The following is a 113,707-nucleotide window of genomic DNA, read 5'->3' as shown; positions in this document are numbered from 1 at the left end:
GCTTCGGCCCGAACCTGCACGGCGTGATCGGCCGGCGCGCCGGCAGCCTGCCCGACTACGGCTATTCCGACGGCATGCGCCGCGCCGACATCACCTGGTCCGCGCAGACCCTGGATGCGTTCCTGCAGTCACCCACCCATGTTGTACCGGGCACACGCATGTACAACGCCTTCCCCAGCGCCGAACGCCGTGCGCTGGTGATCGCCTACCTGCAGCAGCAGTCGGCTCAGTGAGCCAGGCGCTGCAACTGCTGTTGCAGCCGCGCCACGAATGCCGCCACCGCGGTGAACAACGGCACCGGATCGGTCTCGGCCGCATCCTGCAGGCGCTCGACCAGGGCATTGGCCTGCGCAGCCAGCACCGTCGCTCCCACCGCGCCCAAGCCACCGGCCTGGCGATGCAGGTGCAGCGCGGCAGCCTCACGGTCGCCGGCCTCCAGCGCGCACTGCACAGCGGCCAGGTCACCTGCACTGGCCTGCAGCAGGCTGTCGCGCAACTGCTCGGCGACCGCACGTGAGCCGAAGCGCCGCTGCAGGCTGTCCAGATCGGGCAGCGTCCTGTCATCGACGGCAGCGGACTCGGCCAGCGGCTCCTCGAACCGTTGCCCCTGCGCCTGCGGCAACCAGCGCAGCAGTGCCGCGCGCAGTGTCGCCAATGACAATGGCTTGGCCAGCACCTCATCCATCCCGGCTTCACGGCAACGACGTGCATCGTCGTCCAGCACGCTGGCGGTCAGCGCCAGTACGGTCAGCCGCGGCTGGCCGTTGCGGCCTTCGCGTTCGCGCAGCAGGCGGGTGAAGGCGAAACCACCCAGTACCGGCATCCGGCAATCGGTAATGACCAGATCAAAGTGCTCCGATGCCAGGCGATCCAGCCCCTGCTGGCCATCGCCGACCAGCACATGTGGTACACCCAGTTGCTGCAGCCGCCAGGCCATCATCGCCTGGTTGGTCGGATGATCTTCGATCACCAGCACGCGTGCCTGGCGCAGCGCCGGCGGCAGCAGCGCCGCCTGTTCCTGCTCGGCGACCAGCGCTTCAACATCACTGCTGCCGGCTTCCACCAGCGACAGCCGCACCTCGGCGCGGGTGCCCTCGCCCAGCGTGCTGTGCAGTTCCAGCTCGCCGTCCATCATCTGCACCAGGCGCTGGCAGATGCTCAGGCCCAGGCCGGTTCCACCATGGTCGCGCTGGATGTACGCACCGGCCTGGGTGAACGGCGCAAACAGGTGCTGCAGCTGTTCCGGTGCGATGCCGATGCCGGTATCGGTGACGCTCAGGCACAGCGGCTGGCTGCCGTCTTCGGCGGTCGGCCCCAGCACTTCCAGCTGCAGCCGCACTTCGCCGCGCACGGTGAACTTGATGGCGTTGCTGAGCAGGTTGAACACGATCTGGCGCAGACGCACGCCATCCACTTCGTGCGCGGCTGCCAGCTGCGGATCGATCTGCACGTGCAGGCCCAGCCCACGTGCACTGGCCTGCGCCGACAACAACCGGCACACGCTTTCCAGCAACGGCCGCAGCGGCTGCGGTACCGGCTCCAGCCGCAATGCGTTGGCCTCCAGCCGCGAGTAGTCAAGGATGTCGTCAAGGATCTGCCGGAGCATCTGCGCCGAATCCTCGATCACGCCAAGGATGCGTTTCTGTTCTGCATCCAGCGGTGAGTGCGCCAGCACTTCCAGCATCCCCAGCACGCCACTCATCGGCGTGCGGATCTCATGGCTCATGGTGGCCAGGAAGCGGGATTTCGCCTCGGCCGCCTGCTCGGCCTCGGCCTTGGCTGCGGTCAGGGCGTCCGCTTGTGCACGAGCCTCGCTGGCATCCACCCAGTAGCCACTCCAGGTCACCACACCGGCTTCGGCGGCATAGGGTTGCGCCTGGGTGCGCACCCAACGCGGGCCCGCTCCATCGCCCCGCAGGCGGAATTCCAGCATGAGCGGTGCGAACTGGTGCGCGGCCTGTTCGACCACCTGCAGGATGCGCGCGCGATCGTCCTCTTCGACGCGTTCCAGCAACATCGTGGCGTCCTGCTCAGCCTGCTGCCGGGTGATCCCGAACAGCGCCTGGAGGTCACCGGCAATGAACGGGAAGCTGAGCGTGCCATCAACCTCGCGACGGGCCTGGTAGACCACGGCAGGCAGGTTGTCGGTCACTTCGGCCAGGCGCTGCTCCAGCTGGCGGCGCCCGGCCACCTCGCGACGCAGGCGCCAGTAGCCGATGCCATGCACCAGCAGCGCGGTCAGCAGCACCAGCAGCAGCGGTACACCCCAGCGCAGCGTGCTTCGCCAGTCGATGCCGTTGTGGTACTCCACCGCCAGCCAGTCGCCGCGCAGCGCTTCGCGCTCGCGTGGCGTCATCTGCAGCAGCAAGCGATCGAAGGTCGTGGCGAGCGCCGCATGCCGGCGCTCCACGGCCAGTGCCAGCTGGTCGTTGAAGCCCGCGGGCGCGGCAACCTGCAGGCGCCCCGGGAAACGCGTGCGCAGCAGGTGGTCGACCAGGGCCAGATTGCCCACGTAGGCGTCGGCCTCACCATCGATCAGGCGTTGCATGGCCTGTTCGGCGCTGCGCGCGGCGACGATCCTGGCCTGCGGCGCCTGCTGCAGCACGTAACCGCGTACGCGCTCCGGATCCGACAGCAGTACGCGCTTGTCCTGGAGGTCGGACAGGCCCAGCAGCGCCGGGCTGTCGTGGCGGCTGACGATCACGTTCGGCACGCTGATGAAGGGTTGGCTGTACACCCAGTCCGGGCCCAGATAGTGCGAATCGACCGGAATGCCCATCACCGCCTGCAGCTCGCCGCGGCGCGCCTTCTCGCGCACCTCGTACCAGTCATGGCTGTTCTGCGCCTGCAGGTTGGCACCGGCCTGCATCAGCCGCGCCAGGTACTCGCTGGCCAGGCCGCTGGGCCTGCCATCCTCGTCGGCGAACGACAATGGGGCGGCGTTCGGCGCAAAGCCGATCTTCAACGGCTGTTGCAGAACCCGCTTCTCGGCCTGGCTGAGCGCCAGCTGCGCCGATGCCGACCACTGCGGCAGGGGCAGCCAGCGTTGTGCCAGTGCATCGCGCTGGGCCTGGCTGGTCGCGGCCAGCGCCAGGTCCAGCGCTTCGGCCAGCGGTTGCTTGCTGTTGGGAACGCCGAAGTGCATCCGTTCGGGAGGCAGGTCGCTCGGACGCAGCAGGACGACACCCTGCAGGTGCTGGCGTGCGATCAGTTCGGTGGCAACGTAGGCATTGCCTATGTAGACATCAGCTTTGTCGTCTCTGACCATCTGCAGCGCAGCCAATGAGCTGTTTGCGACAAGCTGCACCGCACGCGGGAAACGTGCCCGCACCTGCGGTCCGGTCAGGAAATCCTGCTCGATGACCACCCGCAATCCGTCCAGGTCGGGCATGTTCGAAGCACGCAGATCGCCCGGCCTCCCCACCAGCGCCAACGGCGCCTCGCCATAGGCAGCGGTATAGACCATGCACTGGGTGCGGTCGGCACTGAGACCGACATTCATTACCACGTCGATCTCGCCACGACAGGCCGCATCCAGCACGGATGTCCAGTCGGAATAACGCCTCGCCTCGACCTTCACGCCCAGCTGACGGGCGAGAAGCGACAGATAATCCGGCCCCAGGCCAACCTGCTGGCCATCACGGAGGGACTCGAACGGCGGCCAGCCGCTGTCATACTGGCCCACGACGATGCTTGGATGGGCGGCGAGGTACTCGCGCTGCAGGGGACTGAGCGGCAACAGCCCAGGCACTGCCTGTGCCAGCGCCACGGGCAGCACCAGCACGGCCAGCAGCAGGACCAGCCCGCGAACAGCCCAGCTACGCATCGGCGTCGATCTCCTAGAATCCTGACAGGGCCGCGATGGTCGCGGCCCGGCTTGCCCGGTGGCCATACTAGAGCAATGAGCTTGCGCATCATCATCGCAGACGACCACCCTGTGGTCCGTATCGGTACCCGCGCCGTCATCGAATCGAGCGGGGTCGGCCGCGTGGTCGGCGAGGCTGACAGCGCGCAGGCGCTGATGGCCCTGCTCGGCAGCCAACCCTGCGACCTGCTGGTGACCGACTATTCCATGCCGGGCAGCCCACAGGCCGACGGCTTCGCCATGATCGGCATGATCCGCCGCCGCTTCCCCGACCTGCCGGTGCTGATGCTCAGCGTCTCCAACAACCTGGCGATCCTGCGCATGGTGCTCGACAGCGGCGTGCTCGGCCTGGTCGACAAGAGCTCGTCGATGGACGAACTGCCGCAGGCCATCCAGGCGGTCTATCGGGGCCAGCCCTACATCAGCCGGAGCCTGCGTGAGCGGGTCGAGGCTGCGGGCAGCTGGCGCATGCGCGAGGGCGACGGCAAGCCGTTGTCGCCACGCGAGGTGGAAGTGCTGCGGCTGCTCGGCACCGGCATGACAGTGAAGGAGATCTCGCTGCAGCTGCACAAGAGCGTCAGCACCATCAGCCGGCAGAAAGGCGACGCCATGCTCAAACTGGGCCTGAAGGGCGACGCCGAATTGTTCGACTACCTGCGCGACGGCAAGATCTGAGAACCAGATCACACTGTAAGGGCATCTGTCACCGCCCTCTTTGACCGGCCGCCGTTCTGTGCCAAGATGACCCGGCATGGGTTTTCAATGCGAGGTCGAAGGAATCGACCGGCTCATGTCCTCGCTCCCGTCCCAGGTGGATGGGGTGCGGTTTCCTGCCGGCCGTCTGGCCCGGCAACGCTGACCATGGAGAGGCGCATGCATCACCCCCCCGAGCCATGTTGGACCCTGCCGTTGCGGCCCCTGCGCGCATTCGCGGCGTGCCTGCTCGTCTCTCTTTCCGCTGCGGCCTGCAGCGCCGCCGATCCGGCCCCCTCGTCCTCCCAGCCTGGCGCTCCCGTGCAGGCTGCCGATGCGCCCCGACAGGATGTTGCCCCGATGCAGAACACCTCTCCCGACACCGCCGTCACCCCGCCCGACGCGCCGACCGTGATGTATTTCACCTACCAGGTGGACGGTGATGGCGCGACCTCCTACGAGGTCCAGAACGGCAGCGTGGCGACCTTCTGGTTCGGCCACACCTTCACCCTCGATGGCACCACGTATTACACGGGTTTCTCCTGGGATACCCGCGAGCACTACGGCAAGCCGGGCGAGCAGTCGCCGGCTGGCCCGGATGATCGCGCCAACCTCGCCGAGGCCACTTTCGTGCTGGCCGGCGCCGACGCGAAGAAGCCATGGAAGTTCCGTGGCCAGGAATGGACCATCGGCGCGCTGGGCGCGTACGACAAGGCCGACGATGTCGATACCCGGCGCCAGCCGCTTGAACATCGCACCGCCGACGGTCGCCTGCTGCTGGCGGTGCCGACCAGCAGCTTCGACCGCGGCATCAGCAGCACCGGCTATGCACTGCTGCTGTTCAACCCCAAGCGCAGCGAAGACGACGTGGACAGCAAGGTCTGGCGCTATGTCGGCTCGGTGCGTACGGGCGAGGACAACAGCGCCGCCTGCGACGAAGGCAACGTAATGCCCTGCACCGACAGCGATGGCGAACTGGCCTTCGCTGCCGACGGCAACGGCCTGCCGCGACTGACCGTGACCTTCAAGGGCACCACCATCGAAGGCCCCGGCAAGACCCGTGCGCTGGGTGCCGGCGACGCCGTGCACTACACCTTCGACAGCGCGACCCAGCAGTACGTCGCGCCCTGATAGCACCCGCCCACGCGCGGGTTTCCTGTTGACCGACATGTTCTTGACTCACGGATGAGTCCGGTTGGCGATTCGCGGCATGCGCCGCTCCATCAACCCCGAGGAAAACGTCATGGCACAGCATGACTACAGCAGAAAGGAAGTCCTGGACATCGTCGAGCAGGTCGCCCGGCAGAAAGGCCTTCCGGTCGATGACTTCATGCGCTTCGCGCACATCGAGACCGGCGGCACCTTCAACGAGCGCGCCCACAACACCTCGTCCGGCGCCAAGGGCCTGTTCCAGTTCGTGCCCGGCTCCGCGCGCCAGTACCACCTGACCGGCCACGAGTTCGACCCCACCCGCAACACTGAAGCGGCCGCGCAGATGTACCAGGACAACCTGGACTCGATGGCACGCCGCAACGAGCGCACCGGCAACCCCTACCTGTCCGGCGGCGACACGCCCACCGGGCTGGACCTGTACCTGGCCCACCAGCAGGGCAGCGCCGGCTATGGCTCGGTACAGACCGCCATTGCCACCGGCACCTTCGGCGTGGTCCGCAACAGCCACGGCGAAGAGATCAACATGCGCCGCAACGTGCTGAACCAGATCGGTTCCGACGCGAAGGCGCTGACCGGCCACACCCTGGCCGAGATGCGCGGCATGAACGACGGCGACCTGGCACGCACCTTCTCCAGCTACTACATCCACAAGTACGCGGCGATCAGCATTCCGGAAAAGAACATCGAACCGCAGGCGGTGGCGCAGGGCCAGGGCCAGACCCCAGCAGCGCCTGCACAGGCCAGCGCAGCCGTGGTGGCGGGTGCAACCACGCTGGCGGCAACTGCAACGGCGGCTGCCACACCGAAACCGGGCATCGAACTGCAGGCCGCCTACGAGGCCGGCGTGAAGTACGACCACGTGAAGTACGCCATCAACATTCCGGGTCACGCGCTGTACGTACCGGGCAAGACCGGCAAGAACGTGGAGCAGGGTTACATCGACTGTTCCGGCTGGGTCGGCACCCTGCAGAACCGGACCATGGACGAGATCAACCAGAAGGCCGGGCACGCGGTGTTCAGCAAGGCTGATCGCATCGACCTGGGCAACCTGGGATCCGGCGGCATCGTGCGCAAGGCGTTCGACCAGTCCGGCGTGCTGCTGGACCGCGACGCGATCCTCAAGCCCGGTGCGCTGAAGGAAGGCATGATCATCGGCCTGGATACGGCCAGGACCCGCCACGAGCACTGGAACGGCATCGACCACATCGTGATGGTGGTGCGCGACCCCACCACCGACAAGCTGCTGATCAGCCAGTCCTCCGGCAGCAAGGGCGTGCACACCATGCCGGTCGAGGACTACCTCAAGCAGGTGAAGGACCACCCGAACTGGAAGCTGTACGCCTCCGATCCACTGTCCAAGGCGCGCGACCTGCTGGAAAACCGCACCCCATCGCACGAGCAGGCCCAGGGCAAGCCTGCCGCCGAGCACAAGGCCGCTGCCACGCCGCACGCCGAACTGTACAAGCAGGGCGCGCACAGCGAAGGCGTGCGCAAGGTGCAGGAACAGCTGGGACATCTGGGCTACGTCGGTGCCGACGGCAAGCCGCTGGTCGAGGATGGCCGCTTCGGCCGCAACACCGACGCGGCGGTGCGCCAGCTGCAGAAGGACAACGGCCTGGTGGCCGACGGCATTGTCGGGGCGAAGACGCTGGAGGCCATCAAGGAAGCCCGCGAGCGCCCGCTGCTGAACGACGAACGGCACCCGCGCAATCCGCTCTTCATCCAGGCCAGCAAGGGTCTGGAACTGTTGCCGGCCGGCACCTTCAAGGATCGCCACGCGCTGGAAAGCGCCGCCGCGGCCCTGACCAAGGAGGCGCATGCCGCCGGCCTGCAGCGCATCGACACGGTGGTGCCCAGCCCGAACGGTGAACGCCTGTTTGCCGTGCAGGGCACGATCGGTGACCCGGCGGCCAGCCGCGTGGCGGTGGAGGCCCGAGCCGCCAGCGAGCAGAGCATCGCGCTCAGTAGCGGTGCCGTGCAGGGCGCGCCTAACGTGCTGCACCAGCAGCAGGACGCCCAGCAGGAGCAGGCCCGGCAGGCACAGAAGGCGATGGGCGTCTAAGCCTGCAACGCCTTGGCAGAGAAGGGAGGGCCACGTCCGCGTGGCCTTTTCCCTTTCTGCCAGCTGAGCGGCCGAGGCCGCTTTCAGCCTTGCTTCATGCCGCCTGCCGCTAGATGAATGCGCAAGCCGCACGGTGGACCAGGCAATGTTCCGGCAATGTTGGAACGTCAGCGTGGTCTCCACGGCAGCCGGGGCGCCCGCGCCCTCCTGCCCAGCGTGGCATGCACCTCACAGGAGAACGAACATGCTCAGTACTTCCACACTCAGCTTCCGTGGTCTGGCGATGGCCCTGGCACTGGTGGCCGGTGTCGCCGTGGTCAGCGATGCCAGCGCGATGTCGAGGAAGGACAAGCGCACCCTGGTCGGCGCCGTGGTCGGTGGCGTGGCCGGCAACCTGCTCTCCAACGGCGATCCCGCTGCCACCGTCGGCGGCGCCGTGGCCGGCGGCGCGATCGGCAACCTGACCACCTCCGACCGCCGCGACCGCCGTTACTACGACAATCGCCGTTACGACGACCGCTACGATCGCCGTTACGACCGTGGCTACTACCGCAGCGGCTACTACGACCGCGGTGATGACCGTCGCTGGCAACGCGAGCGCTACTACGACAACCGCTACTACCACGACCGCGGTCGCCATCGCGGCTGGTAAGCAGCGCGGCATCTTCCATGCCGATGCACGGACGGGCGGGTCGATGACCCGCCCGTTTGCGTTGGCCGCGTGCATGGCGTTGAATGCGCAGCCTTGGATGTGACTTTCCCCACTGGGGCTGCGGCATGACTTCTTCCTCCCACCGCGTGCAGGGCCTCAACAACGACGAGGTCGCTGCCGACTGGCCACCGATCAGCGCGGCGGACATCGCGTGGCTGCGCCAGCACTACCCGCAGCTGGACGAGCGCAGCCAACCGCGCTGGCACAGCCCGCGGCCGCTGTCGGCTGCCGCCATCGTCAACGGCGCGAACGGAGCGGTGTTCATCAAGCGCCACCACCACAGCGTGCGCAGTGCGGCCTGCCTGGAAGAAGAACACCACTTCATCGCCCATCTCGCCGCCGCCGGCGTGCCGGTAGTACAGGTGCTGCCGGCCACCGATGGCCACACTGCCGTCGAGCATGGCGAATGGACGTTCGAGCTGCATGCGGTTGGCGTCGGTGAGGACCTGTATCGCGACGCGGTGTCGTGGTCGCTGCTGACCGATATCGCGCAGGCCCGTGAAGCCGGACGCGCACTCGCACAACTGCACCGTGCCGCAGCCAGCTACTACGCGCCCCAGCGCAGCACCCATGTGCTGGTCGCGCGCGACGATCTGATCCGCGCCGACGATCCGGTCGCGGCCATCAAGGCAGGGCTGCACGAGCGCCCCGGGCTGGCCCGCTATGTCGCGCGCATTCCGTGGGAAGCGCAGCTGCAGCGTGACGTGTTGCCGTGGCATGCGGGCCTGGCCAGGCGCCTGCGCGACGAGCCGCGGCTGTGGGCCCACAACGACTGGCATGTTTCCAACCTGCTGTGGCGCGATGGGCAGATCAGCACCGTGCTGGATTTCGGCCTGGCCTCGCCCACCAGCGCACTGTTCGACCTCGCCACCGCGATCGAGCGCAACGCGGTGGCGTGGCTGGAGCTGGAGCGCGGCATGGAGGCGGTGCGCATCGATATCGCGCTGGCCCTGCTCGACGGCTACCGCCAGGTACTGCCGCTGTCGGCGGCACGCGTGCACCTGCTGGCCGACCTGCTGCCGATGGTCCATTTCGACTTCGCACTGTCCGAAGTGGAGTACTTCGAAGGCGTCACCGGCTCGACCGCCAATGCCGACGTCGCGTGGCAGCCCTTCATGCTGGGGCATCCGGCGTGGTTCCACAGCGCGCCGGGACAGGCACTGCTGCAGGCGCTGCACGCGGCGGCGTGACCCGGTTGGCGCACCATTGGGGTCAGATCCCTTTCCTGCGGAAAGGGATCTGACCCCGCAGCCTGGACCCCGCAGCCTGAAGGACGCCGGCTCGCAAATCCGTACCATTTGTAGTGAAATGGTCACCTGAAGCGGGGGTGCCTGGATCTGCCAGGCTGAGAGAGTCCCTTGGAACCTGATCCGGTTTGCACCGGCGTAGGGAGCTTTGAGCCGCAGCCACACCCCCATCATGGGCCGGTGCACCTGCGCGCCGTCGCTTCGTCTCCCTTGTTGTCCGAAGACGAACCGAATGAACCGCTGCCTGCGCCCCACCCTGCTCTCCCTCGCCCTCTGCGCTGCGCTGCCACTGCACGCCAGCGAGGCCGATGCGTCCCCTGATGCGGCTGCCACCGGCGCCGAGCGCTCGCCCACCGAACTGGCGGCGGTACGCGTGCAGGCCGGCAAACCGAAGGCCGATACCTCACGCGTGAACGCCTTCGGTGGCGGCAGCTGGAAGGACACGCCGGCCTCGGTGAACGTGCTTGAGCGCGATTACCTGGACCGTCGCCAGGTGCGTTCGCTGTCCGAGCTGGCCAGCAACGATGCCTCGCTGGGTGATGCGTATGCGCCGGTGGGTTACTACCAGAACATCGCCATCCGTGGCTTCGCCCTGGACGCCGCCACCGGCTACCGCTTCAACGGCCTGTCCATCGCCGGCGAACAGCGCCTGGCGCTGGAGAACGTGCAGTCGGTGGAGATCCTCAAGGGTGAAGCCGGCCTGGCCGCAGGCGTGATGGCGCCGGGCGGCATCATCAACTACATCGGCAAGCGCCCGGCCGAAGTGCGCACCGCCACGCTCGGTACCGATTCGGAAGGCTCGCGCTACGTCGCCGTCGATGTCGGCCACTGGATCACCCCGCGTTTCGGCCTGCGCCTGAATGCCGCATGGGATTCCAGCAACTCCTATGTCGAGCACGCCGACGGTCGCCGCAACTTCTACTCGCTGGCCGCCGACTGGCTCATTGGCGAACGCGGCAAGCTGGAAGTGGATGCCAACTACCAGACCAGCTCGCAGCGTTCGGTGTCCGGCTACCAGCTGCTGGGCGCACGCGACCTGCCGCGTGGCGTCGACCGCGAACACCTGCTGGGTTACCAGCCGTGGCAGCGCCCGGTGGATATCGCCAGCACCAACATCACCGCGCTGCATACCTACGACTTCAACGAGGCCTGGCAGTCGCGCATCTCGGTCGGCCACAGCCGTTCGGTGATCGATGACAACGTCGCCTTCGCCTACGGCTGCTACTACGCCGTGCTGTGCGCCGATGGCAGCGTGCCGGGCAACTACTTCGCGCCCAACGGCGACTATGACGTCTACGACTACCGCAGCCCGGACGACACCCGTCGCAACCAGCAGGCCCGTGCCGAGCTGCGTGGCCGCTTCGAGACCGGCAGCGTCGGCCATGAGCTGACCGTCGGTGCCGACTACTTCCGGCGCACCGTGGACAAGCGCCCGAGCGTCAACGAGTACGTCGGCACCAGCAACATCCACGAAGCACCGGTGCCGGTGTTCGCGCCGTCGCCGAAGATGCCGGGCCCGTCCGCACGTCGCCTGGACAGCCGCCAGACCGCGTTCTTCGCGCTGGACCGGATCAGCTTCGGCGATGACTGGCAGTGGCTGGCCGGTGGCCGCTTCGTGCGCCTGGACGAGCGTGCCTACGACAAGCGTGGCACCCCGCAGCGGCACAGCCGCCTGTCGCGCTTCCTGCCGCAGACTGCGGTGGTGTGGAAGGCCACCGACCAGCTCAACGCCTATGCCAGCTACGTGCGCGGCATTTCGCTGGGCCAGGAAGCGCCGTTCTGGACCAGCAACGCCGACACCTTCCTGCCGTCGGTGCAGTCGCGGCAGCTGGAAGTGGGCGTGAAGTACGTGCCGGTCGAGGCGCTGACCCTGGGCGCGGCGGTGTTCCGCATTTCGCAGCCGTACCAGTACGCCAAGCCCGACAACAGCGACGTCGGCTACACCTTCGTCGAGGAAGGCACCCAAACCCACACCGGCCTGGAGCTGACCGCCAACGGCCAGCTGACCGACGCGCTGCAGATCGTGGCCAGCGCCAGCGTGCTGCAGGCGCGCGCGCGCGACACCGGTACCCCGGCCTATGAAGGCCATCAGCTGGTGAACGTGCCGAAGGTGCGCGCCAGCGTGCACGTAGCCTACGCGCTGCCGTTCGTGCAGGGCCTGGACGTGACCGGCGGCTGGCGCTATGCCAGTGCCAACGTGGCCCGCGCCGACGGTGGCGTGCGCGCACCCGACTATTCAGTGTTCGACGCTGGCCTGCGTTTCCAGCATCGCCTGCGTGAGCGCGCAGTGACCTGGAACCTGTCGGTGGACAACGTGTTCAACCGCTTCTACTGGCGCGATACCGGCAGCAGCGGCGGTGACTACTACCTGTTCCCCGGCGCACCGCGACAGGCCCGCCTGTCGGTGACGTTCGCGCTGTGAGCGGCGTGATGCTCGAGTGGACCGCCGCACTGTGCAGCATCCTCGGCGTCTGGCTGATGGCCCGGCGCCGGCTGGCGGCGTGGCCGGTGGGCCTGCTGTCGGTGGCGCTGTATGGCCTGGTGTTCGCCGAGGCCAAGCTGTACTCGGACACCCTGCTGCAGATCGCCTTCGGTGGTTTCCTGGTCTATGGCTGGCTCAACTGGCGGCAGCATGCCGCCGATGAAGGCAGCATCCGCATCGTGCCGCTGGCACGCGGCATGCTGCTGCGCGACCTGGCCATCGGCCTGTGCGGTGGCGTGGTGCTGGGTGCAGCCATGCACAGCTTCACCGACGCTGCCCTGCCGTGGTTGGATGCGCTGCTGACCGGTCTGAGCCTGGTCGGGCAATGGTGGCAGGCCCGCCGCCACGTGGCCTGCTGGTGGGTGTGGATCGCAGTGGACGTGGTCTATGTGGGTGCGTACCTGTTCAAGTCGCTGCACGTGACCGCCGCGCTGTACGTGTTCTTCCTCGGCCTGGCCGTGTTCGGCCTGCGCGCATGGAGCGCCGCCGCTCGCGAGCCACAGGTGGCAACGCAGTAGAGCCACGCCATGCGTGGCTGGGCTACCGGTAGTCGCCAACCTTGGCTGGCGTGCGTGCCGACCAAGGTCGGCATCTACCCAGAACATCCACGCATGGCGTGGATCTACTGGGTAAGCACCAAACCCAGCCGCAGCGGCTGGCGCATGTCGGCCGGTGGCACGGCCTGCAGGGGTGCACTCTGCAGGGTCGCGCGCAGGTCGGCGTCGACCTGGGCATCGCCCAGGCTGTCGAATTCCAGCTTCGAGATGCGGCCATCCGCCGCGATCCACACGCTCACCGGTAGCGGCGTCGGTGCGTCCGGATGTGCCTGCAGCCATTCCAGCACGCGCTGCGCCTGCGGGTCCTGCTCCTGCTGCAGGCGCTGCTGCAGCTGCCCCCCCACGGCGGCGGCATAGGCCATCCAGTGTGCAGGAGCTTCCTGCGCGGAAACGCTGGCACTCCCCAGTGCCAACGCGCCGAACAACGCGGCCAGTGGCCGCCACCAGCGGCGTGCACCGGTTGTGTTCCTTGCCATCGCCATCGCCCGCCCCTGCGCTCTCATCCAACGGCTGATGGTCGGCGCGGTAGATGACAGGCAGATGGCGGCCGCTGCTACCCGGCGCGATCAGTCGCCCAGGTCGGCCAGCACCTTGCGCGAGGGCGCGAAGAAGGTCACGCCGGTGGTGGCGGTGGAGAAATCAAGGATGCGGTCATGCAGCGGTGCGGGATTACCGATGAACATGCGCTCGAGCATCTTCTCGATCACCCACAGGCGGCGCGTGTAGCCGATGAAGTAGGTGCCGTACTCGCCGCGACCCGGGTTGGCGAACGGCATGTTGTCGCGCAGGATCTCGTGCTCGCCGTCGGCATCCTCGATGGTGCACAGCGTCTTGTGCGACTTCTGCGCATCGGCCGGCGCATCGTCCAGCTCGATGTTGTCGTGCTTGGTGCGGCCGATGATCGCTTCCTGCGCTTCGGTCTTCTGCGCGCGCCAGGCATCAAGATTGTGCAGGTACTTCTGCACCACCACGTAACTGCCGCCGGCATGCTCCGGGTCTTCCTCGCCCACGATGGTGGCTTCCGGCAGCGACAGCCCTTCCGGGTTGGCGGTGCCGTCAACGAAATCGAGCAGGTCGCGGCCATCGAAATAGCGGAAGCCGGCCACGTCATCGACCGTCTCCACCGCATCGCCAAAGGCCATCAGCAGGTTGCGCTCGAACGCCACGATCAGGTCCATGGTACGTGCGCGGATGTGGTACAGCAGGTCGCCCGGCGTGGACACGGCCGTGTGGGTCGCGCCCTTGATCTCGCGGAACGGCTGCAGCTCACGCGGTGGCGTGGTGCCCACCAGCGGCTTCCACACGCGGTGGCCGATGGCCACGTTGCAGGTGAAGGTGCGTTCGATCTCGCGGATGGCGGTGTTCTTGATCAGGTCGTCGGTGCTGGCCAGCACCTCGCGTGCCTTGGCGATCGACGCCTCGTCATCCTTCACCTTCAGCACCAGAAACGCCGCCGAATGGGTCAGTGGCGCGGTGATCTGCTGCGGCTCGTTGTCGAGCGTGTGGTTGACGGCGGTGATCGGTGCGGGCTGGGAGTTCACGGCGGTTCCTGCTGGCTTGAGGCGGACGCATCGCGTGTGGCGATGTGCGGGCGATCATAGCGGAACCGCCTGACCGGGGACGGAGCGGTTCTCGTTCCGTCCACCGGCGAAGCTACGAAGGCCTCAGTCCACATCACTCCAGACCGCCAGTTCGTAGCCATCCAGATCGCGGAAGTGGAAGCGGCGACCACCCGGGAAGGCGAACACCGCCTGCACCACCTCGCCACCGGCGGCCACTACGCGTTGCTGGGCATCGGCCAGGTCCGCGCAGTAGAGGATCACCAGCGGTCCTCCCTGGGCGCGCACCGGCACGTCAGACACGAAGCCACCTTTCAGACGGCCGTCGTCGAACTCGGTGTAGGCCGTGCCGTAGTCCGTGAAGCGCCAGCCGAACACCTCGCCGTAGAAGCGCTTGCTACGGTCAATGTCGGCGACGTTGAATTCGATGTTGTCGATGCGGCGTTCGGCATCGTGGGGCGCGGCAGGATTCATGGCGAGGCTCCGTGGTGGGAGCCCAGCATCGATCAATGCAGCACAGTGGTCTTGAACAAAACGGCCATCATTGTCCCCACTCCAGGCGCAGCTCGCTGGCGGTCATGCCCGCCAGTTCACGCGCCTCGCGGCTGAGATGGGCCTGGTCGGCATAGCCGGCATCAGCGGCCAGCATCGCCAACGAATGCAGTGGCAGCGCGCGACTCTGGCGCAGGAAACGTTGCAGCCGCAGGATCCGCTCCAGCGTCTTGGCGCCGTAGCCGAACTGCGCCTGGCTGAAACGCCGCAGGCTGCGCGGGCTCAGGCCCAGGTGCGCCGCCAGCGTATCCAGCGTGGCATTACCCGCGGCGAGCGCCTGGAACAGGACATGGGCGCGCTGCGCCGGCGTATCGAGCGCGGCCGCACCCATGTGCTGTTGCAGGCAATGCGCCATTCGCTGCAGGCGCTGTGCAGGCGCGGTGTCGCCAATGGAGGCCGCTGCCTTGTTCGCCCACGCGCCCTTCAGGTCGGCCAGTAGCACGGCCTGGCCGATGATCCCGGCCAAGGGCAGGCCCAGCGCGGCCAATGCCTGGCCGGGACGGAAGCGTGCGCCCAGCACCTGCGCACCGGGCGCCAGCGCCGGGTGCGCGGCCACGCGGTCCGGGCCGACGACGAACAGCGCACCGTCGCGCCAGAGGATATCCACGCAGCCATCGGGCAATACGGTGATGTGCCCATCGGCATCGGCAGGAAGCTGGCTCTGCCACAGCTGGCCAAAGTGGCCGCGCAGCGGCGCAGGCGCCAGATGCTCCTGGTAGGTCGTGCCGGTGCCTGCAAGAGAGGAAGGGTCGCCCATGCCGCATTGTGGCGCCACGGGGCCCATAAAAGTGAAGCCCGGCGCGAGGCCGGGCTTCGGTTGGCGTGTGGGAGAGAGAGAGAGTCACACGCCAGCACAACACGCACTAACGACAGGCGTTTGTTACCAGGTGAAGCGCGGGCCCACGAACCACTCGCGGTCGCCGGCCTTGGCCAGCTTCACTTCGCCACTCAGGCCCCAGTTCTGGTTGAACTTGGCGGTGGCGCCGACACGGCCATAGAACTCGCCGTCCGGGTTGATGCCGTGCTTCTTGGTGTAGTCCTCGTAGCCGGCCATCACGTAGCCTTCCACGTACGGGTTGAACGCGGTGCGCACGCCAACTTCGGTCGAGTAGCCGTTGAAGTCCAGGCCATGCTTCATGTCGAACTTCTGGTACGCAACGCGAGCCACCAGGTCGGTGTTCGGTGCGATGCCGTAGTTGTAGCCGGCGCCGATGCGCCACTGGTCGACGTCATTCTTGAACTTGTCGGTCTCCTGCGCGCTGTAGTCGCCGAAGATGTGGAAGTTCGGGTGCACCGCCACGGAACCCTTCACCTTCCAGCCGTCGGCGTCGCCGCCCTTGGCATCGGTGTTCACGTAGCCGCCTTCAACGTAGTTGTACGACAGGCCATCGGTTGCCGATGCAGCGAACGGCAGAGCAGCCAGAAGACCCAGGGCAAGCAGCGAATTCTTGTTCATCGGGACACACCTTTAATTATTTTGGTTTCGTCGGCCGCCTCCCGGGAGGGGGAGAGAGAAGAGGCGGTCGACAGGTGTGAATTATCCGTTAGGGGGTCTAATCAACCCTGAATATTGAACTGACTGGTGTATAAATAAGGCTGGTGTTCAGGGAACTCCGCATGGGACCGCTGTCGGCTTCTTACGCGCACCACGCTCGATGCTTGATGCGGGCACTGATCCTGATCGCCTCGCCGGTTGCGCTGCTGCAGGCACAGGCCGCTGAGCGCATCGTTTCTGCCAGGCACATCGTCGTACAGACAGACGATGTCACGCGCTTCTTCAAGGTGCTGGACGCCAACCAAGGGCGCCCAAGCGCCGATGATCTGCAACACGGCTATCTGGATGCGGGTACGGATGCCCTGCGCAGCTTCACCGACCGCCGTATCGGCTCGATGGAGCGGCTGGCCAGGGCCATCCAGGACAAGCCGGCATTGTTTGCGAAAGCGAGAACCTGCGCGACCGCATTGCCATCGATCCGCACGCGCGTCGCCGCTGCCGTCGATCGACTTGGCGCCCTGTTGCCGTCTGCGCGCTTTCCCCCGGTCACCGTACTGGTGGGCCGCGGCAACAGTGGTGGCGTGACTACCGAAGCGGGTGTGGTCATCGGACTGGAAGCACTGTGCAACGCCGACTGGATGCAGACCGACGTAGGTGACCGCTTCGTGCATCTGATCGCGCATGAGTATGTGCACGTGCAACAGCCCGGTGCACGCGTGGACATCGAGCAGCCCACCCTGCTCTATCAGACCCTGCTGGAAGGGGGCGCCGAATACGTGGCCGAACGGATCTCCGGGCAACCGGCCAACGCGCATCTGCAGCGTTGGACACAGGGTCGCGAGTGTGCGCTGGAGCGCGCGTTCCTGCAGGACAGCACGGGTACCGATCTTTCGAGGTGGCTGTACAACGGTCCCGGCGACGATGCGCGCCGCGGAGATCTCGGCTACTGGATCGGCTATCGCATCGCCCATGCCTACGTTGCGCGCGCGGCCGACACGCGCAGCGGCGTCGCCGAACTGCTGGATGTCCAGCCTGGGAACGCTGCAGCGCTGCTGGAAGCAAGTGGATGGCAACCTGCGTGCGGAGCAGGCGGAAGCACGCAGACGCGCATGCCGTGATGCCGGCTTCATGCAGGTGAATGGGTAACGTTTAACAGGCGCAAGGCGCCCCGCCGATGCAGATCAGTTCGCTTGATCCCGCTTGTTAAGGTTTGTTGATCTACAGGCCTTCACAGCCCATCCACGTACTCAAATTCCAGCTGAAAGCACGGGCTGGCGCCGGGAACAAACGCCGCTATATTCCAGCTTCCCCAGACGAAGGAGGGAGTTGGAAATGAAACTGACCAAGCAGCACATCAACGCAGCACGCGCCATCACCGTCGCCATCGTGGCCACCGTAAGCCTCGGCGCTTGCGCCACCTACAAGGACGAGTTCGCAACCATCAACTCGCGCCTCGATCAGCTCGACGTAAAGGTGCAGGGCGCTGCCCAGAGTGCCGAGTCCGCCAACCAGTCGGCGCAGCAGGCCAACCAGCGTCTGGACCAGATCGAAGGCCGCGTACAGCAGCTTGAAAGGGCACCGGCCGGTCGCAAGCCGCGCGGCTGATAGCTCCCTCATCCTTTGAATTGATCCACCTCTGTATCGGGAACCAGTGGCCTTCGCCGGCCACTGGCATCCTTCCACCCAGGATTGCATTGCAAGGAGCCGTCCCATTCGTACCTCCTCCTCCCCTGCACGCCGCGTCCTCCATGCCGCACTGGCGATGGCACTGGCCGTTGCGTGCAGCGGCGCAGCCAGCGCCAAGGGCAAGGACAAGGACAAGGAAGCGCCTGAACAGCGAATTGCTGCCGTTGATGAACTTCCACCCGACCAGAGCGTGTCCGAAACAGTGATCGAGCTGGCCGGCTGGGTGGTTGCCAGCAAGGACAACCAGGGCTACCCGTTCGCAATCATGGACAAGGCCGCCGCGCAGGTCCTGATCTTCGGCGGCGACGGTAAGCTGCGCGGCGCGGCACCGGCGCTGTTCGGTTCGGCCATCGGTGATCACTCGGCCCCTGGTGTTGCCAAGCTCGCACTGAGCGCGATTCCCGGCCATGACCGCACCACCCCTGCCGGCCGTTTCATTGGTGGCTACGGCCCCTCCGACGATGCCGGGCGCGTGCTGTGGGTGGACTACGATTCCGCCGTCTCGATGCACCCGCTGCCGCCAGGCACCCCGAAAGAGAAACGCGCCCAACGGCTGGCAACGCCGACGCCGGACGACAACCGCGTCACCCACGGCTGCATCAACGTCTCGCCCGCGTTCTACGAGCAGATCGTGCAGTCCACGTTCGAGAAGGGCGGTGTGTTCTACATCCTGCCGGACAAGGATTCGATCGCGAAGACGTTCCCGGAGTTCGCGCAGAGCCGTGCCGCCGCAGATGGCGACGAGAAGAAGACCGCACAGCATGCCGGCGAGTAGAGCGTTCCTGCATCCGCCTTTGTCGCTGCGGCGCACGCCTTGACCGAGCCTGCCCGCCCGGGCAGCTGCGATGCACCGTCGGCTGCTGGAAAGTCGCCTGCGGCTGAGGCAAGGCGCCATCCCTTGGGGGCCAGCACGCTGGCATACTGCGCCCGTTGATGATCCTGCGAGGCAATGTCTGCCTCGTCCAAGAGGCCGCCGGTGGACCCACTCTTCCAGTTTCTGCTGAGCACGATGGGTGGCGTATTCGTCTTCCTGTTCTTCGTGGCGCGCGAGTACCTGCGTGGCTTGGGATGGCTGCTCGGTTCCTGGGATCCGAACATGGGGCACGCGACCGAAGATGAGCTCATTTCGAAGGCCAATCGCAGCGCCTTGCTGATTGCGGCGGTGCTTCTGGCGTGGGCCTTCATGGGCCCTTCGCCCTACCGCCACAACTGGGAAATCGAAGTAATGGGCATCGGCGCCGGCATGTTGCTGGCCTATGTGGTGATCATCCGCCTTGCAGGTTCAAGGATGAAGAGGCTGCGCGGGTGATCGTGCCCCGGTAGGCACCCATGAGCATCAGGAAGCCGTAGCCCCTCCAGCCCGCGCCAATACCGCGGCATGCGTGTCGCCCTTCCTCTCGCTGTATCGGTCCACCAGGTAGTCCGACCGCCCTCGCGTCAGCAGCGTGAACTTCACAAGCTCCTCCATCACATCCACCACGCGGTCGTAGTACGGCGAGGGCTTCATGCGCCCATCGTCATCGAATTCCTGCCAGGCCTTGGCCACTGACGACTGGTTGGGGATGGTCAGCATGCGCATCCAACGGCCGAGCACGCGCAACGTGTTGACCGTATTGAACGACTGCGAGCCGCCACTCACCTGCAGCAGCGCCAGCGTCCTGCCCTGCGTGGGCCGCACGCTGCCATCTTCCAGCGGCAACCAGTCGATCTGGTTCTTGAACACGCCGGTGACCGTGCCATGCCGCTCGGGGCTGACCCAGACCTGGCCTTCCGACCACTGCGACCAAGCACGCAAGCGCTGCACTTCGGGGTGGCTCATGTCCACGCTGTCCAGCATGGGCAGCGCATGCGGATCGAACACGCGGGTTTCGCACCCCAGGTGGCGCAGCAATCGCTCGGCTTCCAGTGCCAGCTTGCGGCTGAACGACTGCGGCCGAAGCGAGCCGTAGAGCAGGAGGATGCGTGGTGGCCCCAGATCTGCCGCGGCGAGCTGGTGATGATTGGGCTGGGGCAATGACGATTCCACCAGATTGGGCAGGTCAGGGCTTGTGATTGGCTTATTCATTCGATTATTCTAGAAATATGGAAACGTTAAATGCAATCACCGCCCTCACCGCGCTCGGTCATGCCACCCGCCTGGCTGCCTTCCGCCTGCTGGTGGAGGCTGGCCCGGCAGGGCGCATGGCGGGCGACATCGCCACGGCCCTGCAGGTGCCACCAGCCACGCTCAGCTTCCACCTGAAGGAGCTGGTGCAGGCCGGGCTGGTCGAGAGCGAAAGCCAGGGCCGCCATGTCTGCTATCGGGCCAACTTCGATGCCATGAAGGGCTTGATCGAGTACCTGACGCACAACTGCTGCGCGGGCTCGCCGGACGAGCGGTGCGCGGTGAGCGAACCGGCATGCAGGTGCTGAGATGAAGCCAGACCCCGTGATTCGTGCCGGCACACGCGACGACCTGTCCTCCATCCGGGACCTTCTGCAGCAGGCGCAGTTACCCGTGGCCGATCTGGAAAGCAGCAAGGTCGTGTTTTTCGTCGCGGACCTCGACGACGTCCCCGTGGGCGCCGTTGGATTGCAGGTTTTCGGCGCCTCGGCGCTGCTCCGCTCCCTGGTGGTGTCTGATGACCGACGCGGCACCGGCCTTGGACGCGCATTGCTGGCAACGGCCGAAGAGATGGCCCGCCGTATGCAGGTCAGGGAACTGGTGCTGCTGACAACATCGGCAGGCATGTGGTTCGCGCGGCACGGCTATGCCGGATGTGATCGCGCGCAGATAGCGGAGGCGATCCGCAGCTCTGCCGAGTTCACTCGTCTCTGCCCGGCCAGCGCGCTTTGCATGTCCAAACCTCTCACTGATCATGGAAGCCACATGAAGCGCAATATCCTGTTCCTCTGCACCGGCAACAGCGCCCGCAGCGTGCTTGCCGAAGCCACTTTGCGTGCCTGGGACAGTGATCGCTTCACCGCGTTCAGTGCCGGCAGCCAGCCTACCGGCCAGGTCAATCCGTTCGCGCTGGTGCAACTGCAGGCCGAAGGCATGCCGATCGATGGGCTGCACAGCAAATCGTGGGATGAGTTCGTGGACGCGGCCCCGATGGACCTGGTCATCACCGTATGCGATTCGGCGGCCGCCGAAGCTTGCCCAGTGGTGTTCGGTGACTTCATCCGCAGCCACTGGGGTCTGCCCGATCCGGCGGCCGTCGCGGGTAGCGATGCCGACAAGGCCGCAGCATTCGCGCAGGCCCATGCCATCGTGAAGCTGCGACTGCGTGCATTGCTCGCGCTGCCCGAATCGTTGTGGTCCGACCGCACGGCGCTGCAGCACGCGCTGGACCGGATCGGCCGGCTGCTGCCGACCGACGGCGCGCAGTGACGGTGCCACTGCCATGAGCCTGTTCGAGCGACACCTGACGCTGTGGGTTGTGCTGTGCATTGCGATGGGCACGCTGCTGGGCCATGTCCTGCCCGATGCCTTCGCGGTGCTGGCCTCCGCCGAAGTGGCCAAGGTCAACCTGCCGGTTGCACTGCTGATCTGGCTGATGATCATCCCGATGCTGCTGAAGGTCGACTTCACTGCGATGCGCCAGTTGCAGCAGCACTGGAAGGGCATCGGCGTAACGCTGTTCATCAACTGGGCGGTGAAGCCATTCTCGATGGCACTGCTGGGCTGGCTGTTCCTGCGCCACGCCTTCGGCGACTGGTTGCCCGCAGCACAGATCGACAGCTACATCGCCGGGCTGATCCTGCTGGCGGCCGCGCCCTGCACCGCCATGGTGTTCGTGTGGAGCAACCTGTGCCGTGGCGATGCCAACTTCACCCTGAGCCAGGTGGCGTTGAACGACGCGATCATGGTGGTTGCCTACGCGCCGGTGGTTGCACTGCTGCTGGGCCTGTCGGCGATCACCGTGCCCTGGGATACGCTGCTGCTGTCGGTGGGCCTCTACATCGTGGTGCCGGTGCTGGTGGCGGCGTTGCTGCGGCACTGGATCCTGTTGCATCGTGGCGAGGCGGCGTTGCAGCGGGTGCTTCGCAAGCTGGCGCCCGTCTCGCTGTGCGCGCTGCTGCTCACACTGGTCCTGCTGTTCGGCTTCCAGGGCCGACAGATCGTGGAGCAGCCGCTGGTGATCGCACTGATTGCGGTGCCGATCCTGATCCAGGTCTATTTCACTTCCGGCCTGGCCTACCTGCTCAATCGTCGCCTGGGCGTGGCGCATTGCGTGGCCGGCCCTTCGGCGTTGATTGGTGCCAGCAATTTCTTCGAACTGGCGGTAGCCACCGCGGTGGGACTGTTCGGCGTGCATTCGGGGGCTGCGCTGGCGACGGTGGTGGGTGTACTGATCGAGGTGCCGGTCATGTTGTCTGTGGTGCGGATCGTGAACCGTACTCAAGCCTGGTACGAGAGACGCGAAGAGCACTGACACACCGGAGTGCGCCGAAGTCGATTTACGTTCTTCGCCCCGCACTGTCGTCATCGGCCTGGTGGAGTGCCCGTACGCCACGTCATCAACTTCGACCCATGTCGCATATTCCCCATGCCGCTACGGACGTTGCGGCGCCTGCGTCTGCGACGGCTTAACAGCATGCAAAAATGCCAAAAGCGTCTTTGATCCAGCGTTGAATGCAACTCTTCTGATTGGCGTTGCGCAGCGACGGCGGTACAGATGGTGGGCCGCCGGAAAATGGGTGGCCGGGCCTCGAAAACCCGTTAGATCACGAACGTTGTTTGCGCTTGCCAGCCGGCGTCACCCCGCGTGGCGCCGGCTGGCATTCCGTCTGCCGGCTATGGCGGGCGGAGCGTGGAGGCCTTGCGCCTGCCGGTCTTGTTCGTGATCTCCCGGTTTTCGAGCCACGTCTCCGCCCGCCACCTCTATGTGGCGGTTACCGTCTGTCCTGCACGGAGCCCTTGCCATGAGCACACCCGAATCCTCCCGCCTGCGCGCGCAGTACGTGCCCGCCAACGCGGACGCACCCTCGGAAGCACTGCACCCGCACGATCCGCACGGTTTCATCGCCACGCTCGACCGCATCGGCAAGGGCGCCGCCGCCGACGGCCAGCCCTGGCCGGAACGTCATCAGATGCCCGGCCGCCGCATGGCCTTGGCCGACGCGGATTGCGCATTGACCGGCCTGCGAGTGGCGCTGGAAATGCTGCTGGCTGCCGAGCGCGTGCGCCAGAACGGACCCGACGAGGAGTACGTGGGCGACCGGGTGATGGAGGGCCTGATGATGGTCAGTCTGTCGCTGACAGCACAGGTCAGCGCACGCATGCGGCCGGAAGGGTGATACGGGGAACAACGCTCACTGCAACGCCGGGCACGGCCCGGCGCTGCGGCGCGCGCCACATCACTCGCAGAGTGCGCTGTCTTCCTTCAACGCGGCATCCTGCAGTGGCTGGCGCTGTTCGATCTGCGCACGTTGTTCCGCCGTCGGCTCGCCCAGCCACCATACACGGCAGCGCGCGGTAAGACGGCCAACTATCTTCGACTGATCGGGCGAATACAGCATCGCCAACGCGGTGCCGGGGCAGTCGTGGGCCTGGCAGGCGGTATAGAACCACCACGGCTCACCCTGCAGCACTACCAGTTCGCCAGGACCGCTGGGCCCGCTCAACAGGCGTTCGCGCAGCGATGGAATCTCCTTGTCAGCGGATTCGGCTGCGGCCGTGTTCTTCATCAGGGCGTTGAACGCGGCCAGCACCTTCGGATCCTTGCGGCCGCAGTCGTCCACGGTATTGCCGCCCACCAGGGTGAAGAAATGCGTCGCCAGCGGGTTGTCCGCGCAGGTGAGTTCCCCGCCGGCGCTCGGGTCTTCCGGTTCGCCTTCGTTGTCCCACACCGAGGGGTCCACACCGTCTTCGGCGGACGGTTCCTTCTCGACCACCGTCGCTACGGCGGCCGGTGCTTCGGTGGTCGGCGCTGGCGCCACAGCAGGTGCAGTCTCGCCAGTCTTTTCCGGTGCCTGTCCGCAGGCTGCCAGCAGCGCGGCCATCATCGCCATCCCTGTGATTCGCATCTTCATTCCGTGTCCTTGTCTGATCTGCGCTGCATCCACCAAATCGGCGGCCGCGTGATTCTAACCAGCGGCGCGCTAGGATGCGTCTGAAGCCTTCCCATCATCGCCAGGGCCTGGACGCATGCGCCGCACACGACTCGCCATGATCTTCTGCAGTGCCCTGCTGATGGCATCGCCGGCAATTGCCCACGATGCCGAAGGCGCGAAGCCCGCACAGCCGCTTCCCGATATCGCGCTGCCCGCACCGCTGGACCGTGTACTGCGCGACTACGAGCAGGCGTGGCGCACGGGTGATGCCAAGGCATTGGGTGCGCTGTTCGCCGAGGATGGCTTTGTGCTGCAGAGCAACCAGCCGCCGGTGCGCGGCCGCAGTGCGATCGAGGCCGCGTATGCCGGCCAGGGCAGCAGTCCGTTGCGGCTGCGTGCCTTGGCGTATGCGGTGGAGGGGAATACGGGCTACATCATTGGTGCGTACAGCTACGGCAACAACGTGGGCGATACCGGCAAGTTCACGCTCACGTTGAAGCGCGTGGGGGATGGGCCGTGGCTGATCTTTTCGGACATGGACAACACCAGCGCGCCGCCGCGGGCGCGGTGATCGGCGTTGCAGTAGATCCACGCCATGCGTGGATATGCAGCGCGCGTGATGCCAAGCAAGCTTGGCACCCACCAAAGCCTGTCTCCCGTCCGGCACCCGCGTGTACTCCCTGATGAAAAAACCCCGGCACGTAGCCGGGGTTTTTCGATTCACTTGAACAGCGTGTCCGGGTATTCCGGTTTCTGTTCCCGCGCCAGCAATGCGCGCAGGCCTTCTTCCGGCGTCTGCTCGCCATGCAGCACGGCACGCACGCGGTCGGAGATCGGCAGGTCGATGCCATGGCGGCGCGCCTGTCGCATCACTTCGTCGGCGGTCTGCACCGATTCGACCACCTGGCCGATTTCGCGCACGGCATCCTGCAGCGTCTGGCCACGGCCCAGGGCCAGGCCCAGGCGGCGGTTGCGCGACAGGTCGCCGGTACAGGTCAGCACCAGATCGCCCAGGCCCGCCAGGCCCATCAGCGTTTCCGGCTTGGCACCGATGGCAGCGGCCAGGCGCAGCATCTCGTTGAGGCCACGGGTGATCAGGCCGGCACGGGCGTTGAGGCCCAGCTGCATGCCATCGGCCACGCCGGTGGCCACGGCCAGCACGTTCTTCATCGCACCGCCCAGCTCGGCACCGACCATGTCGTCGCCGGTGTAGGCGCGGAACGCCGGGCCATGCATCGCCTCGGCCACCGTCTGAGCGAACTCGGGCACGTCGCCGTGCACGGTGATCGCGGTCGGCAGGCCCTGGGTCACTTCCTTGGCGAACGACGGCCCGGTGACAACGGCCAGCGGCACGTCCTCACCCAGCACTTCGCGCGCCACTTCATGCAGGAAGCGGCCCGAACCGGGTTCGAAGCCCTTGGTGGCCCAGGCCACGCCGGCACCGGCAGGACGCAGCGGCGCCAGCGCACGCACGGTTTCGCCGAAGGCATGCGAGGGGGTCACCACCAGGATCCAGGCCGCGCCCTCCACCGCCGACGCCAGATCGGTGGTGGCACGCAGGCTGTCCGGCAGCGGGATGCCCGGCAGGTAACGCGGGTTCTCGTGGCGCTGGTCGATGGCTTCGACCACGGCAGCATCGCGCCCCCACAGCACGGTCGGGTGACCGTGCCGTGCGAGCAGGCTGGCCAGCGCGGTTCCCCAGGAACCGGCGCCAAGCACGGCGATCTTGTCAGCGGTAGTGCTCATCCGTGACGTCGCGGCAGGAATCAGGCGTTGCCAGCCGGCTCGGAGTCAGCCAGCGACGGTGCGTCGCCCTGCTCCTGGCGCTGGCGCAGGGTTTCTGCGTACAGGCCTTCGAAGTTGATCGGCTGCAGGAAGAAGGGCGGGAAGCCGCCGGCCTGGATCAGGTCGCTGATCAGCTGGCGCACGTACGGGAACAGGATGTTCGGGCACTGGGTGCCGAGCAGCACGTCGATCGACTGCGGGTCCAGGCCGACCAGGCCGAACACGCCGGCCTGCTTCACTTCGGCCACGTAGGCGGTGCGCTCACCGGCCTGGCAGGTCAGGGTCACGGCCAGCACGACTTCGAAGGCGTTCTCACCCAGGCGCTGCACCTGCTGGTTCAGGTTCAGCTGCAGCTCCGGCTGCACCTGGTCATTGAAGATGGTCGGGGCGTTCGGCGACTCGAAGGAGACGTCCTTGACGTAGATCTTCTCGACGGTGAAAGCGGGGCCGGTGGCGGCATCGACCGGCGCAGCAGCGCCGTTGGTGATCTCTTCGGACATTTCCAGTAACTCCAATGAATGCAATGAAAACGATGGTCGAATTACTGCGATGGGGGCGGGATCAGGCCCATACAAGGCCGGATCCGCCACCTGCGGCAATCAGTTGCGGCCCTTGACCAGCGGCAGCTCGGCCTGCTGCCAGGCGGGAATGCCGCCGTCGAGCACGTAGACCTTCTCGAAGCCGGCCTTCTTCAGCGCCTTGGCGGCGGTTTCCGAGGCGTTGCCGCTGCGGCACACCAGCACCACCGGCGACTGCTTGGCGTTGGCCACCAGCTTGTGGTCCGGGCCGAAGGCACTGGCCTGGGCGTTGCGGCTGCCGGCAATGTGGCCCTTCTCGAAGTCACCGCTGGCCGACAGGTCGACCACCACCGTGCCGCCCGCGTTCATCAGCTGGGTCAGTTCGGCGGGCTTGATGCCCTTGAAGCCCCGGAACAGGCGGCGGATCTCGGTGACGATGATGGCCACGGTCAGGCCGACCAGGGCCGCGGACAGCATCGGGTTTCGGCCTGCAAAGGCCAGCAACTCTTCGTAATTCACTCAGGTCACGGGTCGATTAAGCGGGCGCCGATTGTCGCACAAGCCGGACGCGGCCCGTCACTGCCCCTTCCACAGGTCCGGCAGGCCGGCGGTCTGCCACCAGCGCTTGGCCTCCGGATCCCAGCGCCAGCGCTCGACCACCATCACGGTGCGTTCGGCCTGCGTGTTCTGGTTGATCACCCCGATTTCGACCCGGCGCTCGACCAGGCCGCCTTCCAGCGCCGCGCTGCTGCGCTCGCGGTAAGACGACACGCGCAGCTGCGCGTAGCGGTTGAGCTCGAACTCGGTGGGCGGCTTTTCCTTGCGCAGCTTGGGGTCCAGATAGCCGATGGCATCGTCCATGCTGCCCCAGCGGATGGTCGCGCCGTAGGCGATCTGGGTCTCTTCCAGCAGCTTGCGCTGCTTGCGGCTCAGGTCGTCGGCCGAAGCCACGGCGCTGACCAGCAGCAGGGAACACATCAGGAACTGGATGAGGCGGCGCATCGGTGGTTTCCCCAGAACGTCAGCCTGCCATCCTACCCTTTGGCGAAGGCAACGAAGCGACCGCTGAACTCGGCGGCGGGCTTGCCATCGGCACCGGGCTGGGTGGCGATGATGCTGATGCGGGCCTTGCGGCGCTGGCGGAAGGTGTTCAGGAAGGCATCCCAGCCAGTGGCCTCGGCCGCTTCGGCGTGGGCGTGCAGGTCTTCGTAGACCGGGGCCAGGTAGCGGAGGTTGCTGTCGGCCACGTAGACCTCGGCATCGTGGCCGGCCAGGCGCAGGCGCAGGCTGACCAGCGCCCATCCGGACAGGGTCAGCACCGAGGCCAGGCTGCCACCGAAGGCGTTGCCCTTGTCGTTGACGTTGGCGGCCAGCGGCGCGGTGATGCGCAGCACGCCATCGGCATAGCCGTCGAGCTGGATCTGCATGGCGCGGACCGCCGGCATGCAGTCCAGCACGTCCTGCAGGGCGGCCAGCGAGGAAGTCAGAGCATCAACGGACATCGGAGCAGAGACCACGACAACGAAGGGCCCGCATAATGCAGGCAATGGCCGACCATACGATACCCACTGGCGCCGCCGGTTCCGACGCGGGCTGGACCCTGGTTTCACTGCGCCCGCAGGGCCAGCATGTGGCGCTGCGCCGCGCCGTTGCTGGGCTGGGCGGGCATGTGCTGGCCCTTTCGCCGTGGCGCCTGCAGCGCCTGAAGGGCACGCCAGTGGTGCGCCAGCTGCAACGCGCGCTGAACTGCGATCGGGTGGTGTTCACCAGCCCGGCCGCCGTTGCCGCAGCCGCGTCCCTGCTGCCACTGGCCGAGGCGCAACGCAGCCCGTGGCTGACCGTGGGCGAAGGCACCGCGCGCGCACTGCGGGCGCAGGGCGTCGGCGAGGTGCATGCACCGCAGCGGATGGACAGCGAGGGCCTGCTGGCGCTGCCGGTGCTGGCCGAGGCGCGGGGCCTGCGCATCGGACTGGTCACCGCCCCCGGCGGACGCGGGCTGATTGCTGCACACCTGCAGGCCGCAGGCGCCACGATCGAACGTGCCGATGTCTACCAGCGCCGCCTGCTGCGCCTGTCGCCCCGCACGCTGGTTCGATTGGCGCATTCAGCGCAGCCGTGGGTGCTGGCGGTGAGCAGTGGTGAGGCGTTGCTGCATTTCTGGCAGCAGCTTCCGCCGGCATTGCAGCAACGCCTGCAGACCCAGGCCACCGTCGTCGTGGCCAGCGAACGGCTGGGCGATCAGGCGCATGCACTGGGGCTGCAGCGCGTGGTGCGCGCGGCCGGGCCCACCACGGCACAGCTGGTGGCCGCTGCACACGCCACGCTCACCGTCCCGGCAGCGACCTGAACAGGGACGTGGGTCACGCTTGCCGCTGTGGTCGGCAACAGTGATGCTGTGCACAACGCGGCCTGCCGGATCCTGACCGGCGACGTTGCCGACAAGGAAGCCCCATGAACGAGACTCCGCCCGTTTCCCCGCCCCGTCGCCCCGTGCGCTGGCTGCTGCCGCTGGCCGGGGTGGTCGTGCTTGGCGTGGGCGGCTATGCCGGCTGGTACGTCTGGCAGCAGCAACAGCACGAACAGGAAGCGCAGGCACAGACCATGGCCGTGCAGCTGCAGGGCCTGGAGGCGACGCTGGATGCACTGCGCCGCGACCAGCGCGCGACCAGCCAGCGCCTGCAGGATGCGGCGACCACCAACCGCGTGCTGCGCGACGAGATGCTGGGCCTTTCGCAGCGCAGTGCGCTGCTGGAAGAGAACCTGGCCAAGCTGGCCGACAGCGCCAACCAGGGCCGCCAGGCGGTACAGCGCGATGAGGCCGAACTGCTGCTGACCCAGGCGGCGCAGCGGCTGAATTATGCCGACGACGTGGAAGGCGCGCGCCGCCTGTATGCACAGGCCGCCACCGCGCTGGCCGATCTGCCCGACAGCGATGGCCTGAACCTGCGCCAGGCATTGGTGCAGGAGCGCGATGCACTGGATGCGCTGGGCGCCGGCCCGCGCGTGCAGTCGCTGCAGCGGCTGGATGCCCTGGCCAGGGCACTGCAGGGGCTGCCGTCGCAGGTGACCGGCAACGCTGCGACCGACACCGCAAAACCGTGGTGGCAATCGACGCTGGCCCCGTTCGTGGACATCACCCCGAGCCGCCAGAATGGCCCGCTGACCGCCGCCGAACGTCGCAATGCCGACGACGCCCTGCAGCTGGAACTGACCCTGGCGCGCGCCGCGATCGAACGCGGCGACCGCACGGGCCGCGATACCGCACTGGAACGCGTGGAGCACTGGGCACAGCGGCGCTGGCCGGATTCACCGGCCCTGCGCGCGCAACGTGCTGAACTGAAGGCCTTGCGCGAGCTTCCGCTGCAGGCCAGCAACACCGTGCTTGGCAGCACCCTGCAGCAACTGCGCACCCAGACCGACCGGAGGTAATCCCGCATGAAACCCCTGCAATCCCTGGTTGTGCTGTTGCTGGCGGTGGCCATCGGCGTGGTGGCCGCGCAATGGCTCGGCGCCGATGACCTCAACCGTTTCGGTGAAGTGACCCTGCGCTACGGCGGTTACGACTACCACAGCAACCTGCCGAAGGTGGCGCTGCTGTCGGTGATCGCAGTGCTGGTGCTGTGGCTGCTGTGGAGCCTGATTGCCGCACCGTTCCGCGCCTGGGGCCGCTACCGCCGCAAGCAGGGCCGGGTGCGCCTGATCGACGGCCTGCAGGCCTACGAGCACGGCCAGTGGCAGCGTGCCGAGAAGCTGCTGGATGGCGCTGCCAAGGACCCGGAAGTGAGCGCGGTGGCGCTGGCCAATGCCGTGCGCAGCGCACAGGCACGTGCCGACGGCCCCGCCGGTGAAGCGCTGCTGCAGCGTCTTGGCGAGAGCGATGCCACCCTGCAGGCACTGCTGCGCGCCGAACAGCTGCTGGCGCGCGATCTGCCGGTGGATGCGATCAATGCATTGGACGTGGCGGCGATCCAGCCGCTGCCGCCGCGCGGCCTGTGGCTGCGTACCGAAGCGCTGGCGCGTGCCGGCCGCGCACACGAGGCCTATGGCCAGCTGGGTGCGCTGCGCCAGAGCAAGGTACTGCCGGCCGAATCAAACAGCGAACTGGAAGCCCGCCTGGCCGCACAGGCGCTGCTGGAAGCGGCCGACGTCAACGCATTGGCCGCACAGTGGGAAGCCACGCCGAAGGCGCTGCGGCCGACCCCGGACGTGGTGGGCGCCTATGCCAGCCGCGCGGTGGCCCTGAACTGGGATGAGCCGGCGCTGCTGGCGCTGGAACAGGCGCTGGACCAGCGCTGGGACGACGAACTGGTGGCGCTGTACGGCCGCCTGCCGGCCGAGCGCCTGGCCACCCGCCAGGCCAACCTGGCGCGCTGGCGCAATGTGCATGATGGCTCGGCCGCACTGCATCTGGCGCAGGGCCGCGTGGCCCTGGCCCAGCAGCAGTGGGATGCCGCCGATACGTTCCTGCACGAGGCCATCGCCGCCGACGCCGGTGCCCCGGCGTGGGAAGCGCTGGGCGAACTGTTCGCGCAGCGTGGCGAGCACGCGCTGGCCGCGCAGTGCCTGGCCAATGCGCTGCGACTGCAGCGCGGCGAGGACAGCGTGGCGCTGGTGCGCGGCAGCGAGGCGCCGCTACGTGCCACGGTGGAAGAGCAGCCGATCGCGGTGCAGCCGCCGGTGTATGACGCCAATGAAGAGCGCGACGAGTTCGGCAACCCGCGGTTGCCGTGAGGCGTGCCGACCAACGGTCGGCACCCACCGGAGCAACAAAAAAAACGCCGCCCATTGGGCGGCGTTTTCGTACCAGCGCTGCCGGCCAGCGGCCGGCACTACCGTGATGCTCAGCGTTCGACGATCGCCACCACGCCCATGCCGCCGGCGGTGCAGATCGACACCAGCGCGCGGCCACCGCCGCGTTCGGCCAGCTGCTTGGCTGCGGTAGCAATCACACGTGCACCGGTGGCGGCGAACGGATGGCCGGTGGCCAGCGACGAGCCCAGCAGGTTGATCTTGTCCGGGTCGATACGGCCCATCGGCGCATCCAGGCCCAGGCGGTTGCGGCAGTAATCCTCGCTCTCCCACGCACGCAGGGTGCACAGCACCTGTGCAGCGAAGGCCTCGTGGATCTCGTAGATGTCGAAGTCCTGCAGGGTCAGGCCATTGCGCTTGAGCATCTCCGGCACGGCCACGGTCGGTGCCATCAGCAGGCCTTCGCCATGCACGAAGTCCACCGCAGAGACGTGCGCATCGCGCAGGTACGCCTGCGGCTCATGGCCGTGCGCACGCGCCCACTCTTCACTGGCCAGCAGCACCGCGGCGGCGCCATCGGTCAACGGCGTGGAGTTGGCGGCGGTCAGGGTGCCACGGCCGGAGACCTTGTCGAAGGCCGGCTTCAGCGTGGCCAGCTTTTCCAGCGAGGTATCCGGACGCAGTATGTTGTCGCGCTCGACGCCACGGAACGGTGCGATCAGATCGTTGAAGAAACCGCGCTCATAGGCAGCGGCCAGCTTCTTGTGCGAGGACACCGCCCACTCGTCCTGCGAGTCGCGCGAGATGTTCCATTCCTTGGCCATGTCCTCGCAGTGGTCGCCCATGCTCTTGCCGGTGCGCGGCTCGGCCACGCCCGGGAACTCGGGCTTGAGCTCGGAGAACTTGAAGCCGGAAGTGAGCGCGCGGATCTTGTCGCCAGTGCTCTTGGCACGGTTGGCGGCCAGCAGGCGCGCGCGCAGCTTCTTGCCGTAGACGATCGGCACGTCGGAGGTGGTGTCCGAACCGCCGCCGATGCCCGATTCGATCTGGCCCAGCGCGATCTTGTTGGCGACGGTGATGATGCTGTCCAGCGAGGTGCCACAGGCGCGCTGCAGTGTGATGCCCGGGGTCAGCGGCGACAGGCCGGACGACAGCGTGGCTTCACGGCCCAGGTTCCAGTCGCTGGAGTGCTTGATCACCGCACCCATCGCCACTTCACCCAGCTGCTGGCCGTGCAGGCCGAACCGTTCGACCAGCGCGCCCAGCGTACGGACCGACATGCCGAGGTTGCCGACATCCGAATACGCGGTGTTCTGGCGGCAGAACGGAATGCGGACGCCACCGAGGATGGCGACGGGACGAGCGTTGGGCATGGAGATACCTGGCATGGATGAGGGTGTCTGCAACATGGCCTGCACGGCGGAGCAGGCATAATGGAGCCAAGTGTAGCTGCCGCCCTGTGATGGGCCAACCGTGGAACCATGAGCAAACCCGACCCCGCGATGAATGCCCTTGGCGTGCTGGCCCTGGAACTGGCCGGCGGTGAAATCCCCCGCCAGGCGGTACTCAGCGCCGAACAGGCCGGTGAACTGGCCGATCGCGTCGGCCGCGACCTGTCCAAGCTGGTGCCGCAGGTGGCCGAGCTGGACCTGGTGTTCGCCGCCGCCCATTTCGACCCGGCCGAGGTGCTGCGCCCGGGCTGGCCGATCCATCGCCGCCTGGAAGAACTGCAGATGCGTGCGCCGGGCCGCAACCAGGGCCCGCGCCTGCTGGCCTTTGGTACCGACGCCCAGGGCGACGTGCCGCTACCGTTCCAGGCCGACGCCAGCCTGGTGGGCGGCGGCCTGCGCGTGGTGCCGTTCCTGCTGACCGGCAGCGACGTGGCGACGACCAATGCGGTGGCCGAGGCGCTGGAAGACACGCTGCTGGCCAATGGCATGGCCCATGCCGACACCGCGTTGATGGCGCAGAACACCTTCGGTGCCCGCATCGAGCACGCGCGCTATTTCACCGTGAATGATCTGGCCGCGATGATGTCGATGCAGTACGACAACCAGGGCCTGGCTGCGCTGTGGCCGCTGATCGAGACCGCGATCATGGCCCCCGGTGAAGACGAATGGCTCAACGCCGCGCCCGAGCCGCTGCTGCGTTACACGCATGGCGAAGCACGCATGGCGCTGTTCGATCCGGCCGGCTGGTGCGCGCACTACGATCACGGCAAGAACGATTGCGACCGCCTGAAGGGCATCTACGAGCAGTTCCTGATGCGCCAGCGGCAGATGGCCGCGGTGCTGGAAGCACATGGCGTGCCGGTACTGTTCGTGCACTGCGAGGCCGGCCAGGACGCGCGCGAACTGCTGGCGCGCTGAAGGCGGGTAGTGCCGGCCGCTGGCCGGCAACATCTGGATCTACGATTGCCGGCCAGCGGCCGGCACTACCGATCAGGAAAAACGCCGGCTTGCGCCGGCGTTTTCCGTTTCAGCAGAAATAGCCGCAGTGCTGTTCGTGCACTGCGAGGCCGGCCAGGATGCGCGCGAACTGCTGGCGCGCTGAAGGCGGGTAGTGCCGGCCGCTGGCCGGCAACATCCGGATCTGCGATTGCCGGCCAGCGGCCGGCACTACCGATCAGGAAAAGCGCCGGCTTGCGCCGGCGTTTTCCGTTTCAGCAGAAATGGCCGCAGTGCTGTTCGTGCACTGCGAGGCCGGGCAGGACGCGCGCGAACTGCTGGCGCGCTGAAGACGGGTAGTGCCGGCCGCTGGCCGGCAACATCCGGATCCGCGATTGCCGGCCAGCGGCCGGCACTACCGATCATGAGAAACGCCGGCTTGCGCCGGCGTTTTCCATTTCCAGCAAAAGCGCGCTTACGGCGCCTTCTGGATCACCGCACACGCCAGGCGCGCGCCGGCGTTGCCGGTCGGCTGGGTCTTGTAGTCATCCGCATCGGCGTGGACGATCAGGCCACGGCCGATGATGTCGAAGTCATCACCCTTGCCGATGTTGACGTTGCTCGACACCGGGCCGTCGATGGTGGCCACGCCCTTGTCGTCGGCCTTGATGTTGGGCATGTCGCCGCCGTGGTGCGGATCGGTGGCGACGTTGCCGTGGTCCTGCTTGCCCGGGTTGAAGTGGCCACCGGCACTCATGCCGTCCGGGGCGCTGCAGTCGCCCTTCTCGTGAATGTGGAAGCCGTGCTCGCTGCCCGGCTTCAGGCCGCTGATCTGGCCGGTCACGTGGACCTTGCCATCGACCACCTTGAAGGTGACGCTGCCCTTGGTCTCGTTGCCTTGGGTCGGTGTCAGCTCGGCGCTGGCCGTAGCATCGGCAGCCGGTGCAGCCGCCGGGGCCGGCGTTGCAGCCGGTTCGGTGGTGGCACCGTCGGCCGGCGCGGCCGGCGGGGTTTCAGCCTGCGGCGCGGCCGGCTGCTGGTTGCAGGCCGCCAGGCCCAGCGCAGCAATGGCTGCGAACAGCGAAGTGTGGATCAAGCGCATGGAATCTCTCCCTGGATGGTGCCTGCAGTGATCAGCGGACAACCCGGATCACGCCACAGGCGATGCGGACGCCGGCATTGCCGGCGGGCTGGCTGCGATAGTCGTCGGCGTTGGCATGCACGACCAGTGCACGTCCGGCGATATCGGTGGCGGCGCCTCCGCCAAGGGTAACGCCCTTGAGGTGGATATCGACGTTGGCGCGGCCCTGGGCGTCGGCACGCAGATTGTCCATGTCGCCCAGGTGGTGCTTGCCGGTGCCGGCGCGGCCATGCGCAGCGCCACCGGGATTGAAGTGATTGCCGGCACTGCTGGCATCCACCGCACTGCAGTCGCCGCGCTCGTGGATGTGGAAGCCGGCCTGCTGCATCGGCTGCAGGCCACCGATCAGGCCGGTGATGTGGATACCGCCGGGCTCCACCATCAGTGCGATGCGGCCACTGACAATGCTGGCCGAGGCCGGCGCAAGATTGGCCTCGCCCTGCTTCGCTGCGCTGACCACGGTCGGCGGCGGCGGAGTAGGTTCGGTCTTTTTCGGCGCGCTGCCGCAGGCAGACAGCAGCACGGCGGCGGACAACGGCAGGATGGCAAAGGACAGACGCATCAAGGACTCCTTGCAGATGACACTAAGCGTTGCATCGTCCATGAACGATCAACAGTTCGGCAAGCGGGCGCGAGGATCGCGTGCAGGGGCCGTTCAATGGCCCCCGCGGCGGCGTCCGGCGCCCAGCTTGCGGGTAAGGGTATTGCGGCCAAGGCCCAGGCGGGCCGCGGCTTCGGCACGGCGGCCGTGGGTGATCTGCAGCGCGGCCTCCAGCAGGGCATGGTCGACCCGCTCGCGCACCTGCGCGTGCAGCCCTTCCACGCCTTCGGCCAGCTGACGGCGTGCCCATTCGGCCAGCAGCGCTTCCCACTGCCCCGGATCGGCGCTGGTGGTGCTGCTGCGACGACCGCGCGTACGGTTGAGCGCGGTATCGACGTCGGCCACGCCGATGGTGTCGGCGGCCGCCAACGCCGCCATCCGCCAGCACACGTTTTCCAGTTCGCGCACGTTGCCCGGCCAGTCGTGTTCGCGCAACGCCTGCAGTGCGGCCGCGGTCAGGCGCTTCGGCGGCGTATCCAGCTTGCGCGCGGCGGCGGCCAGGAACGTACTGGCCAGCTGTGCGATGTCCTCGCGGCGCTCGCGCAGCGGTGGCAGCTGCAGGCGCACCACGTCGAGGCGGTGCAGCAGGTCGGCGCGGAACTTTCCTTGTGCAACCAGCCCTTCCAGGTCCTGGTGGGTGGCGGCGACCACGCGCACGTCGACGCGGATCAGTTCACGGCCACCGACGCGGAAGAACTCGCCCTGCGCCAGCACGCGCAGCAGCCGGGTCTGCAACGGCAGCGGCATGTCGCCGATCTCATCCAGGAACAGTGTGCCGCCATCGGCCTGCTCGAAGCGGCCGATATGGCGGCGCTGCGCGCCGGTGAAGGCGCCGGCTTCGTGACCGAACAACTCGCTTTCCAGCAGCTCGGACGGGATTGCAGCGGTATTGAGCGCGACGAAGGGCCCCTGCGCGCGCGGTGATTCGCGATGCAGCGCATTGGCCACCAGCTCCTTGCCGGTGCCGGTCTCGCCGGTGATCAGCACCGCCAGCGGTGCCTGCGCCAAGCGACCGATGGCGCGGAACAGCGCGCGCATCGGCGGGGTATCGCCCACCAGTTGCGGCGGTTGGTCGCTATGCGCTTCGGCCGCAGGTGTGGCCGCTGCCAATGCCGGTGCGACGGCCGGCAGCACCCGTTGCGCCAGTGCCACCGCATCGTCCAGATCGAACGGCTTGGACAGGAATTCATGCGCGCCACCGCGGAACGCGCCGGCCGTGCTGGCTACATCGGTATAGGCCGACATCACCACCACCGGCAGCTGCGGCAGCGCGGCCTTGAGCTTGTCCAGCAGCACCAGGCCATCGTCGCCGGGCATGCGCACATCGGTGAACAGCAGCGCCGGTGGCGGGCCTTCGCTCAACGCCTGCAGGGCGGGTGCGGCGCTGTCGAAATCGAGGACCTGGTAGCCCGCCTCGCGTAGCGCGGTGCACAGCACGAAGCGCACGGCCCGATCGTCATCGACCACCCAGATGCACTGCGGGGACGAAGAAGACTCAGACATCGCGCGGGGCCTCCTCGGCCGGGGCAGCGCCGCTGACGATCGGCAGCAGCAGAGTGAACACGGTATGGCCCGGGCGCGAGCGGTAGGTCAGCGTGCCGCGATGCTCGCGCGCCACCTGCTGGGCCAGCGCCAGGCCCAGGCCAGTGCCTTCGGCACGGCCACTGACCAAGGGCAGGAACAGGTGTTCAGCCAGTTCCTCCGGCACGCCACGGCCGTCGTCGGCGATTTCCAGGCGCAACGCCAGCGTGTGCAGCTGCTCGGCGATGCGCACGCCATGCTCCACGCGGGTACGCAGGGTGATGTTGCCGGCGCCGGCCTGGATCGCGTTGCGCACCAGGTTCCAGACCGCCTGGGTGAGGCGGTCGGCGTCACCATGGAATTCGGGGATGCTGGGGTCGTAGTCACGCTGCAGGCGCACCGCCCAGCCGGCTTCGCTCTCGGCCAGGCGCAGCACGCGTTCCAGCGCGGCATGGATGTTCAGTTCGGCATGCGGCGCGGCCGGGGCCGGCGACAACAGCTGGTCGAGCAGGCCGTTGAGGCGCTCGATCTCCGAACCGATCAGTTCGATCAGCTCACGTTCGCCGGCGTCGCGCTGAGCGGCACGCCGCGCCAGCAGCTGCGCCGCGCCCTTCAGCCCGGCCAGCGGATTACGCAGTTCGTGGGCCAGCCCCTTCAGCGCCGCGCTAAGCGCGCTGGGCAGCGCCTGGGTGGGATCGAGTCCTGGGAACTCATCGACCGGATGCGCCTCCAGCAGCCAGCCGCCATCGTCGCGGCGGCTCATCCAGCCCTCGGCGAAGCGCGGCGCCTCGCCGGGCACCGCCAGCGCCAGCCGGTTCAGGCGCAGGCTGTCGCGCTCGTCGCGGGCCAGGAAATGGGCCAACGCCTCGCCCTGCACTTCCAAGGCGACCAATGGCCGACCCAGCAGGCGCCGGACGCTGACGCCCAGCCAGCGGGCGAAGGCCGGATTGCAGCCGGCAATGCAGCCATCGGCCCCGGCCCAGGCCAGCGGCGTGCCCAGGGCATCGAGGGACGGCGGGGGTGCGGGGTCGGACATTGCACCAATGTAGTGCAAAACGGGGGTTCGGGGTCAGAGCCCTTTCCTCGCGGCAAGGGATCTGACCCCTTGCGCTGCGGGATCCGGGGTCGGATCCCTTTCCGTCAGGAAAGGGCTCTGACCCCTGCCGCAGGTCGAGCAAGCTCGACCACTACCAGATGCGTGGCCGGTTACAGCTTCATGTTCAGGCCGACGAACACGCTGCGGCCCGGGGCCGGCGAGAACATCGGGCGGGCGCTGTCCCAGAAGAAGCTGTCGTACCAGGCGTAGGCGTACTGGCGGCCGGTGACGTTCTTCAGCTGCAGGTCCACGCTGAAACGCGGGGTGAGCTGATAGGCAGCACTGAGGTCGAGCACGGCGAAGCCACCGAACTTGCCGGCCACGTTGCGTTCTTCCAGATAGTAATCGCCCTGTGCACGCGCCTGCAGGCCGAGGCGCAGCGCGTCGCTGGCGCGGTAATCCACACCCAGATTGCTGATATGGCGCGGGGTGGCAGCCACTTCGCGGCCCTGCAGGGAAATGCCGGCATCGCGGTCGTCGCGGGTGATCTTCGCTTCCTGGTAGGCGTGCGAAGCCCATACCGTCCAGTCGTCGCCCAGTTGCAGGCTCAACTGCGCATCCACGCCTCGTCGGCGGGTCTTGCCCAGGGTGACCGTGGTGCCAGTGGCCGGCATGTTGGATACCTCGTTTTCCGCGTCCTGCTGCCACACCGCCAGGCGCGCCTGGGCGCCCTGGAACGGCTGGAACTTCAGGCCCAGCTCCATGCCGGTGTTGGTGGACGGCTGCATCGGTGCCTGCCCGGGGGTGAGGTAGGCCGGCGCGGTGGACCCGGTCAGTACCTGGAAGGTGCGGCCCCAGTTCGCGTAGACGTGGGTGGTCTGGCCCAGGCTGTGGATGATGCTCAGCTTGGGCTGACCGATGCTGCCGTAATCCTGCAGCCGAGCGGTGATGCCGTTCATCAGGTGCGTGCGGCCACTGAAACGGTCCACGCGGTAGGCCGGCACGATCTTCCAGGCCTCGACCGGCTGGTAGACGGCCTGCACGTAGGCACCCCAGTTGTCGAAGCTGTGGCGATCGTTGTTCTGCACCCGCGCCGGCGGCTGGCTGAAATCGGTGGGTTCGGCGTAGGCGTAGCGCTCGCGGATGTAGCCGTTGTCCTGCTGCTCGTAGTTCAGGCCGCCCTCGACAGTAAGCGCGGGGCTGGCCTGCCAGGTCAGCGTGCTGAGCAGGCCATGCTGCCGCTCGTCCCACACGCGGCGCTGGCGCGGCAGGTTGCCGGTGGGCAGGTTGCTGAAGGTCACGCGGCGGTCGTCTTCGTAGCGGTTGTAGTACAGCCGCGTGCCGAAGGTGAGTGCGTCGGACAGCTTCATATCCAGGTGCGCGGCAAGCTGGCGCATGTCGCGGTCATCACCGTCGTTGCCGTTGCGCAGCTCGCTGCCACGGCGGTGCGTGCGCAGTTCCTCGGCGGTCATGAAGCCCGGTTCGTCGGCCTCATGGTGGTAGGCGCGCGCGGTCAGGCCCACGCGCAGCCCTTCGTCCAGCGTGCCGAAGAACCACTTGCCGCCCAGTGAATACTTCCTGGAGGTGTCGTGGTCGCGATAACCATCGCTGGCCTGGGTGCCGACGAAATAGTTCTGCGCGAAGCCATTGGCTTCGCGGCCAACCGCCAGCTGTGCATCACGGGTGTTGTAGCTGCCGTAGGCCAGGCGCGCATCGGTGTAGCTGCCGCCTTGGCGCGTACCGAAGTTCACGTTGCCACCGATGTTGTGCAGCCCATAGCGCGGGTCGTTGGTCCCGCGCACTACTTCGATGTAGCTGATGTCCAGCGGAAACAGCATGTCGATGAAGCGCTGGTTGCCGCTGTTGACGTTGCTGGGGATGCCATCGATCAGCGTCTTGATGGCATTGAGGTAACCCTCGCCGTTGAAGGCGCGGAAGCTGACCTTGCCCGATTCGGCGCCCTGCCGGGTTTCGGTGAGCTGGATGCCGGGCATCTGCCCGAGCAGTTCCCAGCTGTGCGAGACGTTGCGGTTTTCGATCTGGTCTGCACCCAGGACGTCCACCGAGGTCAGCACCTGGTGCGCACTGAGCTGGCCTTCGCCGTGCTGGTGCACCTGCACCTTGCCGAGGGTGAGCGCGGCATCGGCGGACTGTGCGAAAGCTTCAGGGGCGAACGGAGCGGCCGCGAGGGCGGCCACAAGGGTTGGAGTCTTCATGGGAAGGGGCGGCTGCGGTGAAATGTAATCATATAACACTTCACATGCCCACTTTTGCAGCGTCGAGCAAGGCTCGGCGCTACAAGGGCGGGTGCCGGGGGCTTGGATTACACCGGGTAGCCGGTGGCTTCCCGTGCCTTCTTCCAGGCGGCTTCGAATTCACGCGCGGAGATTTCGTCGTCCTCGTCGAAATCCAGGAACGACACTGGCTGGTCGGCCAGCAGGAAGCGGTCGTCGCTGTGGGCATGCTCGTCGGCCCAGACCATCCTGGTGCCGTAGATTTCCACCTGGCGCACGATCTTCTCGCCACGGGCTTCCATCAGCACGTTGCCCTTGCCCAGGCGCGATTCGGCCCAGTGCTTGTAGTACTTCTTTGCGGCGGATTTCGCGCCGGGTTTTGCGTTGTGCTTTGCGTAGGTCATTGCAGGGGTCCTGGCCGCAGGCGCGGCCGGAAAGTTCGGAATGGCGCCATTATCAGGCATCCGGGGTCAGAGCCCTTCCCTTTGGAAAGGGATCCGACCCCCTGCTGGTTCAGTTCGGCAGGGGCACGCCCTTCGGCCACAGCATCCAGATATTGCCCTTCTGCTTCATGTCGCCGGCCAGCTTGCCGGCGGCATCCCCGCTGCCCCAGTACAGGTCGGCGCGCACCTCACCGGCGATGGCGCCGCCGGTGTCCTGCGCGGCCACCGGGCGCACCACCGGAGTGCCGTCCGGGCGCGTGGTGGAGAGCCACAGCAGGCTGCCCAGCGGCACCACACTGCGGTCCACCGCCACGCTGTAGCCGGCGGTAAGCGGCACGTTCAGCGAACCACGCGGGCCTTCCGGGCTGTCCGGGTTGCGCACGAAGAACACGTAGCTGGGGTTGCTGCGCAGCAGTTCCGGCACGCGCGCGGGATTGGCCCGTGCCCAGGCGCGGATCGCGTCCATGGTGACGTCTTCCTTCTTCAGCTGGCCCTGGTCCACCAGCCAGCGCCCGATGGCGCGGTAGGGGTGGCCATTCTGTTCCGCATAGGCCAGACGCACCTGCTTGCCATCGGCCAGGCGCACGCGGCCGGATCCCTGGATCTGCAGCAGCTGCAGGTCCATCGGGTCGGTCAGCCAGGCCAGCACCGGGGCGTTGGCGCCCTTGGCCGCGATGGTGCCGGCGTCGTCATAGGGCTTGAGCACCTTGCCTTCGACGCGACCGCGCAGGCGCTTGCCCTTCAGTTCCGGGTAGAGGCTCTCCAGCTGCACCACCACCAGATCATCCGGCGTGCCGTAGACCGGTACGGTCGCCGTGGCGGTACGGGTCAGGCTGCCGGCATAGATCGGCTCGTAGTAGCCGGTAATCAGTCCGTCGGCCTGGTGGCCACCGGCACGCAGCGCATAGGCATCGAGGTCGCGCTGCAGGAACTGGCGGATCGCGGCCGGGTCCTTGTCTGATACCGCAGCGGCCGTGGCGCAGGGTTTGGCCCAGACGGCATCGTTCTTCAGGCGGGTGCAGCTGCTGCGCCAGGCAACGAAGCCCGCCTGCAGATCGGTATCGGAGACCGGGGGCAATGCGCTCCATGCAGCCTTGGCATAGGTGGCCGCGGGCGGCGTGACCGGCGTCGGCACTTCAGATCCGGTGCGGGGGGCGGTGGTGGCGCAACCGGCGAGCACGGCCGCTGCCAGCAGGATGCAGTGCCTGCGCTTGACGAAGGTGGCGGAATCGATCATGCCGCCATGGTGGCGGGCCGGCCGCTGGGCGGCAACCCGGCGCGGGGTCAAGCGTTCATGCGCGGGGTCACGGCGTCTGCAGCAGCAGCGAGTACAGGATGCGCGCGTCTTCGGCATCCAGCGTCTTCGGCAGGTCGTCGCGGCCACGGAAACGGCGGTGGAAGGCGGCGACGGTGGCCTCGCGGTTGTCCAGCGGATAGCCAAAGCGGGCCAGCGCATTCCACGCGTCGAAACCCTCTGGCGCAGCACCGTCGGCCGCGCGCGGCCACACGCCAAAGCCGGCCTCGGCCAGCTGCTGCCACGGGAAGAAGCGGCTCGGATCCTGCTTGCGCGTCGGCGCCAGGTCGGCGTGGCCGATCACCTGGCGCGGCGGGATGTTCAGGCGCGAGGTGAGGTCGCGCAGCAGCACGATCAGCGATTCGATCTGCGCCGCACTGAACGGGCTGCGGCCATCGTTGTCGAGCTCGATGCCGATCGAGGCCGAATTGAGATCGGTGATGGTGCCCCAGCGCCCGGCGCCGGCGTGCCAGGCACGGCGCTCATCGGCGACCAGCTGGTAACGATGGCCGTCGGCACCGACCAGGTAATGTGCACTGACCGGTCCACCGCTGTTGGCCGTGCGCAGCGTATGCAGGCTCTGCTGCACCGACTTCTGCTCGGTGTGGTGGATGACGATGATGACAGGCGTGCGCGCGTTCTGGTTGGGTGATGGCACCCAGGTGGCGAGCGGGTTGCGGGTTTCCTGCGGCGCGGAGGCACAGGCAGCCAGCAGCAGGCAGGCCGAGAGCATCAGGACAGTGCGGATCGGGTGCATGGCCTGATTGTGCGCGATCAGGCGCGATGATGCATGTCACAAGGAAGATTCGGTAGGTCCACGCCAGGCGTGGATGCGCCACTCCGGCTGTGCCACCAACGGTCGGCACCCACCAGAGCAGACCCCGTGCCAAGCAAGCTTGGTACCTACCAGAACGAGGACAGTGGAAGTGCCGACCAACGGTCGGCACCCACAACATCAATGCAATAGCTCTGCCGCTACTTCAGGCCTCGTAGGCAGATTCGCCGTGCGAAGTCACATCCAAGCCGGTGCGTTCGGCCTCTTCGGTCACGCGCAGGCCGACCACGACCTTGACCACCAGCAAGATGACCGCGGTCACCACCGCCGACCACACCACGGTGAGGCCGACGCTGACCACCTGCACCCACACCTGGTGGGCGATATCCAGACCGGCCTTGGTACCACCCAGCGACTGTGCACTGAACACACCGGTGAGAATCGCGCCGACGATGCCGCCGACACCATGCACACCGAACACGTCGGCAGTGTCGTCCACCTTCAGCAGGCGCTTGAGGCCGGTCACGCCCCAGACGCAGACCACGCCGGCGACGAAGCCGATGATGATCGCGCCGAGTGGGCCGACCGTGCCACATGCCGGGGTGATGCCGACCAGGCCGGCCACCGCACCCGAAGCAGCGCCCAGTGCCGATGGCTTGCCCTTGCTGATTGCTTCCACCAGCGTCCAGCCGAGCACCGCAGCTGCCGTAGCCAGCACGGTATTGAGGAAGGCCAGCGAGGCCACGGTATCGGCCGCCGCCGCCGAGCCGGCGTTGAAGCCGAACCAGCCCACCCACAGCAGCATTGCGCCGATGTAGGTAAACGGCACGTTGTGCGGCTTCAGCGCGGTCTGGCCATAGCCCAGGCGCTTGCCGACGAACCACGCGGCAACCAGGCCTGCAACGCCCGCGTTGATGTGCACCACGGTACCGCCGGCGAAGTCGATGGCACCCAGCTCACCCAGGTAGCCGCCACCCCAGACGATGTGGGCCATCGGGATGTAGCTGAGGGTGAACCACAGCGCCGAGAACAGCAGCACCGCGCGGAACTTGATGCGCTCGGCGAAGGCACCGACGATCAGCGCGGTGGTGATACCGGCAAAGGTCGACTGGAACGCGACGAACAGATAGTCCGGCAGGCCCTTGATCGGTGTGTTGCCGACCGACTCGGGGGTGAAGCCCTTGAGGAAGGCGAACTCGGTGAACGACCCGAAGAAGGGATTGCCCGCGCTGAACACCGCGCTGTAGCCGTAGGCCACCCACAGCAGCAGCACCAGCGAGAACACCACCAGGATCTGGCTGAGCACCGACAGCACGTTCTTCGAGCGCACCAGCCCGCCGTAGAACAGGGCCAGGCCCGGCACCACCATCAACAGCACCAGCAGGGTGGAGGTGAGCATCCAGGCCACGTCGCCATGATCATAGGCGGCGGCCGCTTCGGCCACGGCCGGTGCAGCGGCTGCAGCTGCAGGGTCCTGCAGCGGTTCAACGGCCACGCTTTCGCTTGGCAGCGGCGACACCTGCGCCTGGGCGTGGGCATTGCCCGGCCAGGCACCCGCGGCCAGCGCGCTGAGCAGCATCAACAGGCACACGATATGGAACCGGGCTTGCCACCCGGTGAGAAGGCGCATCTTCATGGGGGAGTCTCCGGAAGGGGGTTACAGCGCGTCGGCACCGATTTCGCCGGTGCGGATACGGATGACCTGTTCGACGGCGGTGACGAAGATCTTGCCGTCACCGATCTTGCCGGTGCCTGCCGACGATTGGATCGCTTCGATCACCGCATCGGCACGCTCGTCGGTGACCACGGTTTCGATCTTGATCTTGGGCAGGAAGTCGACGACGTACTCGGCGCCGCGATACAGCTCGGTGTGGCCCTTCTGGCGGCCGAAGCCTTTCACTTCGGTCACGGTGATGCCCGACACGCCTGCATCGGACAGGGCCTCGCGGACCTCGTCGAGCTTGAACGGTCGGATGATGGCGGAGATCAGTTTCATGCGCATGTCCCGAGGGTGGATGGGGCCAGCGCGCCAGTGCGCGTTGGCATCAGGCAACCACGGGTCATCAGGATGATGACCGTGGCTGTTGCACCGGACACGTACAGGGCCGGGACGGCCGTGCCTCTCTCCTTGCACGACCGACGCGGGAGGGAGGGCGGCCCTGGTCGCGTATCCGGTCTCTCTCTTGCCCCTGGATCAGGGGTCAGAGCCCATTCGTAAACGAACGGGATCCGACCCCGATCTGACCGCGGCTCCCCAGCCGCGAAAACGGAAGCGATGGCGGCGGGTGGGAGGGGGAAGCCCACCGCCATCGCATCCGGTCAGCTGGCGTAGTACAGCTGGTACTCCAGCGGGTGGGTGGCCGCGCGGAACTTGGTCACTTCCTGCATCTTCAGCGCGATGTAGCCGTCGATGAAGTCATCGCTCATCACGCCACCGGCCTTCAGGAACTCGCGGTCCTTGTCCAGCGCTTCCAGCGCCTGGTCCAGCGAGGAGCAGACCTGCGGGATCAGCTTCTCTTCTTCCGGCGGCAGGTCGTACAGGTCCTTGTCGCTCGGTGCGCCCGGGTCGATCTGGTTCTTGATGCCGTCCAGGCCGGCCATCATCAGCGCAGTGAAGGTGAGGTAGCCGGACTGGATCGGGTCCGGGAAGCGCATTTCGATACGGCGCGCCTTCGGGTTGGAGACCCACGGAATGCGGCACGAGGCCGAACGGTTGCGGGCCGAATAGGCCAGCATCACCGGCGCTTCGAAGCCCGGCACCAGGCGCTTGTAGCTGTTGGTGCCCGAGTTGGCGAAGGCATTGATGGCCTTGGCGTGCTTGAAGATGCCGCCGATGTACCACAGCGCCAGCTGGCTCAGGCCGCCGTAGCCGTCACCGGAGAACAGGTTGGTGCCGCCCTTGGACAGCGACTGGTGCACGTGCATGCCGCTGCCGTTGTCGCCGACGATCGGCTTGGGCATGAAGGTGACGGTCTTGCCGTTGCGGTGCGCGACGTTCTTGATCACGTACTTCATGCGCAGCAGTTCGTCGGCCTTCTGCACCAGGGTGCTGAACTTGGTGCCGATCTCGCACTGGCCGGCGGTGGCCACTTCGTGGTGCTGCACTTCCACTTCGATGCCGACCTGTTCCAGGGTCTTGCACATCTCGGCGCGCAGGTCGTGCAGGGTGTCGGTCGGCGGAACCGGGAAATAGCCGCCCTTCACGCCCGGACGGTAACCGCTGTTGGCGCCGTCGTACTTGGCGCCGCTGTTCCAGGCGGCTTCTTCGGAATCGACCTTGAAGAAAGTGTTGCCCATTTCATTGGCGAAACGGACAGAGTCGAAGATGAAGAATTCCGGCTCCGGGCCGAAGAACGCGGTTTCGGCAATGCCGGAGGACTTCAGGTAGGCCTCGGCGCGCTTGGCGATGCCGCGCGGGCAACGGCCATACGGCTGCATGGTGGCCGGGTCGAGGATGTCGCAGCTGATCACGATGGTCGGATCGGCGTAGAACGGGTCGACGTAGGCGCTGGCGGTATCCGGCAGCAGCACCATGTCCGACTCGTTGATGCCCTTCCAGCCGGCGATCGAGCTGCCATCGAACATCTTGCCTTCTTCGAACAGCGACGGTTCGACGATGCTGACCGGGAAGGTCACGTGCTGCTCGACACCACGCATGTCGACAAAGCGCAGATCGACGAATTCGATCTGGTTGTCCTTGATCAGCTTCTCAACGTTTTCCACGGACATCGGTACGACCTCGGATGGGGATGAATGCCTGCTGAGGTAGAGCAACGACCGTGCCAACTTTTCAGATGCCGCAAGTCATTGATTTCATGAAGGCCGCCCCGTGCGGGTGCAGAACGCGGCGCACCAAACGAGTGCACCAACCACCAGACGCACCCGTTTGGTGCAGCGCGGATCGTCTATCCTCTCGCCCTTCTTCCTTCCGCCGCGCGTGCACGCACCGTCCATGTCCGACCTGCTCTCCGCCCTGCTGCTGGGCATCCTCGAAGGCTTGACCGAGTTCCTGCCGATCTCCAGCACCGGCCACCTGCTCATCGCCCAGCACTGGCTGGGTGCCCGTTCGGACTTCTTCAACATCGTCATCCAGGCCGGCGCCATCGTGGCCGTGGTACTGGTGTTCCGCCAGCGCCTGCTGCAGCTGGCCACCGGCTTCAACCAGCGCGGGAACCGCGAGTACGTGTTCAAGCTGGGCGCGGCGTTCCTGGTCACCGCGGTGGTCGGCCTGGTGGTACGCAAGGCCGGCTGGTCGCTGCCGGAAACGGTCAGCCCGGTGGCCTGGGCGCTGATCATCGGTGGCGTCTGGATGCTGCTGGTGGAGGCCTACACCGCGCGCCTGCCCGACCGCGACCAGGTGACCTGGACGGTGGCGATCGGCGTCGGCCTGGCGCAGGTCGTGGCCGGCGTGTTCCCCGGCACCTCGCGCTCGGCCTCGGCCATCTTCCTGGCCATGCTGCTGGGCCTGAGCCGCCGCGCGGCCGCCGCCGAGTTCGTGTTCCTGGTCGGCATTCCCACCATGTTCGCCGCCAGCGCCTACACCTTCCTGGAAATGGCCAAGGCTGGGCAGCTGGGCAGCGAGAACTGGACCGACGTGGGCGTGGCCTTCCTTGCCGCGGCCGTCACCGGCTTCGTCGTAGTGAAGTGGCTGATGGGCTACATCAAGTCGCACAGGTTCACCGCCTTCGCCATCTACCGCATCGCGCTGGGCGCGGCACTGCTGCTGTGGCTGCCTTCCGGCAGCTGAACAGCACCGGGGCATGGCAACCCCGTTGCCGGCCCTACCCCGTTTCCCCCACGGTTCCCCAAGGAGAATCACCATGAACCGCAAGCTCACCCTGCTCCTCCCGCTGGCCCTGATGGCCGCCTGCAGCCAGACCCCGGCACCGGCCGGCACCGGCGGCGACGACGTGGCCCCGGCCGCGGCCAAGGCAGCAGACCAGCAGACGCTGGCGCACCTGGATGCGCAGCGCCTGCAGAGCCAGCACTGGCTGCTGCAGCAGGCCACCGGCGCCGACGGCAAGCGCATCGACGCGCTGTTCGCCCGCGAGGACAAGCCGGTCACCCTGGACTTCGCTGATGGCCGCCTGTCGGTCAGCAACGCCTGCAACCACATGGGTGGCGGCTACACCCTGGCCGACGGCAAGCTGACGGTCAGTGCGATGGCCTCGACCATGATGGCCTGCAACGACAAGGCGCTGATGGCGCTGGACGAGGCTGTGTCGAGCCGCCTGCAGGGCGAGCTGAAGGCCGAGCAGGATGCCGATGGCAAGCTGACCCTGACCACCGCCAAGGGCGACGTGCTGGTGTTCAACCCGGAACCGACCGCTGAAACCCGCTACGGCGGCGCCGGCGAAACCGTGTTCCTGGAAGTGGCTGCGAAGACCGAGAAGTGCTCGCACCCGCTGATCCCGGACTACCAGTGCCTGCAGGTGCGCGAAGTGAAGTTCGACGACAAGGGCCTGAAGCAGGGCGAGCCGGGCAAGTTCGAGAACTTCTACGGCAACATCGAGGGTTACACCCACGAAGACGGCGTGCGCAACGTGGTGCGCGTGAAGCGCTACGAGGTGAAGAACCCGCCGGCCGATGCGCCGTCGCAGGCGTACGTGCTGGACATGGTGGTCGAGTCGGCCATCGAGAAGAAATAAAACGATGGAAGGGCGGCCGAGAGGCCGCCCTTCTTCATGGTCGGTAGGGCCGGCCGCTGGCCGACTGCCCTGCGCGGCACTGCCAACACACGGATGCTGCCGGCCAGCGGCCGGCACTACGCGGATGCATCGGGAGATCGGCATGAAGCACGTCCCCGTCCTCATCATTGCTGCGCTGCTGGCCATGTCCGCGAATGTGGCCGCTGCCAGCACGCCCAGCACGCCCAGCACCGATCAGCTTGAAGCGCACCTGTGGCAACTGGTGCGTGCCACCAACGCGCAAGGAAAGCGCATCGACGCGTTGTTCGTCCGCGGTCGCGCGCCCTACACACTGCGCTTCCAGTCCGGTTTCATGAGCGAGTCGAACCTGTGCAACCACGTCAGCAACGAGTACCGGCTGCAGGGCAACCTGCTGATCCTGCGCAACAGCGTGCAGACCACAGCGCTATGCGTCGATCAGAGACTGCCCACGCAGCAGAAGCTCGCCGGAAAGCTGATGCACGGCGAAGGCTCGGCACCGACGCTTGCGCTTGACGACCGCGGCGCGCTGGTGCTGCGCAACGCGAGAGGCGACACCGCAGTGTTCGAACCGGCGGCGCTGCAAGCGGATGGAAGGTAGGGCCGGCCGCTGGCCGGCATCTTCCCTGTGTTGCCGCCGTTGCCTGCAGCAGCCGGCCCGCGGCCGGCTCTACCCTGTGTGCTGCTCAGCCCAGCGCCGGGTTCAACGTGTAGGTGCCGTGCAGTGCGGCTTCGGCCAGCACGTGGCCGTGCATGGCGCGGTACGCGTCGGCGGCGGTGAAGCGCTGCGGCAGGTCCAGCGACGCCACGTCCAGCGCGAATACCCGGAAGAAATAGCGGTGCATGCGCTCGTCGTTGAACGGCGGATACGGGCCGTCATAGCCCAGGTAATCACCGGCCATGTCCGGGTTGCCCGCGAACCAGCCGGTGAAGTCGTTCAGGCCCTGGCGGCTGCCGGCCGGGCCGGCGGGTGCGGGCTTGCCCTTCACCACGAAGCCGTCGCTGCAGCTGCCAGCGGCGATCTCCTGCACCGTGGCCGGGATATCGGCCATCACCCAGTGCACGAAATCGCAGCGCGGCTGGTCGCGCGGCACGCTCATGTCGCTGCGGCCAACCGTCTCCGGCACGGTCGGTACGTCCGGGTCCACGCATACCAGCAGGAACGAACGGGTGCCGGCCGGCGCCCCGCTCCAGGCCAGGTGCGGGTTGCGGTCCGGGGCGAAACCGTTGGCGTCGCCCGCGGCGAACTCACGATCGATCGGTGCGCCGTTGGTCAGGCTGTGGCTGGTCAACTGCATCGGACTCTCCTCACTCTTCCGGGTAACCCAGGCGCACCGCAACCGGGGTGAGCTGGGCGAAGGCGGCGCTCATCACGTCGCGGTAGTTGCGCCAGTGGCCGGCCGGCAGGCGCGGGGCTCCCAGCTGTGCCGCCGGCGGCATCGGCCGCTCGAACAGGCGGCCCAGCAGTTCGGCCATCGCCTGCGGATCGTTGCCGATCTGGTCGATGCGCAGCAGCACGTGCGGGTACAGGTCGTCCTCATGCAGCGTGGCGATCTGGGTCAGCGCGCGGGTCAGCCATTCACTGGCTTCGGCCAGCGACGTCATCGCCAGCGGCGCGGCGGCACCGTAGGCCACCCAGTCCAGCAGCATGTCGCGCGGGTCGCGCAGCACCAGCACCAGGCGGCCCTGCGGCAGCTGCGGGCGCAGCGCCCACAGCAGGGCGTTGTCCCACCACAGCAGCCAGTCGATCACGGTGTCGCTCTGCAGGCCACGTGCCGGCAGCTGTTCACGCCAGCGCTGCACCAGCCGCTCCGGCGTCAGCACGCCTGAGGCCAAGTCCTGCAATGTGTTGTAGTTCTGGAACGCATCATCGGGCGGCGTGTTGGTGTAGCGGTCGCTGCGCAGCACCGGGCTGGCAGCAGCCAGGCCGGTCGCCACCCGCTCAACGCCCGAACCCGGCGGGCCCCAGAGGAAGATCGGCGCGGAGCTGGCATCGCCGTCGATGCTGCCCTTGTCCGGCCAGCTCGGCGGGGACTTGGCCTGTGGCGGCAGTGGCAAGCGCTGCGGCGCCTGGTCAGCCTGCAGCGACAGCCAGGTGCGCAGGGCGTCCTGCGGCTGCCCGGCGCGGTCCTGGATCTCGCCCATCCACGTCCGCAGGTCGGCGCGATGCTCTTCCGGCGCCAGCTCGATCAGCGCCTGCACGCGGGCCACGGCGGCGGCGGGATCGCGCTGCAGCAGGCCTTCGACCAGCCGGGTCTCGCCGCTGACGCGGCCCGGTTCCAGGCTGACGATGCGTTCGGCGATCGCTTCGGCCTGAGCATGTTCGCCGGCCATGTCATGCAGGCGCAGGCGCGCCTCCAGGGCCGGCAGATGCGCGGGCATCGCCGCCATCCAGCGCTCGACCGCGGTCACGGCGCTTTCGCTGCCCACCTGCTCGATGGCCAGCCGTGCCAGCCACACATCGTGCAGCTGGTCATCGGTATCCAGTACCGCATCCAGGCGTGCACGCGCTTCATCCTCGCGCCCCAGGCGCTGCCATGACATCAGCAGCAGCTGCAGCACCTGGCGGTCTTCCGGCTGCGTCTCCAGCAGCGGCAGCAGGTAGTCCAGGGCCTGCAGCGGCTGGCCATTGCGCAGCGACAGTTCACCCGCCAGGCGGCGCATCGACGGTACGTCCATCTCCGGCTGCTGCAGGGCCACCTGCATGGCTTCGGCGGCGGCAGGTACGTTGCCCTGGCGCAGTGCCAGCTGCACCACCAGCCCATGCAGCGAGGACAGCGACGGATTGAGTTCCAGCACGCGGCGGAACGACTGCTCTGCAAACGCCAGCATGTCCTTGCCCAGGTAGGCAAAGCCCAGTGCGTACAGCACGCGGGTATCGTCCGGCAGTGCCTTGCTGGCAGCCGACAGCAGCGCCAGTGCACGGTCGGCGTCACCGCGGCGCAGTGCAACCATGCCGTCGATGGTCAGCAGTTCCGGATGATCCGGCTCCACGCGCGCGGCCAGGGTGGAGATGCGCTGCGCTTCGTCGAAGTCATTGCGGCCGATCGCCAGGTGCGCCTGCATCAGATAGGCGGAGAACGAGTTCGGATCGAGGCCGGTGGTGCGCACCAGTGCTTCGTCGGCACCCTCGAACTGGCGCAGTGCCAGCAGCAGGCCGGCATGTTGCAGGTGCAGCTGGGCGTCGTCCGGGGCCAGCCGCAGCGCCTGCTGCAGGGCCTCCATCGCCTCCTCGGCGTTGCCCTGCTGCTGCAGCGCAAGCGCCAGCCAGCGGTGGGCGTTGGCCTGGCCGGGTTCGTCACGGGTCCACGCCTGGGCCAGCTGCACGGCCTGGTCGGCCTGGTTCTGGCGCAACGCTTGGATGATCTGGTCTTGCATGGCAGTCCGGTTCAAGTGCAAAGCCGCATTGTAGCGGGCTGCGCGCTGTCGCCGGTTCAGGCCTGCAGGACCCGCTGCAGGCGCTGGGCGACCCAGCGCTCGGAGAAGCCGTCGCCGCGCCAGTTTTCGATGAACCCGCAGTGGCCGCCCCAGCAGGCGGTTTCCAGGCGCGCCTGGCCCGGCAGCTGCCAGTTGCTGAAGGTCGCGTACGGAATCACCGGGTCATCCTGCGCCATCAGGATGTCGGCCGGTACCTGCAGGGTCGACAGGCGGTCGCCGGCGATCGAGTAGCCGTCGAAATAGGCCTGCAGCGAACCGAAGCTGGTGTGGCGCTCGACCAGCCAGGCGGTCAGCGCGCGGATGTCCAGCTTCAGCACGCGGTCGTCGCAGTCGCTCAGCTCGGGGAACAGATCGCGCTTGCGGCGCAGCGAGCCGGCCCACTTGCGGCGGAAGTACCAGTCGTACATCGCCGGGCCGTTCTCGATGCTCTCCATCGTCAGCGCCGGGTCCAGCACCGGGCACACCGACGCGACGCGCAGCAGCGGCACGCCGGCCGCCGGCGCGCGCAGGGCCAGGCGCAGCACGAAGTTGCCACCCAGCGAATAACCGGCGGCCACCAGCGGCAGCTGCGGCCAGCGCTGGGCGATATCGCCCGCGGCGTGCACCACTTCATCGATGAGATTGGAGTGGAAGATGCCGGGGTTCAGGTGATGGGTGTTGCCGTGGTCGCGGAAGTTCAGCCGCACCACGTCGAAGCCCTGCTCGATCATGCGCGCGGCGGCCATGCGCATGTAGCTGGATTCGGCACTGCCTTCCCAGCCATGCAGCAGCAGCGCGATGCCCTTGGGCTCGCGGCCTTCGACATGGCTGTGCCAGCCCTGCAGGCGCACGCCATCACCACCATCGAGGATCAGCTCTTCGCTGACCGCACCGGTGGCCGCCAGCAGCAGCAGGCCGCGCTGCAGGCGCATGCGGCTGGAGCTGAGCATCGACTGCAGGTGCGGATTGCGCAGCCAGCGCGGCGGCTGATAGTCAGCCGCATGCAGCGTCGGCGTACCGGCGTCCAGGACAGGTGGCGGGATCAGGGCCACCGCAGCCTCACCCGGCGCTCATGGCCGCCACGATGCGCGCGCGCGAGGTTTCCGCGATGCGCCGACGGCCTTCCAGGTCCTGTGCACCGATCGGCGCCAGGAAGTGCACTTCCGCACGTCGCACCGGCTCGCCGAGCAGGCGCAGGAAATTGGCAAAGAAGCTCTCGTTCGGACCGAACGCGACGATGGTCTGCGCGTCGCCCTTCGCCCCGTACACCAGGGCCACCGGCTGCACCGGCACGCCGGTCTCGACCGCGGCCTGGAAGATGCGGGCGTGGAACGGGCCCACTTCGTGACCGCCGCGGGTCCGCCCTTCCGGGAACACGCCCACGGCCTTGCCCTCGCGCAGGCGGTCGGCCATCACCTGCATCACGCCACCGAGCGATTCGGTGTTGCCACGCTGGTGGAAGATGGTCTGGCCACGCGCGGCCAGCCAACCCACCAGCGGCCAGCTGGCGATCTCGCGCTTGGCGACGAAGCCCATCATGCGCTGGCTGTGCAGGATGCAGATATCCACCCAGCTGACATGGTTGGCCACGAACAGCACGGCACCGGGCAGCGGCGCGCCGACCTGCACCAGGCGGAAGCCGAAGATCCACATCAGCCCGCCCTGCCACCAGTTGACCACCTTGGCGCCGAAGGTCGCCTCGCCCACGCGCAGTTCGCCCCACGGCGGAAGCATGCCGATCAGGATGAGCGGCAGGAACACGATGATGTGGACCAACAGCAGCGGTACGCGGTACAGGTAACGGCACACACGCGCCACGCCGCCACGGGGGGCCGGAGTGGGGGAAGTCATCCGCGCACGATACCGGAGGGCCGTCATCGCTGCCAGCCGATTTAGGCCATAACCGCCATCGACCGGGGCAATCGGCGGGGAACGCTGGGTTCCGCTGCCGTCAACGAGCCCCAGGGGGGCTCAGCCGTGACCGGCAGCCACCACCGCCAGGGTCAGCCGCGAGATGCATACCAGGCGGCCCTGCTCGTCCTCGATGCGGATCTCCCACAGCTGGGTGCTGCGGCCGACGTGCAGCGCGCGGGCGGTGCCGGTGACCGTGCCCGAGCGCACGGCACGCACGTGGTTGGCATTGATCTCCAGGCCCACGCAGACCTGCTTGCCGGTATCCACGCACAGGTTGCCGGCGCTGCTGCCCAGGGTCTCGGCCAGCACCACGGAGGCACCGCCGTGCAGGATGCCGTAGGGCTGGCGGGTGCGCTCATCCACCGGCATGGTGGCCTGCAGCCAGTCCTCGCCGGCGGCACTGAAGACGATGCCCAGGGATTCAATCGCCGTGTTGCGGCTGAGCGCGTTGAGCTGCTCGATGGAAACGGCTTCGCGGAACACCTGGGCCATGCGGGTACCTTCAGAGGATGGGAACGAGACCGGCGCCGAATGCGGTCAGCATGCGCACCAGCAGCCACTTCGGGCCGACGTTGACTTCGGGGAAGTCGCCGACGGCGACGTAGCAGCGATGGAAATCAGGATCCTGCCGCGGCAGCGGCTGCGGGCACTCCGGGCCGGGCTTGAACTCGTAGTCGGTGGCGTAGCGCCAGGGCCAGAAATCAAGGATGGGCAGCGCTTCGGAGGCCTTGCCGACGCTGTAGTTCAGCCCCGACAGCACCGGTGGCTTGGCCCGTGGCGCCACCGTCCAGGAGTTCTGTGGGTGGGTGTCACGCAGGATGCTCTGCGCCAGTTCCTCGGCAAAAACCGGGTCGTCGATGATCACCGCGCCTTCGGTGTTGTAGTTCTCGCTGCGCGGATCGAAGTTGTGGGTGCCGACCACGCCGATGCGGCGGTCGACCACCAGCGACTTGGCGTGCAGGCCCATGCGCGCGCCCTTGCGGGTGACCGGCAACGGCTTGTTGACCGCCTTGCTGCCCAGGAACGACGGCCGCGTCTCGGTGCGCAGCAGGCGCGTTTCCACCTCGCTGCCGGCGGCGCGACGGCGTGCGCGTGCGTTGTCGTAGGCACCATCGCTGTGGCGATTCAACGGGCCCTGCCTGCTGCCGGCATCCGAACCACTGCTGCTGCCACCGCGTGCGTTGCTGCCGGCAGCACTGCCACCGATCAGCGGATTGCGACCGCCCTCGTCTCCCCCCCCGGGCGCAGCGATCGGGTCGGGCAGCAGGTTGCGGTAGTCAACCGGCGCGTCCAGCGGGAACGGCTTGTATTCGAAGATGTTGAAGCCCAGTTCGCGCATGTTGCGCCGCTTGTACTTGTACGACAACGCATACACGATCGGGTTGTCGGTCGCCGCCAGGCTGTTGCTGGACACCACCACGCGCGGTGGCTGCGGGCGCTTGCGCAGTTCACGGAACAGCTTCTGCGCCGGCTTGGACAGCACCAGGTACGGCGTCTGCAGGATCACTTCCTTCTGCGCACTGGCGATCAGCGCATCCAGCTGGGGCTCGGTCACATGCTGGCCGGCCAGCGGTGCATCGGCCTTCTCGCGGCGATGCTTGCGTGGCAGGTCGGCCACGTAGCGCACCGAAGCCACCGGTAGCGCGGTATCGACGAAGGAACGGGTGACGAACTCGGTGTCGTTGGCTTCGGCACTGACCCGCTGTACCCGTTCCGGGCGGCGGAAGCTGGCCGGCGGCAGCGTTGGCACGCCCTCGCGCAGCAACGTACGGCCCACGTCGTTGAGGCGCTCGGCCGGCACGCTGCGGTGTGCGCGCCAGAACGCGTCGAAGTTGGCCGCCATCGCACGTGCTTCCGGGCCGGCGATCAGTACATCGCGGTCGCGGAAGTTGTACTCGCGGTCCCAGTCGTAATAGTCGTCCTGGTAGTTGCGGCCACCGACCACGCCGATCGCATCGTCGATCACCAGCAGCTTGTTGTGCATGCGCTGGTTGAACCGGCGGAAGCAGCACAGCACGCTGCCGGCATAGTCGAAGTAGTTCAGCCGGGCCTTGCCGAAGGTCGGGTTGTAGACCCGCAGCTGGAAGTTCTGGTGGGCGCCGGACAGGGCGCCGAGGATCTGCAGGTCGGAGATCGCCGAGAGCTGGTCGATCAGCAGCCGCACCTTCACCCCGCGCCGCGATGCGGCCAGCAGTTCGTCGATGACCAGACGGGCGCTGTCGTCCTTGTCGAAGATGTAGGTCTGCAGGTCGATGCTGCGGGTGGCGCTGCGCAGCAGGTTCAGGCGTGCGACCAGGGCGCCCTCGCCCTCATCGAGCAGGGTGGCGTAGTGGCGCGGTCGTTCCGGGGTGGATTCGGTGAACGCCCGGCCGGCCAGCGCCCGCAGCGGCGAATCCTGTGCACAGCGGTCTGCACGCTGGCAGTCGACCACGGTCGAACGTGCCTGCACGGCGATCGCCTCGGCGCGGTCGCGCTCGGCATTCGACAGCGATGCACAACCGCTGCCCAGCAACACGGTTGCCAGCGCCAGTACACGCAGCAGGAAGTTCACGGTTTCGGCGCCTCGCTCAGGCGCGCACGCAATACGAAAGTCACTCGGTCACTCAAGGCAAGCTGCCAGCTGTCCATGCCATACCGGCCTCGCTGCACGGTACCGCGGCTGACGACGTCGCAATCATAGCCGGGTCGGGCGCACTCCGCCTTCTCGACCTTCAGTGTCTCGGGGTGGCTGATCCCGCGCAGGGTCAGCCGGCCGTTGATGTCGCCACCGCTCTCCACGGTTTCCGGCCAGTACGGCAGCGAGTCGAACTCGACCACCGGATGGCGGCCGGCATCGAAGAACTCCTCGCCGCGCATCCACCCGGTATAGCGCGCCTTGCCGGGGATCTCGACCGAGCGCGTGAACATCTTCAGGTGCACCTGGTGGCGGCCGTCGGAGAGGATCTCGATGCGCCCTTCGAAGTGCGGGAACAGGCCTTCGATTCGCTGCCCGAAACGGGTGCGCACCTCGAAGCCGATCTGCGAACGCTGGGTATCCAGGCGCATTACCCGGTGCGCTTCGGCGACCACCGGTGGCAGGGTGGTCGGCGTGGGCACGGCCGCCCAGGCCGGGCCGAGTGCCAGCAGCGCGGGCAGCAGATAGCGGCTGCGCCGCGCCAGGCTCATCGGATCACGGCCACCAGAATGCGTTCAGGCTGGCCACGCCTGGCTCGATCGAGGCCTCGCGCGGGAAGCCGAGCACGGCGATGCCGGCCGGCGGCATGCCGCGGTAGTCGCTGCTGGTGCCCTCGGTCATCAACGCCACCAGCCGCTCCAGGCCCGGGTTGTGGCCGACGATCAGCACCCGGTCGAGATCACGGCGGTCGTCCACCAATGCCGCCAGGGTGCCGGGGGTGGCTTCGTAGATGCGGTCTTCCAGGCGCTTTTCCACGTAACCGATGGTGCCGAGCACGGCTTCCAGGGTTTCGCGGGTACGCCGCGCCGGTGAGCACAGCACGCAGTCCGGCAGCAGGTTGTTCTCCTTCAGCCACTTGCCGGCGGCTTCGGCTTCGGCGAGCCCCACCGGCGACAACGGCCGGTCGAGGTCGGCCTGGCCGGGGGTAGCCGGTTCGGCATGGGCATGGCGCAGCAGGATCAGTTCACGCATCGCGGGTTTCCATGAAGAAGAGGATGCAGCAGGAAGAGTGACGCAGGCATCAAAGCTTGAGCCAGGACAGCAGCGGCTCCCAGTCGGCCTGATGCTCCCGCACCTGGGCCGAGCGGTAGTCGAACAGGCTGCGGCCGAGGCCGGTCATGACCACGTAGCTCTGGCTGTCACGCAGCTGCGCGACCACCGGGTACGGCCATTCGGCCAGCATCTGCAACGCCTGCTGCGAGGTCTGGGTCCAGGGCTTGGTGCGGTTGAGGACCAGCCCCACCGGCAGCTTGCGGCTGTGCACCCGCGGGTTCTGGGCCAGGCTGTTGAGGAAGCCGACGATGGCTTCGATGTCGAGCGCCGAGGGCAGCACCGGCACCACCACCGCGTCGGCAGCGTCAAGGAAATGGGGGATATCGTCGGCCAACGCACCCGCCGGTGCATCGATGATGACGGTTTCGGTGCCATCGGGCAGCTTCTGCGCCCACTGCTTCTTCCGATACACATCAATGGGGAGCACCGCGCTTTCCAGCCCGGCCCGCCGTTGCGCCCAGCGGGTGCTGGAGCCCTGAGGGTCGGCGTCGGCGATCACCGTGGCCCTGCCCTGCAATGCCGCGTACGCGGCCAGGTGGGTGGCGACGGTGGTCTTGCCCACCCCGCCCTTGGAACCGGCCACCAGGATCGTCTTCATGCCAGCCTCGCTTCCGGGTACGTGCCCCGAGCGTACACCGGCGGTGGTGACGGGAGGTAGCACCGCGCTGAACCTGCGGCCATCGCCTTTGCTATCGTGGCGCCCCCGAAGGATCGAACCGGCATGAGCGAGCTGCAGGACCTGAGCGCACTGATCCGCGCCAACACCCCCCTGATCGTGATCGAGACCCAGGACGAGGGTCGCATCGTCGACCTGTTCCGGCAGACGCTGATGCACGTCTGGCGGGCGCTGCACCGGTGGTCGATCACCGAGGGCCTGCGCCGCATCGACCTGGACAGCGAAGACCCTCCGGTCGGGCCACCCGATGCCAGCGCGGCCCTGCAGATGATCCGCCAGGCGGACCAGCGCGGGGTCTACCTGCTGCTCGATTTCCACCCCTACCTGGGCTATGCCAGCCACCAGCGCGCCCTGCGCGACCTGATCCAGCGCCGCCACAGCGAACCGCATGTGCTGGTGCTGATCGGCGCCAAAGTAGAACTGCCGGCCGAGCTGGAAGCACTGGCGGTGCGCTTCAACCCGCGCCTGCCCGATGCCAACGCCCTGCTGAAGATGCTGCGCGAGGAGGCCGACGCCTACGCCCGCGAACACGGCGGCCGCCGCGTCGAAGTCGACAGCGAGGCGGTGAAGAAGATCCTGAAGAACCTGCAGGGCCTGAGCCTGGTCGATGCCCGGCGCATCGCCCGGCAGCTGATCTACGCCGACGGCGCGCTGCGCGACGACGACCTGCCGCAGCTGGCACGGCTGAAGTTCGAGCTGCTCAACCGCAGCGGCCACCTGTTCTTCGAGCATGACAGCGCGCGGTTCGGCGACGTGGCCGGTGCCAACCGGCTCAAGCGCTGGATCAACCAGCGGCGTGTGGCGTTCATCGCTGGCTCGGCACCGGCAGGTCTGGACCCACCGCGCGGCATGCTGCTGCTGGGCGTGCAGGGTTGCGGCAAGTCGATGCTGGCCAAGGCCACCGCCGCCGGTTTCGGCGTACCGCTGCTGCGCCTGGACGTGGGCGCGCTGTACAACAAGTACCACGGCGAGACCGAGGCCAACCTGCGCCAGGCCTTGGCCTCGGCCGAGCAGCTGGCGCCCTGCGTGCTGTGGATGGATGAAATCGAGAAGGGCCTGGCCAGCGGTGGCGAGGACGGTGGCGTGTCACGCCGCGTGCTGGGCCATCTGCTGACCTGGATGGCCGAGCGCAAGGCACCGGTGTTCATCGTGGCCACTGCCAACCAGGTGCACGAGCTGCCTGCCGAGCTGCTGCGCAAGGGCCGCTTCGACGAGATCTTCTTCGTTGACCTGCCTTCGCCGGAGGTGCGCGTGGAACTGCTGCGGCTGCACCTGGGTCGGCGCCAGCTCAATGCCGACGACTTCGCACTACCCGCGCTGGCGGCTGCCGCCAACGGGTTCTCCGGCGCGGAGATCGAGCAGGCGATCGTGGCCGGGCTGTATGCGGCGCACGCCGAAGGGCGGCCACTGGATACCGAGCTGCTGATGAACGAGATCCGTGCGACGCGGCCGCTGTCGGTACTGATGGCCGAGCAGGTCGAGGCACTGCGGGCATGGGCGTCGGGACGGACGGTTTCCGCGGACGATTGAGGGGTTTCCAGCGAACGGCGCAGCCCCTCGTGGCGGCTGGTTGGCTGTGAACATCAAAAGCCGCGCTTGGCCGGGCGGGGTGGATTCGCGGGGGACGCCGTGAACCCGGCCGAACCCCTCCCTCAGGGCCACGCAGGCGGGGCCGCCGCCCAGGCCTGCTGCACTTCGGCCAACGACGCGCGCTCATCCTCGCGCCACTGCGGCAGCAGCTGCGCGTAGTTGGCACTGGTGCTCCATTGCGACGGCTCGGTGCGCACCGCCGCGGCATACCACTGCACGGCCTCCTGCTTCTGCCCCATCCGCCATAGGGCCAGCGCGTACGTGGGTGGCACCCAGCTGGGCTTGCTGCGCGCATTGCTGGCCGACGACAACCATTGCTCCAGCGCCGCCTCCGGCTTGCCCTGGCGCAGCAGGTCCCAGCCATAGTTCCAACGCACGCTGCGGCCCGCACTGCTCTGTGCCGGCGCCTCCTTCAGGGCCTCGCCATACAGCTGGTCGGCCAGCTCGGCACGGCCCTGGGTGCTGGCCACCGAAGCCAGCTGCACGGTGGCTTCCACCGCGCGTCGGCCGCGCTCGCGCAGCCTCACCAGCTGGGTGACCAGCTCATCGCCTTCGCCCTGCATCGCCACCATCGGTGCCGCCGCCAGGTCGCTGTCGAAGTAGAACTCCTGTGGTGCCGGCATGGCCGGCGCGGCCCACGCCGTGGCCGCTCCCGAGGCCAGCAGCACGCTGGCCAGGATCTTTCCTGGAACTGACATCCCTTCTCCCCAGGCTGCACAACCGCAGCCTCCCTCTCTCGCCCCGATCCTAACCCCACCAGCGGCGCGGGCGCGAGTGCCGGGCCCACCACGGCCCCGCTGCTACAATTCGCGCCTTTCCCGCCGCGTGCCCGCACGCGGCCGGTGCCAGCCGATCCTACCGGGCCAGCCATGACCAGTACCGCGCAACTCACTTCGCCCTCCTCCGCCGACCTGCTCGACCGTGATTACACGCTCGACCACAAGTACACCCGCAACGAGGGGCGGATCTACCTGAGTGGCGTGCAGGCGCTGGTGCGGCTGCCGCTGATGCAGCGCCTGCGCGATGCCGCCGAAGGCATCGACAGCGCCGGCTTCGTCAGTGGCTACCGTGGCAGCCCGCTGGGTGGCTTCGACCTGGAACTGTGGCGCGCGCGCAAGCATCTGGAAGCGGCCAAGGTGAAGTTCACCCCCGGCCTGAACGAGGACCTGGGCGCCACCATGGTATGGGGCACCCAGCAGACCAACCTGTTCCCCGGCGCCAACGTGCAGGGCGTGTTCGGCATGTGGTACGGCAAGGGACCGGGCGTGGACCGCTGCGGTGACGTGTTCAAGCATGCCAATGCGGCCGGCACCTCGCGCCATGGTGGCGTGCTGGCACTGGCCGCCGATGACCATGCCTGCCGCAGTTCGACCCTGCCGCATGGCAGCGAGGACGAGTTCGTCAGCGCGATGATGCCGGTGCTGAACCCGGCCGGCGTGCAGGACATCCTCGACATGGGCCTGCTGGGCTGGGCGATGAGCCGCTATACCGGCCGCTGGGTCGGCTTCAAGACGATCGCCGAGACGGTGGAATCGTCGGCGTCGGTGCAGGTCGATCCGATGGCGCGCCGCATCGTGCTGCCGGAAGACTTCGAGATGCCGTCGGGTGGCCTCAACATCCGCTGGCCGGACCCGCCGCTGGACCAGGAAATGCGCCTGCACCGCTATGCGGTGAAGGCCGCGCAGGCCTTTGCCCGCGCCAACGGCATCGACAAGGTGGTGATGGATGCGCCGCGCGCGCGGCTGGGCATCGTCACCACCGGCAAGAGCTACCTGGACGTGCTGCAGGCGCTGGAGTACCTGGGCCTGGACGAAGCCGCGTGCGCCGACATCGGCATCCGCGTGTACAAGGTCGGCATGACCTGGCCGCTGGAACCGCAGGGCATCGCGCGCTTCGCGCAGGGGCTGGAAGACATCATCGTGGTGGAGGAGAAGCGTGCCTTCATCGAGCGCCAGATGAAGGAACAGTTCTTCAACTGGCCGGCCAGCTGGGGCCAGCGCCCGTCCATCGTCGGCAAGTACGACGAGAGTGGCGAATGGATCCTGCCGTCCACCGGCGAACTGACCCCGGCCACCATCGCCGGCGTGATCGGCCGCCGCATCCAGAAGTTCTTCAACAACGAATCCATTGAACAACGCCTGCAGTGGATGCAGCAGAAGGAAGCCGAGCTTGCGTTGCCGCGCGCCAGCTTCCCGCGCGTGCCGCACTACTGCTCGGGCTGCCCGCACAACACCTCCACCCAGGTGCCGGAAGGCTCGCGGGCACTGGCCGGCATCGGTTGCCATTACATGGTGACCTGGATGGACCGCAGCACCGACACCTTCACCCACATGGGCGGCGAAGGCGTGACCTGGGCCGGGCAGGCGCCGTTCACCGATACCCCGCACGTGTTCCAGAACCTGGGCGACGGCACCTATTTCCACAGCGGCTCGCTGGCGATCCGCCAGGCGGTCGCGGCCGGCGTCAACATCACCTACAAGATCCTCTACAACGACGCGGTGGCGATGACCGGCGGCCAGCCGGTGGACGGCCCGCTGAGCGTGCCCGACATCGCACGGCAGATGCGCGCCGAAGGCATCCACACCATCGTGGTGCTGTCGGACAACATCGGCAAGTGGACCGGCCAGCGCGAGCACTTCCCCAGCGACGTGGAGTTCCACGACCGCAGCGAACTGGAGGAGGTGCAGAAGCGCCTGCGCGAAGTGAAGGGTGTCTCGATCCTGATCTACGAACAGACCTGCGCCACCGAGAAGCGTCGCCGCCGCAAGCGCGGCAAGCTGGAAGATCCGCAGAAGCGGGTGCTGATCAATTCGCTGGTCTGCGAAGGTTGCGGCGACTGCGGCAAGAAGAGTTTCTGCGTGTCGGTGCTGCCGAAGGAAACCGAGTTCGGGCGCAAGCGCGAGATCGACCAGTCCAACTGCAACAAGGACTATTCGTGCGTGAACGGCTTCTGCCCGAGCTTCGTCACCGTACACGGTGGCCAGCCGCGCAAGGGCAGCAAGCGCGATGCCTCCACGCTGCTGGACAATCTGCCGGCACCAGCCATCCGCGGCACGCTGGAACAACCCTGGAACATCCTGATCACCGGCGTCGGCGGTACCGGCGTGGTGACCATCGGTGCACTGCTGGGCATGGCCGGCCACCTGGAAGGCAAGGGCGCGACCGTGCTCGACCAGACCGGCCTGGCGCAGAAGGGTGGTGCGGTGACCACGCATATCCGCATCGCACGCCGCCCGGATGACATCCACGCCGTGCGCATCGCCGCCGGTGAAGCCGACCTGGTGCTGGGCTGCGACATGGTGGTGGTCAACGACTACTGGGCGCTTTCGAAGGTGCGCGCCGGCCGTTCGCAGGTGGTGCTGAACACCTACGAAGCGATGCCGGGCACGTTCACCACCCGTCCGGACATGCAGTTCCCCGCCGCCGACATCATCGCCGGTGTGCGCGTAGCCCTGGGCGGCCAGGAGCCGCTGCTGCTCGATGCCACCCAGCTGGCCACCGCGCTGCTGGGCGATGCCATCGCCGCCAACCTGTTCATCCTCGGCTACGCCTGGCAGCAGGGCCTGGTGCCGCTGTCGTTCGAGTCGCTGATGCGCGCCATCGAACTCAATGGCGCCGCCGTGGCGATGAACCAGCAGGCCTTCGCCTGGGGCCGCCTGGCGGTGGTCGACCCGCAGGCCGTGCAGCAGGCCGCCGGCCTGGTGCGCAACCGCCACACCGATACCGAGTCCACCCCCGGCCCGCTGCACCCGCTGCCGCCGGGCGAGTGGGAAGGCAATGAATGGGGTGCGACCGCGGCACCGCGCAACACCGGCGACGAACGCGAGCTGCGTGGCCTGCCCTCGCACGGTGGCGACGTGGCATTCCTGCCGCTGGACGACGCACGCCTGTCGCGTTCGCTGGACGAAATGATCGAGCGTCGCGTCGCCTTCCTGGTCGATTACCAGGACGCTGCCTATGCCAACCGCTACCGCAGCTTGGTCGAGCGCGTGCGCGCCGCCGAAGCCGAGCGCATCGGCGGTTCCACTGCGCTGACCGAGACCGTCGCCCGCTACCTGTTCAAGCTGATGGCCTACAAGGACGAGTACGAAGTAGCCCGCCTGTACACCAGCGGTGACTTCCAGCGCCGCCTGCAGCAGCAGTTCGAGGGTGACTACCAGCTGCGCTTCCACCTGGCGCCGCCGCTGTTCGCAAAGAAGGATGAGCAGGGCCGCCTGCTGAAGAAGGAATACGGCCCGTGGATGTTCAAGGCCTTCGGCCTGCTGGCCAAGCTGAAGTTCCTGCGTGGCGGCCGCCTGGATGTATTCGGCCGTACTGAAGAGCGGCGCATGGAGCGCCAGCTGATCGCCGATTACGAAGCCACCGTGCAGCTGCTGCTGGATGGCCTGGATGACGACCGCCTGGCGCTGGCGGTGGAGATTGCCAGCATCCCCGAGCACATCCGCGGCTTCGGCCACGTCAAGGAAGCCCACTTCGCGCAGGCCAAGGCGCGGGAAGCCACGCTGCTGGCGCAGTGGCGGAACCCGAAGGCACTGCACATCGTGCAGGTGGCTTGACGCGGCGCTGCGTCATGGAAAGGCAACCTATAGGTTGCATAGCGATATAGCAATCGATAGGTTGCCTCCTCAGCGAGAAAGCGATAGGTTGCTTGTCGTAAAGCAACCTATCCTTTGCGTACGCGTTGGCGTACGGTCATCTTTCCTTGAGGACTGCCGGTATGGACAGGCCGCTGCACACAGTGAGGACAGCCCAACAACTTGCGCCCCTGATGCGTGCTTTCCGGCGCCAGGCGGGCCTGAGCCAGGCTCAGCTGGCGGAGCGACTCGGGATCAGCCGCCAGGCAGTGGGCGCGCTGGAACGCGACCCTGCATCGGCAAGTTTTGAACGCCTGATGCGGATCTGGGCGGTGCTGGGTCTGGAGGTCAGCCTCCAGCAACGAAGTCCCCAGGAGAACACGTCGTCATTGGAGTGGTGAGCCATGGGTACGCTGCAGGTCTGGATGAATGGTGTGGAAGTCGCACTTTGGGATGATGTCCGGAACGGGTCATCCCGGTTGTCGTATGTCAGCCAGTGGATCAGCTCGCCCCAGTCCCGACCGTTGTCGCTCTCTCTACCCCTGCTCCCAGATGGCGAGAGCCATCGGGGCAACGTCGTCAACGACTACTTCGATAACCTTCTTCCCGATAACGTCGCCATACGCAACCGGATCCGCGACCGGTTCGCCACGCGCGGCAGCGATACGTTCGATCTTCTTGAAGCCATTGGACGGGATTGTGTCGGCGCAGTGCAGCTGTTGCCGCCAGCGCATCCACCCGAAGACATCCAGCAGATCACGTGCGAGGTGTTGGACGAAGCAGGTGTCGCTACGATCCTGCGTCAGGTGACGACAGGGAACCTGCCTGGCGCACCCAGCCGTGATGATGCATTCCGCATTTCCATCGCCGGTGCGCAGGAAAAGACCGGTCTTCTGCTGCATGCTGGCAAATGGTGCATTCCTACCGGCAACACACCATCCACTCACATCTTCAAGCTGCCGCTTGGCATTGTTGGCAACATGCGGGCAGACATGCATCAGTCCGTGGAGAATGAATGGCTGTGCATGCATCTGCTTTCCGCCTTTGATATCCCCGTGGCCGAGACGCAGATGGGCCGCTTCAACGACCAACGTGCTCTCATTGTCGAGCGGTTTGACCGTCGCCTGTCTGCCGACCGCCGGTGGTGGCTGCGACTGCCACAGGAAGACATGTGTCAGGTCTTTGGTCTGCCGGCTGCCAGAAAGTATGAATCCGATGGCGGCCCCGGTATCGTTCCGATCATGGATCTGCTTCGACAGTCCGAACACCCCGAGGATCGCGCGATCTTCTTCAAGACGCAGATTCTTTTCTGGATGCTGGCCGCAACCGACGGCCATGCCAAGAATTTCAGTGTTCACCTGGAAGCCGGTGGACGCTTCCGCCTGACGCCCGTCTACGACGTGCTGTCGGTATATCCCATCCTCGGCAGGGGACCCAATCAACTCGATCCACGAAACGCACAGCTCGCCATGGCCGTACATGGCAAGAACCGCCACCGGAAACTGCACCTTGTGCGACGGCGGCACTGGAATGAAACCGCGCGCGCCTGCGGCGTTGCCGATGGTGCAGAACCATGGATCAAGACATTGATCGCGGCCGTCGAACCCGCCATCCAGCAGGTCACCCGTCAGCTCCCGGATGATTTCCCCTCAACCGTGTCCGAACCGATTTTCGACGGACTTCGTGCTGCGGCAGCACGCCTTTCCAGCATGGCCCCCGAGGCCTGATCACCCCAACCGCCACAGCAGCAGGCGGTTGTTGGCCGGCATCGCCACGTCGCGCAGGCGGGTGAAGCCGTTGTCCTCGGCCAGCGCCTGCACGGCTTCCACATCGCGTATGCCGCTGCGCGGGTCACGTGCCTTCAGCCACGCATCGAACTGCGCGTTGCTGTCGCTGGTGTAGCGGCCGCCGTAGTTGAACGGGCCGTAGACCGCCAGCAGCGCACCGTGGCGCAGCAGCGGCGGCAGCGCGGCAAACAACGCCTGCACGTGCTCCCAGCCCATGATGTGCAGGGTATTGGCAGTGAACGCCGCATCGAACGTGCTGCCCTGTGGCAGGCTGAGCCCGGGCGCCGGTGGCAGTTCCACCTGCAGCGCCGCCGGCGGCAGCAGGTTCAGCAGCGCCGCCTCGGCGCGCCAGGCCTCGATGCCGGGCAGATGGTCCGGGTGATCGCTGGGCTGCCAACGCAGCCACGGCCAGCGCTCGGCGAAGAAGGCCGCATGCTGGCCGGTGCCACTGCCGATCTCCAGCACCCGATGGCGGTCGCCCATCCACGGGTCGAGTGCGGTGGCGATAGGTTCGCGGTTGCGCTCGCAGGCTTCTGAATACGGCTTGCTCGACATCAGGACGGGGTCCAGGCGGGGTCGACCCCATTGTGCACGAGGGGGTGTTGCTCGGCAGGGCTTGCAGCCCTGCACCTGCTTCAAGCCACAGCAACGGCAACAGCCACGTCAAATTCAAAAGCGGGCTTTCCGTGGGATGGCGGGGTGGGTTCGATTGAGGGGGACGCTGCAAGTACGTCCATGTAAGCTCGGTCGCCGCATCCATGCGGCTCACGCCCCCTCAACCGGACCCACCCCGCCTTCGACAGTTGGCCGCGATCTGTCGGAAACACTCTTGGGGTCAGATCCGTTTTCCGCAGGAAAACGGATCTGACCCCGAATTTCATTCGATATCTGACAGATGTGCCGACCAACGGTCGGCACCCACCAACAGCCACCGGCCAGCTGTCAGAGGTGGGGCGGTGTGGGTGGGCAGGACCGTTGGCGCCATGGATGGCGCCATCGAGCCCCCAGGGACGGGTTTACGGCGTGTCCTGCCCACCCACATCGCCCCGCCATCCCTCAGCAAGCCCGCTGTTGCTGTGGCTGTTGCTCCGGCTCTGAGCAGGTGCAGGGCGCAGCCCTGCCGAAACCCTCCCAACCATGACTGCAGTCACTTGTCCCCACGCCCCGCGCTGGCGAAAGTCGAGGAGTTGACGTGATCGGTCCGGCCCATTGCCAACCGCACGCAAGCGAGAGAGAGAAACGCTGTGCAACGACGTGAGTTCCTGGCTTTTTCCGGTCTGGGCCTGGCGGGCCTGCTGCTGCCGCATTCCCGTGCCATCGCCGTCGAGCAGCTGCTCGCCCCGGTCGATACCGCCCAGCGCAGGCGCCTGGCGGACGTGGCGCTGGCCGCCGCACGCACCGCCAAGGCCAGCTACTGCGATGTCCGCATCGGCCGCTATCTCAACCAGTCGGTCATCACCCGCGAACACCAGGTCGGCAATGTGACCAACCGCGAGTCGTCCGGCGTGGGCGTGCGCGTGATCGTCAACGGCGCCTGGGGCTTCGCCGCGACCCATCAGCAGACCGAGGCCGCCGTACGCGCCGCAGTCGAGCAGGCGGCGGCGATCGCCCGTGCCAACGCCAGCATCCAGACCCGGCCAGTGCAGCTGGCGCCGACACCCTCGGTCGGTGAGGTGCGCTGGCAGACGCCCGTCCGCAGGAACGCAATGGCGGTGCCGATCCAGGACAAGGTCGAACTGCTTCTGGCGCTCAACGCCGCCGCGCTGAATGCGGGTGCCGACTACATCAATTCCACCCTGTTCCTGGTCAACGAACAGAAGTACTTCGCCTCCAGCGACGGCTCGTTCATCGACCAGGACATCCACCGCATCTGGCTGCCGTTCACCGCCACCGCCATCGACAAGGCCAGCGGCAAGTTCCGCACCCGCGCTGGCCTGTCCTCGCCGATGGGCATGGGCTACGAGTTCCTCGATGGCGATGCGAGTGGCAAGGTGCAGCTGCCCGGCGGCATCACCGCCTACCGCGATTCCTACGACCCGGTCGAGGACGCCATCGCGGCCGCCCGCCACGCGCGCGAGAAGCTGAAGGCGCCGTCGGTAAAGCCCGGCAAGTACGACCTGGTGCTGGACCCGTCCAACCTGTTCCTGACCATCCACGAGAACGTCGGCCACCCGCTGGAGCTGGACCGCGTGCTCGGCTACGAAGCCAACTACGCCGGCACCAGCTTCGCCACCCTGGACAAGCGCGATGCGGGTTTCCGCTGGGGCAGCGACATCGTCACCTTCTTCGCCGACAAGACCCAGCCGGGCAGCCTCGGCGCCGTCGGCTACGACGATGAAGGGGTGAAGACGCAGCGTTGGGACCTGGTGCGCGACGGCATCCTGGTTGACTACCAGGCCACCCGCGACGAGGCCCATATCCTCGGCCGCGATGCATCGCATGGCTGCAGCTATGCCGATTCCTGGTCCAGCGTGCAGTTCCAGCGCATGGCCAATGTCTCACTGGCACCGGGCAAGCAGCCGCTCAGCGTCGAGGACATGATCAAGGACGTGGAGAACGGCATCTGGATCCACGGCCGCGGTTCGTATTCGATCGACCAGCAGCGCTACAACGCGCAGTTCGGCGGCCAGCTGTACTACCAGATCAAGGACGGAAAGATCGCCGGCATGGTCGAGGATGCGGCCTACCAGATCCGAACGCCGGAATTCTGGAATGCCTGCACCGCCATCTGCGATGAACGCGACTTCCGCCTGGGCGGTTCGTTCTTCGACGGCAAGGGCCAGCCCGGCCAGGTCTCGGCGGTCTCGCACGGTTCGTCCACCACCCGCTTCAACGGCATCAACATCATCAACACCGCGCGCAGTCTCGGCGCTTGAGCCACCCATCCTTCGACATGGAGAGCAGCCTTGCAAAGACGTGACTTCCTGGCCCTGACCGGGCTTACCGCGGGCGGGCTGATCGTGCCCTCCTTCTTCGGCAAGGTGATCGCCGCCGAACAGCTGCAGAGCTCGCTGGACCTGGGGCTGAAGAAGCGCCTGGCCGATGCGGCGCTGGCCGCCGCCCGCCAGGCCGGCGCCACCTACTGCGACGTGCGCATCGGCCGCTACCTGCGCCAGTTCGTGATCACCCGCGAGGACAAGGTGCAGAACGTGGTGAACACCGAGTCCACCGGCGTGGGCATCCGCGTGATCGTCAACGGCGCCTGGGGCTTTGCCGCCACCAATGCGCTGGGTACGGCCGATGTGGCCAAGGCCGCGCAGCAGGCGGCGGCGATCGCCAAGGCCAATGCCGGCGTGCAGACCGCGCCGGTGCAGCTGGCCAAGGCGCCGGGCGTCGGTGAGGTGAGCTGGCGCACGCCGATCCGCAAGAATGCGATGGAGGTGCCGATCAAGGACAAGGTCGGCCTGCTGCTGGACGTCAACGCCGCCGCAATGGGCGCCGGTGCCAGCTTCGTCAACTCGATGCTGTTCCTGGTCAACGAGCAGAAGTACTTCGCCTCCACCGACGGCTCCTACATCGACCAGGACGTGCACCGTATCTGGGCGCCGATGACGGTCACCGCCATCGACAAGTCCAGCGGCAAGTTCCGCACCCGTTCGGGCCTGTCCTCGCCGATGGGCCTGGGATACGAGTACCTGGATGGCGCCGCCGCGGGCAAGGTGGTCGGCCCCAATGGCGTGGTCAACTACAGTTCTTCCTACGACATGAAGGAAGACGCCATCGCCGCTGCCAGGCAGGCGCAGGAAAAGCTGAAGGCACCGTCGGTGAAGCCGGGCAAGTACGACCTGGTGCTCGACCCGTCGCACACCTGGCTGACCATCCACGAGTCGATCGGCCATCCGCTGGAGCTGGACCGCGTGCTTGGCTACGAGGCCAACTACGCCGGCACCAGCTTCGCCACCCTGGACAAGCGCGAACAGCATTTCCAGTACGGCAGCGAACTGGTCAACATCTTCGCCGACAAGACCCAGCCGGGCAGCCTCGGCGCGGTGGCGTACGACGATGAAGGCGTGAAGTGCAAGCGCTGGGACCTGATCAGCAACGGCAAGCTGGTGGACTACCAGACCATCCGCGACCAGGCCCACATCCTCGGCAAGACCGAGTCCGACGGCTGCTGCTATGCCGACTCGTGGTCCAGCGTGCAGTTCCAGCGCATGGCCAACGTGTCGATGGCACCGGGCAAGAAGCCATTGAGCGTGCCGGACCTGATCAAGGACGTGGAGAACGGCATCTACATCATCGGTGATGGTTCGTTCTCGATCGACCAGCAGCGCTACAACGCGCAGTTCGGCGGCCAGCTGTTCTACGAGATCAAGAACGGCCAGATCACCCGCATGCTGGAAGACGTGGCCTACCAGATCCGCACGCCGGAGTTCTGGAACGCCTGCACCGCCGTGGCCGACGAGCGTGACTACCGCCTGGGCGGTTCGTTCTTCGACGGCAAGGGCCAGCCGGGCCAGGTCTCGGCGGTCTCGCACGGTTCGTCCACCGCGCGCTTCAACGGCATCAACGTCATCAACACCGCACGCAGCCTCGGCTGATCGGTCAGGAGCCCTTACACCATGAGTATCTTCACCGAAGCCCAGGCCAAGGCCATCCTCGACAAGGTCATCGCCCTGTCCAAGGCCGACGAATGCACCGCCGTGCTGGCCGGCGCGATCGACGGCAACATCCGTTTCGCACTGAACAATGTCTCCACCAGCGGCATCGTCGACAACACCGAACTGGCGGTCACCGTTGCCTTCGGCAAGCGCGTCGGCACGGCCTCGATCAACGAGTTCGACGATGCCGCGCTGGAACGCGTGGTGCGCCGTGCCGAAGACCTGGCCCGCCTGGCCCCGGAAAACCCGGAGTTCATGCCGGCCATCGGCAAGCAGACCTACCGCGCCAGCCCCACCTTCAGCGAATCCACTGCCGCGATCGATCCGGCTTTCCGTGCCAAGGTTGCCGCAGATTCAATCGCGCCGTGCCGTGGCCATGGCCTGATCGCCGCCGGCTTCCTCGAAGACGGCCAGGGCTTCCAGGCCACCGCCAACAGCAACGGCAACTTCGCCTACCAGCGCACCACCAACTTCAATTACACCTGCACCGTGCGCACCGAGGATGGCCGTGGTTCGGGCTGGGTCGGCCGCAACCTGAAGGATGCGGCTGACTTCAAGGCGGACCAGGACATCCGCATCGCCATGCGCAAGGCCACCGAATCGGCCGAAGCCAAAGCGCTGGAGCCGGGCAAGTACACGGTGATCCTGGAGCCGGCTGCGGCGGCCGGCCTGATCAGCTTCATGATGAATTTCTTCAGCGCACGCTCGGCCGATGAAGGCCGCAGCTTCCTGTCCAAGAAGGGCGGCGGCAACAAGCTGGGCGAGCAGGTCTACGACCCGCGCGTGACCATGATCGCCGACCCCTGGCATCCGGACGCACCGGTGCTGCCCTGGGACAACGAGGGCCTGCCCCGCGAGCGCATGGCCATCATCGAGAACGGCAGGATCGCCAACCTGGACTACTCGCGCTTCTGGGCGCAGAAGCAGGGCAAGACCGCCAAGGCGTCGCCGGGCAACCTGCTGATGAGCGGTGGCGACAAGAGCACCGCCGAACTGGTTCGCGGCACCCAGAAGGGCATCCTGGTCACCCGCACCTGGTACATCCGCATGGTCGATCCGCAGACCGTGCTGCTGACCGGCCTGACCCGCGACGGCACCTTCTACATCGAGAACGGCCAGATCAAGCATCCGGTGAAGAACTTCCGCTTCAACGAATCGCCGGTGATCATGCTCAACAACATCGAAGAGCTGGGCAAGCCGGTGCGCGTGGCCGGTGATGAATCCAGCTACGTGATGATGATCCCGCCGATGAAGCTGCGCGATTTCACCTTCACTTCGCTGTCCGACGCGGTCTGATGGATCGCCGGGCCTGCCTGCGCTGGTTGGCCGCTGCCGCTTCGGCGGCGGCGCTGCCAGCCTGGGCACAGGCAGGCCCGCGCAGTTCGCGCTACGACTTCTGGTTCACCCGCCTTCAGTACGACTCCGGTGACTGGGACGTGGACGCGCGCATGCCGTCCAACCTGATCACCTCGCTGATCGACTACACCTCGCTGCGCGTCGACCCGCAGGAACACGTGGTGGCGCTGGCCGACCCACGCATGCTGGAAGCGCCGTTCTGCTACCTGGCCGGGCACACGCTGGTGGAGTTCAACGCCGCCGAGCGGCAGAACTTCGTGCGCTACGTGCGCAATGGCGGCTTCGTCTTCGTCGACGACTGCAACCACGATATCGACGGCCTGTTCGCTACCTCGTTCGAGGCGCAGATGGGTCGCCTGTTCGGGCCCAGGGCATTGCAGAAGCTGCCCAACAGCCACCCGCTGTACCGCAGTTTCTTCCGCTTCCCGGATGGCCCGCCTGCCACCAGCTTCGAACTCAACGGCTGGGGCGACGACCTGGTGCACGACTACCTGAAGGGCATCGAGGTCGACGGCCGCCTGGGCCTGCTGTACAGCAACAAGGACTACGGCTGCGAGTGGGACTACGACTGGCGCAACAAGCGCTTCCTGGCCGAAGACAACACCCGCTTCGGCGTCAACATCGTGATGTACGCGTTGAACAACTGATAGGACCTGCACGCCCATGACCTCCCCCGACCTCGATTCCCTGCTGCCGCGCCTGGATGAGCTGCGCGCCGCGCTCGCACGCGCCGTGGTGGGCCAGAACACCGTGGTCGAGCAGCTGCTGATCGGCCTGCTGGCCGGTGGCCACTGCCTGCTGGAAGGCGCGCCCGGGCTCGGCAAGACCCTGCTGGTGCGCTCGCTCGGCCAAGCACTGGAGCTGCAGTTCCGGCGCGTGCAGTTCACCCCCGACCTGATGCCCAGCGACATCCTCGGTACCGAGCTGCTGGAGGAAGACCACGGCACCGGCCATCGCCACTTCCGCTTCCAGCAGGGCCCGATCTTCACCCACCTGCTGCTGGCTGACGAACTCAACCGCACCCCACCCAAGACCCAGGCCGCACTGCTGGAAGCGATGCAGGAACGCACGGTCAGCTACGCTGGTACCACCTACGCGCTGCCCGCGCCGTTCTTCGTGCTGGCCACGCAGAACCCGATCGAGCAGGCCGGAACCTACCCGCTGCCGGAAGCGCAGCTGGACCGCTTCCTGCTGCACGTGCTGGTGGATTACCCCAGCGAAGACGAGGAGCGGCAGATCCTGGAACAGACCACCGGCGGTGCCACCGACGCGGTGCCGAAGGTGATGGATGCCGACGCGGTGATCGCGCTGCAGGCCGCGGTGCGCCAGGTGCATGTCAGCCCGGATGTGCTCGCCTGGATCACCCGCCTGGTGCGCGCCAGCCGGCCCGGCGACGGTGCTCCGGCGGCGATCAACCAATGGGTGAAGTGGGGCGCCGGCCCGCGTGCCGGCCAGTCGCTGGTGCTGGCAGCGAAGGCACGCGCACTGCTGCAGGGCCGTTTCGCCGCCACCCGCGAGGACGTGCAGGCGCTGGCCGCGCCGGTGATGCGCCATCGCCTGCTGCTGTCGTTCGCCGCCGAGGCCGAGCAGAAGCGTGCCGACGACGTGGTCGCCGCGCTGCTGCAGGCCGTGCCCTTCCCGGGTTGAGCCACGCGTGAACGCAGGTACGCCGTTGACCCTGCCGCCGGAACTGCGTGCGCGCCTGCGCCTGCTGCGGTTGCGGCCGCGCCTGGCCAGCGGTGCCAGTGGCATCGGCCAGCACGCCAGCCGCAGCCGCGGTGCCGGCCTCGAATTCGCCCAGTACCGTGCCTACGAACCGGGTGACGAACTCCGCCAGATCGACTGGAAGCTGTATGCACGCTCGGACCGCTTCTTCGTGCGCGAGTCCGAACGCGAAAGCCCGATCACGGTCTGGCTGCTGCTCGATGCCACCGCCTCGGCCGGCCAGGCGGATCGCGCGGCACCGCAGCACTCGCGTCTGGACCATATGCGCGGCGTGGCCGCGTGCGTGATTGAGCTGGCCTTGCAGCAGGGTGACCGTTTCGGCCTGCTGGCAATCAATGGCGATGGCCTGCAGCTGGTCCCCGCGGCGAACGGCGCGCGCCAGCGTGATCGCGTGCATCTGCAACTGCACGCCCTGCAGGCGCGCGGCGCCTGGCCTGCGGCCGATCGCCTTCGGCCGCTGTGGGAGCGCGTGCGCCCGGGCGACCTGCTGCTGGCAATCGGTGATGGCTTCGACGACGCCGGCATCGTGCTGCTGGAACAACTGGCCAGCGCGCGCCGCGAAGTGGCACTGCTGCAGATCCTCACCGCCGACGAGCGCGACTTCCCATTCGACGTCGGCCACCGCTTCCGCGACCCGGAGACCGGCGAGGAACTGCTGGGCGATGGCGCGGCGATCCGCGCTGACTACCTGCAGCGCTTCGCCGACGCACGCAGCGCATTGCATGCGCGCCTGCAGGCCAACGGGATTGCCAGTGCCACCGGCTGGCTGGACCAGCCGCTGGACCAGGCGCTGCAGGCGCTGTTTGGCCGTGGGGGCGATGCATGACCCTGCTGTTCCCGCTCGGCCTGGCCGCGCTCGCCGCAGGGTTGCTGCCGCTGCTGATCCACCTGGCCCGCCGCCATCCGTACACGCCACTGGATTTCGCCGCGCTGCGCTGGCTGCGCGCGCAGATACGGCCACGCCAGCGCATCCGCTTCGATGACTGGCCGTTGCTGCTGGTGCGCCTGCTGTTGCTGGCCGCACTGGCCCTGCTGCTGGCACGACCTGTGTTGACTGGCCCGACGGCGCCTCCCGCTGCATGGACCGTGGTAGCGCCGGGACTGGATGCTACGACCCTGCATGGAACGGCCGAGGATGGCAACTGGCACTGGCTGGCACCCGGCTTCCCCGCCATTGATCAGGCACCCCCTGCAGCCACCGCCTCCCTACCCAGCCTGCTGCGCGAACTGGACGCGCAGCTGCCCGTCGGCACCGCATTGACCGTGCACGTTCCCGATCCCCTGCCCGGCCTGGATGGTGCCCGCCTGCAGCTGTCGCGCGACGTGCAGTGGCACACGCAGCCGATGCCGGTCACTGCGCAACCGAGTGCCGCGACGTCGCCGCGCCTGCGCGTGCACAGCGATGCTTCGGCCACTGCCCAGCGCTGGTTGAACGCACTGCAGCGCGCGTGGGGCGTGCAGGCACCGCTTGCTCCGCTGCCGGCGGATGCCCTGCCGGAGCGCGGCGAGATCGGCGTGTGGAGCCGCAGCGATGCACTGCCGGCGAACTGGCAGGCGTGGCTGCGCGGCGGCGGTCGTGTCATGACTGCCGGCAAGCCTGCTGCCAGCGCCCGCATCCTGCTGCGCGATGCCGAGGGCGCACCGCTGCTGTGGCAGCAACGCATCGGCCACGGCTATCTGCTGGCGCTGCCGGGTGGCTGGAATGCCGCCAGCAACCCTGCGCTGCGCGATCCGCGCCTGCCACGTGCCCTGCTGCTGGCGCTGCAGCCGCCTACGGCCCCGCGCCTGGGCGATGCACGTGACCAGGCACCGCAGCGGGCCGCATTGCCTGCTGCAACACCACCGCTGCGTGAGCCCACGCCTTGGCTGTTGCTGGCCGTCGTGCTGCTGTTCGCGCTGGAACGCTGGATGGCCAGCAGCGCCCGGCGCAGGGTGGCCGCATGAACACCCTGCAGCACGCCTGGCAACGCGCACGCCGCCGCCGTGCGCTCATCACCCTGCTGTTGGGCCTGCCATGGGCGCTGGCCGCCACGGTGCTGGCCCTGCGTCTGGCAGGCTTCGATACCGCCTGCGTCGTCGGCACGGTCAGTCTGCTCGCGTGTGCGGCCTTCGCCACTGCGCATGTCCGCCAGCTGGACCGGCAGTGGCTGCAGCGCCAGCTCGATGGCAGCGGTGCCAGCGAGGACAGTGCCGATCTGCTGTTCGCCGATGCCGCCACGCTCAATCCGCTGCAGCAGCGCCAGCGCACGCATGTGCTGGCCATGCTGGAACGCGCGATGCCGGAGCTGCGTCCACGCTGGCCGCGTGGGGCATTGGCGCTGTGCTGGATCGCAGGCCTGGCCATTGTTGTGCTGGCATTCGGCTGGCCACGTTCCGGCCCCGGCTCCGTGCCTGTCCGCACGCCGGTGCCTGGCAGCGCTGCTGCTGCGGGCCCGCTGCGCCTGCAGTCCACCCGCCTGCGCATCGACGCGCCGGCCTATACCGGCCAGGCCACGCTCACCCAGAATGCGCTGGATGCGAAGGTTGCCGCCGACAGCCGGCTGTCCTGGTCCCTGCGCTTCGACCGCGCCCCGGACAAGGCGTGGCTGCAGTTCCACGATGGTCGCCGCTTGCCACTGAGCGAGCGCGAAGGACAGTGGCAGGCGCAGGATGTGGCACGTATGCCGCTGCTGTACCGCGTGGTGAGCGAACCGGCGCTGGCAGAGACCCGCCTGCATCGGCTGGATGTGGTGGCCGACCGTGCACCCAGCGTGCGCGTACTGGAGCCCACGGCCAGCCTGGTGCTGGGCACGCCGGGGCAACGGCAGTGGGCACTGCGCTTCGAGGCCAGCGACGATTACGGTGTCGCGGCGCAGGCAACGCTGTCGATCACCACTACCCAGGGCAGCGGTGAGAACATCACCTTCGTAAAGCGCAGCGTCACGCTTGCCGGCAGCGGCGAAGCCACCGCGCGGCGTTTCGCCCACACCCCTGATCTGGCTGCGCTGGGCGCGCAGCCTGGCAACGATGTGATCGCCCAGCTGGAAGTACGCGACAATCATGCACCCACGCCGCAGACCGGGCGCAGCAGCAGCGTGATCCTGCGCCTGCCCAGCGCCGAAGTCGCGCTCGGTGCAGAGCTCGAGGGCCGCATCAAGAAGACCCTGCCTGCGTATTTCCGCAGCCAGCGGCAGATCATCATCGATGCCGAAGCGCTGATCCGGCAGCGACGCAGCCTGGCCGCCGAGGACTTCGTGAAGCGCAGCGATGCGATCGGTGTCGACCAGCGCATCCTGCGCCTGCGCTACGGCCAGTTCCTGGGCGAGGAAAGCGAAGGTGCGCCGAAGCCGCCGCCGACCAGCGACCTGCCCACCAGCGATGCGCCGACCGCAGACGGCCACGACGACGATCACGAGCACGACCATGGCGCGCAGGCCGGTGCGCAAGACGACCATGGCCACGATCATGGCAGTACAGCCAACGCAGATATCCCGCCGGTGTTCGGCAGCGAGACCGACGTGCTTTCCGAATACGGGCACACCCATGACCACGCCGAGGCGACCACCCTGCTCGATCCGCAGACCCGCGCCACGTTGAAGGCCGCGCTGGATCAGATGTGGTCGGCCGAAGGCGAGCTGCGCCAGGGCCGCCCGGAGCAGGCGCTGCCATTTGCCTACAAGGCGCTGGGCTTCATCAAGCAGGTGCAGCAGGCCGAGCGCATCTACCTGGCCCGGGTCGGGCCGGAGCTGCCACCCATCGATGAAAGCCGCCGGCTGGGCGGTGATCGCGCCGGACTGGCCAGTCGTGAACTGCCGTTGGCCGCGCGAACCCCGCCGGACCCGGCCATCGTTGAAGCCTGGCAACGCCTCGGTGATGACAACGGCGCACCGGATCTCGATGCGCTGGCGGCCTGGCAGCAGCGCAACGCCGCCTACCTGCCCGATGCACTCGATCTGGCTGCGGCCATCGAGCAGCTGCGCATCGAGCCCGACTGCGGCGACTGCCGCCAGCGCCTGCGCGCACAGTTGTGGCGGGCGCTGCAGCGTCCTCTGCCACAGACGATGCGGCGCAGTGCCGCCGATGCGATGGGCCAGCGCTACCTCGACGCGCTGGAGGCGCAGCCATGAACGCCTCCGCTGTGAACCTGTGGATTGCACCGGCACTCGCCCTGATCGTGGTCATCGCCAGCGTGCGCCAGCTGCGTGCGGACACTGCGCACCCCGGCCGCCGGTGGGTCGTGATCGCACTGCAGATCGTTGTCGCCACGCTGCTGTATTTCTGCCTGGCGCCCCCCACCCGCCAGCAGCCCGCAGGCGGGCTGGTCGTACTTGGCGTCGATGCGGGCAAGGCCGACTCACTCCCGGCCAGCGAAGGCCCGCTGTTGCTGTTGCCGGAAGCTGCCGATGTGCCCGGCGCACAGCGCGTACCCGACCTGGCCACCGCGCTGCGCCAGCATCCGGCCGCCACGCTGACGCTGGTCGGTGCGGGCCTGGTCGCACGTGACCGCGACGCGGTGCTGCCGCCGGATGTGCGTTGGCAGGCTGCACCGGAGCCGCGCGGCTGGATCGCGCTGCAGCCGCCGGCCGATGTCGCACCCGGTGCCCGCTTCGACGTGCTGGCGCAGGCGCGTGGCGCGGCCAAGGCGAAGGCCGAACTGCTCGACCCGGCCGACAGCGTGGTCGATCGCACGGAGGTTGCCGACGACGGCCGCGTGCAGCTGAGTGGTGTCGCCCGCGCCGAAGGCCGCAGCGTGTTCCAGCTGCGCCTGCTCGATGCCGACGGCCATGTGGTGGACAGCGTACCGGTGCCGCAGCAGACCCTGCCGTCCGCACCGCTGCGCCTGCTGGTGCGCGCCGGCGCGCCGGGTCCAGAGCTGAAGTACCTGCGGCGCTGGGCAGCCGATGCAGGCATCCGTGTGCAGGTGCAGGCGGATACCGGGGCCGGACTCAGCATCGGCGATGGCGCGGTGTCGATCGATGCAGCATCGCTCACGCGCAGCGATCTGTTGCTGCTGGACGAGCGCAGCCTGGCGGCATTGAGTGCTGGCCAGCTGGCCGCCGTGCGCCAGGCGCTGCGCGATGGACTGGGCGTGCTGGTGCGCAGTGCGGGCGCACCTTCGGCCAGCGCGCGGCAACGCCTTCGCGATCTGGGCCTGCCAGTGCAGGGTGATGGCAGCAGCCACCCCCTCGAACTTCCCGGCGATGGCGAAAGCGCGGTCCTCGCCGCACGCCGTGGCCCGCTCGCCGCTGGCACATTGCCGACCGGCTACGGCGAAGAGGCCGACCGCAGCTCGCACAGTGCCGCGCTGTCTTCGCTGGAAGCACTGGCGTTGCAGGCGCCGGGCAGCAACGCGCTGCTGCACGATCGGGGCGGTCAGGCCGTCGGCGGCTGGCGCGCGGTCGGCAAGGGCCGCATCGGCCTGCTGCCGCTGACCGACAGCTGGCGCTGGGTGCTGGCAGGCCGCGATGACCGCCACGGCGAACTGTGGAGCGACGTGGTTGCCACGCTGGCACGCGCGCAGGGCAGCGGTGATGCGCTGTGGTCACCACAGCCCATCAGCTGGGCAGGCGAACGGCAGGCGCTGTGCGGCGTGCAGGCGCCGCTGCAGGCCTTCAACCTGCGTGGCGACAGCGTGGCGCTGATCGCCGATGGTGCAACGTCGGCGCTGCGCTGCGCCGGCTGGTGGCCCCGTGAGGCAGGCTGGCAGCGCCTGCAGCATGGCGACAGCATCGTCTGGCGCTATGTGTTCGACCCAAAGGACGCCGCTGCACTGCATCGGCAGGCGATGATCGATGCGACCACGCAGGCGTTGGCCTCCAGCACGTCGGCGAACGCGTCGGTGATGCAGCCCGTGCCGGGCTCACGCTGGCCGTGGTGGCTGGCGTTCGTGTTGTGCGCATCGCTGCTGTGGTGGCTGGAACGGCGGCGCTGACCCGGGGTCGGATCCCTTTCGCCCGCGAAAGGGCTCTGACCCCCTCCGTCAGGCGTTCTTCAACGCGAGCCCGCGCGCCGGTACACGCCATTGAAGCGCACGTTCATGCCACCGCATTCGCTGTTGTCGGCCACGATCAGCACCTCGCCCAGCGAATGCACGCGTACCTTGCAGGTGTCCTCGACGAACTCGACGTCGGCACCGCGCGGCGCGGCGCGCGCTTCCACCTGGCCCATGTTCGGTCCGTAGGGACGCTGCTCCGGCGTGGGGTTGGCGGAGGGCCAGTAGGCGTCCCCCTCCACATGCAGTTGCCCACCCTGCACGGTGATGCGCAGGCCGTTGTCGCCGTCCTTCCAGTTGCCCGCCCAGTCCTGCAGCGACGGCACGGCCACCGGCAATGGCTGCAGCTTGCTGCGGTCCACCCAGCCGGCACTGCCACCCACCCTGTTCGGGAAGAACGCGCAGCGATAAGCGCCCAGGTCGCGCCCGGTCACCACCGTATCGCCGTTGACCACATAGCTGCGCTGTCGGCAGGCCGGTTCGCCCTTGGCCGGGCAGCCGTCCATGTCGCCAAGCAGGTACAGGCGCGGTGCATCGACCACCCGCGCCAGTGCGAACCGGCTCTGTTCGGACGGGAACGCGCCATTGCGGCAGGCGCCGTCATCGGCGATGCCGGAAGCGAAGGCGGAGGCTGGCAGCAACGCGGCCAGCAGGCAGAACGAACGCAGGGACATGGCGATGGCACCGATGGGGAAGCCGGCAGGATATACCGGGCTACTTCACCGGCGGCGCGTCGCCAGCATTCTGCTCCTGGGAGAACCGCAGCGCGCGCCGCTGCTGTTCCGCACTGAGTTCCGGCGGCGGCCGCGCCACGGCGGCCTGGATCTGCGAAGGTCCACCCGTGAGCTTGTTCACGCCCTTGGCGGCCGCCATCACACCCTTGACCACGCCCATCATGATGTAGCCGCCGCCCATGCTCACCTGCTCCGGCGATGGCGGTTCGCTCCAGTCACGGCTGAAGCGGTTGTCGCCGAACTTCACCGGGTTCTTGAAGCGGTAGAGATCCAGCGGCTCGTCTTCCGGCTTGAGCGCACGCACTTCGCCGAGGGTGGTGACGTTGTCCTGCGGCAGAGCGGTGGAGATCGGTGCGGTGGTTGCCGCCGAAGCATCCACCGGGGGAACGGGCGCCGGATCGGGCACCGCCACCGGCGCGGCCTGCTGCGCCTGCGCGATGCCGGCCAGCAGCATGCCGGCCAAGAGGGCTCCCTGCGTTCCACGTCGTGCCACAGCCATCCACCTGTTGGTTGCGTCCAGCGCCCAAGGATACGGATGCCGGCTTCAGATTTCGTTGCTGCACTGGCAGCTGTTCAGCCAGGGGAGATGCGGCGACGCTACGGGACGCGGGCACTGAACGGTTCACGCCCTCCGTGTGCGGTGTCTCACATCCTGAGACGTGAGTGTGGTGCCATGTGACCCCTCGCAATCCGTCCCGGCTCCATCTTCCATGGCCTACGAACTCGCCAAGCGCACCGCCGATGCCGAGCAGAAGCTCGCCACGCGCGACGGCCTGCCCGCCCGCGACGGCGCCCTGCTCAGCGCGCGCCTGCAGCGCCGCTACCAGGACCGCATCACCGGCAGCTTTGCCATTCCCGGCCGCGAAGGCCGCTATGCGCCCATTCCCGATTCAGTTCCGCCTGCCCTGGCCGCTGCGCTGAAGGCGCGTGGCATCGAACAGCTCTACAGCCACCAAGCCGAAGCCTGGGAGGCCAGCCAGCGCGGCGAGCACGTGGCCATCGTCACCCCCACCGCCAGCGGCAAGTCGCTGTGCTACACCCTGCCGGTGGTCAGCGCGGCAATGCAGGACAAGGCCAAGGCGCTGTACCTGTTCCCGACCAAGGCACTGGCCCAGGACCAGGTGGCCGAGCTGCTGGAACTCAACCGCGCCGGCGATCTGGGCGTAAAGGCCTTCACCTTCGATGGCGACACGCCCGGCGATGCACGACAGGCCATCCGCCTGCATGGCGACATCGTGGTGTCCAACCCGGACATGCTGCACCAGGCCATCCTGCCGCATCACACCAAGTGGGCGCAGTTCTTCGAGAACCTGCGCTACGTCGTCATCGACGAGGTACACACCTACCGCGGCGTGTTCGGCAGCCACGTCACCAACGTGCTGCGCCGGCTCAAGCGCATCTGCGCGTTCTACGGCGTGCAACCGCAGTTCATCCTGTGCTCGGCCACCATCGGCAACCCACAGGCGCATGCCGAGGCGCTGATCGAGGCCCCGGTGACTGCCATCACTGAATCCGGTGCGCCCAGCGGGCCGAAACAGGTGCTGCTGTGGAACCCGCCGGTGATCAATCCGGACCTGGGCCTGCGCGCCTCGGCGCGCTCACAGAGCAACCGCATCGCGCGCATCGCGATCAAGTCCGGGCTGAAGACCCTGGTGTTCGCGCAGACACGTTTGATGGTGGAAGTGCTGACCAAGTACCTGAAGGACATCTTCGACCACGACCCGCGCAAACCGCCGCGCATCCGCGCCTACCGCGGTGGCTACCTGCCCACCGAGCGGCGCGAGACCGAGCGCGCGATGCGTGCCGGCAACATCGACGGCATCGTCAGCACGTCGGCACTGGAACTGGGCGTGGATATCGGCAGCCTGGACGTGGTCATCCTCAACGGCTACCCCGGCAGCGTGGCCGCCACCTGGCAGCGCTTCGGCCGCGCCGGCCGCCGCCAGCAACCCGCACTGGGAGTGATGGTGGCCAGCTCGCAGCCGCTGGACCAGTATGTGGTTCGCCACCCGGACTTCTTCGCCGAGGCCTCGCCCGAGCACGCGCGCATCGCGCCGGACCAGCCGCTGATCCTGTTCGACCATATCCGCTGCGCGGCCTTCGAGCTGCCGTTCCGGGTCGGCGATGGCTTCGGCCCGATCGATCCGGAGGTGTTCCTGGAAGCGCTGGCAGAGACAGAAGTGATCCACCGCGAAGGCGAGCGCTGGGAATGGATCGCCGACAGCTATCCGGCCAACGCGGTCAGCCTGCGTGCGGTGGCCGACGGCAACTTCGTGGTGGTCGACCGCAGCGATGGCCGCCAGCAGATCATCGCCGAGGTCGATTATTCCGCCGCCGCGCTCACCCTGTACGAGGGCGCCATCCACATGGTGCAGTCCACGCCGTACCAGGTGGAGACGCTGGACTGGGACGGCCGCAAGGCCTACGTCACCCGCACCCACGTGGACTACTACACCGACAGCATCGACTTCACCAAGCTCAAGGTGCTGGACCGTTTCGATGGCGGCGTGGCCGGCCGTGGCGATTCGCATCATGGCGAAGTGCACGTGGTGCGCCGCGTGGCCGGCTACAAGAAGATCCGCTATTACACCCACGAGAACATCGGCTACGGGCCCGTGAACCTGCCCGACCAGGATCTGCACACCACTGCGGTGTGGTGGCAGCTGCCGCAGGCGCTGCTGCTGCGCGCGTTCGCCAGCAAGCAGGATGCGCTGGATGGCTTCCTCGGCGCCGCCTATGCACTGCACATCGTCGCCACCGTGGCGGTGATGGCCGATGCGCGCGACCTGCAGAAGTCGGTGGGCAACGGCGATGGTTCCTGGTTCGCGATCGCCGACCAGCGCGGCCGCGGCCAGCTGCGCGGCAGCGAGGGCGATCCCGGTGGGGTGGAGCTGCTGCAGGAGTTCGTGCCCACCGTGTACCTGTACGACAACTTCCCCGGCGGCGTCGGCCTCAGCGAACCGCTGTGGCAGCGCCAGGCCGAACTGGTGCAGCGCGCGCGCGAACTGGTGCAGCGCTGCGACTGCAGGGCCGGCTGCCCGGCCTGCGTGGGCCCGGTGCTGGCCGCGCAGGAAGACGATGAGACTTCGCCGCGTGCGCTGGCGCTGCGCGTGCTCGACCTGTTCGATGCCGACGCCTGCCAGCACGTGCCCGACGTGGTGGTGACCACGCGCGACCCGATGGAGCTGCTGGCACCGTGAGCGTGAGCCTGGACAAGCTGCGCCTGCTGCGCCAGCAGGCCGGCGACCCGAAGGCGAGCACACCGGCCGCGCCGGACGTGCCCCCTGCGCCACCGGCACCCGTGGCCGCGAACGATGCACGGCAACCACCGGCCGAGCGGTCGGTGTTCGCCTGGGTCGAACAGGAGATCCGCCACAAGCCGACCGGCGCTGCGGTCTCCACACCGGCACCCGCAGCGCTGCGTCGGCCGGAAGTGGGCGGTCTGCATCGCCTGCTCGGCCTGCGTTCGCGCGGTGGAGCCGCGCCGGCACGCGCCAGCGCGCAGGATCGTCAGCTGCCCGGCGAGGAAATCGCGCCGGGCCTGTTCCTGATCGAATCGCTGCAGCCGCAACCAATCCCGACCGCCCCGCTGTCATTGGCCTTCGCCAAGCGCGAGGACCAGCATGTAGCTGCGCGCGACCTGCTGTTCTTCGATACCGAGACCACCGGCCTGGCCGGTGGCACCGGCACGCGTGCCTTCATGATCGGCGCGGCCGACTGGCACGTGTGCCCGCAACGTGGCGAAGGCCTGCGCATCCGCCAATTGTTGATGTCGACCATGGCCGCCGAGGACGCGATGCTGGCCACCTTCGCCAGCTGGCTGCAGCCCTCCACCGTGTTCTGCAGCTACAACGGCCGCAGCTACGATGCGCCGCTGCTGAAGGCGCGCTACCGGCTGGCGCGCCAACGCGATCCGATCACCGCGCTGGACCATGTGGACCTGCTCTACCCCACCCGTCGCCGCTATCGCGGCACCTGGGAGAACTGCAGGCTGTCCACCATCGAGCGCCAGCTGCTGCGCGTAGTGCGCGAGGACGACCTGCCCGGCTCGGAAGCGCCGGGCGCATGGCTGCGCTTCCTGCGCGGCGGCGACGCGGTGAACCTGCGCCGGGTGGCCGACCACAACCATCAGGATGTGGTGACGCTGGCCCTGCTGCTGCAACGATTGGTGCACGAGGAGCAGCGCGAGCGCGAGACGCTGGCGCTGGTCGGGCAATAGGCCTTGACGCGGCCTGACGGTGGCAGCGGCGACACTGCCGCCACCATCCACGCCTGGAGCCCGACGATGCGCCTCAATCCCCTGGTCCTGCTCGCCATCCTGCCCTTGGCCGCCTGCAGTCATGCCGGCAGCAGCACCTCCCATGATCCCGCGCCAGCGCCCGTGGCCGATGCCGCGCACGAATGCAAACCGGAGGCGCTGGACGCCTTCACCGGCAGGACCGCCGACGAAGCCACGATCAAGAAACTGGTGGCTGACAGCGGTGCGCGCAATGCACGGGTGGTCAAGCCAGGCATGGCGGTGACCATGGACTTCCGCCAGGACCGCGTGACCGTGCAGGTGGATGCGCAGAACCGCATCGAGCGCGCCAGCTGCGGTTGATGTTCCCAGGGTAGTGCCGGCGCTGGCCGGCACCCCCCATTGCCGGCCAGCGGCCGGCACTACCGATCAGAGTCGCTCGGCCTTGCCACTGGCCAGTGCGCGCGCGATCACCTGCTGCGCCTGCTGCGATGCCTGCGCATGCACGCGTGCCTGGCGCTCGCCCAACGCGGCCTGTTGGCTGCCCAGCGTCGCCTGGCGGCTGGCCAGTTCAGACTGCTGGCTGGCCAGGCGCTGCATGGCGCGGGTGCGGCTGGCACGCGCGGTTTCGTTGTCCACTTCCTGCATCGCACGACGCGCCTCGGCGGCAGCCTCACGTGCGGCCTCACGTGCAACCGCCGCGTCGTTGGTCGCGCCCCGCGCCGCCTTCGCCGCTTCGGCCGCCGCTTCGCGGTTGATGTCATGCGCGGCCATCGCACTGCGCGCGGCCTCCGCTGCGGCCAGTGCCAGGCGGCGCGCCTCTTCACCCTGCAGACGCCCCATCTCACCCATCTGCTTGCCCAGGTCGCCCTGCTGGCGGCCCAGCGCACTCTGCTGGCGGCCCAGTTCGCTCTGCTGGCGACCAAGGTCCGCCGCACCGGCATAGGCGCGCTGCAGCGACTGGATCAACATCGGGTCGCGCACCACATAGCGCTTGTCGCCCTGGCGGAACCACAGCGCCGGGCCCTTGCCGAGCTGCCTGCGGGCCACCATCACGTCGTCCATGCCGCCGTTGGCGAAGGTCGAATCACCATCGACCAGCACGAAGGCCTCCCGGGGCGACTTGCCCAGATCGAGGCGACCGTAGGTCGTGATGGAGGAGGTGGTGGTCGTGCCGTCATGGTCCTCATCCATGCCAGCGGCATCGTCGACATCGGCCACATCGGCATCGTCAGGACCGGAGGGTTCTTCCATATCGGCCGGTTCTGCGGGCGGTGCGGGAGCCACCGGCTCGGCCGGAACGCGCGCGGCCGAGGCTGGTGCGGGCGGGGCTTCCGGAGCCTTCGGCGGGGGCGGCACCACGGCCTTCGGGGCGGCCGGAGGTGCGGGCGGGGCCGGCGGCACCGGCGCTGCGACCAGCCGCATCGGCGCCACGCCCACCACCACCACCACAGCGGTCAGCGCCACCGCCAGCAGACGCGGGCAGGACCGGTGCGACTGCAGCGAAAGCAGGCGACGCTTGAGGCTGGTGGTGCTCGGTGCGGCGCTGGCCACGCCCAGATGCGGCTGCGGGGCCACGCCCAGCTGCAGCAACAGGCGGCCATAGGCCTGGCGGCTGGCGCCATGTTGGCCGACCACCGCCGCATCCACGGCTTCCTCGCGGGCCTGCGCGTATTCGCGCACCGACAGGCGCAGCAGCGGGTGGAAGAAGAACAGGTGCTGGGCCAGCGCGGGCAGCAGGCCCCATTGCAGGTCACGGCGCTGCAGGTGCTGCAGTTCGTGGGTCAGTGCCAGGTCCAGCGCATCGCCCTGCAGGACGTTGTCGCCGGCCGGCAGCAGCAGCACCGGGCGGAACGGCCCGACCAGCTGCGGTGCGTCCACCTGCGTGCTCATCCACAGCCGCGGCGCACGGCGCACGCCGTGGGCATCGGAGGCCAGCTGCAGGGCCTGCACCAGCGCCTCGTCCTCGCAGGGATACGCCGCAGCCAGCAGTGCGCGGCAGCGGCGCCACTCACCGAAGGTGCGCAGCGCCATCACCAGCACGCCGGACAGCCACAGCGCGGCCAGCGCGACCGCCCACCATGCAACTGCCGGTACTTCGGCCGCGGGCAGCGGCATCGCGGCCAGCAACTGCGCAGAGGCCTCCGGGGCCAGCGGGTAGACGATGTCAGCGGCCACGTCGGTCGCGGTCATCGCCACCGCCTGCGGCGCCGGCAGCCAGGCCAACTGCAACGGCTGGCTCCAGAACAGGCCGAGCACAGCCTGCAGCGAGACCAGCCACCACAGGCGGCAGCGGGTCGCCGCCGACAGCGACGGCAGCGCGCGGCACAGGCCGTACACCAGCGCCACCAGCAGCACGGTCTGCAGGCTGGTCCAGCCCAACCGTTCCAGCATCGGAATCAGCATCGTGGTGTCCATGGCTCAGCCCTCGTGGCGACGCGATTGGAGTTGGGCGACCAGCGCTTCCAGCTCGGCCAGCTCGTTGTCGCTGACCTGCTGGCGCTGCGACAGGTAGGCCACGAACGGCGACACCGAGCCCTGCAGGGTGTTGTCGACGAACTGGGCCACGGCACCCTGCAGCACGCTCTGCGGGCCACGGGTGGCCTGGTAGCGGTAGACGCCGTCCTGCTGCCGGCGCTGAAGATACCCCTTCGCCCGCAGCCGCTCCATCATCGTCAGCACGGTGGAACGGGCCAGGCCGCGGGCCTCGCCGTAGCCACTGGCGACCTCGCCGACGCTGGCCGGCGCATGTTCATCGATGTACTGCAGCAGGGCCAGTTCCTGGTCCCCGATGGTCTTGCCACGCATGACACCACTCCCTTGACTACACGTGTCGTCACTGTCAGCTTGACGACAACTGTAGTCAACCCCCCGGAAGTCATGGGCCGACGAACGGTAGGCACCACCGAGCGCTTAAACCTTTGACCCGCCCACTGCATCCGATCCGCAACGCCCCGCTGGAATTCCGCATGTCCCGCCCAATGCTCCGAGTCCTGCTCATGCTCATCAGTGCACTGCCCTTCGCCGCCGTCTCTGCCAGCCAGGACCAGGCCAACGACCAGACCCGCCGCCTGATCCGCCAGATCATGCTGGAGCAGCGCATCCCGGGATTGCAGATCGCGGTGGTCAAGGACGGGCAGACCGTGTTGTCCGAGGCCTACGGGCTGGCCAACGTGGAGAACGGTGTGCTTGCCTCGCGCGACACCCGTTTCCCGCTCAATTCGGCCACCAAGGCGTTCACCGGCGTGGCCGCCGCGCAACTGGCCCAGCAGGGGCAGCTGGATCTGGACGCGCCGGCCTCGCGCTACCTGGATGACCTTCCGCCAGCGTGGAGAGACGTACGCGTACACCAGCTGCTGGCGCATACCTCCGGCCTTCCGGACATCCTTGATGCGAAGGGACTGCTGGGCGGTGGCTCAGAAGCGCAGGCGTGGGCGGCCGTCACGGCGCAGCCGCTCGAAGCCGAACCCGGGCAGCGCTTCGCCTACAACCAGACCAACTACGTACTGCTGGCACGAATCATCGCGAAGCAATCCGGCATGCCCTACGAACGTTTCCTCGCCACCGGCCAGTTCAGCAGCGCGCGCATGGCCCGCACCACCTTCGGCGACAGCTACGACCTGATTCCAGATGCGGCGACGATGTACAGCCTGGCCCCGCGTGCCACCGACGCTGCGGATGCACCGTCCCGCCTGTCGCACTGGTTCTACGACATACCGCCTTCGCTGTGGGCCGGTGGCGGCATCCTCACCACCGCCGACGACACCGCGCGCTGGCTGGTCGCGCTGACCGAAGGCCGCCTGCTGCCGGAGACCGCCCTGCGGCGGATGTGGAGCGCAGAGCGCCTGGCGGATGGCCGTGCCGGCCCGTGGGCGGGGGGCTGGCCGGTACTGCGCGCATCGCCCGACCTTCAGGTGGCCGGTATCGGCGGTGCGCGCTCGGCGTTCGTGGTCTATCCCGAGCGCGGCGTGGCGGTGGTGGTGCTGACCAATCTTGTCGGTGCCAATCCGCAGCAGTTCATTCCACGCATTGCCGATTTCTATGCGCGCGATGCCTCAACGCCCAGTCACGAACGGGTCGCCCCTGCACGGCAACAACGGGCTGTCATCGCAGGGCCATAGCCCGGCCGGCACGGTCCTGGCCACTTCGAAGTGATCCTGGTTCCAGCGCAGGAAACCGCCGTGGATGGCATTGCCATGGTCGAAGCTGCGCGCAGCGTCGGCCAATGGCTGCTCAGGGTCGGCTTCGGCCACCCAGCGCACCACCGGTACCTTGTCCAGCTGCCCGATGAAGGCGAACAGATCGCCCGCGCCCCTGTCCTGGTAAGCCGTCATCGTCGCCGTATCAGGCAGCTCGGCCTGCGCCAGCAACGACGCGGTGACATCCTGCAGCGGTGCGGCTCCCTGCGCGATGTAGGCGCGCATGCCCGTGGTGGTTGCTGGGCAGTCCTGCAGCTGCACGAGATATCCGGTGGTACCGCCACTGCTGGAGAACGAGCGCATCCAGTAGCGGAAACGCGGTCCGCTGCGATCGGTGACCATGAAATCCTGCTGGCCACCCTGCGCGGGAATGGAAAGCACCTGCGCATTGCCGGCACTCTCCACGTTGCACTTCAACTGCGCCAGCACCCGCCTGGCCGGTTCGGGCAGCGCAGCGTAGCGGCCGCCGGAATGGGCGCTGCCGGAAGCTTCCGGCAATGCAGGCAATCCGCGTTCAGTGGGTCCTGCCTGCGCAGGCAAGGTCTCCGGTTTCGCCTCAGGCTTCGCAGCAGGTGCGACCGGCACGGTGTGCTCCCCGGCGGGTGCGCATGCGCTGCACGCCAGCAGCAACACCCACGGCAAACCGGACATCAAGGGTAGACGGACCATCCTTCAACGTCCTCCCATCGCGGGTGCTTCGTGCTGCTGTGCCGGCGCGGGCACGGGTGCACCCTGTTCGCGCGCTTGCTGCTGCAGCTGGCGCAGGCTGGTTTCCACCGCAGTCTCGCGCACCTCGGCTGCGTTGACGCCTGCGCGCACGGCCGCCGGGTCGCCCGGACTGCCCTGCACCAGGAACAGTGTCTCACCCGCAGCGCGGCCGCCACTGGGATTGCTGGCCACGATCTGGTCGACCCGGGTGATGCCTGCGGCCTTCGCTTCGCGCAGCATCACCAGGCTGTAGTCATCGGCGTGCTCGGCGTAGCGCCCGCCCAAGGCCTGCAGGTGCGTGCTGATCTGCTGCTGCAGGGCATGATCGCGATGCTGCGGCTGCCGGGGATCGTCATTGGCCGCGAGCGGCGTGTCCTGTCCCAGCCCGCGCGCCTGGCCCGGCGCAACCGAGGTCAGCACATACTGCCAGCGGTTCTGCCCGGGGGTGCCGCGTACCGTCGCCACGAAGTCGTCGTACTCACCGCCGCCGATGGTCTGGCAGCCCGCCGAATCGGTATTGGACCGGCTGCCACGATGGATCTTGAAGGTGTCGTTGAGGTCCTGCACGCCCTGGGTATCGCGCGCATCGAACCAGCCATCGCCATTGCTGTCGCGCTCCACCCGTCCAGCGCCGGCGGTGATGGCCGCCTGCGAAGGGCGCAACGCGAACTCATCGGGATGGCCGTTGCGCGGATGCGTGGTCGCGCGCATCTCGGTGGTGCCTTCGCCCAACCGTCCAAGATCCTTGACCCGGTCGCCGTTGACGTCCTCGCCCTCGGTCTTGGTACGCGGCGCCACGTTGCCGAAGCCAGGGCTGCGTGGCGTGGTCTTGGCGTGTCCGTCGTACTGGGCGGTCGGTTCTGTCGTGGCCTGGTTGAACTCGCGCACATGGCCGTGGCCCTGCGCATCCTTCCACAGCACCACGATGCGGTCGTCGTAGACACCACGCCCTCGCGCCTCGGTGGTGCGGTTCTCGTCGCGCAGCCCCAGCACCACGCGATCCTGCGTGGCCATCGCATCGTTCGCCGCGGCGTTGCCGCGCTGGGCCACGATGCTGCCATACACGTCGTACTGCTGGGCCTGGCTCAGGCCCGCAGTCTCCGCGGCGTCGGGCATGCGCGGTGGGCGCGTCGCGTCGCTCAGGCGATCCAGCATCGGGTTGACCGTGGCCGCGTCGGTGGCGGATACGCCACCGCTCCGTCGCAGCGCCTCAAGCTCGGTGGCGCCCCGCGCCGCGATGTAGCGATCCAGCGATTCCTGCACCACCGCACGCTGGCCGTTGTGCAGGCCCTCCAGGCGGGCGGCCGCGCCACGGGCATCGTTCTGCCGAAACGGGGCGACGACTTCATCGGCCGCTGCGCTGATATCCATCTCCGGCATGATCTTTCCCTGAACGTGATCGGTATGGGAGTCCAGCCTACCCCACCGCACCGGCGCAGCCGTTGACACACGCCACACACCTGCGCGAAGCCCCGTTCAGCAGACGCCACGCCGTAGTGCTGTTCACCCTCGTGGCCCGCCCATCACCGGCAGGATCACCCCGCTGATGTAACTGGCACAGGCCGGCGAGGCCAGGAACACGTAGGCCGGCGACAGTTCCTCGGGCTGTGCAGGCCGGCCCATGTCGCTGTCCTTGCCAAATTCCGCCACGTCCTGCGCCGGCTTGTCGGCCGGGTTGAGCGGCGTCCATACCGGCCCCGGCGCCACGCAGTTGACCCGGATGCCGCGCGGCAGCAGCTGGCTGGCCAGCGATTTGGTGAACGCGTGGATCGCACCCTTGGTCGCCGAGTAATCGATCAGCGCCTTGCTGCCGAAGATCCCCGTTTCCGAACCGGTGTTGATGATGCTGGCGCCCTCGCCCAGATGCGGCAGCACCGCGCGCGCCATCTGGATGTACCCGCCGATGTTGGTCTGCAGGGTCTCCTGCAGGTGCGCGTCTTCCAGGTCTTCCAGCCGCTCGCAGTGCAGCTGGAACGCGGCGTTGTTGACCAGGATATCGATGCCGCCGAACGCCTTGGCCACCTGCTTCACCGCTTTGTCGCAGAAGCGCGGATCGCGCACGTCACCGGCGATCACCACGCAGCGACCGCCTTCGCGCTCCACGTGCTGGCGGGTGATGTCCGCGTCCTCGGCCTCGTCCAGGTGCAGCACGGCCACGTCGGCACCTTCGCGTGCGAACAGCACCGCCACCGCGCGGCCGATGCCGGAATCGCCACCGGTGACGATCGCACGCATGCCCTGCAGTTTGCCGCTGCCGGTGTAGTCGGGTGCAAGGAAACGCGGCGCCAGCTCCAGTTCGTGTTCGTGCCCGGGCTTGGCCAGCTGCTGCGCCGGCATCGCCTCCGGCTGGCGTCGTGCTCCGGCCTGGGTCGCGGTCTTCTTTGTTGCCTTCTTGGCCGCGCGGGCGTCCTTGGCCTTCTCCTGGTCCTGCAGGCGCCGCTGCCGTGCCGCAACGCGGGCGGCGCGGGGATCGCTGGCGGCGGCCTTGCGGGTTGCGGTCTTCACCACGCGCGGGCGACCGGGGTCGGCGATGGTCCTGGTTGCAGTGCTGCCTTTGCGCACCTTGGGTGAGGCTTTGCGGCGGGCGGGGGTTTTCCTGGTGGTGGCCATGCAGGTCTCCTCGGGGGAATGGGATTGCCGGCCAGCGGCCGGCACTACCGGGCGCATGCGCCGCAGTACCGGGGGCGGCATCCGCCGCTCCTGCAGTGTCTCCACCCCTGCTGTTGGCGGCAGTGAGCGCGCCGTGTCCATGATGTGCACGGCATTCATTCCGCCACCACGTGCGCCGTCGCACCCTGCACGCAATCACACAAGGAACGCCTTCATGAAACACGCCATCGCCACCGCCGCCGTCTGCTTTGCCCTCGCCGCCTGCAGCAGCACACCGGTGGCCCAGGTACAGCCGATCGACGGTGTGATTTCCGGCCAGTGCCGCAGCGACAGGGTGCGCGGCGCGCTTGGCCTGGCCGCGTCGGACGCCACCGTCGCACGCGCACGGGTGGACAGCGACAGCCTGCACGTACGGGTGCTGCGCCACGACGGCCCGCGGGTGCCGCCGGCCAGCGAAGGCGGCGACCGCCTGACCATCGAAAAGGGCCGCACCAACAACATCACCGCGATCTACTGCGGCTGAGCCGGCGCGCCCTGCGCAGCACGCGCAGGGTCGCCTGTTCCCACTGGCGCGGCCCACGCAGGCCGGCCAGCGTGGCCAGTTCGCCGCGCTCCCAGCCGGCGAACACGCAGGGGTCGATATAGGCCTTGCGGCACACCGCCGGGGTATTGCCCAACAGCGACGCCACTTCGCACACCACCGCGCGCTGCGCCTGCGCCAGTGCGCGCTGGCTGGCCGGTTCCGGCAGTTCGGTGGCGGCAAACGCCTGCACCGCCGCAACCGTCCCGCCCCAGGTGCGGAAATCCTTGGCAGTGAAGTCCTCGCCCATCACCTCGCGCAGGTAGTCGTTCACCGCGCCGGAGTCGACCGGCTGCAGCGCACCGTCGTCATCGCGGTACTGGAACAGGGCCTGCCCCGGCAGCTGCTGCAGGCGCCGCACCAGCAGCCCCAGCCTGCGGTCGCCCACGGTGACCTCCTGCAGCTGCCCGGACTTGCCGCGGAAGCGCATGCGCACGCGGCCACCGCGCAGCAGCTCCAGATGCCGGTTTCGCAGTGTGGTCAGTCCGAACGAACGGTTCTGCTGCGCATAGGTCTCATTGCCGACCCGCACCAGCGTGTCCGCCAACAGTGCGACCACCATGGCCAGCACCTTCTCCTTCGGGAAACCGGGGCGCTTGAGATCCCGCGACAGCCGCCGCCGCAGAGTAGGCAACGCCTCGCCAAAGGCGATGATGCGATCGAACTTGCCTGCATCGCGCTCCCTGGCCCAATCGGGGTGGTAACGGTACTGCTTGCGACCGCGCGCATCACGACCGGTGGCCTGCAGGTGGCCGTTGGCGTGGGCGCAGATCCACACCGCGGTGTAGGCCGGTGGGATCGCCAGTGCGCGGATGCGTTGCAGGGTGGTGGCGTCGCGTATCGCGTGGCCATCAGCATCGCGGTAGCTGAAGCCCTTGCCGGCGCGGCGCCGGCTGATGCCCGGCTGGGTGTCGTCGACATAGCGCAGGCCGGCCGCGCGCGCTGCCTGTCGTTCGGGGGTGGAGGGAGTTGGCATGCCGCCAGTGTCGCCGTCGCCATGCCGCGATCCTGTCGATAACACAAGACAAACACGTGAGGGCCGGTTCGCCGCTATGCTCGGGTCTTCACAACCCCTTCCGGAGTCATGATGTCGTTCCCGATTCGCGCCCGTTCGCTCTCCGCCCTGTTGCTGCCGGCCGTGCTGGCCCTGACCGCCTGCCAGGCACCGGCGCTGGATGAACAGGATTCGGCCACCGCCCACGCCCAGCAGGCCGCCGAAGCAGCCAAGGCGCCGGCCGACGACGCCGGCAAGGCCACCGAGGCTCCGCCGGTCGGCACCTGCGATGCCAGCCAGGTACAGAGCCTGGTCGGCCAGGCCTACACCGATGCCCTCGGCAAGCAGGCACAGGAAGATGCAGGTGCCAGCCAGGTGCGCGTGCTCAAGCCCAATGATGTGGCCACGATGGAGTTCCTCGGCGACCGCCTGAACATCGAAGTGGACGACAAGGGCGCCGTCAGCGGCGTGCGCTGCGGCTGAGTCCCGCCCCGCGCCGGCACTGGGTTGCCGGCGCGTTCCGTTGCACCTGCAACCGTGTATTGCGGCGTTGCAGCAACCTGTGATCTAGTCGAGGCATCCGGTGGCCTCACGATGCGCTCCAGGGAATGAGCGGGGACGAGTGTCGCCGCCAACCCTATACGCATCGAGGTAGAGATGGCCCCCCGCAACCGCCAAGGGCTTTACGACCCGCGCTCCGAGCGCGATGCCTGTGGATTTGGCATGGTCGCCCAGCTCGACGATCAACCATCGCGCCTGTTGGTTGATACCGCCATCGCCGCGCTTTCGCGCATGACCCACCGTGGCGGTGTCGCTGCCGATGGCCTGACCGGTGATGGCTGCGGCCTGCTGCTGCGCCGCCCCGATGCGTTCCTGAAACTGCTGGCGAGTGAGGCCGGCATTGCCGTCGCCGCACGCTTCGCGGCCGGCCTGGTATTCCTGCCGCATGACGCCGACGCTGCGCAGGCCTGCCGCGCGCAGCTGCAGGCGCAGGTGGAAGCGGTGGGCTGCAAGGTCGCTGGCTGGCGCGAGGTACCGACCGACGACAGCGTCTGCGGCCAACTGGCGCGCGACACGCTGCCGCGCATCGAGCAGGTGTTCGTCGATGCCGGGGTTGGCCAGGATGATGCCGGCTTCGCACTGGCGCTGTTCCTGGCCCGTCGCCGCAGCGAACAGCAACTGCGCGAACACGCCGACTTCTACGTCGCCACCCTCACCCCGGATGCGATCAGCTACAAGGGCATGGTGCTGCCGGACAAGCTCAGCCGCTTCTTCCCGGACCTGCAGCGCCGCGAGCTGGCCTCCAGCGCGATCGTGTTCCACCAGCGCTTCTCGACCAACACGCTGCCGCGCTGGCCGCTCGCCCATCCGTTCCGCATGCTCGCCCACAACGGCGAGATCAACACCATCGAGGGCAATCGTCGCTGGGCGCAGGCGCGCAGCAAGGTGTGGAAGACGCCGCGCTTCGATATTGGTGAATTCGACCCGGTCATCTCCATGCACGGTTCGGATTCGCAGAGCCTGGACAACATGCTGGAGCTGATGGTCGCCGGTGGCATGGAGCTGATCCAGGCGCTGCGCATCCTGGTGCCGCCCGCCACCCAGTCGCTGGAATTCAAGGACCCGGACCTGGCCGCGTTCTACGAGTTCCACGGCCTGAACAGCGAGCCGTGGGATGGCCCGGCCGGCATCGTCGCCTGCGACAGCCGCTATGCGGTGTGTACGCTGGACCGCAACGGCCTGCGCCCGGCGCGCTGGATGCTGACCGCCGACCGCCACTTCCTGGTCGCCTCCGAGGCCGGCGTGTGGGAAGTGCCGACCGAACGCGTGGTGCGCAAGGGCAAGCTCGGCCCCGGCGAGATGATCGCCATCGACCTCAAGCGCGGCGACCTGCTCGACTCCGACGCGGTGGACCGCATCAACCGTGGCCGCGCGCCGTACAAGCAGTGGCTGCAGCAGGGCGTGACCTACCTGCAGACCGAACTGATCGACCCGTCGCTGGTGGAAGAGCCGTTCGACGAAGCCACCCTGCGCAGCTACCACAAGCTCTACCAGCTCAGCAGCGAGGAAGTGGAGCAGGTGCTGCGGCCGCTGGCCGAGACCGAGCAGGAAGCCACCGGCTCGATGGGCGATGACACGCCGATGGCGGTGCTGAGCCAGCGCAGCCGCCCGCTGTACGACTATTTCCGCCAGGCCTTCGCGCAGGTCACCAACCCGCCGATCGATCCGCTGCGCGAAGACTGCGCGATGTCCCTGTCCACCCAGCTCGGCAAGGAGACCAACATCTTCCATGCCGGCCCGGAGACGGTGAACCACGTCATCCTCAACTCGCCGGTGCTGAGCCAGCGCAAGCTGCGCCAGCTGCTGAAGATGGAGCAGTACGTGCAGGCCAACCGCCTGCTCGACCTGTCCTACAGCGAGGACGAGGGCCTGCGCGCCGGCATCGAGCGCATCTGCAGCGAGGCCGAACAGGCCGCGCGCGATGGCATGGTGATGCTGCTGCTGTCCGACCGCTACCCGGTGGCCGGGCGGCCGATGGTGCACGCGCTGCTGGCCACCAGCGCCATCCACCACCACCTGTCGCGGCTGGGCCTGCGCTGCGACGTGAATCTCATCGTCGAGACCGGCACCGCGCGCGACCCGCACCACATGGCCTGCCTGCTCGGCTTCGGCGCCACCGCGGTATACCCCTACCTGGCCTACCAGACCCTGTTCGACCTGGGCCGCCGCGGCATCCTCAAGCTGAGCAAGGGCGGTGAGCAGTCGCAGATCGGCCGACGCTACCGCAAGGGTGTCTACAAGGGCCTGTCGAAGATCATCTCGAAGATGGGCATCTGTACCGTGGCCAGCTACCGCGGCGCACAGCTGTTCGAGATCATCGGCCTGGAACCGGAAGTGGTGGACCTGTGCTTCCCGGATACGGCCTCGCGCATCGGTGGCGCTGGCTTCGCGCGCCTGGATGCCGACGCACGCGAGCTGTGCGCACAGGCCTGGGACGCGCAGCAGGACGTGGACGTGGGCGGCCTGCTGAAGTACGTGCACGGCGGCGAGTACCACATGTACAACCCGGACGTGGTCACCACCCTGCAGCGCGCGGCCCGCAGCGGTGACCCGCGTGCGTGGCAGCAGTACTGCGATGCCGTGCATGCACGTCCACCGTCGGCGCTGCGCGACCTGCTGGAACTGGTGCCGGCGGCCACGCCGGTACCGCTGGACGAGGTGGCTCCGGCCAGTACCCTGTTCCCGCGCTTCGATACCGCGGCGATCAGCCTGGGCGCACTGTCGCCGGAAGCACATGAAGCATTGGCCATTGCCATGAACCGCCTCGGCGGCCGCAGCAATTCCGGCGAAGGCGGTGAGGATCCCGCCCGCTATGGCACCGCAAAGCGCAGCAAGATCAAGCAGGTGGCCTCCGGCCGCTTCGGCGTCACCGCCGAATACCTGGTCAACGCCGAAGTGCTGCAGATCAAGGTCGCGCAGGGCGCCAAGCCCGGCGAGGGCGGCCAGCTGCCGGGCCACAAGGTGAACGAACTGATCGCGCGCCTGCGCTATGCCCGGCCCGGGATCGGCCTGATCTCGCCGCCGCCGCACCACGACATCTATTCGATCGAAGACCTGGCGCAGCTGATCTACGACCTCAAGCAGGTCAACCCGACCGCGCTGGTGTCGGTGAAGCTGGTCAGCCATGCCGGCGTGGGTACGATCGCCGCCGGCGTGGTCAAGGCCGGTGCCGACCTGATCACCATCTCCGGCCACGACGGCGGGACCGGTGCTTCGCCGGTCAGCTCGATCCGCTATGCCGGCGTGCCGTGGGAACTGGGCGTGGCCGAAGCGCACCAGGCGCTGCTGGCCAACGACCTGCGCGGGCGCACCCTGCTGCAGACCGATGGTGGCCTGAAGACCGGCCTGGACGTGGTCAAGGCCGCGCTGCTGGGCGCGGACAGCTTCGGCTTCGGCACCGCGCCGATGATCGTGCTGGGCTGCAAGTACCTGCGTATCTGCCACCTCAACAACTGCGCCACCGGCGTGGCCACCCAGGACGAGCGCCTGCGCGAGAACCACTTCACCGGCCAGCCCGAGCGCGTGGAGAACTTCTTCCGCCTGCTGGCCGAGGAAGTGCGCGGCTGGCTGGCGTACCTGGGCGCGCGTTCATTGGAAGAGATCGTCGGCCGTACCGACCTGTTGCGGCAGATCGAGGCCGCGCCGCGTGACGGCGTGCGCGTGGACCTGTCGCGCCTGCTGGCCGATGCCCGTTACGAGGGCAGCCACTGCGCCGCCCAGCGCCTGTACGAATCGCCGGACAGCCTGGCCACGCAGATGGATGGCCTGCTGGCGCCGGCCATCGAGCACAAGCGCGGCGGCGAGCATCGCTTCCTGATCCACAACACCGACCGCAGCATCGGCACCCGACTGGCCGGTGCGGTGGCGCGCGCGCACGGCAACCAGGGCATGGCCGAGGCGCCGCTGGAACTGCGCTTCCGTGGCAGCGCCGGGCAGAGCTTCGGCGCGTTCAACGTGGGCGGCCTGCATCTGGAAGTGGAAGGCGAAGCCAACGACTACGTCGGCAAGGGCATGGCCGGCGGCCGTCTGGTGGTGCGCCCGCCGCGTGGCGCGCGCTTCGAAGCGCGCAGCACCGCGATCATCGGCAACACCTGCCTGTACGGCGCCACCGGTGGCGAGCTGTTCGCCGCTGGCCGCGCCGGCGAGCGTTTCGCGGTACGCAATTCCGGCGCGCTGGCGGTGGTGGAAGGTGCCGGTGACCACTGCTGCGAGTACATGACCGATGGTGTGGTGCTGGTACTGGGCAAGGTCGGCCTGAACTTCGGTGCCGGCTTCACCGGTGGCCTGGCCTACGTGCTGGACGTCGACCGCGATTTCGTCGACCGCTACAACCACGAGCTGATCGACATCCATCGCGTCTCCGCCGAGGGCTTCGAGAACTACCGCCAGCACCTGCACCGCCTGATCGGCCGCCACCGCGAGCTGACCGGCAGCATCTGGGCGCAGCAGATCCTGGACGAGTTCCGCGATTACATCGGCAAGTTCTGGCTGGTCAAACCGAAGGCCGCCAGCATCGAGTCGCTGACCGAAACCCTGCGACGCGCCGCGTAACGGTAGTGCCGGCCGCTGCCGGCAACCCAGGACCACGTAGTGCCGGCCGCTGGCCGGCGACCGCAAAACACCACAGAGCCCGCCATGAGCCGCAAGCACGCCTTCCAGTTCCTCGACCTGCCCCGCACCATGCCGCAGCGCATTCCGGTGGAACTGCGCACGTCCGGCGACTGGGGTGAGTTGTACGGCAAGTTCGGTAAGGAAGATGCCCAGTACCAGGCCGGTCGCTGCCTGGACTGCGGCAACCCCTACTGCAGCTGGAAGTGCCCGGTGCACAACGCCATTCCACAGTGGCTGCAGCTGGTGCAGGAAAACCGCATCCACGAAGCGGCCACGCTGTGCCACAGCACCAACCCGCTGCCGGAAGTGTGCGGCCGGGTCTGCCCGCAGGACCGGCTGTGCGAAGGCAGCTGCACGCTGGAGGAATTCGGCGCGGTCACCATCGGCGCGGTCGAGAAGTACATTGTTGACACCGCGCTGGCCACGGGCTGGCGCCCGGACCTGGGCGCGGTGCAGCCGACCGGCCACAGCGTGGCGGTGATCGGTGCCGGCCCGGCCGGGCTGGCCTGTGCCGACCGCCTGGCGCGCGCCGGCATTGCCGCGGTGGTCTACGACCGCTACGAGCAGATCGGCGGCCTGCTGCAGTTCGGCATCCCCAGCTTCAAACTGGACAAGGACGTGATCCACCGCCGCCGCGAAGTGCTTGAGGGCATGGGTGTGCAGTTCCGCCTCGGTGTGGAGATCGGCCGCGACCTCAGCGTGCAGCAGCTGCTGGATGCCCATGATGCGGTGTTCGTCGGCACCGGCGCCTACCGCTACACCGATGGCGGCCTTGACGGCCAGGACCTGAAGGGCGTGCTGCCGGCGCTGCCGTTCCTGGTGCAGAACAGCCGCATCGTCGGTGGTGATGATCCGAAGGGCCGGCCGATTGCCGGCTGGGAAGACAGCATCGCCCTGCCCGATCTCAACGGCAAGCGCGTGGTGGTGCTCGGCGGTGGCGATACCGGCATGGACTGCGTGCGCAGCGCGGTACGGCTGGGCGCGGCCAAGGTGACCTGTGCCTACCGCCGCGACGAAGCCAACATGCCCGGCAGCGCGCGCGAAGTGGCCAATGCGCGCGAGGAGGGCGTGCGCTTCCTGTTCAACCGCCAGCCGCTGTCGATCGAAGCCGGCGCCGACGATGAGGTGATCGGCGTGACCGTGGTCGAAACCCGGCTGGGTGAGCCCGATGCCAATGGCCGCCAGAATGCGGTGCCGATCGACGGCAGCGAATCGCTGCTGGAGGCCGACGTGGTGATCATCGCCTTCGGCTTCTCGCCAACCGTGCCGGCGTGGCTGGCCGAGCACGGCGTGGAAGGCCGGTCCAACGGCCGCATCGTGGCTGGCGGCAAGGACCGCCTGCCATTCCAGACCGCGCACCCGCGCCTGTTCGCCGGCGGTGACGCAGTGCGTGGCGCCGACCTGGTGGTGACCGCCGTGGCCGAAGGCCGCGACGCCGCCGCCAGCATCATCCGCCTACTGGCGCACTGATTCCGGCGCCAGCAGCACGGCCAGCAAGCCCCGCAGTTCCTGCGCCGCCACCGGCTTGGCCAGGAAATGATCGATGCCCGCTTCGCGGCAGGCCTCGCGGGTGCGACCCAGCGCGCTGGCCGTGAGCGCGATGATCGGGACCTGCGCGCGAACCGCGCAGGCGTCGGCGCGGATGGCCCGTGCCAAGGCAAAGCCATCCATGTGCGGCATGTGGCAGTCGGTGATGACCAGGTCGAACGCCCGCGCCTGCCAGGCCTCGAAGGCCTGGCGACCATCGGTGCAGGCGTGCACCTGCAGACCCAGATCATGCAGGCGCTGCTCCAGCAGATGCAGGTTGGTGGGGTGATCTTCAGCTACCAGCACGCGGGCCGACGACAGTGGCCGCGCCGCCTCTGCCGGAAGCGGCAATGCCTCGGCAGGCAACTCACAGGCGTCCAGATCCAGTTCCAGCCACACGGTGGTGCCCTTGCCTGGCGCGCTGCGCAGGCATAGTTCTGCTTCCATCGATGCAGCCAGTTCACGGCAGATCGCCAGGCCCAGGCCGCTGCCGCCGAAACGGCGCGTTGTCGATGCCTCGGCCTGGGTATAGGCAGCGAACACCGCCTGTTGCCGTTCCGGGCTGATGCCCACCCCGCTGTCACTGACCTGCAGGCGAAGACGTTGGCCGCCATCGTGCTGCTGCAGCACCTGCACCTGCAGATCCACGCCGCCATGCTCGGTGAACTTGAGCGCGTTGCCGGCAAGGTTGAACAGGATCTGGCGCAGGCGCAGGCCGTCGGCCAGCGATCCGGCCTGCAATTCCGGATCAAGTTGGATCCGCAGATGCAGGCCCCGGCTGGCCGCCACCGGCATCAGCAACTGCTGCACCGCGCGCACCAGTGCCGCCACGCTCGTGGGTCGCAGCTGCAGCGGCAGTGCCTGCAGCCGTTGGCTGTGCAGCACGTCGTCCAGGATCTGCCGCAGCATCTGGGCAGCATCACCCACGGTCACCAGCACCTGTTGCTGGCGATGATCCAGATCGCTGCCCTCCAACCGCTCGAGCATGCCCAGCAGGGTGCTCATCGGCGTGCGGATCTCGTGGCTCATGGTCGCCAGGAAGTGGGCCTTGGCCAGCGCTGCCTGCTCGGCCGCACGGCGCGCCTCGGCCAGCGCATGGGTGCGCGCCTGCACTCCACTTACGTCGATCCAGTAGCCACTCCACTCGACGTCGCCGCTGTCCAGGGACAGCGGCCGTCCATGCGAGTGGACCCAGCGCCAGCCTTGTGGCGAGCGCGTGCGGAAGGTGACATCGATCGGGCCCCGCGCCAGGGCAGCGGCGTCGACGGTGTCCATCAGCCGCGAGCGATCATCGGGATGAACCGCTGCCAGCAGGCGCTGATGATCGATCAGGGCGGTTTCCACGCTGATTCCGAACAACGCCTGCACGTCGCCTGCGATCTGGGGAAAGCTGTAGTGGCCGGTGGCAGAGCGACGCACCTGATAGACCACCGCTGGCAGGTTCGAGGTCACCTCCTGCAGGCGTTGCGCAGCCACACGGCGACGCTCGCTCTCGCGATGCACGCGCCAGTAGCCGAAGGCGTACACCAGCATGAGCGCCAGCAGGGTCAGCGAGGCCGGCACCAGCCAGCGCAGGGGGGACGCAGAGGGCGGGTGTCGCGGCTGGTTCGGCAGCCAGGACGTGCGGATCGCCTCGCGTTCGTTCGCGGTCAGCTGCGACACGGTCCGCTCGAACACCGGGATGACGTCGGCGCAGGCGGGCACGGTGGCCAGCACCGGCGCGTCGTCGATTCCGGCCGGCGCAGCGATTACCAGCGGCTCGCCCTGATAGTGGCGCAACGCGGCCTCGACCTCTCCAAGATTGGCGACCACGGCATCGACCAGGCCCGTGCCCAGCAGTGACAGGGCGTCGTCGATGGGGGCGGGGGGCAACAGCTGCACGCCAGACGCCTGTTCCGTCAGCGCCCCGACCAGCGACAGCGGGTCGGGACTGGCCACGGTGCCTCCGCGCAACGCCTCCAGGCCCAGCACCGGCGATGCATCCCGGCGCCGCACGATGACCTGTGGCAGCTGCACGTAGGGCGCACTGGCCACCCACCCCGTCGGCAACTGCGAGCGCGACCAGCCCAGCAGTGCCTGGACGTCGGGCGGCACCGTTCCCTCGGCGATGGCGGCGGTTGGCAATGGCTGCATCTGCAGTGGTCGCTGCGCGCCCAGCAGCTTCAGGTACTGCGCGCTGAGCCCGCGCGGCTGGCCCTGCTCGCTGGAGGACAACGGCGCGCGGTCGGCGGGCCAGGCAATGCGCAGCGGCGTCCTGCAATCCGCAGCGGCGGCCAGGGCAGGCAACAGCAGGCCGGCCACGACCGCGGTGGCGGCACGCAGGCCAGCGGCGTTCACGATGGGCATCCTCTTCTGGCGGGCGGAAATGAACGGCCGCGCAGCGGTACCGCTGCCTCTTACGCTAGCGGCGTGTGGACGAGGCGCAATGAAGAAAATTGTAAAAACACCAAGATAGGTGAATGGCGACATACACTGCCGCTTTCACCCGTATTTGCGGAGCATTCGATGCGCATCGGCCTGGCTGCCAACCGTCTCCATCACCACGACGCGCGCGCCGCCCTGTTCCGCTGGCTGCGCGTCAGCGAACCCGGCCTGCGCGAGCTGGGCGTGTCGCTGCACGCGGTCGGCCGCACCCATGACGCGATACAGCGTCAGGGCTTCCTGACCGGATACGCGGGCCTGCATCGCTACCCCTACGGTCGCGAGGGTGGCTTGATGAAGCTGGTGGCCGAGGTGGTTGGCATGGGGCCGGATCGGACACTGGATGGCGCGGTCTACCTGATCGATCCGGTCGATCCATCCTCGGTGTTTCCGGAAGCCACGGCGCTGAAGCGGCAGTGCGTGATCCACGGCAAGCCTTTCATTTCCACCGTGGCCACCGCGCGCGACTGGATCGAGGTGGAACGCATCCATGCCGGACTGGTTGCCGATGCTGGCGCCGACGACCTGCATGCGTTCGAAGGACAGACGCTGGCGCTGATCGCGCACGACGCGATGAAGCCGGCGATGCTGGCCTTCGCCGATGAGCACTTCGATGTGCTGGCGCGGTTCGGTGAGCGGGTGGCAACCGGAACCACCGGCCAGCGCTTGAACGAGCTGGCGTGGAGCCGTGGCTGGCCCAGCGATACGCCCTGGGTGACGCGCTACCAGAGCGGCCCGATGGGCGGCGATGCGCAGATTGCCGACCGGGTACTGGAAGGGCGCTGCCAGCGCGCGATCTTCTTCGAGGATCCGCACGTGGCGCGCCAGCATGAGGCGGATATCCAGCTGCTGGAGCGCGCGGTGACGACGGTGACCGACCAGGCGGTGTGCATTACGGCACCGCGGGTGGCGGCGCGCTGGGCGGCGGCGGCGGCGTTGCGGGCGAGGTGAGGATTTCGGCCAACGGCTGAGCCCCTCGTGGTGGGTGGTATCCGAAGGCAAAGCCGTGCTTGGCCGGGCGGGGTGGATTGCGCAGGGGTCGCTGCAAGTACCCCTCCGGGGCCCGGCCCAGCCGCTGGCGGCTGTGCGTTCAGGCGCTTGCGAAGCAGTGCTTCGCAAGCAAAGCGCCTTCACCCCTGTAAGCTCGGTTGCCGCATCCATGCGGCTCACGCCCCTGCGCAACCCACCCCGCCCGGCCACGGACAGATTCCGGTGTGCCCACCACGGAAGAAAGAAAAGAAGAGCAGGAGCGGGTCGCGCGCTGCGCGCGCTCCATGGCGCGTTACCAGGGTGGGGAATGCTCATCCTCTGCGCAGACCCTGTGCAGCGTCGAGCCTGCCCGACTGCCCGGCCCACTCTCTGGAGGAAAGCCCCTTCTGTTGAAGGGGCGCGCCGAAGGCGGGGGTAGAGGAAGAATGCGCGGGCAACTGCTGTAGCGCCCGCGCGCTATAGCAGTTGCCGCAGCATCGCCTTCAGTCGGCGGCCTTCCAGCTGGAAGTAGTCGCGCTGTTCGCGCCAGGCGGGGAAGCGTTGTTCCACTTCGTGCCAGAACGCGGGCGAGTGGTTGGGCTGGATCAGGTGGCAGAGCTCGTGCACCAGCACGTACTCGAACGCCTCAGGGCGGCCCAGTACCAGCGCCAGGTCCAGTGCCATGCTGCCATCGGGGGCGAGCGAGCCCCATTGCGAGGACATCACCTTCAATCGCAGGCGACTGGGTGCGCGCGGCAGCGTGGGCAGGTACTTCGGCAGCCAGCGGCCGACGTCGGCGCGGGTCTGTGCTTCGTAGAACTCGCGCAGCAGGCGGCGCAGGGTGGCGTCACCACCACGTGTCGGCCACTGCACGCAGGCACCATGCGCGTCGATCTCCAGGCGCGCGTAGCGGCCTTCCTGCCAGCGCAGCGGCAACAGTTCGCCGCGCAGGGGTAGCACGCCGTCTTCGCCGGGCTGCAGCGGTGCCGGCAGGCCCTGGCCCTGGTACTGGCGCAGCTGCAGTGCCAGCCAGTCGCGGTGCTGTTCCAGGAAGCGTTCGCCCATCACCAGGCTTGCGCGCGGCGGCAGGGTCAGGCGCGCGCCGCGTTCGTCCACGCTCAGCTTGATGCGGCGCGCACGCGGATCGCGCACGCGCAGTACCTCGATCTCGGCATCCTCCAGGCGCAGGCGAACGGTGTCGCGCTGTACGGTGGCGGGCGGGGTCGGGCTGATCAGGCGGCGCAGCAGACGGCTCATGCGCCCAGCATAGCGCCGCTTCGGGCCGCCGGATGACCGGCGGCCGTCGGGCTGCCTGTTCAGTCAGCCTTGCTGAGCTTGAAGGCTTCTTCCAGCAACAGGAACAGACGGCGGATCTCGGCGCTCTGCAGGGCGAAGCGGGCGTCGAACTCGGCGCGGCGGCCGTCTTCGTCGGCATGCTCCAGCTGGTCCAGGGCACCGTCGAGGAACTTCAGCTTGCGCACGATCAGGTCGTCGCCGATGACGAAGGACAGGTTGTCCTCGAAGATCAGCGCCAGCTTGGTCACCTGCTTGCCGGCATCCAGGTGCTTGTCGATCTCATCGCAGCGCAGTTCCTGGTGCTGGCACTTGACCACCGCGCCGCCTTCCACCGGGTCCTTCATCTCGCACTCTTCGCCCAGGCTCAGCCCGGTCGGCAGCGGCTCGCCGGCGATCCAGCCGGTCAGGATCGAACGCGGCGCGACTTCGGCGTTCAGCGGCATCGCCGGGAAGCTGCCGAGCAGGCCGCGGATGTCGGACATGAAGTACTCGCCGGTCTTGCGGCTGGAGGTATCCACCGCCACGTAACCGTGCTGCAGGTCGATGAAGGCGTCGTTGCGCGAGGACTTCACGAAGGCGCGCGGCAGCAGTTCATGCAGCAGGTCGTCCTTCATCCGCTTGCGTTCGCGGCCACCCGGGCGGCGGCCTTCCTTCTCCTCGATCTCCTCCAGCTTGCGCTCGAGCAGGTCGTTGACCACCGCCGCCGGCAGGATCTTGTCCTCGCCGCCCACGGTCAGCCACAGGTGTTCGGCGATGCGGTGGGAGAGCAGTTCTTTCTCCTCGCGGCCGAACGGCGAGATGAAGCCGCGCGAATTCATTTCCAGTGCGCCGACCGGCTTCAGCAGGGCGTGCGGCAGCAGCGTGTCGACTTCGGAAAAATCGGTGGTGGTCGGGAAACGGAAGAACGTCAGGTTGCGAAAGAACATGGAATTCCGGATGGCAAAGAGGAAGGGCGACCGACCTTAAACGGTGGGCGTCTCGGGATCTGCGTCGGCGTCGGCCGGGGAACCGGCCAGCCAGGCATGCGCGTCAGGCAGCGGCGCGTCGTCGCGACGGCCCAGCGCCATGAAGTCGAACAGGGTGGTGTCGGCCAGCTGCGAGGGCCGGACTTCGCCCATGGCGCGCGCGATCTGCTCGATGCGGCCCGGGTGGTCCTTCTCCCACTGCCTCAGCATCAGGCCGACCTGGCGGCGCTGCAGGTTCTCCTGGCTGCCGCACAGGTTGCAGGGAATGATCGGGAACTGGCGTGCCTGCGCGTAGTCGACGATGTCGCTCTCGCGCACGTAGGCCAGCGGCCGGATCACCACGTGCCTGCCGTCATCGCTGCGCAGCTTCGGCGGCATGCCCGACAGCTTGGCGTGGTGGAACAGGTTCATGAAGAACGTGGCCACCATGTCGTCGCGGTGGTGGCCCAGCGCGATCTTGGTGAAGCCGTGGGTCTCGGCGTAGTTGTACAGCGCACCACGACGCAGGCGCGAGCACAGCGAACACATGGTCTTGCCTTCCGGGATGACCCGGCTGACCACCGAATAGGTGTCCTGCTCGATGATGTGGTACGGCACGCCCAGCCCGGCCAGGTACTCCGGCAGCACGTGCTCGGGGAAGTCCGGCTGCTTCTGGTCCAGGTTCACCGCCACCAGCTCGAACGGCACCGGCGCCTTCTTCTGCAGCTGCAGCAGCACGTCCAGCAGGGTGTAGCTGTCCTTGCCGCCGGACAGGCAGACCATCACCTTGTCGCCGGCCTCGATCATGCCGAAGTCGGCAATCGCCTCGCCGACCTGGCGGCGCAGGCGCTTGGCCAGCTTGTGCTGCTCGCGCTCGGCCACGCGCGGATCGCGGGCGGCGCGCGGCTGGGGATCGGGGAGGGAAATCACGGCACTCATGGGCTCCATTCTAACGGCTCGGAGCGGCCACGGCCGGGGGTCGGGATTCCCCTCTCCCGGCGGTCATCATCGCTGTGTATCCTCGAAGCCGTGGATACCTACGACCCCGCCGAGATTGTCGAACGCCTCGCCGCCCTGCGCGCCGAGCACCGCCTGCTGGATGAACAGATCACCCGCATGGCCGCCAACGGCGAGGACGAGCTGGAAGCCAAGCGCCTGAAGCGGCGCAAGCTGCAGTTGAAGGACTGCATTGCCAGGCTGGAAAGCCTGCAGATTCCCGACGAACCGGCCTAAGGACCGTCCTGGTGGGTGCCAACCCTGGTTGGCACGGCTGGAAGGTGTGGACCAAGGTCCACACCCACCGCATGGCCCGGCGCTGCCTTCAATCCTGCGGCGCCGGCTCGTCCGGGCGCGCTGCTTCCGGGCTGACCCGTTCGATGGTGTGGCGCAGCTCGCGGCCGAGGATGAACTTGGCGTCCTTGGCCCAGGCATCCAGGCGCTCGTCGAACAGCAGCTTGCTGTTCTCGTCCGGCCACACCAGGCGCAGTTCGCGCAGCTTCTGGATGAAGCCGCGGAACAGGGTGCGGTCGAAGAACTCCGGCGCGGCCGGTGCATAGAGCAGACTCAGACGCTGCGCCGCCTGCTGGCACAGGCTTTCCAGCTCGGCCGCGCCCAGCACGCCCGGGCCGTTCTTCACCAGCACCGAAATGGCGATGTAGTAGCGCTCGAAGGCCTGCTGCAGCGAGTGGCCGATCGCACGCAGGCGGAACACCTCGTCGGTCTGCCCGGTGTTGCGCGCCAAGATGCCGCCGTCGTCGTCATTGACGTTCTGCAGCAGGCCCTCACGCACGAACACGTTGATGGTCTGGTCGATGCGCTGTGCGAATTCGTCCTCGCTCCACGGCAGGAACAGCTCGGCCTGCAGGAACGGGTACACCGTGCGGCCCAGCTGGACCAGGCCGGTACGGCTCATGCGGCGGTTGTTCTGGAAGCAGCAGGCCACCCACGACGAGGCGGTGAACAGGTGCAGCACGTTGTTGCGGAAGTAGCTCAGCAGCACCGCGGTATCGCCGCTGACGCTGAGCACGTCGCCCAGCGGGTGCTTGATGCGGGTGAGGACGTTGATTTCCTCGGCGTGGGCGATGATCCGCTCCGGCGAGTGCGGGGTCACCGTCACCCGGTCCGAATACGGCATCTCGACCAGCAGCGTCTTGCACAGCTCGATCTGCGCGATCAGGTCGGCCTCGCCCATCGCGTGCTTCGGCGTGGACAGCAGGGCCAGCGCCAGCAGGTTGATCGGATTGACGTCAGCTGCGCCGTTGATGCGCACCTGGATGCGTTCGGCCAGCGTGTCCACCGTGGTCGACAGCCAGGCTGGCTTCTCGTCCTCGGACACCGCCTCGCCCTTCCACTCCGGCGCCTTCTCGGCCAGTACGTCGTTCAGTGAGATCGGTTCGCCGAAGTTCACCACCACCTGGCCGTAGTTCTGCTTGAGCACCTTCGGGATGCCCCACAGCAGCGACCAGATCGATTCCTTTTCCTTCGGCCGGCCGGACAGTTCGTCCAGGTAGCTGCCGCCTTCCATCAGCTTCTCGTAGCCGATGTAGATGGGCTGGAACAGCACCGGCTTGCGCGGCTGGCGCAGGAACGCACGCAGCGTCATCGAGATCATGCCGCCCTTGGGCTGCAGCAGTCGGCCGGTACGCGAGCGGCCGCCTTCGACGAAGTACTCCAGCGAGTAGCCGCCGGCCACCAGCTGCGCGACGTACTCACTGAGCACGGCCGAGTACAGCGCGTTGCCACGGATCGAGCGGCGGATGAAGAACGCACCGCCCTTGCGCAGCAGGGTGCCGACCACCGGCAGGTTCAGGTTGATGCCGGCCACGATGTGCGGCGGCACGATGCCACGGTCGTACAGCAGGTAGGACAGCAGCAGGTAGTCCATGTGGCTGCGGTGGCTGGGCACGTAGACCACTTCGTGACCCGGCGCGGCGGCCTTGAACTTGTCCAGATGGTGCACCAGCACGCCCGCATAGATGCGGTTCCACACGTGGCTGAGCATGAAGCTGGCCGAGCGCACCACCGGGCTGGAATAGTCCGCGGCGATTTCCCAGGCGTAGGCGTGTGCCTTCTTCCAGGCATCGGCCGTCTTCGAATTGTCGCGCTTGGCCTGCGCGGCGATCGCTTCGCGCACCGGTTCGGCGGCCAGCACCTGGTCCACCAGCAGGCGACGGGTCGACAGGTCGGGGCCGATCACCGATTCACGGATGCGGCGGAAATGGGTGCGCAGCACGCGCTGCAGCTTGCGTACCGTGCGTTCCGGCTCCAGGCCTTCGTCGATGATGGAACGCAGCGAGATCGGCGGCGCGAAGCGGACGATGGTGCTGCGGCCATTGAGCAGCACCGCCAGCAGGCGGCGGAAGCGGCCGACCAGCGCCCAGTTTTCCGAGAACAGCACCGCGAACCAGCCGCTCTGCTTGTCCGGCGCGCGGCCGACGAAGATCGACACCGGCACCAGGTGCACGTCCAGGTCATCGCGCACGCGATGTGCCTGCAGGACCTTGGCCAGCGAGTCGGAATGGGTCTTGGCACCGCGCTGCTCGGGGATCAGCGAATTGCTGGAGCTGCGCCGCGACAGCGCCAGGTAGGCGCGCTTGCGGCCGGTCGGGTCACCGGCCAGCGGCACCAGCGGCGACGGCAGGCCGGCCTGGCGGCAGGCCTTGTCCAGGATCAGCGCGTTGGACAGGCCGTAGTCTTCCAGCACGTACATGACCGGGCGGCCATCGTTGTACTGGCCCGGGTCTTCCGGCTCGATCTTCAGCGACAGCCACGGCTCGACCAGGCGGCCCAGCAACCGTGCCCACAGTGGGCGTCGGCCGGCCGGACGCGCGTGCACGGGCGGCGGTACCGGGTTCGGGCCGGTACCGGTCGAGGGGGACGCCGGCACCGTATCGGCGGGCGTCGACTGGGATTCTTCGCCGGGGAACGGCAGCGGGTTCTGTTTCGACATCGGCGCCATTATGGCTTAGGCGGCGGCGTTGCCGCTTCCCCACCCTCGGCGGGGGCTTCAGCCGGCGACGGCGACGCAGCGGCGCGGGCCGCCTCGGCCTTGCGCAGCAGCGCGTCGGTGTCGGCCAGGGTGCGGGTCAGGTACCAGTGGCCTTCGCGGCGGCTCAGCGGCAGCTGCAGGCTCATCTCGCGACCGGCGAGGTCGTAGCGCAGGCGTACCAGGGCGTTGTCACCTTCCACCGACAGCAGTTCGCCGCGCACGCTGCGCAACGCGTCGTCCACGCCCAGCCCGTAGCTGCCCAGCACCGCCTTGAGGGTGTGGATGAACGGCGCCAGCTGCGCCAGGCTGCCTTCCATGCCCGCGGCCTGCAGGCCGGCTTCGTCGTCGAAGCCGACCTTGTTGGCGGCGCCGACCAGCGCGGCGATGGTGCTGCGTGCGCGGGCCCGGTCACTGATCGGGGCACCCTGCGCCCAGCTGGCCAGGGTTTCGACCAGGGCGATGTAATGCGCCTGTTGGCCAGGCGTATAGCCCTTCTGGTGGCGAAGGTACTGCACACCGAAGTTGCCCATCGATTGCGCGGCCTGGCGAACCGCGCCGGCCTGTCCGGCCAGCTGGCGATCGAAGCTGCGCTGCAGTTCGGCGCTGGCATTGGGCTTGCGCAGTGCGGCCAGCATCGGCAGCAGCTGGTCACCCAGCGGCAGTTCGGTCAGCGGCCACTGGCTGTGGCCTTCGGTCCAGGCCTGTTGCAGGCGCTGGTACTGGCTGGGCGGTACCGACAGCTTTGCATAGCCGACCAGATCGTCCTCGGCCAGGCGCAGCGCCATGGCCTGCACCGCCGCGACCGGCTCGGCCGCCGGCTTGGCCGGGTCCTGGGCCGATTCACGACACGCCGCCACGGCCAGCAGCAGCATGGCTGCCAGCCCCCATCCACGCGCAGACCTTCCTCGCACTGCCACGCTCATGCACTCGGACTCCCCGGACCGGTCCGCATCTTGCGGCCTGTGACGTGACAGCGGCAAGCCGGGACGTCACGGTTTCCGCTGTTGCTTGTGCAAGTCACTGATGGGAATAAAAAAAGAGCCGGGATCACGGGGATCACAGGCTCTTCAAACCGGCGCAGGGCCGGTGGACAGTGTTGTGGCACATGTCCGGCCCGAGGACCGGATGGCGGCGATCCTACGCTGCCGCTCAAGTTAAGGCAACACTTCACGTAGTGCGGCCTAAATTATTGATTTTATTGATCGTCCTGATGCCTGGCATGGAGGCCATGAAATCTACGGCAGGTTTTGCGGCGATTCGGGCACAACCGCTCGGTGGACGGATGCAGAAACGCCATCCCGCGCGGGTCGGGATGGCGTTCGGGCCTGCAGCCTGCGCAACGGAATCTCAGCGCGCAGCCAGCGCCGACGCGATTTCCTGCTGGATGGCCCGCGCCGCGGCCTGCGGATCGGTGGCCAGGCGGATCGGGCGACCAACCACGATGGCATCGGCGCCATCGGCAAAGGCCTGGGCCACGCCAACGGTACGCTTCTGGTCATCGCCGACCGGGCCACCGGGGCGGATGCCCGGGCAGACGATCGAGAACCCGGCGCCGGTAGCGGCGCGGATCGGGCCGGCTTCCTGGCCCGAGGCGATCACGCCATCGATACCGGCCGCCTGCGCGGCCAGCGCGCGTTCGACCACTACGTCCACCGGTTCACGGTCGATGCCCATCTGCGCCAGGTCCGGGCGGCCCATCGAGGTCAGCACGGTCACCGCCAGCAGGCGCATGTCGCTGCTGTTGGCGGCGGCGCAGGCTTCCATCATCGCCGGGTGCCAGCCGTGGATGGTGGCGTAGCTGACCGGCCACTGCGACAGGCGCTTGATCACCGCCGCGGCAGTGGCCGGGATATCGAAGAACTTCAGGTCGACGAACACGCGCTTGTCGCGGCGGGCCAGTTCGTCCAGCACCTGGAAGTACTCGCCCGACGCCAGCAGTTCCATGCCGATCTTGTAGAACGCCACGCTGTCGCCGAGGCGGTCGACCCACTCCAGCGCCTGCGCGCGATCAGGCACGTCCAGCGCGAAGATCAGGCGCTCGTCATCGCGCAGCGGCAGCGGCGCGCGGCTCACGGCGCGTAGTCCAGGGCAGCGCGCTTGGCGTCGTGGCGGGCCTGGCGCGACTGGCTGTAGTCATTGTTGAACTGCGCCGGCTCGAAACCGCCGTAGGTCGGGTTCGGCAGCATCCACCAGCGCTCGCCGAACCAGTCGTGGTACTGCTGCAGCAGGGCGTCACGGCCTTCGTTGGTGTTGGCGGTCACTTCCACGAAGTCGCCCAGCTGGTCGCCGAACTGCATCAGCACGCGGTACTTCTGCCCGGCCAGGCGGCGGCGGCAGTTCTTCTCGCTGCCGGCCTGCTCGCAGCCTTCGACCACGGTGCCCAGGCCCAGGAACACGCTGTCATCGGCCACCGGCAGGCCCTGCTCGCGCAGGTTGGCCAGGGTCGCGTCCTTAAGGTGCACGGCGCGGTTGGAGATGTACAGCAGGGTTACGCCCTTGGCGTTGGCGGCCTTGGCGAAATCGACCACGCCCGGAATGGCCTTGGCCTTCTTTTCGGCCACCCACTGGTCCCAGCTCAGCTCGTCGTATTCCTTGCCGTCGCGCACCAGGCGCGCCTGGTAGGGCGAGTTGTCCAGCACGGTCTCATCCACGTCCAGCACCACGGCCGGCTTCAGGCCCTTGGCCTCGTTGCCGCGTTCCTCCGGCACCAGCGCATCCCAGTGCGCTTCCTTCAGCGCGGCGTCCAGGTGGTCGGCGGCGGCGCGGTAGGTCTGCTCGGTGATTGCCTTGTACTCCTGCGCGCGCTGCATCCACAGCACGGCGTTGAGATTGTCGTTGGCGGTCGCATCAAGCGCGCCATCAGCCTTGGCAGCGGCGGCCGGGGCCTCCGGGGCAGCGGCTTCGGCAGCAGGCGCATCCACGCGCTTGCAGGCGGACAGGCCCAGCGCCGCAGTGGCGAGCAGGGTCAGGGACAGGGAAACGGGACGACGCATGGATTCACCGGCAATCAGATATACCGGCGCATTTTACCGGCAAAGGCGGCCCCGGGACGGCTATGCTTGGCGGTTGACCCGTTGCCCTTCCGGAGGCCGCCATGACCGATTCCGTCCAGACCCCCGACGTCCCCCTGCTCGACGCCGTGCAGGCCCGCCTGCTGGGTTGCCTGGTGGAAAAGGAGGCGACCACGCCGGACACCTATCCACTGACGGTCAATGCCGCCCAATCGGCTGCCAACCAGAAGACTGCCCGCGAGCCGGTGATGAACATCGACGCCGGCAGCGTGCAGCACGCGCTGCGCCAGCTGGAGGCGTTGGGCCTGGCCCGCCAGCACTTTTCCTCGCGCGCGGACCGCTACGAGCACCGCCTGCAGGCCGCGCTGGACCTGACCCGGCAGCAGACCGTGCTGCTGGCGCTGCTGTTGCTGCGTGGGCCGCAGACGCTGGGCGAACTGATCACGCGCAGCGAGCGCCTGCACCGCTTCGCCGACACCGACGAAGCCCGCCACGCCATCGAGCGCCTGCAGCAGCGCGCGCTGCTGGTGGTGCTGCCGCGTGCCAGTGGGCAGCGCGAAGACCGCTACATGCACCTGCTGTGCGGGGAAGTGGACGGTGCGGCGCTGGCGGCCAGGTACGCCAGCAGCGGCGGTGGCAGCAGCGATGCAGCCGACCCGGGCCTGGCCGAGCGCGTGGCCCAGCTGGAAGCGGCCGTGGCCGAACTG

At 67.8% G+C, this 113,707-nt stretch carries 100 protein-coding genes, 1 pseudogene and 1 riboswitch (2 of these 102 only partly in view); of the genes and pseudogenes, 49 read left to right on the top strand and 52 right to left on the bottom strand.

Translation table 11 applies throughout. The features are described 5' to 3' along the window. A protein-coding gene (locus tag AC5P5S_RS10850; protein ID WP_062606358.1) for a c-type cytochrome crosses the window boundary here: on the top strand, positions 1–233 show its 3' portion. The gene continues 169 nt to the left of window position 1, outside the view; the window shows 233 of its 402 coding nt (coding positions 170–402); the start codon falls outside the window, past its left edge; the stop codon is at positions 231–233. Here the strand turns inward: AC5P5S_RS10850 and AC5P5S_RS10845 are convergent. Beyond that, a complete protein-coding gene (locus AC5P5S_RS10845; protein ID WP_495276315.1) occupies positions 227–3,826 on the bottom strand; it encodes an ATP-binding protein in 3,600 nt (1,199 codons plus the stop codon). The two genes, AC5P5S_RS10850 and AC5P5S_RS10845, sit on opposite strands and share 7 nt — an antisense overlap. A gap of 75 nt (positions 3,827–3,901) precedes the next feature. On the opposite strand from AC5P5S_RS10845, the gene AC5P5S_RS10840 reads away from it, so the two are divergent. The 7 genes from AC5P5S_RS10840 (at position 3,902) to pnuC (ending at position 12,752) form a co-directional block, all read left to right on the top strand. Next, entirely contained in the window at positions 3,902–4,540 is a 639-nt protein-coding gene (locus tag AC5P5S_RS10840; protein WP_005407620.1) for a response regulator, read from the top strand. A gap of 378 nt (positions 4,541–4,918) precedes the next feature. After that, positions 4,919–5,689, top strand: coding sequence for a hypothetical protein (locus AC5P5S_RS10835; protein WP_062606361.1), 771 nt, complete (start codon positions 4,919–4,921; stop codon positions 5,687–5,689). Between the two features lie 112 nt (positions 5,690–5,801). After that, the gene (locus AC5P5S_RS10830) at positions 5,802–7,793 is read left to right on the top strand and encodes a peptidoglycan-binding protein (RefSeq protein WP_087802893.1); all 1,992 of its coding nucleotides are present in this window, start codon (positions 5,802–5,804) and stop codon (positions 7,791–7,793) included. Between the two features lie 244 nt (positions 7,794–8,037). Beyond that, entirely contained in the window at positions 8,038–8,445 is a 408-nt protein-coding gene (locus tag AC5P5S_RS10825) for a glycine zipper 2TM domain-containing protein (RefSeq protein ID WP_014645533.1), read from the top strand. A gap of 125 nt (positions 8,446–8,570) precedes the next feature. Continuing rightward, positions 8,571–9,695 carry a phosphotransferase enzyme family protein gene (locus AC5P5S_RS10820; protein ID WP_043034965.1) on the top strand — a complete coding sequence of 375 codons (1,125 nt, stop codon included), beginning with the start codon at positions 8,571–8,573 and terminating at the stop codon, positions 9,693–9,695. Between the two features lie 123 nt (positions 9,696–9,818). Next, a riboswitch (TPP riboswitch) is annotated at positions 9,819–9,914 on the top strand. A gap of 70 nt (positions 9,915–9,984) precedes the next feature. Further along, positions 9,985–12,174 (top strand): TonB-dependent receptor, encoded by a 2,190-nt coding sequence (locus tag AC5P5S_RS10815; RefSeq protein WP_062606362.1) that lies wholly within the window; start codon positions 9,985–9,987, stop codon positions 12,172–12,174. A gap of 8 nt (positions 12,175–12,182) precedes the next feature. After that, positions 12,183–12,752, top strand: a complete 570-nt coding sequence (pnuC, locus tag AC5P5S_RS10810; RefSeq protein WP_062606404.1) for a nicotinamide riboside transporter PnuC — start codon at positions 12,183–12,185, stop codon at positions 12,750–12,752. A gap of 104 nt (positions 12,753–12,856) precedes the next feature. Here the strand turns inward: pnuC and AC5P5S_RS10805 are convergent, their stop codons facing one another. The 5 genes from AC5P5S_RS10805 to AC5P5S_RS10785 form a co-directional block, all read right to left on the bottom strand. Further along, a complete protein-coding gene (locus tag AC5P5S_RS10805; protein ID WP_062606364.1) occupies positions 12,857–13,273 on the bottom strand; it encodes a hypothetical protein in 417 nt (138 codons plus the stop codon). 84 nt (positions 13,274–13,357) lie between these two features. After that, positions 13,358–14,332: a Dyp-type peroxidase gene (locus AC5P5S_RS10800; RefSeq protein ID WP_024957753.1), complete on the bottom strand. Its 975-nt coding sequence runs from the start codon at positions 14,330–14,332 to the stop codon at positions 13,358–13,360. A gap of 123 nt (positions 14,333–14,455) precedes the next feature. Then, on the bottom strand, positions 14,456–14,824 hold the full coding sequence (locus AC5P5S_RS10795; RefSeq protein WP_062606366.1) for a VOC family protein: 369 nt from the start codon (positions 14,822–14,824) through the stop codon (positions 14,456–14,458). Positions 14,825–14,891: 67 nt separating this feature from the next. Further along, entirely contained in the window at positions 14,892–15,659 is a 768-nt protein-coding gene (locus AC5P5S_RS10790) for a helix-turn-helix transcriptional regulator (RefSeq protein WP_062606367.1), read from the bottom strand. A 123-nt stretch (positions 15,660–15,782) separates the two neighbouring features. Further along, positions 15,783–16,358 (bottom strand): OmpO family porin, encoded by a 576-nt coding sequence (locus AC5P5S_RS10785; protein ID WP_005411880.1) that lies wholly within the window; start codon positions 16,356–16,358, stop codon positions 15,783–15,785. A gap of 206 nt (positions 16,359–16,564) precedes the next feature. Between AC5P5S_RS10785 and AC5P5S_RS10780 the strand changes: the two genes are divergently transcribed. The 4 genes from AC5P5S_RS10780 to AC5P5S_RS10765 all read left to right on the top strand — a co-directional run bounded on the left by AC5P5S_RS10780 (position 16,565) and on the right by AC5P5S_RS10765 (position 19,392). Next, positions 16,565–17,515, top strand: a complete 951-nt coding sequence (locus AC5P5S_RS10780) for a DUF2268 domain-containing putative Zn-dependent protease (protein WP_062606369.1) — start codon at positions 16,565–16,567, stop codon at positions 17,513–17,515. Between the two features lie 214 nt (positions 17,516–17,729). After that, the gene (locus AC5P5S_RS10775; RefSeq protein ID WP_005407606.1) at positions 17,730–18,002 is read left to right on the top strand and encodes a hypothetical protein; all 273 of its coding nucleotides are present in this window, start codon (positions 17,730–17,732) and stop codon (positions 18,000–18,002) included. Positions 18,003–18,159: 157 nt separating this feature from the next. Then, on the top strand, positions 18,160–18,858 hold the full coding sequence (locus AC5P5S_RS10770; protein ID WP_062606371.1) for a L,D-transpeptidase family protein: 699 nt from the start codon (positions 18,160–18,162) through the stop codon (positions 18,856–18,858). 201 nt (positions 18,859–19,059) lie between these two features. Then, on the top strand, positions 19,060–19,392 hold the full coding sequence (locus tag AC5P5S_RS10765) for a hypothetical protein (RefSeq protein ID WP_239500689.1): 333 nt from the start codon (positions 19,060–19,062) through the stop codon (positions 19,390–19,392). 27 nt (positions 19,393–19,419) lie between these two features. On the opposite strand, the gene arsH is transcribed toward AC5P5S_RS10765, so the two are convergent. Further along, positions 19,420–20,148 (bottom strand): arsenical resistance protein ArsH, encoded by a 729-nt coding sequence (gene arsH, locus AC5P5S_RS10760; protein WP_062606373.1) that lies wholly within the window; start codon positions 20,146–20,148, stop codon positions 19,420–19,422. A gap of 17 nt (positions 20,149–20,165) precedes the next feature. On the opposite strand from arsH, the gene AC5P5S_RS10755 reads away from it, so the two are divergent. The 5 genes and pseudogenes from AC5P5S_RS10755 (at position 20,166) to AC5P5S_RS10735 (ending at position 23,366) form a co-directional block, all read left to right on the top strand. After that, a complete protein-coding gene (locus AC5P5S_RS10755; RefSeq protein ID WP_062606375.1) occupies positions 20,166–20,495 on the top strand; it encodes an ArsR/SmtB family transcription factor in 330 nt (109 codons plus the stop codon). 1 nt (position 20,496) lies between these two features. Continuing rightward, positions 20,497–20,916, top strand: a pseudogene (gene arsN2, locus AC5P5S_RS10750) (arsenic resistance N-acetyltransferase ArsN2); the annotation flags it as partial. A gap of 36 nt (positions 20,917–20,952) precedes the next feature. Then, positions 20,953–21,456, top strand: a complete 504-nt coding sequence (locus AC5P5S_RS10745) for an arsenate reductase ArsC (RefSeq protein ID WP_062606407.1) — start codon at positions 20,953–20,955, stop codon at positions 21,454–21,456. A 13-nt stretch (positions 21,457–21,469) separates the two neighbouring features. Beyond that, complete coding sequence (gene arsB / locus AC5P5S_RS10740; RefSeq protein WP_062606378.1) at positions 21,470–22,501, top strand: ACR3 family arsenite efflux transporter; 1,032 nt, start codon at positions 21,470–21,472, stop codon at positions 22,499–22,501. 490 nt (positions 22,502–22,991) lie between these two features. Next, positions 22,992–23,366, top strand: coding sequence for a hypothetical protein (locus AC5P5S_RS10735; protein WP_081113750.1), 375 nt, complete (start codon positions 22,992–22,994; stop codon positions 23,364–23,366). A gap of 60 nt (positions 23,367–23,426) precedes the next feature. On the opposite strand, the gene AC5P5S_RS10730 is transcribed toward AC5P5S_RS10735, so the two are convergent. Next, positions 23,427–24,101 (bottom strand): Ivy family c-type lysozyme inhibitor, encoded by a 675-nt coding sequence (locus AC5P5S_RS10730; protein ID WP_062606380.1) that lies wholly within the window; start codon positions 24,099–24,101, stop codon positions 23,427–23,429. A 136-nt stretch (positions 24,102–24,237) separates the two neighbouring features. Here AC5P5S_RS10730 and AC5P5S_RS10725 point away from each other — a divergent pair, with 136 nt between their 5' ends. Further along, complete coding sequence (locus tag AC5P5S_RS10725) at positions 24,238–24,693, top strand: YybH family protein (RefSeq protein ID WP_043034939.1); 456 nt, start codon at positions 24,238–24,240, stop codon at positions 24,691–24,693. A 149-nt stretch (positions 24,694–24,842) separates the two neighbouring features. Here AC5P5S_RS10725 and AC5P5S_RS10720 read toward each other — a convergent pair whose 3' ends face one another. From AC5P5S_RS10720 to AC5P5S_RS10700, 5 genes are all read right to left on the bottom strand, one after another. Next, the gene (locus AC5P5S_RS10720; protein WP_005407597.1) at positions 24,843–25,868 is read right to left on the bottom strand and encodes an NAD(P)H-dependent glycerol-3-phosphate dehydrogenase; all 1,026 of its coding nucleotides are present in this window, start codon (positions 25,866–25,868) and stop codon (positions 24,843–24,845) included. A gap of 20 nt (positions 25,869–25,888) precedes the next feature. Continuing rightward, positions 25,889–26,407: a protein-export chaperone SecB gene (secB, locus tag AC5P5S_RS10715; protein ID WP_005407596.1), complete on the bottom strand. Its 519-nt coding sequence runs from the start codon at positions 26,405–26,407 to the stop codon at positions 25,889–25,891. Positions 26,408–26,506: 99 nt separating this feature from the next. Further along, positions 26,507–26,944: a rhodanese-like domain-containing protein gene (locus AC5P5S_RS10710; protein WP_005411869.1), complete on the bottom strand. Its 438-nt coding sequence runs from the start codon at positions 26,942–26,944 to the stop codon at positions 26,507–26,509. A 57-nt stretch (positions 26,945–27,001) separates the two neighbouring features. Further along, on the bottom strand, positions 27,002–27,427 hold the full coding sequence (locus AC5P5S_RS10705) for a hypothetical protein (protein WP_005407594.1): 426 nt from the start codon (positions 27,425–27,427) through the stop codon (positions 27,002–27,004). Between the two features lie 32 nt (positions 27,428–27,459). Then, positions 27,460–27,927, bottom strand: a complete 468-nt coding sequence (locus AC5P5S_RS10700; protein ID WP_005407593.1) for a YiiD C-terminal domain-containing protein — start codon at positions 27,925–27,927, stop codon at positions 27,460–27,462. 35 nt (positions 27,928–27,962) lie between these two features. Here AC5P5S_RS10700 and AC5P5S_RS10695 point away from each other — a divergent pair, with 35 nt between their 5' ends. From AC5P5S_RS10695 to AC5P5S_RS10685, 3 genes are all read left to right on the top strand, one after another. Beyond that, entirely contained in the window at positions 27,963–28,772 is an 810-nt protein-coding gene (locus AC5P5S_RS10695) for a uroporphyrinogen-III synthase (RefSeq protein ID WP_099523402.1), read from the top strand. A gap of 104 nt (positions 28,773–28,876) precedes the next feature. After that, a complete protein-coding gene (locus tag AC5P5S_RS10690) occupies positions 28,877–29,854 on the top strand; it encodes a uroporphyrinogen-III C-methyltransferase (protein WP_012478740.1) in 978 nt (325 codons plus the stop codon). Between the two features lie 6 nt (positions 29,855–29,860). Then, entirely contained in the window at positions 29,861–31,156 is a 1,296-nt protein-coding gene (locus AC5P5S_RS10685; protein WP_231336680.1) for a heme biosynthesis HemY N-terminal domain-containing protein, read from the top strand. A 110-nt stretch (positions 31,157–31,266) separates the two neighbouring features. Here the strand turns inward: AC5P5S_RS10685 and AC5P5S_RS10680 are convergent, their stop codons facing one another. Further along, entirely contained in the window at positions 31,267–32,562 is a 1,296-nt protein-coding gene (locus AC5P5S_RS10680; RefSeq protein ID WP_012478738.1) for an acetyl-CoA C-acetyltransferase, read from the bottom strand. 93 nt (positions 32,563–32,655) lie between these two features. Between AC5P5S_RS10680 and AC5P5S_RS10675 the strand changes: the two genes are divergently transcribed. Continuing rightward, positions 32,656–33,543, top strand: a complete 888-nt coding sequence (locus AC5P5S_RS10675) for a hypothetical protein (RefSeq protein ID WP_005407588.1) — start codon at positions 32,656–32,658, stop codon at positions 33,541–33,543. A gap of 493 nt (positions 33,544–34,036) precedes the next feature. Here the strand turns inward: AC5P5S_RS10675 and AC5P5S_RS10670 are convergent, their stop codons facing one another. The 11 genes from AC5P5S_RS10670 to glnA form a co-directional block, all read right to left on the bottom strand. Beyond that, on the bottom strand, positions 34,037–34,663 hold the full coding sequence (locus AC5P5S_RS10670) for a superoxide dismutase family protein (protein WP_099472778.1): 627 nt from the start codon (positions 34,661–34,663) through the stop codon (positions 34,037–34,039). Positions 34,664–34,694: 31 nt separating this feature from the next. Beyond that, positions 34,695–35,264, bottom strand: a complete 570-nt coding sequence (locus AC5P5S_RS10665; protein WP_005407586.1) for a superoxide dismutase family protein — start codon at positions 35,262–35,264, stop codon at positions 34,695–34,697. 93 nt (positions 35,265–35,357) lie between these two features. After that, positions 35,358–36,806, bottom strand: a complete 1,449-nt coding sequence (gene ntrC, locus AC5P5S_RS10660; RefSeq protein WP_099472779.1) for a nitrogen regulation protein NR(I) — start codon at positions 36,804–36,806, stop codon at positions 35,358–35,360. Further along, entirely contained in the window at positions 36,799–37,860 is a 1,062-nt protein-coding gene (locus AC5P5S_RS10655) for a two-component system sensor histidine kinase NtrB (protein ID WP_012478732.1), read from the bottom strand. The genes ntrC and AC5P5S_RS10655 overlap by 8 nt, the downstream gene beginning before the upstream one ends. A gap of 170 nt (positions 37,861–38,030) precedes the next feature. Then, positions 38,031–40,076 carry a TonB-dependent receptor gene (locus AC5P5S_RS10650; RefSeq protein ID WP_062606393.1) on the bottom strand — a complete coding sequence of 682 codons (2,046 nt, stop codon included), beginning with the start codon at positions 40,074–40,076 and terminating at the stop codon, positions 38,031–38,033. 107 nt (positions 40,077–40,183) lie between these two features. Next, a complete protein-coding gene (locus tag AC5P5S_RS10645) occupies positions 40,184–40,498 on the bottom strand; it encodes a hypothetical protein (RefSeq protein ID WP_062606395.1) in 315 nt (104 codons plus the stop codon). Between the two features lie 109 nt (positions 40,499–40,607). Beyond that, positions 40,608–41,774: a murein transglycosylase A gene (gene mltA, locus AC5P5S_RS10640; protein WP_062606412.1), complete on the bottom strand. Its 1,167-nt coding sequence runs from the start codon at positions 41,772–41,774 to the stop codon at positions 40,608–40,610. 67 nt (positions 41,775–41,841) lie between these two features. Next, a complete protein-coding gene (locus AC5P5S_RS10635; protein WP_060380146.1) occupies positions 41,842–42,588 on the bottom strand; it encodes an N-acetylmuramoyl-L-alanine amidase in 747 nt (248 codons plus the stop codon). Positions 42,589–42,811: 223 nt separating this feature from the next. Next, a complete protein-coding gene (amt, locus tag AC5P5S_RS10630) occupies positions 42,812–44,242 on the bottom strand; it encodes an ammonium transporter (RefSeq protein WP_197614273.1) in 1,431 nt (476 codons plus the stop codon). A 21-nt stretch (positions 44,243–44,263) separates the two neighbouring features. Next, on the bottom strand, positions 44,264–44,602 hold the full coding sequence (locus AC5P5S_RS10625; protein ID WP_004134334.1) for a P-II family nitrogen regulator: 339 nt from the start codon (positions 44,600–44,602) through the stop codon (positions 44,264–44,266). A 323-nt stretch (positions 44,603–44,925) separates the two neighbouring features. Further along, positions 44,926–46,335: a type I glutamate--ammonia ligase gene (gene glnA, locus AC5P5S_RS10620; protein ID WP_005407550.1), complete on the bottom strand. Its 1,410-nt coding sequence runs from the start codon at positions 46,333–46,335 to the stop codon at positions 44,926–44,928. Between the two features lie 223 nt (positions 46,336–46,558). On the opposite strand from glnA, the gene AC5P5S_RS10615 reads away from it, so the two are divergent. The 3 genes from AC5P5S_RS10615 (at position 46,559) to AC5P5S_RS10605 (ending at position 48,873) form a co-directional block, all read left to right on the top strand. Then, positions 46,559–47,353, top strand: a complete 795-nt coding sequence (locus AC5P5S_RS10615) for an undecaprenyl-diphosphate phosphatase (RefSeq protein WP_024956253.1) — start codon at positions 46,559–46,561, stop codon at positions 47,351–47,353. A 73-nt stretch (positions 47,354–47,426) separates the two neighbouring features. After that, the gene (locus tag AC5P5S_RS10610) at positions 47,427–48,254 is read left to right on the top strand and encodes an META and DUF4377 domain-containing protein (RefSeq protein WP_005411853.1); all 828 of its coding nucleotides are present in this window, start codon (positions 47,427–47,429) and stop codon (positions 48,252–48,254) included. 142 nt (positions 48,255–48,396) lie between these two features. After that, positions 48,397–48,873 carry an META domain-containing protein gene (locus tag AC5P5S_RS10605; protein WP_062606414.1) on the top strand — a complete coding sequence of 159 codons (477 nt, stop codon included), beginning with the start codon at positions 48,397–48,399 and terminating at the stop codon, positions 48,871–48,873. A gap of 85 nt (positions 48,874–48,958) precedes the next feature. On the opposite strand, the gene AC5P5S_RS10600 is transcribed toward AC5P5S_RS10605, so the two are convergent. From AC5P5S_RS10600 to AC5P5S_RS10560, 9 genes are all read right to left on the bottom strand, one after another. Then, positions 48,959–49,570 (bottom strand): YbhB/YbcL family Raf kinase inhibitor-like protein, encoded by a 612-nt coding sequence (locus AC5P5S_RS10600; protein ID WP_005407546.1) that lies wholly within the window; start codon positions 49,568–49,570, stop codon positions 48,959–48,961. A gap of 10 nt (positions 49,571–49,580) precedes the next feature. After that, positions 49,581–51,650 carry a tetratricopeptide repeat protein gene (locus tag AC5P5S_RS10595; protein WP_012478722.1) on the bottom strand — a complete coding sequence of 690 codons (2,070 nt, stop codon included), beginning with the start codon at positions 51,648–51,650 and terminating at the stop codon, positions 49,581–49,583. A gap of 56 nt (positions 51,651–51,706) precedes the next feature. After that, complete coding sequence (locus tag AC5P5S_RS10590; RefSeq protein ID WP_032965474.1) at positions 51,707–52,696, bottom strand: YheT family hydrolase; 990 nt, start codon at positions 52,694–52,696, stop codon at positions 51,707–51,709. Positions 52,697–52,748: 52 nt separating this feature from the next. Further along, entirely contained in the window at positions 52,749–53,540 is a 792-nt protein-coding gene (locus AC5P5S_RS10585; protein WP_043034913.1) for a lysophospholipid acyltransferase family protein, read from the bottom strand. A 120-nt stretch (positions 53,541–53,660) separates the two neighbouring features. Continuing rightward, positions 53,661–54,095, bottom strand: coding sequence for a hotdog fold thioesterase (locus AC5P5S_RS10580; protein WP_005407542.1), 435 nt, complete (start codon positions 54,093–54,095; stop codon positions 53,661–53,663). A gap of 10 nt (positions 54,096–54,105) precedes the next feature. Continuing rightward, positions 54,106–56,154 (bottom strand): phospholipase D family protein, encoded by a 2,049-nt coding sequence (locus tag AC5P5S_RS10575; protein WP_012478720.1) that lies wholly within the window; start codon positions 56,152–56,154, stop codon positions 54,106–54,108. Continuing rightward, positions 56,151–56,768, bottom strand: a complete 618-nt coding sequence (locus AC5P5S_RS10570; protein ID WP_005407540.1) for a YceI family protein — start codon at positions 56,766–56,768, stop codon at positions 56,151–56,153. Before AC5P5S_RS10570 ends, AC5P5S_RS10575 begins: the two co-directional genes overlap by 4 nt. A gap of 4 nt (positions 56,769–56,772) precedes the next feature. After that, positions 56,773–57,249, bottom strand: a complete 477-nt coding sequence (locus AC5P5S_RS10565; protein WP_005407539.1) for a SixA phosphatase family protein — start codon at positions 57,247–57,249, stop codon at positions 56,773–56,775. 49 nt (positions 57,250–57,298) lie between these two features. Continuing rightward, a complete protein-coding gene (locus AC5P5S_RS10560; protein WP_005407538.1) occupies positions 57,299–57,928 on the bottom strand; it encodes a nucleotide-binding protein in 630 nt (209 codons plus the stop codon). Between the two features lie 123 nt (positions 57,929–58,051). Between AC5P5S_RS10560 and AC5P5S_RS10555 the strand changes: the two genes are divergently transcribed. Continuing rightward, the gene (locus tag AC5P5S_RS10555) at positions 58,052–59,536 is read left to right on the top strand and encodes an AAA family ATPase (RefSeq protein ID WP_005407537.1); all 1,485 of its coding nucleotides are present in this window, start codon (positions 58,052–58,054) and stop codon (positions 59,534–59,536) included. 122 nt (positions 59,537–59,658) lie between these two features. On the opposite strand, the gene AC5P5S_RS10550 is transcribed toward AC5P5S_RS10555, so the two are convergent. After that, the gene (locus AC5P5S_RS10550) at positions 59,659–60,294 is read right to left on the bottom strand and encodes a tetratricopeptide repeat protein (protein ID WP_088428706.1); all 636 of its coding nucleotides are present in this window, start codon (positions 60,292–60,294) and stop codon (positions 59,659–59,661) included. 171 nt (positions 60,295–60,465) lie between these two features. Between AC5P5S_RS10550 and AC5P5S_RS10545 the strand changes: the two genes are divergently transcribed. From AC5P5S_RS10545 to AC5P5S_RS10535, 3 genes are all read left to right on the top strand, one after another. Then, a complete protein-coding gene (locus AC5P5S_RS10545) occupies positions 60,466–64,152 on the top strand; it encodes an indolepyruvate ferredoxin oxidoreductase family protein (RefSeq protein WP_231336679.1) in 3,687 nt (1,228 codons plus the stop codon). A gap of 161 nt (positions 64,153–64,313) precedes the next feature. Beyond that, entirely contained in the window at positions 64,314–64,571 is a 258-nt protein-coding gene (locus AC5P5S_RS10540; RefSeq protein WP_005407534.1) for a helix-turn-helix domain-containing protein, read from the top strand. A 3-nt stretch (positions 64,572–64,574) separates the two neighbouring features. Then, complete coding sequence (locus tag AC5P5S_RS10535; RefSeq protein ID WP_231336678.1) at positions 64,575–65,897, top strand: type II toxin-antitoxin system HipA family toxin; 1,323 nt, start codon at positions 64,575–64,577, stop codon at positions 65,895–65,897. Here AC5P5S_RS10535 and AC5P5S_RS10530 read toward each other — a convergent pair whose 3' ends face one another. Further along, complete coding sequence (locus tag AC5P5S_RS10530; protein ID WP_043034904.1) at positions 65,898–66,512, bottom strand: DUF938 domain-containing protein; 615 nt, start codon at positions 66,510–66,512, stop codon at positions 65,898–65,900. A 689-nt stretch (positions 66,513–67,201) separates the two neighbouring features. On the opposite strand from AC5P5S_RS10530, the gene AC5P5S_RS10525 reads away from it, so the two are divergent. From AC5P5S_RS10525 to AC5P5S_RS10485, 9 genes are read left to right on the top strand one after another with little or no spacing between them, the layout of a single operon-like run. Continuing rightward, on the top strand, positions 67,202–68,833 hold the full coding sequence (locus AC5P5S_RS10525; RefSeq protein WP_231336677.1) for a TldD/PmbA family protein: 1,632 nt from the start codon (positions 67,202–67,204) through the stop codon (positions 68,831–68,833). A gap of 30 nt (positions 68,834–68,863) precedes the next feature. Next, the gene (locus AC5P5S_RS10520) at positions 68,864–70,498 is read left to right on the top strand and encodes a TldD/PmbA family protein (protein WP_005407530.1); all 1,635 of its coding nucleotides are present in this window, start codon (positions 68,864–68,866) and stop codon (positions 70,496–70,498) included. A gap of 21 nt (positions 70,499–70,519) precedes the next feature. After that, positions 70,520–71,854 (top strand): TldD/PmbA family protein, encoded by a 1,335-nt coding sequence (locus AC5P5S_RS10515; RefSeq protein WP_005407529.1) that lies wholly within the window; start codon positions 70,520–70,522, stop codon positions 71,852–71,854. Beyond that, positions 71,854–72,561, top strand: a complete 708-nt coding sequence (locus AC5P5S_RS10510) for a DUF4159 domain-containing protein (protein WP_005411842.1) — start codon at positions 71,854–71,856, stop codon at positions 72,559–72,561. Before AC5P5S_RS10515 ends, AC5P5S_RS10510 begins: the two co-directional genes overlap by 1 nt. A 16-nt stretch (positions 72,562–72,577) precedes the next feature. Beyond that, positions 72,578–73,561, top strand: coding sequence for an AAA family ATPase (locus AC5P5S_RS10505; RefSeq protein ID WP_005407527.1), 984 nt, complete (start codon positions 72,578–72,580; stop codon positions 73,559–73,561). A 7-nt stretch (positions 73,562–73,568) separates the two neighbouring features. Then, complete coding sequence (locus AC5P5S_RS10500) at positions 73,569–74,465, top strand: DUF58 domain-containing protein (RefSeq protein ID WP_049395464.1); 897 nt, start codon at positions 73,569–73,571, stop codon at positions 74,463–74,465. Then, positions 74,462–75,583 (top strand): BatA domain-containing protein, encoded by a 1,122-nt coding sequence (locus AC5P5S_RS10495; RefSeq protein ID WP_099529935.1) that lies wholly within the window; start codon positions 74,462–74,464, stop codon positions 75,581–75,583. Before AC5P5S_RS10500 ends, AC5P5S_RS10495 begins: the two co-directional genes overlap by 4 nt. After that, positions 75,580–77,745, top strand: a complete 2,166-nt coding sequence (locus AC5P5S_RS10490; RefSeq protein ID WP_231336676.1) for a DUF4175 domain-containing protein — start codon at positions 75,580–75,582, stop codon at positions 77,743–77,745. The genes AC5P5S_RS10495 and AC5P5S_RS10490 overlap by 4 nt, the downstream gene beginning before the upstream one ends. Next, complete coding sequence (locus AC5P5S_RS10485) at positions 77,742–79,550, top strand: hypothetical protein (RefSeq protein ID WP_201863849.1); 1,809 nt, start codon at positions 77,742–77,744, stop codon at positions 79,548–79,550. The genes AC5P5S_RS10490 and AC5P5S_RS10485 overlap by 4 nt, the downstream gene beginning before the upstream one ends. 59 nt (positions 79,551–79,609) lie before the next feature. Here the strand turns inward: AC5P5S_RS10485 and AC5P5S_RS10480 are convergent, their stop codons facing one another. After that, the gene (locus tag AC5P5S_RS10480) at positions 79,610–80,284 is read right to left on the bottom strand and encodes a hypothetical protein (protein WP_012478708.1); all 675 of its coding nucleotides are present in this window, start codon (positions 80,282–80,284) and stop codon (positions 79,610–79,612) included. A gap of 40 nt (positions 80,285–80,324) precedes the next feature. Next, positions 80,325–80,843 (bottom strand): hypothetical protein, encoded by a 519-nt coding sequence (locus AC5P5S_RS10475; protein ID WP_044569323.1) that lies wholly within the window; start codon positions 80,841–80,843, stop codon positions 80,325–80,327. 211 nt (positions 80,844–81,054) lie between these two features. Between AC5P5S_RS10475 and AC5P5S_RS10470 the strand changes: the two genes are divergently transcribed. The 3 genes from AC5P5S_RS10470 to AC5P5S_RS10460 all read left to right on the top strand — a co-directional run bounded on the left by AC5P5S_RS10470 (position 81,055) and on the right by AC5P5S_RS10460 (position 84,944). Beyond that, entirely contained in the window at positions 81,055–83,544 is a 2,490-nt protein-coding gene (locus tag AC5P5S_RS10470) for a DEAD/DEAH box helicase (protein ID WP_231336675.1), read from the top strand. Then, positions 83,541–84,563, top strand: coding sequence for a ribonuclease H-like domain-containing protein (locus AC5P5S_RS10465; RefSeq protein ID WP_231336674.1), 1,023 nt, complete (start codon positions 83,541–83,543; stop codon positions 84,561–84,563). The genes AC5P5S_RS10470 and AC5P5S_RS10465 overlap by 4 nt, the downstream gene beginning before the upstream one ends. A 66-nt stretch (positions 84,564–84,629) precedes the next feature. Beyond that, entirely contained in the window at positions 84,630–84,944 is a 315-nt protein-coding gene (locus AC5P5S_RS10460) for an I78 family peptidase inhibitor (protein WP_012478704.1), read from the top strand. Positions 84,945–85,010: 66 nt separating this feature from the next. On the opposite strand, the gene AC5P5S_RS10455 is transcribed toward AC5P5S_RS10460, so the two are convergent. Together AC5P5S_RS10455 and AC5P5S_RS10450 are read right to left on the bottom strand one after the other, a co-directional pair. Beyond that, complete coding sequence (locus tag AC5P5S_RS10455) at positions 85,011–86,999, bottom strand: M56 family metallopeptidase (RefSeq protein WP_231336673.1); 1,989 nt, start codon at positions 86,997–86,999, stop codon at positions 85,011–85,013. Between the two features lie 3 nt (positions 87,000–87,002). Beyond that, complete coding sequence (locus tag AC5P5S_RS10450) at positions 87,003–87,389, bottom strand: BlaI/MecI/CopY family transcriptional regulator (RefSeq protein WP_019661969.1); 387 nt, start codon at positions 87,387–87,389, stop codon at positions 87,003–87,005. Between the two features lie 191 nt (positions 87,390–87,580). On the opposite strand from AC5P5S_RS10450, the gene AC5P5S_RS10445 reads away from it, so the two are divergent. Next, the gene (locus AC5P5S_RS10445) at positions 87,581–88,702 is read left to right on the top strand and encodes a serine hydrolase domain-containing protein (protein ID WP_088428707.1); all 1,122 of its coding nucleotides are present in this window, start codon (positions 87,581–87,583) and stop codon (positions 88,700–88,702) included. Here the strand turns inward: AC5P5S_RS10445 and AC5P5S_RS10440 are convergent. From AC5P5S_RS10440 to AC5P5S_RS10430, 3 genes are all read right to left on the bottom strand, one after another. Then, positions 88,637–89,278, bottom strand: a complete 642-nt coding sequence (locus AC5P5S_RS10440; RefSeq protein WP_225792013.1) for a hypothetical protein — start codon at positions 89,276–89,278, stop codon at positions 88,637–88,639. The two genes, AC5P5S_RS10445 and AC5P5S_RS10440, sit on opposite strands and share 66 nt — an antisense overlap. A 174-nt stretch (positions 89,279–89,452) precedes the next feature. Next, a complete protein-coding gene (locus AC5P5S_RS10435) occupies positions 89,453–90,868 on the bottom strand; it encodes an XVIPCD domain-containing protein (protein ID WP_231336672.1) in 1,416 nt (471 codons plus the stop codon). A gap of 123 nt (positions 90,869–90,991) precedes the next feature. Next, on the bottom strand, positions 90,992–92,098 hold the full coding sequence (locus AC5P5S_RS10430; RefSeq protein ID WP_088428697.1) for an SDR family oxidoreductase: 1,107 nt from the start codon (positions 92,096–92,098) through the stop codon (positions 90,992–90,994). 214 nt (positions 92,099–92,312) lie between these two features. Between AC5P5S_RS10430 and AC5P5S_RS10425 the strand changes: the two genes are divergently transcribed. Next, positions 92,313–92,621 (top strand): putative periplasmic lipoprotein, encoded by a 309-nt coding sequence (locus tag AC5P5S_RS10425; protein WP_062606876.1) that lies wholly within the window; start codon positions 92,313–92,315, stop codon positions 92,619–92,621. Here AC5P5S_RS10425 and AC5P5S_RS10420 read toward each other — a convergent pair. Then, positions 92,599–93,654, bottom strand: a complete 1,056-nt coding sequence (locus AC5P5S_RS10420) for a DNA topoisomerase IB (RefSeq protein ID WP_005407510.1) — start codon at positions 93,652–93,654, stop codon at positions 92,599–92,601. The genes AC5P5S_RS10425 and AC5P5S_RS10420 overlap by 23 nt on opposite strands. 111 nt (positions 93,655–93,765) lie before the next feature. Here AC5P5S_RS10420 and AC5P5S_RS10415 point away from each other — a divergent pair, with 111 nt between their 5' ends. The 3 genes from AC5P5S_RS10415 to AC5P5S_RS10405 all read left to right on the top strand — a co-directional run bounded on the left by AC5P5S_RS10415 (position 93,766) and on the right by AC5P5S_RS10405 (position 100,314). Further along, complete coding sequence (locus AC5P5S_RS10415; RefSeq protein WP_005407509.1) at positions 93,766–94,155, top strand: I78 family peptidase inhibitor; 390 nt, start codon at positions 93,766–93,768, stop codon at positions 94,153–94,155. A 174-nt stretch (positions 94,156–94,329) separates the two neighbouring features. After that, on the top strand, positions 94,330–98,784 hold the full coding sequence (gene gltB, locus AC5P5S_RS10410; protein WP_062606874.1) for a glutamate synthase large subunit: 4,455 nt from the start codon (positions 94,330–94,332) through the stop codon (positions 98,782–98,784). Positions 98,785–98,868: 84 nt separating this feature from the next. Continuing rightward, the gene (locus AC5P5S_RS10405) at positions 98,869–100,314 is read left to right on the top strand and encodes an FAD-dependent oxidoreductase (protein WP_231336671.1); all 1,446 of its coding nucleotides are present in this window, start codon (positions 98,869–98,871) and stop codon (positions 100,312–100,314) included. On the opposite strand, the gene AC5P5S_RS10400 is transcribed toward AC5P5S_RS10405, so the two are convergent. Continuing rightward, positions 100,300–102,708 carry an ATP-binding protein gene (locus tag AC5P5S_RS10400; protein ID WP_062606900.1) on the bottom strand — a complete coding sequence of 803 codons (2,409 nt, stop codon included), beginning with the start codon at positions 102,706–102,708 and terminating at the stop codon, positions 100,300–100,302. The genes AC5P5S_RS10405 and AC5P5S_RS10400 overlap by 15 nt on opposite strands. 168 nt (positions 102,709–102,876) lie before the next feature. Here AC5P5S_RS10400 and AC5P5S_RS10395 point away from each other — a divergent pair, with 168 nt between their 5' ends. After that, entirely contained in the window at positions 102,877–103,743 is an 867-nt protein-coding gene (locus AC5P5S_RS10395) for a methylglyoxal synthase (RefSeq protein ID WP_033834579.1), read from the top strand. A gap of 495 nt (positions 103,744–104,238) precedes the next feature. Here the strand turns inward: AC5P5S_RS10395 and AC5P5S_RS10390 are convergent, their stop codons facing one another. The 3 genes from AC5P5S_RS10390 to ttcA are packed head-to-tail and all read right to left on the bottom strand — an operon-like array spanning position 104,239 to position 106,940. Beyond that, a complete protein-coding gene (locus AC5P5S_RS10390; protein WP_005407504.1) occupies positions 104,239–105,018 on the bottom strand; it encodes a M48 family metallopeptidase in 780 nt (259 codons plus the stop codon). A gap of 59 nt (positions 105,019–105,077) precedes the next feature. After that, the gene (locus tag AC5P5S_RS10385; RefSeq protein ID WP_005411825.1) at positions 105,078–105,983 is read right to left on the bottom strand and encodes a recombination-associated protein RdgC; all 906 of its coding nucleotides are present in this window, start codon (positions 105,981–105,983) and stop codon (positions 105,078–105,080) included. A 36-nt stretch (positions 105,984–106,019) separates the two neighbouring features. After that, positions 106,020–106,940, bottom strand: coding sequence for a tRNA 2-thiocytidine(32) synthetase TtcA (gene ttcA, locus AC5P5S_RS10380; protein WP_024958654.1), 921 nt, complete (start codon positions 106,938–106,940; stop codon positions 106,020–106,022). 90 nt (positions 106,941–107,030) lie between these two features. Here ttcA and AC5P5S_RS10375 point away from each other — a divergent pair, with 90 nt between their 5' ends. After that, positions 107,031–107,234 (top strand): YdcH family protein, encoded by a 204-nt coding sequence (locus AC5P5S_RS10375; RefSeq protein ID WP_005407501.1) that lies wholly within the window; start codon positions 107,031–107,033, stop codon positions 107,232–107,234. An 88-nt stretch (positions 107,235–107,322) separates the two neighbouring features. Here the strand turns inward: AC5P5S_RS10375 and plsB are convergent, their stop codons facing one another. From plsB to AC5P5S_RS10355, 4 genes are all read right to left on the bottom strand, one after another. Further along, positions 107,323–109,959, bottom strand: a complete 2,637-nt coding sequence (gene plsB, locus AC5P5S_RS10370) for a glycerol-3-phosphate 1-O-acyltransferase PlsB (RefSeq protein ID WP_231336670.1) — start codon at positions 109,957–109,959, stop codon at positions 107,323–107,325. Next, entirely contained in the window at positions 109,959–110,912 is a 954-nt protein-coding gene (locus tag AC5P5S_RS10365) for a hypothetical protein (protein ID WP_012478691.1), read from the bottom strand. The genes plsB and AC5P5S_RS10365 overlap by 1 nt, the downstream gene beginning before the upstream one ends. A gap of 424 nt (positions 110,913–111,336) precedes the next feature. Further along, positions 111,337–112,062 (bottom strand): orotidine-5'-phosphate decarboxylase, encoded by a 726-nt coding sequence (gene pyrF / locus AC5P5S_RS10360; protein ID WP_005411820.1) that lies wholly within the window; start codon positions 112,060–112,062, stop codon positions 111,337–111,339. Next, the gene (locus tag AC5P5S_RS10355) at positions 112,059–112,982 is read right to left on the bottom strand and encodes a 5'-nucleotidase, lipoprotein e(P4) family (protein WP_021202272.1); all 924 of its coding nucleotides are present in this window, start codon (positions 112,980–112,982) and stop codon (positions 112,059–112,061) included. Before AC5P5S_RS10355 ends, pyrF begins: the two co-directional genes overlap by 4 nt. Before the next feature lie 101 nt (positions 112,983–113,083). Between AC5P5S_RS10355 and AC5P5S_RS10350 the strand changes: the two genes are divergently transcribed. After that, positions 113,084–113,707, top strand: partial view of a YceH family protein gene (locus AC5P5S_RS10350; protein WP_012478689.1) — the 5' portion only. The gene runs 30 nt beyond the window's last position; 624 of the gene's 654 nt are visible here — the first part of the coding sequence; the start codon lies at positions 113,084–113,086; its stop codon lies beyond the right edge, outside the window.

Source organism: Stenotrophomonas sp. YJH_SMC_54, from assembly GCF_059368435.1.
This window is presented reverse-complemented; position numbering and strand designations above follow the sequence as displayed.

Bases quoted from the DNA above. Each gene is read 5' to 3' on its own strand.
- AC5P5S_RS10505 (WP_005407527.1), top strand. From the start codon at position 72,578: ATGACCTCCCCCGACCTCGATTCCCTGCTGCCGCGCCTGGATGAGCTG.
- AC5P5S_RS10670 (WP_099472778.1), bottom strand. From the start codon at position 34,663: ATGCGCTTGATCCACACTTCGCTGTTCGCAGCCATTGCTGCGCTGGGC.
- AC5P5S_RS10840 (WP_005407620.1), top strand. From the start codon at position 3,902: ATGAGCTTGCGCATCATCATCGCAGACGACCACCCTGTGGTCCGTATC.
- AC5P5S_RS10355 (WP_021202272.1), bottom strand. From the start codon at position 112,982: ATGCGTCGTCCCGTTTCCCTGTCCCTGACCCTGCTCGCCACTGCGGCG.
- AC5P5S_RS10450 (WP_019661969.1), bottom strand. From the start codon at position 87,389: ATGCGTGGCAAGACCATCGGGGACCAGGAACTGGCCCTGCTGCAGTAC.
- AC5P5S_RS10795 (WP_062606366.1), bottom strand. From the start codon at position 14,824: ATGAATCCTGCCGCGCCCCACGATGCCGAACGCCGCATCGACAACATC.
- ttcA (WP_024958654.1), bottom strand. From the start codon at position 106,940: ATGAGTGCCGTGATTTCCCTCCCCGATCCCCAGCCGCGCGCCGCCCGC.
- AC5P5S_RS10425 (WP_062606876.1), top strand. From the start codon at position 92,313: ATGAAACACGCCATCGCCACCGCCGCCGTCTGCTTTGCCCTCGCCGCC.
- AC5P5S_RS10730 (WP_062606380.1), bottom strand. From the start codon at position 24,101: ATGAAGATGCGAATCACAGGGATGGCGATGATGGCCGCGCTGCTGGCA.
- AC5P5S_RS10580 (WP_005407542.1), bottom strand. From the start codon at position 54,095: ATGGCCCAGGTGTTCCGCGAAGCCGTTTCCATCGAGCAGCTCAACGCG.
- AC5P5S_RS10645 (WP_062606395.1), bottom strand. From the start codon at position 40,498: ATGACCTACGCAAAGCACAACGCAAAACCCGGCGCGAAATCCGCCGCA.
- AC5P5S_RS10685 (WP_231336680.1), top strand. From the start codon at position 29,861: ATGAAACCCCTGCAATCCCTGGTTGTGCTGTTGCTGGCGGTGGCCATC.
- gltB (WP_062606874.1), top strand. From the start codon at position 94,330: ATGGCCCCCCGCAACCGCCAAGGGCTTTACGACCCGCGCTCCGAGCGC.
- AC5P5S_RS10725 (WP_043034939.1), top strand. From the start codon at position 24,238: ATGATCTTCTGCAGTGCCCTGCTGATGGCATCGCCGGCAATTGCCCAC.
- AC5P5S_RS10530 (WP_043034904.1), bottom strand. From the start codon at position 66,512: ATGTCGAGCAAGCCGTATTCAGAAGCCTGCGAGCGCAACCGCGAACCT.
- arsH (WP_062606373.1), bottom strand. From the start codon at position 20,148: ATGAATAAGCCAATCACAAGCCCTGACCTGCCCAATCTGGTGGAATCG.
- AC5P5S_RS10700 (WP_005407593.1), bottom strand. From the start codon at position 27,927: ATGTCCGTTGATGCTCTGACTTCCTCGCTGGCCGCCCTGCAGGACGTG.
- secB (WP_005407596.1), bottom strand. From the start codon at position 26,407: ATGTCCGAAGAGATCACCAACGGCGCTGCTGCGCCGGTCGATGCCGCC.
- AC5P5S_RS10430 (WP_088428697.1), bottom strand. From the start codon at position 92,098: ATGGCCACCACCAGGAAAACCCCCGCCCGCCGCAAAGCCTCACCCAAG.
- AC5P5S_RS10390 (WP_005407504.1), bottom strand. From the start codon at position 105,018: ATGAGCCGTCTGCTGCGCCGCCTGATCAGCCCGACCCCGCCCGCCACC.
- AC5P5S_RS10510 (WP_005411842.1), top strand. From the start codon at position 71,854: ATGGATCGCCGGGCCTGCCTGCGCTGGTTGGCCGCTGCCGCTTCGGCG.
- amt (WP_197614273.1), bottom strand. From the start codon at position 44,242: ATGAAGATGCGCCTTCTCACCGGGTGGCAAGCCCGGTTCCATATCGTG.
- AC5P5S_RS10650 (WP_062606393.1), bottom strand. From the start codon at position 40,076: ATGAAGACTCCAACCCTTGTGGCCGCCCTCGCGGCCGCTCCGTTCGCC.
- AC5P5S_RS10675 (WP_005407588.1), top strand. From the start codon at position 32,656: ATGAGCAAACCCGACCCCGCGATGAATGCCCTTGGCGTGCTGGCCCTG.
- AC5P5S_RS10625 (WP_004134334.1), bottom strand. From the start codon at position 44,602: ATGAAACTGATCTCCGCCATCATCCGACCGTTCAAGCTCGACGAGGTC.
- AC5P5S_RS10610 (WP_005411853.1), top strand. From the start codon at position 47,427: ATGAACCGCAAGCTCACCCTGCTCCTCCCGCTGGCCCTGATGGCCGCC.
- AC5P5S_RS10635 (WP_060380146.1), bottom strand. From the start codon at position 42,588: ATGCACCCGATCCGCACTGTCCTGATGCTCTCGGCCTGCCTGCTGCTG.
- AC5P5S_RS10395 (WP_033834579.1), top strand. From the start codon at position 102,877: ATGCGCATCGGCCTGGCTGCCAACCGTCTCCATCACCACGACGCGCGC.
- AC5P5S_RS10595 (WP_012478722.1), bottom strand. From the start codon at position 51,650: ATGCAAGACCAGATCATCCAAGCGTTGCGCCAGAACCAGGCCGACCAG.
- AC5P5S_RS10435 (WP_231336672.1), bottom strand. From the start codon at position 90,868: ATGCCGGAGATGGATATCAGCGCAGCGGCCGATGAAGTCGTCGCCCCG.
- AC5P5S_RS10775 (WP_005407606.1), top strand. From the start codon at position 17,730: ATGAAACTGACCAAGCAGCACATCAACGCAGCACGCGCCATCACCGTC.
- AC5P5S_RS10655 (WP_012478732.1), bottom strand. From the start codon at position 37,860: ATGTCCGACCCCGCACCCCCGCCGTCCCTCGATGCCCTGGGCACGCCG.
- AC5P5S_RS10480 (WP_012478708.1), bottom strand. From the start codon at position 80,284: ATGTCCCTGCGTTCGTTCTGCCTGCTGGCCGCGTTGCTGCCAGCCTCC.
- AC5P5S_RS10820 (WP_043034965.1), top strand. From the start codon at position 8,571: ATGACTTCTTCCTCCCACCGCGTGCAGGGCCTCAACAACGACGAGGTC.
- AC5P5S_RS10585 (WP_043034913.1), bottom strand. From the start codon at position 53,540: ATGACTTCCCCCACTCCGGCCCCCCGTGGCGGCGTGGCGCGTGTGTGC.
- AC5P5S_RS10690 (WP_012478740.1), top strand. From the start codon at position 28,877: ATGAACGAGACTCCGCCCGTTTCCCCGCCCCGTCGCCCCGTGCGCTGG.
- AC5P5S_RS10545 (WP_231336679.1), top strand. From the start codon at position 60,466: ATGACCAGTACCGCGCAACTCACTTCGCCCTCCTCCGCCGACCTGCTC.
- mltA (WP_062606412.1), bottom strand. From the start codon at position 41,774: ATGATCGATTCCGCCACCTTCGTCAAGCGCAGGCACTGCATCCTGCTG.
- AC5P5S_RS10455 (WP_231336673.1), bottom strand. From the start codon at position 86,999: ATGGACACCACGATGCTGATTCCGATGCTGGAACGGTTGGGCTGGACC.
- AC5P5S_RS10600 (WP_005407546.1), bottom strand. From the start codon at position 49,570: ATGCAGTTGACCAGCCACAGCCTGACCAACGGCGCACCGATCGATCGT.
- AC5P5S_RS10515 (WP_005407529.1), top strand. From the start codon at position 70,520: ATGAGTATCTTCACCGAAGCCCAGGCCAAGGCCATCCTCGACAAGGTC.
- AC5P5S_RS10815 (WP_062606362.1), top strand. From the start codon at position 9,985: ATGAACCGCTGCCTGCGCCCCACCCTGCTCTCCCTCGCCCTCTGCGCT.
- AC5P5S_RS10550 (WP_088428706.1), bottom strand. From the start codon at position 60,294: ATGTCAGTTCCAGGAAAGATCCTGGCCAGCGTGCTGCTGGCCTCGGGA.
- AC5P5S_RS10405 (WP_231336671.1), top strand. From the start codon at position 98,869: ATGAGCCGCAAGCACGCCTTCCAGTTCCTCGACCTGCCCCGCACCATG.
- AC5P5S_RS10605 (WP_062606414.1), top strand. From the start codon at position 48,397: ATGAAGCACGTCCCCGTCCTCATCATTGCTGCGCTGCTGGCCATGTCC.
- AC5P5S_RS10785 (WP_005411880.1), bottom strand. From the start codon at position 16,358: ATGAACAAGAATTCGCTGCTTGCCCTGGGTCTTCTGGCTGCTCTGCCG.
- AC5P5S_RS10570 (WP_005407540.1), bottom strand. From the start codon at position 56,768: ATGAGCCTGGCGCGGCGCAGCCGCTATCTGCTGCCCGCGCTGCTGGCA.
- AC5P5S_RS10535 (WP_231336678.1), top strand. From the start codon at position 64,575: ATGGGTACGCTGCAGGTCTGGATGAATGGTGTGGAAGTCGCACTTTGG.
- AC5P5S_RS10470 (WP_231336675.1), top strand. From the start codon at position 81,055: ATGGCCTACGAACTCGCCAAGCGCACCGCCGATGCCGAGCAGAAGCTC.
- AC5P5S_RS10680 (WP_012478738.1), bottom strand. From the start codon at position 32,562: ATGCCAGGTATCTCCATGCCCAACGCTCGTCCCGTCGCCATCCTCGGT.
- AC5P5S_RS10420 (WP_005407510.1), bottom strand. From the start codon at position 93,654: ATGCCAACTCCCTCCACCCCCGAACGACAGGCAGCGCGCGCGGCCGGC.
- plsB (WP_231336670.1), bottom strand. From the start codon at position 109,959: ATGGCGCCGATGTCGAAACAGAACCCGCTGCCGTTCCCCGGCGAAGAA.
- AC5P5S_RS10385 (WP_005411825.1), bottom strand. From the start codon at position 105,983: ATGTTCTTTCGCAACCTGACGTTCTTCCGTTTCCCGACCACCACCGAT.
- AC5P5S_RS10780 (WP_062606369.1), top strand. From the start codon at position 16,565: ATGCGGGCACTGATCCTGATCGCCTCGCCGGTTGCGCTGCTGCAGGCA.
- ntrC (WP_099472779.1), bottom strand. From the start codon at position 36,806: ATGTCTGAGTCTTCTTCGTCCCCGCAGTGCATCTGGGTGGTCGATGAC.
- AC5P5S_RS10770 (WP_062606371.1), top strand. From the start codon at position 18,160: ATGGCACTGGCCGTTGCGTGCAGCGGCGCAGCCAGCGCCAAGGGCAAG.
- AC5P5S_RS10555 (WP_005407537.1), top strand. From the start codon at position 58,052: ATGAGCGAGCTGCAGGACCTGAGCGCACTGATCCGCGCCAACACCCCC.
- AC5P5S_RS10495 (WP_099529935.1), top strand. From the start codon at position 74,462: ATGACCCTGCTGTTCCCGCTCGGCCTGGCCGCGCTCGCCGCAGGGTTG.
- AC5P5S_RS10365 (WP_012478691.1), bottom strand. From the start codon at position 110,912: ATGAGCGTGGCAGTGCGAGGAAGGTCTGCGCGTGGATGGGGGCTGGCA.
- AC5P5S_RS10445 (WP_088428707.1), top strand. From the start codon at position 87,581: ATGCTCATCAGTGCACTGCCCTTCGCCGCCGTCTCTGCCAGCCAGGAC.
- AC5P5S_RS10695 (WP_099523402.1), top strand. From the start codon at position 27,963: ATGCAGGCAATGGCCGACCATACGATACCCACTGGCGCCGCCGGTTCC.
- glnA (WP_005407550.1), bottom strand. From the start codon at position 46,335: ATGTCCGTGGAAAACGTTGAGAAGCTGATCAAGGACAACCAGATCGAA.
- pnuC (WP_062606404.1), top strand. From the start codon at position 12,183: ATGCTCGAGTGGACCGCCGCACTGTGCAGCATCCTCGGCGTCTGGCTG.
- AC5P5S_RS10615 (WP_024956253.1), top strand. From the start codon at position 46,559: ATGTCCGACCTGCTCTCCGCCCTGCTGCTGGGCATCCTCGAAGGCTTG.
- AC5P5S_RS10720 (WP_005407597.1), bottom strand. From the start codon at position 25,868: ATGAGCACTACCGCTGACAAGATCGCCGTGCTTGGCGCCGGTTCCTGG.
- AC5P5S_RS10415 (WP_005407509.1), top strand. From the start codon at position 93,766: ATGTCGTTCCCGATTCGCGCCCGTTCGCTCTCCGCCCTGTTGCTGCCG.
- AC5P5S_RS10805 (WP_062606364.1), bottom strand. From the start codon at position 13,273: ATGGCGATGGCAAGGAACACAACCGGTGCACGCCGCTGGTGGCGGCCA.
- AC5P5S_RS10460 (WP_012478704.1), top strand. From the start codon at position 84,630: ATGCGCCTCAATCCCCTGGTCCTGCTCGCCATCCTGCCCTTGGCCGCC.
- AC5P5S_RS10485 (WP_201863849.1), top strand. From the start codon at position 77,742: ATGAACGCCTCCGCTGTGAACCTGTGGATTGCACCGGCACTCGCCCTG.
- AC5P5S_RS10825 (WP_014645533.1), top strand. From the start codon at position 8,038: ATGCTCAGTACTTCCACACTCAGCTTCCGTGGTCTGGCGATGGCCCTG.
- AC5P5S_RS10755 (WP_062606375.1), top strand. From the start codon at position 20,166: ATGGAAACGTTAAATGCAATCACCGCCCTCACCGCGCTCGGTCATGCC.
- AC5P5S_RS10565 (WP_005407539.1), bottom strand. From the start codon at position 57,249: ATGCGTGAACTGATCCTGCTGCGCCATGCCCATGCCGAACCGGCTACC.
- AC5P5S_RS10790 (WP_062606367.1), bottom strand. From the start codon at position 15,659: ATGGGCGACCCTTCCTCTCTTGCAGGCACCGGCACGACCTACCAGGAG.
- AC5P5S_RS10705 (WP_005407594.1), bottom strand. From the start codon at position 27,427: ATGCGCCGCCTCATCCAGTTCCTGATGTGTTCCCTGCTGCTGGTCAGC.
- AC5P5S_RS10845 (WP_495276315.1), bottom strand. From the start codon at position 3,826: ATGCGTAGCTGGGCTGTTCGCGGGCTGGTCCTGCTGCTGGCCGTGCTG.
- AC5P5S_RS10745 (WP_062606407.1), top strand. From the start codon at position 20,953: ATGAAGCGCAATATCCTGTTCCTCTGCACCGGCAACAGCGCCCGCAGC.
- AC5P5S_RS10560 (WP_005407538.1), bottom strand. From the start codon at position 57,928: ATGAAGACGATCCTGGTGGCCGGTTCCAAGGGCGGGGTGGGCAAGACC.
- AC5P5S_RS10540 (WP_005407534.1), top strand. From the start codon at position 64,314: ATGGACAGGCCGCTGCACACAGTGAGGACAGCCCAACAACTTGCGCCC.
- AC5P5S_RS10475 (WP_044569323.1), bottom strand. From the start codon at position 80,843: ATGGCTGTGGCACGACGTGGAACGCAGGGAGCCCTCTTGGCCGGCATG.
- arsB (WP_062606378.1), top strand. From the start codon at position 21,470: ATGAGCCTGTTCGAGCGACACCTGACGCTGTGGGTTGTGCTGTGCATT.
- AC5P5S_RS10830 (WP_087802893.1), top strand. From the start codon at position 5,802: ATGGCACAGCATGACTACAGCAGAAAGGAAGTCCTGGACATCGTCGAG.
- AC5P5S_RS10665 (WP_005407586.1), bottom strand. From the start codon at position 35,264: ATGCGTCTGTCCTTTGCCATCCTGCCGTTGTCCGCCGCCGTGCTGCTG.
- AC5P5S_RS10735 (WP_081113750.1), top strand. From the start codon at position 22,992: ATGAGCACACCCGAATCCTCCCGCCTGCGCGCGCAGTACGTGCCCGCC.
- AC5P5S_RS10835 (WP_062606361.1), top strand. From the start codon at position 4,919: ATGCAGAACACCTCTCCCGACACCGCCGTCACCCCGCCCGACGCGCCG.
- AC5P5S_RS10490 (WP_231336676.1), top strand. From the start codon at position 75,580: ATGAACACCCTGCAGCACGCCTGGCAACGCGCACGCCGCCGCCGTGCG.